We start from the raw sequence: 115,343 nt of genomic DNA, 5'->3' as shown, positions 1-115,343 counted from the left end.
TCGCAAGTTGAAATCAATGATACTAATAATCTGATTATTCAGCGCCATCATTGATATGGGATTGTCAAAATCAATTTCCTGTTCTTTAAAGGCAATATTAATTTGCTGGGTAAACATACGCGAGCATAATTCGCCATTATTAAAAATATTTTGAATTCTATTCACGATAAGTCTTGATTCACTTGCAATATTTTCTTTAGCTCTTTGAGTAGCCATTTTGGTTAACACATAGTTTGACGTATAGATCACGACCAATAAAGGCAGTATAATCAATGGAATAATAACGATGATAATTTTTTTGCGGATCAGCATATTCTTATAATTCAACCATTTTTTAAATCTCATTGATTTCGACCATCCTTTAGCAGAGACCTACTTCTTTAAACACTTTGCATTTATCTTTATATTGTGCCACTTTTCAGCATCTCATACAAATAACCTTTGAACTCGGTAAGCTCAAAGGTTACGATGTCCTGATCCGCTATTACCGGACTGCCCGTTGGTGTTCGGATACGAGTAAAGCAAGTACGTTTTAGCCATAAAACGAAGGGATGTCCCTCATCATATTAATGACGGATGAGACATCCCCTGCCGTGATAACGTTAGCGAATACGATTTAACTTCGTGATGCGACCGAACTGGGTCCACTCGGCAACCAGTACGTTACCTTCGGAATCCACACATACGCCGTGCGGCGAACTGAACCGATTGTCGCGGAAGTAGTCCAGTTGAACGTTCGGCCAGCCTTGCTGGCTTTTCGCTTGCAAGTCTTCTCCCAAGTGCGTGATCAGGTTGTCGTTGCGATCAAGAATCGTAATTCGGCTATGAAGATCCGGGAAATAAACTTCATCATTCCAATAATAGAAACTGCAAGGCATATCCATGTTCTCGTCAATAAAGCGCTTATGCTCGCCTTCAAGCGTAAACACTTGAATTCGATGATTGGAGCGATCTGCCACGTATATTTCCAGTTCGTTATGTCTCGAATCGATCGAAATGCCGTGCGGGCAGTCCAGCTTGCCGGCTTCGGTGCCTTTGCCGCCCCAAGAACGAATGCGCTCGCCTGATGCATTGTATTGGTGAATCCAGCTTTGTCCGTAACCATCCGCCACATAAATGTCGCCATTCGGCGCCACTGCAACGTCCGTCGGGATAAACTTGCGCTCCTTGTCGTATACTTCCGGCATATCAGGCGTGCGAATCGTTAACAGCGTTTCGCCGTCGAGCGTCATTTTCGCCACCAAGCCTTGATTGACGTCTGTGACGTATAAATATTCCGTCTCGCCTTCCGCATGCAACAGAAAACCGTGCGCCCCGCCTTCGAACTGCTCTCCCCAGGAAGAGAGATAGTTGCCGTTCTTGTCGAACTTCACGATCGAAGGAGCGTTCGTATGAAACACGTAGACGTTGTCCTTGGCATCCGTAACGATGCCGTGCGTGTAGCCTAGATGAACATTATCCGGTAGCTTGGCCCAGCCAATTGCGACTTCATAGACATGTGTGCCGCCACCCATTGTAACCGCCATAATTTCAAGCCTCCCATAAGTGACTTCTTGAGATTTTTACTATCACTCAAATTCATATTTCACCATGCTCGACACGATCACAGGTGTTTATTTCAACTCATATGGCGACGTCCGTATGCGGAAGACCTTACGCTCCCTAGCCCCTATCGCCCCTGCACTGTTATTACGAACCGCCTCTTCCAATCCACGTGTAGGATAACCCGCGAACAGCTCCAGCCCGATATTGTAATGCCGGCCATACCACGGATAACTTTCGGTTGCCCCGTATTCTTGCCAGTACCACAAATACGGCATCTCCGCTCCATCCCACTCCACCTGCACGCCCATGCCGAGAGAGCCATTTTCGACTTTGTACCAGGCTTGGTCGCCGAAGCCGGTCACATACATCATCTCCGACTGCGTTCCCTTGTCCGGGAGCACGGAAAAGTCAACCTTTTCCCCCGTTGCCGATTCGCCGAACGGCCAATCGTAAGTGACGCCACGTTTCGCTCTCCCTGGCAGTGAGACGGGGGACTCAGGGGATTCCGTTACTATTTTCACGTTATCCGGCACGGTGATGCGGCACCCCGGCTCCAGAAACGGCTTGCCGAACGCAATGTGCTGCCCCCACATGTACCGCAGCGGGATTTCGCTCAAGTTGTCCAGTTGCTCTTCGATCAGGAGCGATGTGGAGCCTTTCTCCAGCGTCAGCATTTTGGTCAGTTGGAAAGGCATCTTCTTCGTTCTGACGCTGAATCGTACGGAAACAAGCTGCTCCGTATCCCGGACGATTTCGTAATCCCAAGGCATATGGGTGACTTCGCCGTGTTGTCCATACTGGGCTCCTAGATAAGCGCTCGTCGGTCCACCGTTCGGGAACACCTCTTGCCAGCCGCCGGAATAGTAATCGACGAACGTTGCGACTGGATCGGGAGACGTCGGCAAATATTCGTTCGGATTTTGCACGCCGTTCTCGGTCAGCCACATGAAGTCGAGGTCTTTCGGCTTGTACAAGTACTCGAAAATTTCCGTACCTTTGTCTACCAATACGGATATTCGCACGAGATCATTTTCCAGCACAACCGTCTTTAAACCCTTATAGCTGACCTGATCGTGAATTCTGCAGCCGTAATTCCGCTGTGGCCGGTATCGAGACATGGTCTTCCCCCTTAGAAAAATTTCCTCGCAAACTACCCGACTTGCGTCGGGTCAGCCCAACGCTCGTTCGGCACAATCGGATACCATCCCGGCCGCGATGGGTCTTTATCGTACGCGTAGCCGCCAAGCTCGCGGTATAATTCCGCGTATTGACGAACTTTATCGCGGTCGACTTTGATGCCAAGGCCTGGGCCGTCCGGTACTTGAATGGCGCCGTTCACGTATTTCATTTTACCGCCAACCAGAATATCGTCGGTAAGTTGATGATAATGCGCATCCGCCGCATGTGACAAGTTCGGAACGACCGCTCCCATATGAAGCATCGTTGCTAGCTGGATGCCGAGCTCGCCCGAAGAGTGGACGGCGACACCGAGCTGGAACGTTTCACATACGCCAGCTGCCTTAATACACGCTCGGATCCCGCCCCAGAACGTCGTATCCAGTAGAATCACATCTACAGCCAGATCAAGAATATTGGCCGCAAGCTGTTCGAAGTTCACGACAACCGTGTTGGTAGCAGTCGGAATGCGAACCATTGAACGCACTCTGCGCATACCGTTTAATCCCCAAGTCGGATCTTCGAAATAATCGTTGTTCAAGTGCTCGATGGCCTGCCCGAAACGGATCGATTCCTCCACGTTCAGCGCAGCGTTCGGATCGTACCGCAGCTTGTCGCTCGGAAATGCCGCCGCCAACGCCTTGTAGCATTCCAACTCATAATCCGGATGGAATACGCCGCCTTTCAGCTTGTGCACCGTAAAACCGTGTTCGCGCTTCAACTCTGCACAATGCTGAACGAGCTGCTCCGGCGTTCTGACTTCTCCTGGTCCGCCCGGCTCGTTCGGCGAACGGAAAAACAAATAGCTGGCGAACTCCACTTTATCCCGTATTTTGCCGCCCAGAAGCTGATGAACAGGCACGCCCAGCTTCTGTCCGATAATGTCCAGACATGCAAACTCGATAGCCGCAAAAAGCTGCGATCGATTGTTGTACAGGCTTGCCGTCGGATTACAGATCTTAAAACGCAGCTCTTCCAGTAAAAATGGATCGTGACCGATCAAATAGCTCTTAAGCCCGGCGAACGCCAGCTCCGCACTCTCTCCGCCGCCGCCCATTTCTCCGAAGCCGATAATGCCTTCGTCTGTCTCAATCTCAATGATCGTACGTACAAAACGTCCCCAGTGCGCGCCGGCCGCATGTCGCAAAGTCGCCTCCAGGGGCACGGTGATGGTAGTCGCTCTAATATCGATAATTTTCATTATTCGCTCTCCTCTATTTTGGCAGCACAACGGCAGCCGCTGTCAGCAGTCCGCCATCGATTTTATAGTCTCCGCCCGTGATGAACCCTGCTTTGTCCGAGCACAGGAAAGCGATCAGTTCGCCGCATTCCTCCATCGTGCCGACGCGCCCGATCGGATGCATCCGTCCCCAAGAGTCGATCACGTCTTCTTGCGTTTGATCGCCCTCCTTGAACAGATCGGCAGCCCAGCGCAGCATCGGCGTATCGATCGAGCCCGGGCAGATGCTGTTGACGCGGATGCCTTCCGGTGCGTGGTCGAGTGCCATCGCCCGAGTGAGCGAATTGATCGCGCCTTTCGACGTGACGTAAGCAGCCGAGCCTGCTAAAGCAATATAAGCTTGCACGGACGAGACGTTCACAATAGCGCCGCCTCCGCGCTTGCGCATTTCCGGAATGGCATTTTTCGAGGTCAGATACATTCCTTTGACGTTGATGTCCATCACTTCGTCCCACACGTCTTCTTCCGTATCGACAACGGTGCCATAACGCTGCACACCTGCGCTGTTGACCAGTATATCGATCGCTCCGAAAGCTTCAACCGCTTGCCTTACCATTTCCCGCGCCTGATCGCTTTTCGATACGTCAGCCGCTACCCCAATCACATTTTTGTTGCCCGTTTCGTCCCGAAGAAGCTCCGCCGCGTCTGCCGCGCCGCCTCTCGATACGATGACGACCGAAGCGCCTCCTTGCGCGAATCTGCGCGCCGCTCCGAGGCCGATCCCTTTGGCGCCGCCCGTAACGATAGCCACTTTTCCTTGAAAATCCATCCCTGATTCCTCCTAAGCTTATCTCGATTTTAGACCAGCACATCCGCTTCGACCATCTCGGTCAGCGTGCCGATCTGGTTCATCTTGACGAGCACCGAATTAGCGGCGTTCCCGGCGATACCCTTACGAATACGCTCCGGGTTCGTCGTGAACAGATCGTCGCCTACCAACTGCACTTTGCCGCCGAGTCGCCGCGTCAGCTGCTGCCAGCCTTTCCAGTCATCTTCGGCCAAGCCGTCTTCGATGGACACGATCGGATACCGTTCGCACCAACGATCGAGCACGTCGATCATCTCGCCGGCCAGCAGCGTTCTCCCTTCGGATTGCAACTCGTACGTGTCTTTGTCCGGATCGTAGAAATGACTCGATGCGATATCGAGCGCGATCGCCATATCTTCGCCCGGGCGCAGTCCTGCGCGTTCAATAGCGGCTACGAGCAGTTCGAGCGCTTCCTCGTTGGATTGCAGAGAAGGACCGAATCCGCCTTCGTCCGCGAGCAGCCATCCGACATAACCGCGCTCATTGATAATTTCTTGCGTTTTCCAATACACCGCCGACAACATCTCCAGCGCGCGCGGGTACGTATCCGCGCCGACCGGCACCGCCAGGAAATCTTGCACGTCGAGCTTCTTGCCCGCATGAAGTCCGCCGCTAATGATGTTCACCATCGGCAACGGCACTTGCAGCGCCGTTCCGGCAGGCAAATAACGATCGGCCAAATAGCGCTAGAGCGGGCTTCCTTCGAGCTGCGCAGCTGCGTGAGCGACCGCGAACGATGCGCTGAGAATGGCGTTCGCGCCCAATCGCGATTTGTTATCCGTTCCGTCCAGAGAGATCATCAGACGGTCAATGCCCTCCTGATCGAACGCATCTTGCCCGACGATCGCGTCGGCAATCGCCGTATTCACATGCGCCACCGCCTTGCTTACCCCTTTGCCCCGGTAACGGTTCATATCTCCGTCGCGAAGCTCCCTATGCCTCGAACTTTCCGGTCGATGCGCCGGAAGGCACCATCATTCGTCCTGTATGGCCTCGACAGTTCCACATCTACTTCTACCGTCGGATTGCCTCGCGAATCCAGAATTTCGCGTCCTTGCACGCGCACAATTTTACTCATCGCTTGTTCGTCATCCTTTCATCACTTCCTTTAACTTCGTAGCAACCTCGTCATTCGGCTGCCTGAGCCAGGCCATTGCCGTCCGTCTGACGAGGTTTTTCAGCTTCCGGCCCTTCACATAACCGACCGTAGATTTGCCGTCGATTCTGGAGAGGAGCAACGCTCCTGTATGTCCGATCAAGCGAGCCTCCTTATCCGGGTTAAAGCCGTACGCCCAGAGAAAATCTTCCATTAACCGCAGCGCATCCGCCTGCCGCTCTAGCGCCCAGCCTTTCAGCAGCAGATGGGCGAGCAGAAACGCGAGATCGAACACCGGATTCCCCCAATGCACCACCTCGTAATCAAGCAGAACAACGCGTTGTTCCTTATCGACCAGCATGTTTTTCGGTGAGAAATCGCCATGGACGAGACAGGTTCGGTTCTCCTCGAGGTCAGCGATCAGCGCTTCCAGTTCCGACTCCAGCTCAGGATACTTGCCGATCAGATGCCTGTGGAACGGATCGATTCTGAGCTCGCGGAAAAATGTCATGTCTTCGAACGCTACTTGCTTTGTCTCCCCAGCGCAACGCCTGCTGCTCTCATGCATTTCACGCAGCAACACTCCTGCATGACGAGCAACTTCCGGTTGAAATTCTCCGTCCATCAGCAGGCTTTTCCACGGAGCAGCTTCGTCCGGCGCGCAAGTCATCATGTACAGGTGGTTGATCTCATCGGAATACACGACTTGCGGCACGCTGCCCTCCGGCATCATCGGCTCCAGAAATCGCATCGCCTGCTCCTCCCGCTCGATCCGTCCAACGTCGGCAAACCAATCTTCCGCTACGTCCAACTTCCCTAGCGCTTGCTTGAGTACCCATTTCTCATCGCCGGCCGATACTTTCCAGATCAAGCCGGAGACTCCGCCGTTTAACTGCTGTACGGCTACCTCTCTCTCTTGAACGAGTTCATTCAGGCTTGAGACGTATCGCTCGACTTGTTTGGCTACGATAAATCCCATTACATTCAGCTTCCTTCATCAGCATGATCATGTAGTCAGCGAACCGTGTAGGAATCGCCGACTTGCAACACTTTCCCGTCTTGTACAGCTTCAGTCAGATGACCGTGCACCATCGCCAATCCGCGGAATTCGTAAATGCGGCCCATCCGATCGCACACCGCTCTCCAGATCGGTTCAAGCGACAGCGGGCAGGCGGCTTCCATCAAAATTTGATGAATCGTCCAGTCAACCTGATCGATCATATGGTGAACGCCTAGCAGATGTTTGTTCAGTCCCGCCGAATCCGTCGGATCGAAGTGAGCCGTCAGCACTTGCTTGAATTGATATTGGCGATTCCATTCGGCGAGCTTCTTCACCGTCGCGTGATATTGCTTCGGGCTATAATGTCCGGGGAACAAATCGCCTTCGTAAAGGGTAATGGCATCCCCGAGAATGAGCGTATTCGTGCTATGTTCAATGAACCCGATCTCGTACATCATGTGTCCCGACAAAGCTAGTGTGGTGAGCTGCGTGTCGTTGTCGAGCTTGATCGTCATGCCTTCGGTAATCGACAGATCCACTTTCGAGCCGCCGTCCATCAGTCCGAGAATGTCCCGCTTCGTCTCCTCCGAGTGAGGCAGAATGTTCGGAAAGGGCAGGCAGAACTGTTCGTAGTGGTACTCCATATCTTCGATCCAGCGTTCGGAGCCGGCCGGTGCGGCCACGAGCAGACCGTACTTCTCTTTCAATTGGCGGTTACTTCCGATGTGGTCCGCGTGAGGGTGAGTGTTGAAGAGAATTCGCACGTCAGTTGACCTGGCTTCCTCCACGACATCGACGATATCCCCGAACATGGACGCTACGCCTGAATCGATCAATACGGAGAAATCCTTGCCTTTTACCAGGAACGTGTGCAATGGCGTCGTGTCGGAGAGCATCGTCTTGGCCGCAAATACTTTGTCGTTGATTTTCATTCGGTTTCATCCTCTCTTTCATTTTTAACATGTAACATGTTATAAAAATCGGAATAAGGCAGGCTGCACTCCTTAATCCCGAAGCCGAAGCAACGCTTCTTTCCCTTGCTCGATATGATTGGCGACAAGCGCAACAGCCAATTCCTCATCTCTTTTCTCAAATGCCTCGACGATCTCAAGATGCTGATAATGGCTCGATTCTACTTTCTCGGAGGCTCTTGCGAAGAAGGCGCGTTCCGTGATCCGATGCGCGTTAAGGCCTTTGTACAGCTCCAGAATGACTTGATTGCGGCCCATCTTCACGATCTGGATATGAAACTGAATGTCCAATTCATTGTAGTTCATCGAATCGAACGGTTTAGCCTCGTAAAATCGGTCCATTGCCTCGATCAGCTTACGCAGTGCGCGAAAATCCTCTTCTGTTCCTTGCGCCGCCCCAATCTTTGCCGAGCGTGTCTCGAATAGGAGCCTCGCCTCGAACACTTCGATGATCCGGGTGATGTCGATCTCCGCCACATACGTTCCTTTGCGCGGCTTGATGACGATTAATCCTTCCATTTGCAGGCGATTAAACGCTTCCTTCACCGGCGTTCTGCTCACGTTAAACTGTTCGGCCAGCTCGAAAATATCCAGCTTCTGGCCAGGAGCAAGCATGCGCTTGAAGATGGCATTCTTTAATTCTTTGTACACTCGATCCGTCGTGAGCATATTCTCGATTTGGGCGAACTTGGTCATGTGAGTCGATCCCTCATTTATCTTTGTAACATGTTACATTCAACAATTTCATCTTAGATCGATGGGATTGTTCTGTCAATAGGATTTCGGTTTCCACCCGGTTCGTTAGAGCGGGCACATTTCCTGCCAAATATGAATCGCGGAGTATATATCGTCGAACAGGCTCGTGTTGACTAAATGAATTGTAGCCGAATCCGGCGATAGGCATCTTCAAGCCTAATGTACGCGCGATCATTCCTGCCCTCAGGATAACACACCATATGCGTAATCAAACCCGTGGCGTTCAGATTGAGCGGCACGTCGCCGCGATTCATCCGTTCGTTCATCATCGCGATCAAATGATTGTACACTTCATCATTCGACCACGCTCACTTCCCTCGATGATGTTCAACTGAGGACTGTATGGAGGGAGAAATACGAGTTCCAATTGATCGGCATGTTCCATTAGAAAGAATTAAATCAGTTTGGCGTGGTGAATGCGCGCATTATCCAGACCGATAACCGTCTTGCCTTCTGGGTATTTGGCGATGATATTTTCAAGAAATAACAGCCGCAAGGGGAAGAGGAAAAAGTTCCATGTCACGAATATACACCATGAACTGTACTGTTCGCTCATCCTATTAAATTTCCCCCCTGTAATCGGTAAATCTCGCATGCATCCTGCCATATCTCCGAAAAACATACGCCTGTCAGCCGATGCCACTCTTCTTCCAGATGGTGATCAATAACCCGTTCCGGAAGCGCCTGTGAAGGGTCGGATTCTACGATCATAAACAAGGTCAGCCCCTCGCGAAAAATCCGCAAAGACACGATGCCTGCTTCCCGCATATGCTTCTCGTTCATGGCAGGAATATCCCGATGAAGCTGTTCGTACCGCTCGACTTGATCCGGATGAAGATGCGCCACTTTGATTTCCGTTATCCTTGCTTCCATATCCCCCACTCCCCTACAATTGACTGCTCACCTTACTCCAGAAAGCCTCGTTTTTCTTAAGGCTCTCATAGGCAGCCGTCAAAAAGCATCATTGGGGTCATGACGATCTATTACTTCACAGGCCCCTGCAAATACAGGCGGCTTACCTAAGTTGGTCACCATCCCGCCGTCATAGTAGATCACATCGGGAAGCAAACCGGAGGGTTGTTGAAAGTTAAAAAAGATTTGCGCTTGATCTCTGGCTAACCGATGGCATGAAACGTGCAGTCCCAATTCCACACGCCTTTGTATGTGATTCTTGCATCTGTACTAACCATGTTTGTGACTTTTCCAATTCCGATGCCTCTCCAGTTTTTTTGGAATTGTAGAACTTAACGGTTCCCTCACAGGCCGAGCAATTGTAGGCGAAGATGCAACATTTGCTTGGAGCCCAGCGTTAAATGCAGCCCGCCATCTGAATGAAGCTGAGATCTGTTTATCTCCTCTTGACCCTCTTCCAGTACATTCGTAATGATAGCCGCTGTTATTGACTGATTTGGAACCCGTAGCTTCACTTCCACAGAATGATGTTTCAAATTAACCAGACGAACAATGATTCCATTGCCATCCTCGGCGTGTTTAATATCAAACGGGATGACTCCGTCGCTTATGCACTCGAGCCATTGACCGGTTCGCTCTTCCGAACAGTGAACCACTGGAGCAGACAAGATAGGAGCGGTGGCGCGAGTCCCGGCCATCATGGCCTGCATTTCGTCGTAATTTTTGAACGTAGAGAATACGTAAGTAAAAGATACAGGCCCCGGTTGATGGGCACGGAAGTTCGTATCCCAGTAATTGTTCATCGGCCAAGCGAGCAGCAACGGATTCGATTCCCTCAAAACTTCTTTTTGTTCTTTGCCAAAATGAAAGCCGCCGATCTGAACAAGCGGAGCGTCTGGACAAGCGAGCGTGATGCCTTTGTTGCCATCGTACAAAGAAACATGTTTGTCGACCGTAATATAGTCACGGCATACGCCCGGCAATTGCTCTTTATCCAGTTCAACCACTTGTCCCGCCGTATCATAGTGACATTGCCACTGATCCAGATTCAACGGGAAAGCGAAATAGGTTCCTTCTGGCGTTGTTATATCTTGTTTATGAAATGAAGCTTTCAGTTCAATATCCGACTTATAGTTGAAAAAGGTAATCCGTTGCTCGAAGTCCGTTACGCCTGGGGCCTCGGCACGAATGATCAGCGTTATTGAATTTACTCCGCGTTCCACAAGGCATTGATTCAGTTTGCTCATTGTGCTGCGCTTCGCTTTCCAATCATGATTCCAAACCGAGATGCTTTCCAGAGCCTTCGGGATATCCGTGGGGAAGAACGTGCTGCGATGTTCATGATGAAATGCCGGATCGATCGTTTCCTGTACATATTGAAAGAACGTATACGGACTGGATGAATCCAATACATTCCAATTCAGCTTTTTATCGAACAACTCCTGGATTCTTCCCGTTAACGGATCAAAGGTACAACGATGGAACGGGGTTTCGATCCAGTCTTCGCCAAACGATATATCTTCAGCAACTTCCGCCTTCTTTATTGAATCGAACGGAATCATCCGCCAGCTAAACGGCTCCATGTGGACGGTACCATACGCAGCGCCCGACCTCACCTGTTCACGATTCATCGGAACAAATCGCATTCGGTTCGCCGCAAGATGTTTTTCGCCTTCCTGATAAGCGGCAGTAAAGCGAATCTCGTGAATCTGAGGAGCAGCAGACGGATTGATTAGCATCAAACCTTCCGGCGTTCCGGATTGATGCGGGTTTCGAGCGAACTTCTCCATTTTCGTTCCAAGCAAGTACCCTGTCAGACTGTTCGCCTGATAAGCATAGTGAGCTTTATGCATCCACTGAATTGATACGTCGAGCTTATCAGGGTCCGTTACGGAATTAAATGCTCCCCATGTATGTTCATCAAATAAATTGATTTGTTCCCACGCTTGTTTCTTCACCGATACATAGGCGGCATCATGTTCCGGTTGAAACGCTCCGAGTAATTCAACGGCTTTCATCCCCTGCTTCGTTTTGCGGTTTAACCGAACTTCCTTGGCCGAACTGCCGCTTCCGCAATTCCAGTAATCCGTCCAGTCGCCCGCATATACGGATAATTGATGCTCTTGCTTCTTAATGCGAGCCAGCAATTGCTCTGGTGTTACAAATGAAATCATGTACTCATGCCCTTCCCCATTCCATTTGCGAAATAGGGAAGCCAATTCCGCATCAGGCGGGTTGTTATCGTAAAGCGGCAAGTTCGTCGAGGTCATATATACAAAATCGAACGGATAGTCCGGCAAGGCGTCGATTTTCGCGATATATTTCGCAAGTCCATCTTTAATGCCGCTTGTATCCTTGTCATACAAATTGCAAAGTTGCGGAAACAAAGAGTACTGCTCCCCGTTGAATGCTAACAACTTCCTCCGGTCAGGGGCTTGCCAATGGAAGGCCATCGGTCGGGTTAAAGGAAATCCTCCAAAGTGAATATTGATCCCCATGATCAAAAACTCTACTCCAGCATCAAGAAGCAGTTGAGAGTACGGCCATGGTTGACCGTTTATGTCATGATGGATGGCAGTCTTGATTTCAATACCAAATTGATTACGCAATTGCTTGATCGGGAGAAGCATATGAGCAAGTTGCTCCGCATTGCAAAGCGGGGTCGTATGCATGAAAGAGGCGCTGATGCTCATTTGACCGTTATTTAGATAGCGATGCAACTTTTCTTTCTGTATGTGATCCGCGGTTTCCAGCCATCTCAAGACCACAGAGGAAGATTCACACGTCCAACGGAATTTGCAGTGTTCCGGCCAAGCTTCGGTTTGTTCACAAAGCGCTAACGCTTGATCGATATAGTCTTTGTGCAATTCCAGTATGATAGGTTGAGCATGCGTATACCCAACATCTAGATGGCTATGGTGCAAAATGAGTACTTCCTTGATTTTCGACATATAAGGTTTCTCCTTAATTATCTTTATTTACATATCAGTGAAGCATGTATCTGCTTCATTTACACCGGTAATCGATATACTTTAAGTGCATTACCGCCGAATATATTTCTCTTTTGAGCTTCTGTTAGCTCGCGAGGCAGCGCATCGCGGACCATTTCTAACATTTGACCGAAGCTGCCCGCTTTTAAGCATACCGGCCAATCGCTGCCGAACAAGAGCCGGTCAGGACCGAATATTTGTACAACATGTTTGACATACGGTGCAACATCCGGAGCCCGCAAAGTCCCTCCGCCTCCACACGTCCCGAGCCCCGACAGCTTGCATACTGTATGTTCAAACTGGGCAAGCACACTCATTTCAATGGCCCACGTTCCGTATTGCATGTTTGCAATATCCGGACTCGCCAGATGATCAACAATCGCCACTAAATTAGGAACTTGTTCCAGAAGCCTTCCCATCGCAAAAAGATCAGATGGCGCAATGAGTAAATCGACCGGAAAGCCTTCATCTGCGAGGATCGACAAATTATGCAGAAGCTGTGGGTGGCGCCCCCAGTCTCCGTCAGGTACATTCGGAAAATTCGGGCGAATGCCGACAAAGCGTCGATTGGCGCGAAAGCGAGCGAAGTGATGTTCAAAGTCTTTACTGCTAATGTCCAGCCAACCGACCACCCCAAGCAAGGTTTCGTCTTGTTCGCACAGGCCGAGCAAAAACTCGGTTTCTTCCATCGTCGGCGCCGCTTGTACGACGACCGTCCCGGCTACTCCGTATTGGAGCAATTCCGGTTTTATCCGTTCCGGCATAAAATCCTGGTACAAAAGTGGTTCTTTGTCAGGGGTGAGCCAGCCGTAGTCACCACGCTGAAGAAACCAAAAGTGCTGGTGTGCATCAATGATCTGTTTCGTCATTCCTATCGATGTCAAATCTATCACCCTTCATTATGCTCATTATTCGTGAAGCGCCCGTGGATCACCGACTGTTTATCGTTTTCCAGCCAAGGCATTTCGTACGTTGGGGTATTCACATAGCGCTCCATCGAAACGCGTAACGTTATTCCCGTTCCCTCAGGCAGAGTGACCTGAAGCCATTTGCTGTTCACCGCAGCCGTATCAGTCGCTTCGCCGCGTTGATTGATGACTTCAGCTTGCAAAAACCGATGTTCGCCGAATACGCCGGCCTGTACAATCAATTCCCGCTCGTCGAACAGAGTTGTGTTAACGAGATGGATTGTGGCTGAATCCGGCGTCAGTTTTTCCACAAGGGCAGACACCCCTGGCGGCAGTCCGGGACGTTTCGCAGCAACATCAAAATAACGAACGCGGCCGTGCTGCAGCCCCCCATGCGAAATGTGCATCGGCCCTCCTAGTGTCAATTGTACAAGTCCTTCAAAATAGAGCGGACACAGTTCCTGCCAGATGTGGATGCTTGAGTACATGCCTTCGACCTGCCCGGTCCAACTGTGCGGATCCCCTTTAGGGTCGCGCATCTTCGCCAGTTGATTGCCAATCAAGGTATAGTTGGCGTCTAAAATGCGCTCCGGGTAATCGGGATTGAGCCCGCGAATATATTGATACCACGGCTGCGTATTCCCGATGTAATGTTTCGTCTCTCTCCCGGTTTTCGAATCTCTTCCAGACCACCCCGGTACGATAACCTCGTTCCAGTCGTCGTCTTTTGGTATTCGCTCAACGCGTTCCAGGTCTTCGTCCGACATCGATATCATCCATAGATTAATCGGATAGGTGGTCAAAGCTTTGCGATAATCCGTCCATCCGCTGTCGAAGTGCTTGTATGGCACAACCCAATTGCCCTCTTGCTCCTTGCGCAGACCCCAGTTTCTATCCAACTGTTCTCGGGCCAATTGCAGCCCTTTCAAGTCTCCGGTAAGCAGCACCGTATTCACGCTGGCGTTGATCAGAGGCTCAATGATCGTCGCAAACCCGTGCGGCCAACGCCAGCCATAGTAACCGCCCCACCATTTTCCATCGTTGTATTCCCCGATTTGACCCGAAAGCCCGATATTATCCGGGATGATACCACCGTTTAATCGCGTCCGCTCTTCCCATGCTTTCACGTATTCGATGACCCATTTCCTCAAGCTCTCGTCCCCGGAATGCAGGAAAGCGTGTGTGAACAAGCTCGTCGCATTCAAATTCAGCGGAACGTCGCCGCGATTCATCCGCTCGTTCATCATAGCGATAATCTGCTTGTAGACCTCGTCGTTGGACCATGGACACTTGCCGCTTGCAAAATCAACGCCCGGAATATCCTCGTAAGGAGCCAAATAATCGTCCAAAATGTCGCGATGCGTGCTCCAATCTTCCTCAGATACCTCAAAGCGGGGGCCTCGGCTGCCCGTCAGCGGCGACCGGATCAGCTTCAACTCCTTATCATAGTTGGGCGCTGCCGGATCGTCGCCCGTATACATCGCTGCGAATTTCAAAGCGCGCTGCCGATCCTTGAGCGTCGAGGGTCCGGCCAATCCTAAGAAGTACAAATACAAATAACCCTCACCGTGGTGCATCCAATCGTAATACGCATCGAACTCACGGTGGATTTGTCCGTATTCCGTCCACTGCCACGTGATGCCATCCCATATTTTGCGGGACACCTCATGCAGTTCGCTGCTTCCTCCAAGCACATACAAGAGCGCCAAATTCATAAACCCTTCGTACGGATCGTCCGACCCATCCATTCCCGGCCACTGTTCGAACCAAATGAGCGAGCCGTCGGGATGCGTGTACCGCGCGACAAACTCTTTAGCCGCTTTGTTTAGCGTTTCAAAAAGCAACTGCTCCTGCAAGGCCCACTGCGGCGGTACTACCCGCTCCGAGGCGCGGACACGCACAGGCATTTCTTTACTATTAGATGAAGTCATTGAAAAGTTCTCCTTCCGATTCATAAAGTTTCCCTTAATCAAACAACGGCTGCCCTTGAAACAGCGTATACACTTTTTGCAGATCTTCGGACTCTAAACCTTTTCCATCACAGAAGGACAGATTGGTACGCAGCGTAGAGAGCGAAGCTATTCCCGTCAATGTGACATGAATATCAGGATTGCTCAAACTGAAGCGCATAGCGGGCTCAATCAGCCCTTTCGGCTCCGTCTTCCGCAGAAACGCTAATTGCTCAATCCGGTTTAAAGATTTCAATCGAACATCCTCTTCCACAAAGTGAGCCGGTTCATCCGCCAGCATCCCCAAGCCAAGGACGCTTCCGTTGATAACGCCCATATTCAACTCCTTGGCAAGCGGCAACACCTCATCCTTAGCCGTATGATCGATTAGCATATACCTCGCGTAAAATTGAATCGAATCAAATTTTTCGGTCTTCATATATTTCAGAAGCAATGACAAATTCCGCGTCGTCACGCCGCTAAAACGGATTTTACCATCCTGCCGCAGCTTCTCCAGAGCCGGTATAGTCTCATTTATAATAAGCTCGTAGGGCTGAGTTTCCACATCATGAAGTTGCAAAATATCAATCCAATCCGTTTGCAACCGCCGTAGGCTGTCTTCCACCGATCGGATTGTGCGGTTATAATCGTACGTCATGTCTCCTCTGACCGCTTTGGATGCCAGCACTACACGGTCTCTGAGACCGATAAGTGCTTTGCCGATGCGCCGCTCCGATTCGCCGCTCCCGTACAAAGGAGCAGTGTCAATGAAATTGATGCCGGAATCCATGGCCTCATGTATCATATGCTGCACCTCGTCTTCATCTGTCTTGCCGAAATGACCGCCAAGCGGCGCTCCCCCGAGGCCAAGCTTAGATATCTTCAGCCCTGTTTTGCCGAATGTCGTATACTCCATGTTTTCTCCTTCTTTCAAACCAGTGTTTGCCCGGATTCGGAAATAAAACGACAAATCACCAGCCTTCTCTTTAGTGCTGGTGATTTGTCATGCCCCTGAACCAATTCACTTACGGCTCAACTAATCTCTGATCGGGACACTGATGGTCATCATACTGCAGAAGCGAATTAGCAAATCTTAGTAATGAAAAGCATCAATGTGAATGGAATAGTAGCCGCCGTTACCGGCTGAATCGGACACAATTTTGATCGTATGTTGTCCGGCGGATAATCCTGTTTTCGTATAGATGGATTGTTGAAATATTTGGCTGCTTGAGTAAGTATTGACGGTTTGATCAAGAACCCCGTCAATATATACTTTGGCCACTCCAGAGTACTGATTTTCCTTTCCAATCCAAGTAATGGATGAACCTGTAAATGTGAATTGAGCATAGGCGCCTGATGTTGTCGCACTGGACCAATGAACTGTATTTTTGTAATTTCCGACATCATTTGTCTCCGCTGTCCATGTTCCGCTGTAGGTTATACTTGGGTCATTATCATCTACTATGTTAACGTATGGTTTCAAAGCATCAATGTGAATGGAATAGTAGCCGCCGTTACCGGCTGAATCGGACACAATTTTGATCGTATGTTGTCCGACGGATAACCCTGTTTTCGTATAGATGGATTGTTGAAATATTTGGCTGCTTGAGTAAGTATTGACGGTTTGATCAAGAACCCCGTCAATATATACTTTGGCCACTCCAGAGTACTGATTTTCCTTTCCAATCCAAGTAATGGATGAACCTGTAAATGTAAATTGAGCATAGGCGCCTGATGTTGTCGCACTGGACCAATGAACTGTATTTTTGTAATTTCCGACATCATTTGTCTCCGCTGTCCATGTTCCGCTGTAGGTTATACTTGGGTCATTATCATCCACTTTATCATCTACTACTGGAATAATATCTTGATAATTCGATTCTAATCCTGCACTGTTCATTATCGTTTGTGCCGCTGTTGGCCAACTTGTTAATCCTTCTTGATTGTTGATAACCGTATTATTTTGCGGTTGCGAGATATACTTGTTCGATGAGTCTGTATAGTTGTATTCTACATCGTTGTTTGATGAAGGAGGGCCAATATCCAACCACCAAACGTAAGATGGAATGGATGCAACTACGTTATGGTTAACATTAAAATTACTTGAACCATTATCCAGATATAAAGCTCCGTATTGATTATGGTCATCACGGACATAGTTGTTGTTTATCGTAGAATTCGCTTGCGAACTCAGGGTATAAATACCGCCGCCATCATTAAGCGTCTTCATAAAGTCATGAACATAGTTATACTGAATGGTATTATTCTGGGCTACAGTAGCTGTTGCCCAGCCTCGGCTTCCACCTGCATCAGGAGCGCCCCACCCCCAACCCATAGAAATTCCGGAATAAGGAACATTTGTTATTTCATTGTGGGTAATATTAGAACTATCGGTATATAAGGCCATGATTCCTACCGCATCATGATATTCCTGCGCGATTTGAGTGATATAATTATTAGATAATGTATTGTTTTTTACGAGCTTGACAGTAGGATCTGTTTCTGTGTAAACTCCTAACGCATCAACCACCATCCAGCTTCCGCTCTTCTTTACAACTTTTATTGTATGCTGTCCAGATGTCAGCCCTGTTTTACTATACATTAGACTTGTTGTATAACTGCTGGCATAACCATTGACCGTACTTTGAAGAACACCGTCAATGTACACATCTTGATTGCCTATATCCGTATTTTTGACACCATAATAATTAATTCCAGTACCGGTAAAGGTAAACTGAAAATAATCATTATTATTTTGGGTTTGGGTAACATCATTTTTATAATCCCCCACCCCCCGATTGCCGGCATACGTGAAACTACCCGTATAAGTAATTCCGTTATCGTTGTCGTTGTAGTAGGAGGTTACAAGATGACCCTCGTCGTTCATATGGCCAAGCTCGATACCGGAACCTGAAATATCCTGAAAGCGATTTCCAACTACTGTATTGTTTTGGCTTCCATATTCGAAACTAAGCGCCGCTGCACCTAAATGAGTAAATACGTTTCGCTCCAACCTTACATTTTGGACAGCTGAGAACGTTACATTACCCGGAGTTTTGTACATATCCGTGTTTTGATTTCCTCCATCTGATCCATAATGCAAAAAGCCTGCCTGGAGGGGAGCATAACCCTCGCTTGTATTGGGCCGTAGCCAAGTTGCATAAGAAAAGGTGATTCCATAAAACTGTATATTTTTTAAGGGAGTAGCATACGTGCCAGCACCGCTTAAGAGCGTTTCCAATGTTGGAGCGATGATCGAAGCTGTCGACATATTCTCATTGGTGTACGGTTTATAGTACAAGTATCCTGAAGAACGATCCAAGTACCATTCGCCTTCCGAGTCCAGCAATTCATAGGCATTCTCGATCCATGCCGGATTCGTTATCGTGTTAAAAGATTCCCGGTTAGAATTGTTCCAACAGGGTTGCTGCATGGTGACTGTAGTTCCGCTAATTGAACTAATGCCGCAACGATATTCCCTCCAGTTATTCCTGGAAACGATTTCGATATTTCCGATATTTCCCCAACTAGCCATGGTAGAATCGGGAGCTGTATAACCAGTGCCCGTCTTCGTCCAACCTGTCGGATTCATGGCGCTTCGGGCGCGAATCGCGCGTACACCATTTACATAAAGCTGCCGGGTATCGAATGAAGTTCCTACACTTGCTCTGTAAATGTTTTTACCGCTATTATAAAGAGACCATCCCGTAATCGTTTGCCCGCCGCTGATAATAGGAGAAGATCCGGGATTCGCCTTATAAATAATATTATATCCATTGGTTCCCGAGTCGTGTACAGTCGAGCTTTCAGTTAATTGAAACGTGGAAGAAAGCGTATAAGTCCCATCCAGCAAGTAAATGATAATATCTCCGGTCATGTTGCTATTCAGAGTGCGGGCCTGATCTCTGGCTCCAGTCAGTGAACATGGCGCAGACAGGCTGCAAACATTTCCACTTCCCGTCGGAGATGCGTAGAGCGTAATCTGCACTGCGGCTGATGCTCGATTTGGAAGTAGAAATTCGATGAAATATAAAGCAAGAACCACAACTAAAAAAACAGTTAAAGTGCTTTTACCTTTTCCCCATGCCATAAAAATCTCTCCTTTTTGCTTTGTTTGCAAAGTTTAATGAGGCATTATCGGCGGGAACTAAATCTAATCTTCACTTCAGAATTGCGCCTGCGGTTAAGGCATTCTCGATCTTCTCGTTTCCAATCATATAGACAATAATAGTGGGAAGGCTTGAAATAAGCATTGCCGCGCCAATCAAACCCCAGTCTGCTACACCTATGCTGACAAAAAAATCAAGCAGCCCTATCGTAATGGGTCTTAATCGATCTCGACCTGCAATAATAAAGGCCAGAGGAAATTCATTCCATATTCGCATAAATAATAAAACACATTGAGTAGCTAATGCAGGCATTACAACGGGCATTATAATTCGGAAATACGATTCATAGATGTTGCACCCGTCAATACAAGCCGCTTCTTCGAGTTCTTTAGGCAGGGATCTAAAAAACGCATAGAGCATCAGAGTGCATGATGACAGCGAAAAAGCGATATAGGGTAACAATAACCCGAAATAACTGTCCTTTATTCCCAATTGTTTAACCATCATAAATAACGGAATGATGACTACCTCGATAGGAATAATCAATCCTAATGAGATATAAATCAAGACAGTTTTACTGTATTTCCATTCCATTCTACTTAAACAATAAGCTAGCATACTCCCGATGAGTAACGTTATGAGGATCGTCCCAGTAGTATAGATGATGCTGTTTTTAAAGTAGGTGAAAAAATGGTATTTGCCTAACGCTTTCGAGAAGTTCGTAAATACCCACACTTTCGGCAGACCAAAAGGATTATCATAACCTTCGCTTTTGGATTTGAACGATAAGCTTGCCATCCAATATAAAGGAAAAATGAATGAGCAGCCCAGTACAAGCAAAAATACTTTCAGTCCATAATTGACCAAATTCATCTCAAATTTCCTAAATGTCATCGCTTCTCGCCCGCTCTCCTGTCTAAATCTCTATTTTTTCTCTAGCAACAAAACGATTAATCAAGAATGAAATAATGAGACATTCAATTATGAATAACATTGCTGTAGCCGTTCCTTTTCCGAACTCGGATCTTTCAAATGCCGTATAATACATCTGATATACAATTGTTCTTGATGCGTCTCCCGGTCCTCCCATGGTCATAATTCTTACATGCGCATATAAGGCCATCGAGCCAAGCGTAGAAATGATTAAAACATACTTCACAACATCCTGTAATAAAGGAATGGTAATTTTTATACTTGCTTTAACATAGCCTGCCCCATCGATTAGAGCCGCTTCATAGTAAGTTTTGGGAATTGATTTTATCCCTGTGTAGAAGAGTAAAGCATTTAACCCGATGTACTGCCAAAATAATGCAACAGCTACACTAATGAGCGCCGTATCCTTATCAGTCAACCATTGTTTGGCGAGATGGCCTAAACCAACTGTTCTTAATATCTCGTTAAACAGGCCCCAGGTAGGTTCGTAGAAAGCTATCCACATTTGTGCCACTACAGTTACAGAAAGCACTGCAGGAAATACAGCTGCCGCTTTAAAAAATCTCCGTATGCTTGGTGTCTGTGCGTCCATCAGCAAGGCCAGCATCAATGAAATGGGTAAGCCGACGAATATGGATAAAGCTACGACGAGAAGTGTATTCTTATTGGCTTGCCAGAAAGTTTGGGAGTTGAGTACATCCATGTAATTTGCCAATCCTACAAATCCTTCGCTCTTGAAACCATCGTGATTTTGCAGACTGATCATCATTTCAGGGAATAGAGGGTAAATCACAAATGCTGTAAAGAGAAGCAACGCAGGGAATGCAAACACAAAAACCGCCAGTCTGTTTCCGAAATACCTGTTCATGCTTGCCTCCAATTGAATGTTGATGAGATGGATGCACGACATTCCATCAAGTTTTGTCTTACTTGAAGGAATGCCGTATACATCTTAATGTTCTTTATTTACTTATTTAAACCACGTGTTTTCCTTCCAAGTCTTATCAAAGTCTTTTACAAACTGATCGGATGTATATTGGCCTGTTAACAGGTTTTGCCCCAGTGTTGCGAATTCAGCGGCTACCTTGGCGTCCTGTGCATTGATCGAATAGGACGCTATTTTGGTAGGTACTGCATTATACCAATCTAAAAATTTTTTCATTAAAGGTTGCAATTCACCCGTTGGGTTTCCTGTTTTAAGCGCGACTGGAGCTCCAGTGGATTCGAAATATTTCGCATCCGCCATAGCTAAAAATTCAGCGACCTTTACTGCCTGCTCTACATTTTTGCTTTTTGCGTTTACAGAATAGCCGTTGAGAGGAGCTCCCCAGAATTGCGCCACTTTGGCCGAGTCATATTTGTCGCTCGCTGCCGGGAACGGGAAGAAATCCACGGTAGGATCTTTTGCCAGATCAGGCAACTCCCAAGTCATCATCATGTACATTGCCGCTTTCTTCGACGTAAACAACTCTTTGGCTGGACCATAATCAAGGTTAGCTACCCCTTCAGGCAATGCGCCAGATTTAGCTAATTGCTCGACCCTCGCGAGTCCCGCTTTAATGGAAGGGTTATTGAAATCCGTCTTATTGGTTACCAGATCAGCCATGGCTTGAGGATCGCCAATTTGAACCATATTCTGGAACAAGAACACAGTTGTCGACCATCCGCCTTTGCCTGGGGTAGAAATTGGTACAAAGCCCTTGCTCTTGAGCGTCTGTGCTGCTTTTACCAGTTCGTCGAACGTCTTGGGTATTTGTACGCCTGCCTTTTCGAACATATCTACGTGATAGTAAATGACTGGGGTAAAGTACGTGTCTGATCCGGATGAGAGAGCGTAAACTTTACCATCTTTTGCTTTCAAAGCATCCGGAACTGAATATTTATCAATAAAATGATCCTTCGTCACATAAGGCGTCAAATCCAACAAGTTGCCTGCCTCCATGATCGGAGGTGCTAGCGTAGAGTCGCCATACCAAACATCAGGCAGATCTCCAGACGCATTATACGTCTTCATTTTATTGACAAAGTCTCCACCGCCACCGCCAGGTTCAAACTCTACTTCAACATCAGGCAGCGCAGCTTCAATGTTAGGCTTAATGAACTTTTCCATAATATTGTTTCTGGCTTCGTCCGTAGTGATCGTCATCACTCTAATTTTAGCTTTCTTGTTGGGCGAGCTCTGAGGTGTACTCGTTGCAGCAGAAGGGGTGGCTGTACCGCTTGCATCTTTCCCGGTAGTCGCGCATGCTGTCATTGCAAGCAACGATGTGCCGACTAACGCAGTGCTAAATAGCTTCAAATACTTTGACAAGAAAAGACCTCCTTGAATGATATGTTCTTTGGGGACAGGTCTTTGTATCCGCTTTCCTGTCCTGAATTAATCGTATCTCTTTTGTGTTTCGTTAATAAGAGAATATTCTCGGAGTAGCAGTAAAATTGTCGGATCATTTCTTGCCATTCCAAAAAAAATAGCTTCCGGTTAAAAAGCTACTCACCATTTTATGTTTTCTATATACTTACTTGGAGGCATGCCAAAATATTTCTTAAAACATTTGCCGAAATAGTTGGCATCCGCATAACCCACTTTATTAGCAACAATCTGGATCAACTGATCTCCATTGTCAAAAAGCTCCTTGGCTTTGTACATGCGCACTTCCGTCAAGAAATCATTAATTGTTATTCCTGTCTCTTTCTTAAAAACGAAGCAGAGGTGGCTATAATTCGTATAAACGTGCTTTGCAATATCGTCAATTTTCAGTTCCTCATTGAAATAGTGGCGCTGGATGTAGTTTTTGACGTCCTCAACCACTTTCGCTGACTTTGAATACTTATTTTTTTGCACGTGTTGTACAGCATTTGCAAATATATCCTTTATCCAATTTTCGATTTGGTCAATTGAATTCATATCCTGGATAGCTGTAAGAAGATGATCTGTATCCATAAAAACCTCTTTTATACTCTGGCCTGTTTCTGTGAGATACTCCAAACAGGTAGAAACCATTTCTACGCTTGTAACAAAAAGCATGTCCACATTAACATTTTTCGACCTGATCAATGTAAAGATGTCCGTAAGCCGCTTTTCCGTTTCCATTGCATTACCGATGCGCATACTCATCAACAATTGGCTTCTTTGTTCCACGGAGAATAAGGTTCCCATTATCCTTATCTCAGATACCATGTTATGCAGAATAACCCGGTTCCCACCCAAAATCAGTCGGTTTTTCAATGCAAATAATGCCTCTTTGTAAGAAATGGATACATCCGCAATATCTTTATATATGTTCCCTATTCCAATTGTTACTGTGAACTTCAAATATTTATGGACAGCATGCCTTATTCCGTCACAAAGCGCTTCAATGGTGTCAAATGATTCGCTATCCATGAATCCAAGAACAACGCAAATGCAGTCATTATGATCATGACAAATCGCATACTCGCATTTACCCAGAACCATATCGGCGGCAATATTAGATACTGCAAATTTCCATATTTCTAATTCATTTTCCAACCATTGCAACTCCTCATTCCTGTCTATTTCGATTACAACAGATAGATAGTAAGGCGAAATGAGAGTCATGTTCAAGTATTCCATTTTTTGCACTAGCTCATTACTGTCAAAGGGAAGATTGCCCTGTAAAATTTCGTTAAGAAACCTGTCTCTTAATACAGGCATATATTCCCGGACTTGTCTCCTTAAATCATCCATCTCAAGCTTGATGCTTTGCTCGCTTTCGATCAGCCCTTTAATCTCAAACAGGGTATTTTTTATTTCATTCTCATCTATTGGCTTCAAAATGTAATTGTAAGTTCCTAGCTGTACAGCTTGTTTGGCGTAGGTAAACTCACTTTGTCCAGTAAGAATAACAATTTTAAGCTCATTTCCTTGCTCTCTAATGCATTTAATAAACTCCAATCCATCCATTACCGGCATATTGATATCTACAAGCGCAATATCCGGATTTGTTTCATGGATCTTCTCCAGAGCCTCCTTGCCGTTCTTAGCCTCGCCGCAAATTTCGAACCCAAGATCGTTCCAAGGCAATGAAACCTTCAAAGCCTGTCTGAAATAATATTCGTCATCGACGATTAAAACTTTAAGCAAGATGACCAACCTCTCATTCATCACGTAATGGCAATTTTATCATAACTTTTGTATACATCCCGACTTCGCTTTCGATATCAAGACCATATTCGTCGCCATATAAAATTTTAATACGGTTATTGACGCTACCGACACCAAAATCTGTATGTTTTGTAGACTCAGTTTGTTGTTTTACAGGAGGTTTTAGTACCTTATTTATTGCCTCCACACTCATGCCTGCACCGTCGTCATAAATTTCAATCTCAATATACCGGTCTTTTTGATAACCTTTAATCATGAGAATTCCTTTTTCATTTTTTTGTTTGAGACCATGATAGATGGCGTTTTCCACAATGGGCTGCAAAGTCAACTTGGGAATCGAATAATGCATGATGCCTTCATCGAAATCTATCGTAAAGTCCATATATTCCACATACCTGAGCTTTTGAATTTCCAAATAACTGACGGTTAGTTGAACCTCATCGCGGATTTTGATGATATCGTTTCCCTTACTGAGCGAAACTCTGTAGAAATTGGCCAAGTATTTCGAAGCCATTATGGCTTCTTCTCTCATATTGAGCTTGATAAAAGAGATAACGGTTTCAATCGTGTTGTATAGAAAATGCGGCTTGACCTGCGACTGAAGCAGTTTAAACTCAATATCTGCTTTGGTTTTCTGTTCTTCATAGTTTTCAACGATGAGTTTTTGGATTCTGTCCATAAGACTGTTCAAGCCTTTAGCGAGCAATCCGATTTCGTCTAAAGAATTGTTATTGATCCTGACATTTAAATGCCCAAGATGTATTTCCTTCATGGTCTTTGCGATCCGCAATATCGGTCTGGTTATCGTTCGTGAAAGCATAAAGGAAACGATAAATGCAAAGATTAAACATGCAAATCCAATAATAACGATAAGTTGGTTTATTTTTTTATTTTCAACCGTGATCTCTTCGATTGGAATCACACTTACAATTTTCCACTCAAGCTTGTCAAAGCTATGTGCGGTTATTAGAACTTTGTCTTTGCCGCTTCCTCTTATTAGACTTTCACCAATGCTTGTCTCATTTTTAATTTTTAAATTGCTGACTTCATTGAATTTTTTATAAAGATCATTCTTGTTTTGAGACGATATGACTACTCCGTTCTTGTTTAAAATATAGAACCTTCCCCCCTTGTATTTCATATTATCCAGATAAATTGACGCAATATCTCTTTCTGTAAGATACAAGACGACAATCCCTACGGTTTTGCCTGTATCTTTATGAATGACTGCTTTCGCAACGGCAAATGCATTTTCAGCAGTTCCGTTATTGTATTTAAACGCAAACAAGTTTGTCCAGACAGGAACCTGTTTTTCTTTAATTGTACGGATCAAATCCGGACTCATCATTGTTGATATGCTGGCATTGTCAGCGTAGCCTATATCAAAAAGATGGTTGTTGGAGTCCATCACACTAGCGGCAGCAATTTGAGTGCTAGGCTGGACAATGTTGCTTATGACCTCAGAAAGCGTGTTTTTAATATTCAGACTGCCCAATGAGTCGCTAGACACCGATGCGTTAGCATAGAAATTCATCTGTTTCAGAAGGTTGGCTTGCAGCCTGTGATCCGTTGCGAGAATTCTCGAAAAATCCTCAGCGCGGCTAATCAGCGTTTGCAGGTTTTTATCTATTAGTTCCAGTTCTCTAGATGAGTTGTTAACGGCTTTATCTACTATAGCTTTACTAGAAACAATATTAGCAAATAATGCAAGGATACTTAGAGATATAACAATGATCACGATATTACTGATAAATATTTTGTTCTTAATTGATATACTCTGGTACATATACTTAACGATATTGGAATGTTTTCTCTGTTTCATAAAGCCTCCAATTCTATTACTTAATATAGTAAATATATTATCAATTTTGGATCGTAAGAGAAATTGAATATTCCATAGCTAATTGAGCCATCGTTCCGGTGAGTGAGAGCCACGTCTCCGGCGTTTTTGAGCAACCCGTCCGGACGAAGGAGCCAGTCCATAGCGCCTCCTGTTAGAATGATCCGTATGCGTTGTCGAAAGACAGCGCAAATCATTCGTGGAGGTCACCATGACCAAATATCGAGAAATCCTGCGGCTACATAGCCAGGGAATCAGCCAACGTAACATCGCCCTCAGTTGCGCCTGCTCGCGCAACACCGGCTTAGGACGCGAGACTTGAACAGAGTCTGCAAAGAGATGCTGACGAAGCTCGCCATCCGTTAGCTCTTTCTCTAACGGCCAGGCGATGCTGAGTTCTTCTGCCCGTTGAATGATTTTGAAAAGCTACGCACTCAGAGCAGAGGGCATGTGATTACTCTGAATCAAGGGCTGATCTTCCCAACCCCAATACGCCCTGTTCAAGGTACACGAGGATACTAGGTCGCTGCTCAACAAGCAGAAACTCTCCACCAGTATAATCCTTTTCTCGCTGATTCAGCATAAACACAACTTGGGAGGGAAAGTAGATATCCCCATAGAGATCCTGATGTAAACAATTATATCCGTCCGAATCATATTTCATCTTACAAATTATTTGGGGTAGATCATCGTTACTATCAGAGCGAAATTCCGGGGACTCTTGGAGGGCATCGAGGTAGTAAAATTTAAGTTGCCTTTTTCATTTCAATTTCAGTATATCTACGTAGATAACGCTTGTACTCATTTTCGAATATAGCAGCAAAATATCGTAAATATTTTATCCCCGTATGTACTACTACCGTTGTTACTAGGAAAAAGGTTTAGTTCAGAAGCGGTTGATCCTATTGTAATCAACCGCTTCCTGTTGTCATTACTCTCCAGGCTTCGTCGTCATCAGGCTGTACAGTTTCGTGTGCCGTGGGAACTTGTCGGTAAACGGTACAAGCGAACTGCCGACCTTCATCAGTCCATTCCCAGCATCAACATTCGTGATATAGGAGAGCTGCAGATCAGAAATGTTTAGCAGTTCGGCAAGCTCCATGCGGTCGGTGCTAGCCTGATTCAACATGACAATAAACTCGCTGTTTGCAAGCATCGTCCGGGCCGTGTGGCTTTGCAGCAGATCGTCCACATTTTGCGTAATGCCCGTACAAAAAGCGCCATACTTTCGGACGCGCTTCCAGAGCGTGAACAGAAAGTCGGCACTATATTCGTGCTGGAACAGCAGGTAGATTTCATCAATAAAGATAAACGTATTCTTACCTCTGGCGCGATTTTGCGTAATGCGATTCAAGATGTTATCGAGTACGACGAGCATACCGATGGGAAGAAGTTGCTTGCCCAGATCGAGAATATCGTAGCAAATGAGTCGATTGTGAACGTTAACGTTAGTCGGCTTGGCGAACGTGTTCAAGCTGCCGGAAGTGAACAATTCAATCGCCAGCGCGATGTCTTGCGCTTCCGGTTCTGCTTGCTTAAGTAGCTCCGCCCGAAAATCCTGTAAGGTCGGCGGCTGTCCCTTATAATTGCTCTGCAAATACTTACGGTACACAGCGGCGGTACATCGGTCGATGAGTGACTTTTCCTTCGCGCCAAGCTGATGTCCGCCGATCAACTGCTCGCATAGCGACAGGACGAACTCCGATTTGAGAATGATCGGATTGGCCCCGTCACCGTAAGCCCGGTTCATATCCATCGCATTGATATGGTTCGGAGAAGTCGCCGAAATATGAACCGTCTCGCCGCCCATCGCATTCACCAGAGCGGAATACTCCCGCTCCGGGTCAATCAGAATAATATCATCGTCGCTCGCCAGAATCTGGTTGACGATTTCTCGCTTCGCCGTGAAGCTCTTGCCGGAACCCGACACGCCAAGGATAAAACTGTTTCCGTTCAGCAGTTGCTTGCGATTGGCGACGATCATATTTTTGCTGATGACGTTCTGCCCGTAATAAATGCCATCTGTGTGCATGATCTCCTGCGCGCGGAACGGGATAAAGACCGCCGTACTTTCAGTCGTGAGCGTCCGCAAAGCGTGAACTTTACGCAACCCATACGGTAGCACCGTATTCAAACCGTCCATTTGCTGATAGGAGAGCGTGGCAAACTGGCATAGATGTTTGCGGGCCGTCGTGAGCAAGGTTTCCGTGTCGCTATCGAGTTGTTCTTTGCTTTCTGCGACATGAACCATCGTAAGCAGTCCAAACATCATCCTCTGATCGCGAGTCGTCAGATCACTAAGAAATTCTTTGCTCTCTTTACGCTGCTGCTCCATATCGTAAGGGACAACAGCCGAAAAGTTGTTATTGCGATTTTGCCGCCGCTGCCAGTTCGTAATGTTGGTTTCTACGCCGAGCAACCGATTCTCTACTTCGCGGACAGCTTCATCGGTCGGAATCGGGATGACATCGAGCGACAGCAGCAAATTACGATTCAGGTCGCACAGTTCGGCTACCATGCTGTCCTTGATGTAACTGGCGTAATCTCGGAGAAAGATAACCCGTCCATAATAGTTCCCCATCCGAAAATGATCTTTAGCAAACTCGAAGGTGTCCGGGCAAATATAATCTTTGAAGTCGTGTCCCTTGCGCATCATCTCCTTCATGTCGAACCGGAAGTCGGCTTCTTCGCCAATGCGGTAGAAGTCATGCAGGATGCGCAGGCGATCCGTCGCATCGAGTTCAGTACATTTGGTGCCGAGGCGGGAGAAATGTGCCGTCAACTCCGTAGCAACCCGCGCGAAGTAATGGCGAGCTTCCTCCACGTTCTTTTTCACAACGGAAATGGTAATGTATTTATCCTGAACCGTTCCGGTCGCGTTACCATCCGTCGCTTTACCGAGCAGCATGTCGTTGTATTCCTGCCGATACGTATCCAGTTCGTCGTCCCGCAATGGAATGAAAACGGAACGTTCCACGTCTGCCTGATGAAGCCGCCGATTGTGAATCGTAATCTTCGTCGTCGCACCGCTGTCAAACGAGTTAAGAAGCTCGGAGTAAGAGAGAAACATCGTCTCCTTGTCTTCTCGCGATGCAACCGCGTAGTTGATGTCCGCGAAACGGAACGACTTCGAGAATTTGTTGTCGACAGCAAAAATCCCGTCCGGCCAGATGGCGCGGATCGGGATCGCTTGTTGTACGCTTTTGGGAATGGCAGTTCGTGTCTTGTCCTGCTTGATCGTGCGCCTGAGCGTCTTAATCATTGTGCTTCATCCTTCCTTGCTCACGCTTATCCAAGTTTCCTTTCAGCGCTTCGTAGTAGAGGTTGGTCGAACGAAAGACGAGACGTCGTGGCATGAGAAACTCCGACTTCACGTACACCCACAAGAGTTGCTCCGCCGTCATCCCGTGGTAGCGGATAAATCCGAGCGCTGCGCAAGGCGCTGCCCCTAATATGCACAGCCAACTGAGCGTTTCCAACCCGAAATGACTGCGCAAGCCGAAGTACAGTCCAATCGCCGCAATAACTGCCAGAATAGAAAAAAAGAACTGTCGCAAGGACAGTCCAAAAAATAAACTTTCCGTATAGTCCCGGATCTCCCGGTTAATTTTCACTTCCACTTTCATCCCTCCTGGATGAACCATTTACGTCCCAGGCTCATTGTGTTCAGATTTGACTGATGTCGTGTCATCAAACAAATCGGAATGGCTTAATAAGGCTACAGCAAGTTGTATACCGTCCTCCATCCCCTGCAAATATAGGCGCTCATTCATGGCAGCTTGCGAATAATGATGCCGATCCTCCCATTCTGCAAACCCAGGCATGTGCTGAACATCCATACCCGCAAACAAGACTTGGAATGCTTTACTTTCTTCAGCACGAATACGCTTCAATTCTGGATGATGCTGGATTCGTGCAGCGACATCATCCAAGCGCCCTTGAATGGCTTCCCGAAACCACGACGGCAAATTCATGACCACGACTCCCTCCAGCCCTGCACTAACGATTCTCTTATCCCTGCTCGACCGCTCCGAAACGATGAAATTGAATCACCAACTCATCTACCCGCCGACTTTGCGTCTGAACGGTTTCATTTTCACCAAGCGGAATACCTTGCTCGAGTGATTTTTGACCCAACTCGTTCAGCTTTGCCTTTTCTACTTCAACGTGTCGCAGCAGTTCTTTTTTCAATTAGCCAATGTCTCCTCTCTCAAGCGTTTCCCTGACTTTACGAGGTGCGACTCCCAAAAATCCCAGGCTGAATTCATCCCAGTTGGTAAACCGTTGGATTAAACATCAGCCATATTGCGTACTCTTATAACTACAAAAAATACTACGTTATTAGCTCATTAAGGTCAACTGTGAACTACTTCATAATAGTAGCTAATAGCTCTTATTATATGCTGGAGGGAAGGGTAAGTCATGAATTTGTACGACAAAAAGATGGTAGGCGAACGCATTCGTTCCCGACGCAAGGCGCTGGGCATCTCTCAAGAAAACTTTGCTGAAAGGATTGGCCGTGTGACCAAATTTTGCGCTGATATTGAACGCGGTCAAGCTGGAATGTCCATAGAAACGATGTTAATCATTGGTTCCCTGCTCAAATTGTCTCCTAACGATCTCCTTTATGGAGATAAAGCCCAAGACAAACCAAATGACGAAACAGAACTCATTATCGCTGCACTGAATCAGTGTACGGAGAAGCAACGTAAGGATGCTTTAGCGCTGTTGAAGCTGTTCATCACAGCAATTCGTTAATCTTTGCCCATCGTGAATTTCGTGAATCGATAATAGGCTCGATCTCTTAGTCGGAGGCCCCTTACAGTCCCATCATTTCACGCACAAGACGATCTGCCATCTTTACAGTCCCAACGAGAACCAACATATTAAAGATGAGTTCCCCGATGTACGTCCATACCAATGTAATCGCACCTGCACCCTCATCAACAGCCGGAGGTGCGGTGGCGAAGGCGGAATAGATGATACACGCCAGTACAATAATGGAGCCTTCCAAACAAACTGCCGCGTATCCTTTCAGGAATGATTTTCCGATGTTTTGGCTTGGCTCCCCCGCGAAGGTGGACAGCGGAACAGGGGCGATGGCCGTATATAAATAGAGACGGAAAAAGCGCCCGTACACCGAAAGAATCATCACAAAAGATAGCACCGTAATGAACAGACTGCCGAGAATGGTGACGATCCACAGCGGTATGCTTTGCCAAAATCCAACATCTTCAATCGCCTGTGCTATCGTATTCGGCAAAGTCATTGTTCCTGATGTTCCGAACCCGGAGCGCCCCATCATCGTCGAGATGATCCCCTGTACAATCGCAAAGAGTGCCATCATCAACTCCAACCCATAGGTCACGACCGCCTTGGCCAGCACAAAACGGATAAACAACTTGACGGCCATCTCCGGCTTTTTCACTTCCGCAAAGCTGCCCGTGGTCTTTACGACGCCAATCACAAAAAACAAAACCAGAAGCGCCAGCCCCGTCGCCTGCAATGCGCCATGAATATCGGTGATGACGTGCCAAATACCCCCGCCCTTGAAATCTGCCGGCGATTGGGTCACAAGACTCCAGATTTCATTCATCTTGTCATTCCATGTATCGAGCGCATTTTCGAGGTTGTCGATCACCCAACTGTTTTTTGACATAGGCTCACCCCTTCCGTAAACAGGGAACAGACGAAGCGCCGTCCATCCCCCTTATACAAAACTTCAAGCTCATCCGGCAATCAAGGTAAGGATTTCTTTCGTAAACGTAATAATGACCCCACCAGCGAGGGTTAGAAATCCGTTTGCACGCTGGGAAGGGTCATGGGATTTGAGCGACAATCCGATCTGCACAATGCCGAAACCGAGAATAATCATGCCAATCGCACGGATTAACCCGAAAATGAACGTGGAGAGGTTGTTGACCGTCGTCATCGGATCGCCCTCTGCATAAGCGGTGGAAACGAAGACGGTTCCCGTTAAGACCAGAACGATGTACAGGGCCAGCAGCCGTTTGGTTTTGAATTTCAATTTTCATCATTCCCCTCGTAAAAATAGCGACTCTACTTCTTCTTCCGAAAGCAACTCGTAGTCCCCGTCATCATGGAGGAAGACGGATTGCCAATCCAAAGCGTGTTCCGTTCCGCCATGTTGGTAGGGAAGACCGCTACCATCTGTCGTGAGCGTGACATGCGGATGCCGGAGTAAGTCGTACTTGTCGTCCCTCACCGGATGTTCGCCGCGAATAAAGAGCAGGGCATAACGGTTGTCGAGCAGTCGAACTTCGTCGGGTGTTAGAAGCTCACGGCCTGACTGCTGATAGTTGATCGAGTAACTGCCGTTTCTCCCCTTGCTCTGGCCGTAGGTGTTGGTGTCAATCGTCTCTTTGCCGAGCAGTTCCGAGATGTATTTGTGTGTGGACTGTTCATTTCCGCCCAGGTACAAAAATTCATCACAGTTGCCGACAATCGATTCCCACGCATCTTTGTACAGCGCTTTGAGCTGCGCCAGATTTTGCAGGATGATGGAAACCGAAATTTCCCGGCTGCGCATGGTGGAGAGCAGCTTGTCAAATTCATCGGGGAGCGCCACATTCGCAAACTCGTCCATGACAAAATGAACATGAACCGGGAGACGCCCGCCATGCCGATAGTCCGCCTCGTACATCAGGCATTGGAAAAGCTGCGTGTACAGCATACCGACAATGAAATTAAAACTGCTATCGTTATCGGGAATGACAGCAAACATCGCCGTCTTCTTCTCTCCCATAACGGTCAATTCCATTTCGTCGACCGTGCTCATGCCCGCAATCGTATGCAGGTTAAACTTCTCTAGTCGGACGCCGAGGCCAATCAAAATGGACTTCGCCGTTTTCCCCGCAGCCAGCTTGAAAATGTTGTACTGCTTGACGGCAAGGTGTTCCGGGTCGTGCATCGCCAGCCGCTCGAACAATTCATCGAGTGGGCTTTGATACGTTTCGTCCTCTTCCCGCACTTCCGCAGCCGCAATCATTTCCATGACCATCGGGAAGTTCTGCTCCTCGGGTGGCGCTTCGTATAGCAGGTAGAGTACGAGCGCTTCAAGCAGGGCTGTCTCGGAACGTTCCCAAAAGGGATCGTTTGTATTGCTGCCTTTCGGTGTCGTGTTACGGATCAGATTGGTGACCAGCTTGAGAACATCCTTGTCGTCTTGCAAATAGGCAAAGGGATTGTATCCATGCGAACGATGCGGATTGATCAGGTCCAGCACCTTGATGTCATAGCCTTCGGACTTGAGCAGATGCCCGGTATCGCGCAGAATTTCGCCCTTGGGATCGAGTACGACAAAGGACGTATGCGCCTGCATGACATTCGGTTTAGCGTAAAACCGTGTCTTACCGGAACCGGAACCGCCCACGACGAGAACATTCAAGTTTCGGCGGTGCTTACGTCCATCTAGGCCGATGCGTACCTGTTGCGTCAAAATTTTGTTTTGCTCAGGCTGCTTGCTGCGATATTTGCCATTGATCTGTCTGGCTTTGCCCCATCGTGCGCTACCGTGTTCCTCCCGGCGACGGTAGTTGCGCGGCGTGGCCAAGTACAAGCCGACTGCAATTCCATACATGAGCGTAAATAATAAAAGGCAACGTGGCGTATCGCTCACCCATTCAATATCAAAGGGATGGTTGAGTGCTTCGCTGAGATGCAGCAGGAGTGTAGGTAATCCCTTTGACAAAGCAGGGGCGGCAAGCAAAGCCGCCCACACGACCGGAATCAAAAAAACCGCAAAGAGTAAAAGATTACTCCTTGCGGTTTCAGCGCGCCGCATGATGACCTCGGCGCTTTATTTTCGTATAAGGGGCATCAATCGCCTTCAGCAGTAAATCGTCAACAGGATCGGTCGGCCGCTGCTGGCCGATCAGGTCATTACGTAGCGCATTCAAGGCGTTGATGACAATGCCATGCTCGTAATGATCCATACACAGGATACGCTCTTCCTCTCTCATCTTCCTTCCTCCCCAGAAATAATGAAAGGTATCGTCACTAGCGGGCTGCGTCGCTACGATTCGATTGCTGCTGTCGTTGCTCAGCGAGCACACGGTGCATACGACGAGTTAGGTTGTGCGCCGCATCCTTCATCACCGTAAGCTCAGCGCGAATTTGCTGCGGTTCTAATGCCTTAAGCCTTTCAGGCACGCGATCAAAACGAAAGAAATCCGTCATGAAACCGAACCTTTTGCTAAGCATGTACGCAGCACAATACGCTTGGAAATTGTAAGACGAACGGCTGTAGTCGTGATGTCCGCGATCCATCTCCGCGTGTGCGAGTTCCTGCGCAAGCGACCGAAAAATGTCACCCGCTCCAAGTCCACGGCTCACTACGATGTTACGCATGTCCGGTTGATAAAGCGCATGAATTTCCGTAGGCAGGTCGTCTCCGATCGTAATCGGAACAGGCGACCGGTCCGTCAACGCCTTGATGCGCGTGCGATCATCGAGCAAAGTCGGCGGTTCTTTTTTCTGTGCCGTCGTTTGCGAAACATCGAACATCTTCTTTGGGTTATAGCTGACTCCCGTACTCCCATCTTCCCGCTTGTATTCCTCACCCGGCTCCAGAATGTAAAATCCGATTTCCTTGCGGCGAATGAAGACACCCTGTTCCTTCCAAGCGTCAAAGTCGGCAATTCGCGTGGCATCGGGGCGCTGCGCCAGAATCAGCAACGCATTAGAGACACTGTAGAGATCAAACCGGCTTTGCACGTCCAGATAATGCTGGAATTGTTCGCCGCTTTGCGCGATGGCGATGGTGGTAGCGTCAATCGTCTCATACGTCCACTGCCGCAATTCTTGCTTTTTTTGCGCCCATGCTTCTTTATCGAACGGCTGTTCACGTTGATCGGTCATTTTAGAGGCTTGGGGTTGGAATAACTCGTCCCATTCGCTCATTTCGATTTCCCTCGCTTTCGACTCCCCGTAGTTGGAACAGGCGTTTTACTGCCAGATGCCGCCTTTCCGCGATCTCTGCGTTTCGGTGACGGCGGTTCCTGCTCCCTTTGCCGCCGCCTTGCCTCCGCCGCCCGATTTTCCTCTCGAATTTCACGCAATAACTGACGAATCGACACCTTTTCCTTTGGCTTTTCAGGGATGATCGTAACCTTTTCGTATGCCGCGCTGTGCCCGGAGGTAGGCGCGAACGGAGAGGACAGTTCCGTTGCCTTCTCCTCCTGTGTCGGCAGGAGCGGCTGCGGATGCTCTCGTTTCCTTCCGACCTCCCACGCCTCGGTCGCCGGATGATCGGTTCCCTGCTGCTCGTTTACCGACTGAACCTCCGCCACCGGCTCTGGCTTTCCCAGCAGATCGTCCAAAAAATCCTCACTGACTGCCGCTCCCTCATTTGAAGCGGACGGCTCACCTGCTCCTTCTTCGGGTATCCCGTTCTGTTGCTCCTGCGCCGCACCTTTACGCTCGTCCGATTGCTTTTCGTTGCGTGACTTCACAATCTCCTGCTTGATGCTGGCTGTATCTACCGTCGCCAGCTTAAAGCGCTCTACGATTCGGTTGATTTTGGACGCATCCTCGGCCCGCACCATCACGTCGCAAAGCCCGTCCACATTTTTTTTATCGCGGAGCGCGCAGTAGAGGACGCCGTATCGCTTCGCTTCTTGACAAAAAGTCGGCAAGTCTTCATTTCGTACGGCAAACACCTTCAGTTCCTTGCCACTGCGCAACAAGCTTTCCAGACGAATGCGCCCCCTTGTGCGCTTTTGCCCTTGTAAGGCCGCGAACAAATAAACCGCCAGATGCTTCGCGCCTTCGCCGGAAATTTTCGCCATGACCTCAATGCCACGGAGACTCATGCTGACGACCTGATCCGCCGCTTCGGTTCCGCTGCTCATGGACATTCGCCTCCCTTCGTGTCGAATGATCTTCCTCAGTACGCTTTAGCTTGTGTGCCATTGCATCGGAACGGGCAAGGATGCCCGTACAAAGCCTCACCTCCTTTCGGAGCTTCGCGAGCTGACGGGAAATCTCCGCAATTTGCGACTGATACGCTTCGATTTGCTCGGGATGCTGGCAACGTCGAATCCGGTTGTACAGCATTTTGCGAGAACCGTATCCTTGTTGCAATTCCGCTTGCAGCCCGTCCAGATAGTTCGTCATCTGATGCGTATTGGTAATCCGATGACGACAGAGCAGTTTGGTTTGCTCCGTGATCGCCGTCAGATGTCGCAGGTCTTCTCGCAATAAAAAAGACGTCCGTTTACGGGACGTGTGGGAACGGGGCATAACCCCCATCCTATATAAGTAACGCAAATACAAGGCTTGCAGGCCGCTGAATCTCCGTCTGATGTGTACGGTACTGCGTATTACAATTACAGCTCGTTTGCGTCGCGGCAGCGGCACGGGGGGCTGACGCTGCGGACGCTGGTTTTGCAGCACACGCGCATTAATTGCATGTTCCGTGTATGCGTCGCCGAGACTACGCAATCGCACAAACCGCTCTTTACCCGGCGGGCGTACCGCCAAATGTTTGACGTTTGACTTGATCTCATACCCCTGCTTTTGAAGGGCCGTGAAAAATTGCGTCATCGTCATGGCAGTCGCGATAGCATTGTCGATGTCCTCGCGAATCAAGCCGCGCCAGGTAGACTTGTTTTCCTGTTCCGCTCGCCACTCGCCGTAATGCTTGGCTTTACCCGTTTCCGGCTGCTCAATGACCGATAAAGCATACTCTCGGCACAGTTGGTCGGACGTTTGTCGCATCAGCGCATAAGAGGCTTTGTTATCGTAGTACCTTTTTCCATCCAAAAACGATACAGAATTGAGGACGAAATGGTTGTGCAGATGCCCCTTATCCAAATGGGTGGATACCACGACTTCAAAGCGTTCGCCCCATAACTCTTGCGCCAGTTTAACACCTATGGCATGCACCATTTCCGGTGTAGCCTCGCCAGGAGCAAACGATTGGTAGCCGTGGAAAGCAACAATGCCTTCGGTCTTCTGAAAATGCCGTTTAGTTCGTTGCATTTGCTCGTACGCGGTTATCGGGTCGCAATTGATGCCACTTACATATAACTGTCTCTCCGTTTTGTCATTATCGCCGGTGTATGCAAGCACTTGCTGCAACCCTTCGTGCTCGGCTCTATCTTGATCGGTTTTTTCGGGATTGGTCGCGTAGTCCAACACGCGCTTGAGGCGGTCAGTCACATCCCAAATCGCTGTTGTCGCCAAGCCCGTTCCTCCCCTTACGGCTGATAAAAGTTCGTAAGCTCTTCTTGCGATTCTATTCTCCTCTCCGGCTCCGTTACGGCATGTTGAATCCGCTGAACTGCGCGGCGCAACTCGTTTGCTTCCTGCTGAAAAGTCTCTCGGTCCGGATGACCAGTTGTATGTGCCTTGACGGCCAGTTGATTAAGGTTATTTCCGATGGCATGCAGTTCACGCACCATTGCATAGTAATCTGGCGGCGGCATCGCCTTCGGTACATAGCCACTGATAAGCATTCGAATGAACGCCTCCCTAGACAGCCCTGTCTTTCCCACCTGCATCATGAGGTACGCATATTCAATTGCATTCAGACGGAGTAGGAAGGAGTTTGAACGTTTCCTCAATGACCATCCCTCTTTCATTAAATAGCTTCCCTAAGCGAATATGTTGCAAAAACAAACAGCCGGTTTGATAACCACTGGGTAAATGAAACAAAAGCATCGCCATGACGGGGTCTTAGGGGCAAAGCCCCTAACAAGCGAATTTGGATATCCAAATTCAGTGCTTGCTGCAACACGAGACATTCGTCTCGCGTCGCCCTGCATGACACCAGCCGGGAAAAAGGCGATTGCATCGAAACGACAAAGAGACGCTGATCGCTCAGCGTCTTCGTGTGAAGCATGATCGAGTTTGGCTTCCGTCAACGTTCCTTGACTATTGCCCGGTGTGCCTGATCCATCACCGTTCGATGATCTAAACGTGTCGGATCGCTTTGTGCTTCTTCCTCTGCCTCCAACAATGCTTGTTCAATTTCCTCGTCCCGCTCGATTTCAACCTGTTCGCTCATGCCTTATCACCTCGGAATCAGAATATGAAGACCATCTCTATTTCACCTAACAGTAATCTGAATACGAATATGCCGAACTGCGCTATCGGGTTTGTTCCTCACGCTGTCTACGATAATCCTTCAAGTCGTCGTTCACGTCTTTACCGATGGGCGACTCGTCGGAAATGAAATACGTTTGGCCGAGTACCTGTTGAATCACCCTTGTCGCTGAACGGCCTGGTGCATCGTTATCCAAATGCAGCACCAACCGCTTCACTTGCGGATAGTTTTGCAAGTAATGAGTGAGTGCGGCCGGGGCAGTAGGTTCTTCCCTGTTTTCTTTAGGCGCATATATCCCTGCCAACGACAAATGATGCGATTGTCGCCAGTTCTCCGCCGCGAGGGTACAGTAGGATAACAGATCAATCGCGCTTTCAAACAAATGCAGCTCGGATCTGTCATCAGCCGGTATAGCAAATGAATATCGCTTATCACTGCCCGATGCCTCGCCCATATACCGGGTGTTCGTTGTCCCTCGAATCGCCGCATAACGAGGCGTACCTTCTAAATCAAAACCGACAAAAATCGCGTTATGGTATATTCGGCTTTCGTAGAGACGGCCTGTGTCGAGACAAAAATCAATGACATCACGGGAAATGCCGCGTTTTCGAAGATACGCGCTGACGCGATTCGATGTCTCATTCGGTTCGGGAAGCTCCAACTCCGTGTGTGAACGTACCTGCTGAGTGACTGCCGCAGCCAATGATAGGGGAATAGGTGAATTGCCGTCTATTTGCATTACCGCATCGGGAAAGGATAGACCGCGCACTTTAATAAGATAATCCAATGCCGAGCGCCCGCCGATGCCCCGCGACCACCAAAACCATTTGCCATTGGAGATTTTAAGGCTGTCGTGGGTTCGAGTTGCATAGGCGTTACGTGAGCAACGCACCAGTTCGTAGGGTTCGAAACATTGCAAATAGGTGAGCAAATCCATTTGCTTCGCACGTTCGATCTGTTCTTTGCTTACATGGCTCATGGTGATCGTTCCTCTCAGAAAATCATCGTTCCATCCCCCGCTTTTTGGGATACCGATATGCGTTGCCTTTCTTCAACTCTTTCGCGCCATTCATTTTCATAAATGTGTCTAAATCGCCTTCATAAACGTGATTGGTCATCCCTTGTGAATCACGAATGTAATAATACGTGTCGCCAAATACATTCTTCCCCTTAGAGACCAACTCCAATTCCGACATGGTTTCCCCCTCCTCAGTGGAACTAATTCCGTAACAACAAGGCGGTAGAATTGGACAAAAGCATCCACTGTTTGGCATGGCATACAACATGAACGTTCCTCCCAAAATGCAAAAGACCCCGATCTCGGGGTCCATTGCGTCTTGTAATTGATCATCATAGCTAGTAGTTGCCTCGCTTCGATCTGTGAGATGTCATGAGCCAAAGGCGATTCCGAGTCAATCAGTAAATGAGGAAAAGTCTATCTCAATATGCCCCCGTTTACCGTGATGGACGACTCCTGTTAAAGTAATCATAGGAGTCGGCATGACCTTGACGATAAATCGCCAAACGTTCCATTTTTTCCATTTTACGAAGTGTCCGCTTGATCTCAAGCCATGCACGGTATTCCTCATCGTTTGGAAATATCGATTCATGCTCTTCAATCAAGGACAGGACGAAGGGATGCTGCTCCTGAATCTCCATCCGTTGTCGCATCAACGTCATATATTTTTCATTCTTATGCAGTCGTCGCATAGCCTTATTCAAAACTTTGTCGAACTGGTCATCTAAGTGTTGAAAATATGACGGCTTCATCGTTGTCTCCCCCTCTCGTATTCAACATACACGAGCAAGGGGGGGCACGCGAACGTGCCAAACGGTCAGCGTTCACGCTTGACAACCTTTCGCTCTGGCAATTCAGATTCGTCATCCGGTACGCTATCCACGCCTTCGTTTTCCCGTTTGTCCATGTTCAGCAGTGCGTTCAATTCTGCGAGACGTGCCGACTTCACCTGCAACTCTTGCTCCTGCTTAAATGGTGTTTCGATCTGCTCCTTTGCCGTCTCCATCTGTTGCTTGAGGGTGGCAAGTTGGTCACGGTAATAAACGAGCTTATTCGGCAAATCCGACAGGGCATTGTTGATGCGGCTTATATTGCCACTGGCATCCGCTCCGAATGTAACCGTATGCCCCAATGCACCGCGTAATGTTGCTTTATATTCTTTTGAAAAGCTGTCGAAAGATAACCACAGCGAGAAGCCGAGATAGGTTCCCATTTTCTGCGGATCAGGAGAAGTCATCTCCTTACGAGCATCCAGCAAAGCTGCCCCCGCCGAAGCACGTTCCGAGTAACTGTAATCCTTGATCGTCATGCCGGGGAAACGCGATTCGGCATCCTTCTCCGGCGCTTGGGTGCGCATGAACAACGCCACGTCTTGCTCATACCCGGTAATGCGTTCCTCTGTAGATTTAATCTGCTGCGGCAACAACTTGAGTAGTTGATCCTCCAGCGCATAACGCTGACTTAAATGACTCGCCTTGAGTAGCTTGAGTTTGGACACTTGAATATCCAAATCAATCTTCTCCTTGATATACGGATTGCCGGTTGCCAGCGCCTTCACCTCGGCATAGGAGAGCGCCGCTTCGTCAATATCTTCAGCAGACCGAACAGGCGACTTGCTGGTCATGATCTGCGAAATAAATCGCTGTTTGTTTTCCAGTGTTTGATAGAGGTAAGCATCAAACGTGTTCTCTGTGACGTAGCGATAAATATGGGCTTCACCGTTCTGGTTGCCCTGGCGGATCACACGCCCCAAACGCTGCTCCAAATCACGCGGTCGCCACGGGCAGTCAAGGTCATGGATAGCAACCAGCTTCGTTTGCACATTCGTACCGGCTCCCATTTTGAACGTCGATCCCAGCAGAATGCGAACCTGTCCAGCCCGCACCTTGCCAAACAACTCCTTCTTCTGTACATCGGTATTGGCGTCATGAATATAGACGATTTCCGTCGCCGGAACACCTTTCTCCAGCAATTTGCGCTTGATTTCGTCGTAGACATTGAAGGTGCCATCCGCTTTGGGCGTAGACAAGTCGCAAAAGATCAGTTGCGTGAGTCGATGCTCCTGCCCCTCCTGCCAATGCCTGTAAATATTATCCGCGCAAGCGCTGACTTTGCTGCCTTCGTCATCCGGCAACATGGGATTGGCCAAGCGTTGATCGAGGGCCAGCTTACGTCCGTCGTTGGTGATCTTGAGCATGTTGTCTTCATACGGCTCTACTCGTTTCGCCCGTACCTGCTCGGCGCGACTAGCGAGATCAGAAACCATCTCACGCTGAAATTCACTTGGCGGCACAGCTACGTTATGGAAATGTGCTTTAGGAACGGGAAGCTGGAGCATGTCCGCCGTCTGAATGTCCGCCACTTCCTTGAACACATTCATCAATTCCGGCAAATTATAAAAACGGGCAAACCGCGTTTTCGCGCGGTAGCCCGTTCCTTCCGGTGCCAATTCGATTGCCGTAACTGTCTCTCCAAATGTGGATGCCCAGGCATCAAAATGCTGTAACCCTTGCCCGCACAGCCGCCCATATTGCAAGTAGCGCTGCATCGTATAAAGCTCGGTGATGGAATTAGAAACAGGGGTGCCTGTTGCAAAAATAATCCCTCGACCCTCGGTCAATTCGTCCAGATAACGACACTTGGCAAACATGTCCGACGACTTTTGGGCCTCCGTCTGCGACAGTCCGGCGACGTTGCGCATCTTCGTGTACAAAAACAAGTTCTTGTAAGCATCCGCCTCGTCTACGAATAACCGATCGATGCCAAGTTCCTCAAACGTAACTACATCATCCTTACGGCTCGTGTCGTTCAACTTCTCCAACTTGACCTGCAACGTCTTTTTGGTCTTTTCCAACTGCTTAATGGCATACCGCTCACCCTTGGCTTCTTTTAAGTCACGAATACCGTTTGTAATCTCGGCGATTTGTTCAAACAACTGTTGCCACTGACGCTCCGCCGAGATCGGAATTTTTTCAAATTGCGAGTGGCCGATAATAATCGCGTCGTAATCGCCAGTCGCGATCCGTGCGCAGAAGGTCTTTCGGTTCTTCGTTTCAAAATCTTTTTTGGTCGCAACCAGCACATTCGCTGACGGATAAAGCTGCAAAAACTCTGCCGCCCACTGCTCGGTCAAATGGTTCGGCACGACCAACATACTCTTGTTGCACAAACCCAAATGCTTGCTTTCCATCGCCGCAGCAGTCATTGCAAAGGTCTTGCCTGCGCCGACACAATGGGCAAACAGGGAGTTCCCGCCATAGAGTACGCGAGCAACTGCATTGACCTGATGCTGCCGTAACCGGATTTCCGGGTTCATTCCTGTGAAGCGGATATGGCCACCATCATACTCACGCGGACGGATGCTATTAAACCGATCATTATACAGTCGTGTGAGCCGCTCCCGGCGCTGCGGATCTCGCCATATCCAGTCCTTAAACGCATCTTTCATGGCTTCCTGCTTTTGCTGCGCAATCGCCGTTTCCTGTTTGTTCAACACCCTTTTTTCCATACCGTCCTCATAAACGGTATCGAAAATCCGCACATCTCTCAGATTTAATGTGTCTTCAAGAATTTTGTACGCATTGATGCGATTCGTGCCGTAGGTGAGGTTGGCCTTAATGTTGTTACTGCGATCATCGCTTTTACCTCTGACGTTCCAAGCCGCCGTGTAACTGGAGTACATCACGTCGATAGAAGACTGGTACATGTACGGCGTATCCACCAGTTCAAAGAGAAAAGATCGAATGACTTCCGGCGGTAGCCACGTTGCGCCGAGCCGCAAATCAATTTCCGAAGCGTCCAAGTCCTTCGGCTGTACACTGACCAATGCTTTGATATTTTCGCTGTAACGCTCGGCATCAAAAGCGGCGAACTGCTTGGCAACGCGCAGTCTGTCGCGCACATTGCCGGATAGATACGCATCCGCCGTTTCGTAGGTGGGCTGCCCTTCTTCATCTAACCTTTCAGGATTCGGAAAGATGACACCACGAAGTTCCTGCACAAGCTGTTCAGGCAAGAGTCCGGTCAACTCCGCCATATAAAGCAGATCGACGCGCGCTTTCGTCCCAATCGAAACCGCCAATGCTTCCGAAGCCGTATCCACCTGCTTAATGTTAGTCCGTTGCCGAATGGTACGCTTCGTGAACATATCCGCCTTGCGCAACAATCGTCCTTCTTCATCGACCACTTCCAGCGAACAGAGCAGAAAGTAGGAGCTGTCATCGGAGAAAGCAAGGCTGTTGGCGCGACTGTTAATCAGACCGTATTGCGCGGTAAATCGTTCATACTGCGTGTTTAATTTGTGCTGTTGCTCCTGAATCGCCTCATCGCTGTAATCCTCAGTCTGATAGTCGATCAATTCGCGCACCGTGTCTCGAAGCTGGATCATGCCCTTGATGCGGCCTGTCGCAGTGGTCGAAGTCTCAACTGGTCGCATTCGGCTATTTTCACGGAAATAGATCCGGCCCTCGACTAGCGCAAAGCTGAAGTTACGAACGGACGGATCTGCAGGCAGGAAGGCTTCTTCCTCTTCTGGCTGATCGTCTCGTTCCAACTCAACCCATTCCGCATGGATGTTCGAGAGCGCTTCGCGTAGCAGTTCATCCAACACCGCATCCGGGAAGGGACGACAAGTCGTTTCCTGCTGATTCCCATACATCCGGTCGTCATAAGCCATCGTGCCAAGCACCATTTCCGGGCGAGCTGCAAAATAGCGATTCACTGGCACACCTTCTGCTGTCTCCCCCAATGAGAGCCATTCCTCGGTTTGCTCGCTTACCGCCACCATGCGATCCCGTTTTTGCAGAAATAAAATGTCGGCGGTTACTTCGGTTCCCGCGTTTGCCAGAAACGCATTGCTAGGCAGACGCACCGCACCGAGTAGCATGGCCCGTTCTGCGATGTATTTGCGGACAGCCAGGTTTTGCTTGTCCATCGTCCCTTTGGAGGTAATAAAGGCGACAATTCCACCAGGGCGAACCTTATCGAGCGTCTTCGCAAAGAAATAGTCGTGAATCAGGAACTTGTGCTTATCGTATTTTTTATCCACCACGCCATAACCGCCGAACGGGACGTTACCAATCGCCAGATCAAAAAAGCTGTCCGGCAAAGGAGTCTGCTCGTAACCGCTGACAGTAATCGACGCCTTCGGGTAAAGCTGTCGTGCAATGCGTCCAGTGGTACTGTCCAGTTCCACGCCGAACAGACGCGCGTCTTGGAATGATTCAGGCACCAACCCGAAGAAATTGCCAATGCCACAAGACGGCTCCAATAGATTGCCACTACGAAAACCGATCTTTTCCAGGCATTCATACATCGCTTTGATGACGGTAGGCGAGGTGTAATGGGCATTCAGCGTAGTGGCGCGAGCGGACGCATACGCTTCCGAGTCTAGCAGATCTCGCAATTCCGCATATTCCGTTCCCCATTGCGTATTCGCCTCATCAAACGCTTGTGGAAGCCCACCCCAACCTACATAACGGGCAAGAACGGCCTGTTCGTCCGCTGTCGCCTGACGGTTCTCCTTCTCCAGTTGCCCGAGCAGCCGAATCGCTTCCACGTTCCATTTATACTTGGTTTTCGCGCCGCCATGTCCCAATTCATCGTTCGTAATTCGATAGTTATTGGTCGGAGTTGATTCACGCCGAAGCTCGGGGGCGGTGTCTGCGGGAGAAGGAACCACTTCCACATCCTCCGCCCGTGACGTTTGCTCCGTTTCGTCAAGCGGTTCCGTATCCCATTCCTCTTCTTGCGAATCCCGTTCCGATTGCTCGGCGATCAGATGATCGTTCAGCGGATTTTCGCGTAACATGCGCTCGAGGTCCCGGCGATCCATTTCCTGCATGAATAACGGAAATTGAACGTCCTGCAGCACGACCTTTCGCGTCTCCAGTTGCGCAATTTCGTATTCATCCGTACCGATAAAGACGTTGCTACCCTCGGCATAGGCATAATGGGCATGAACCCGATCGGGTGGTTCATTTGGGCGTGCTTCATCCGACGTATAATCCGATTGCTGCGAAAGACGTTCCATCGATTCCAATGCGCGTTCTCTGCGTTGTTCCTCCTGTTGCTCGGCATAGGCAGGCAATCGTTCTTCTTCCTGACGATTCAGGTATCTGCCTACTGCCAGCAACTCTCCGATACGCTTCTGTACCTTGATCCATGGTAGCATAACCGTAACGTCCGGATGCATAATCGAACCGCGCGTCAACGTAATCCCCTTGCTGTCGTGATTTTCGTGAATATCTGTGCCGCGCAAGGCAGGAAGGCGGCCGCCCGTGCCGTACTCCCGTTTCAGAAAATCCGCGTTTTCTTGCGCAGATAACGACTGCTCAAAAAAGAGCGCGATACGCAGCTTTCCGCTCTCAAAGCCGCTACCGTTTTGCAGAACGGCGTCGATGGCCGCTTGTGGAAGTGAAAAAGCGGAGGCACGATCGCTCTCCGCTTGTTCCATCCATAATGTCTGCTGCTGCAACGAAGGCAGCGACTTTGGAGCCGAATCAAACTCGCTTAGAAGAATCATGTTCGCGATATGCCCGGCAATGACCGCCCAATCGTAAAAACTCTGCGCCGTCCGCTGTTCCGCGGTTCCTGTCCAAAGATGTAATACGTTACGGTACGGCTCAAAACCGGCCCTGCTCTCGTCATCCAGTGTTAGCTCCGTAACACCCGAAGGAAACAGGCTCCGTATATACAGCGTTCGTTCGCGGCTCTCTGCATGTGCGGCAAAAAAGGCTTCGATAGCCGCCTTGCTCTCCGAAAGCGGCGCGGCACGAAGCATCATGTTAATGATCTGATGGTCATGAAAAAACGGAAGACTTTTGTCCTCCGTTGCGCGGTCGTACCATTTTAGTGATAAATCAGTTCCGTGAGAATTAATTCCTCCGCCTGTTGTTTCAGGTTGTTCATGTGTCCCGTCCAGGCCAGCGAGTCGTTCATCTTGTCCGGGGCTGGATGCTGCCGCAGTAATTCCTGCATCGTCAGGTCGATCTGCTCCCGCGCCGAGCGCTCGATGTCCACCAGATGTTGAATCAGCGTCTCGGACAGCATCAGATGGGCGTAAGTTCCCTTCCGCTGTTCCCTGAGAAACGTCTTGCGCAACATCCCATATTTCCCGATACTCATTGTTTCGGGCATCGCCAGGTCGGGTAGCAGGTAATCTCCGTTCGGCGTATAGGTCAGTTCCATGCTCGATCATCCTTTCGCGTGTTTTAGCATCATTGTGCGGGACGGGTGCCGAACCTGCAACGATGCCGCGGGGCTGCTTCTCTATTTTTTGCTGTGCCTCCCGGCGCAGCGCCCGAATGGTGGATTCGATCTCGCGCAGCATTGTCTCCGCCACATCGCTGATTGCCGCGCCTAAATGAGAAAGCGTTGGCAGCGAATTGAAATAGCCGACGCCGGACAGGTCGTCAACGCTAATGTAGCGGGAAGGTTCCACCCCGCAGCGGGTGAGCGCCATAAAAGAAACAGCGTATTGTGCAGCTTCCTTGAAAAGCAGTCCGACGTGTGACTCATCCAGTTCTTCCAGCAGGCTGTTATCGCGCTCGGTCAGTAACATCCGCAAATAATCGGCGCTATGATCTTCTACAGCGTTTCGGGTGGCAGACAACAGCACGTCAACCAGTTCCATCCCCGGCCCTCGTTCACTACCAAAGGCATTTTCCAGCGTCTCGATGACGGCTTCCGCATCGGACTCTTCTAACCGCCATAGGGAGACTGGCCGCTCATTTCGGCTCTGCGTGTCCGACACTTCGAAAACATGACGCAATCCCAAATAACTACCACGATCTTCAATGAGGGCGATACCTTTCGCGCCTCGCTTGACCCAACGGTTCAATCGTTTATTCCAAACCTCGATAGATGCACAAGCCGTAGCATCGGGACGCTGTGCATAGATCAACAGTTGATCTTGAAACGGGTATTTGTAGTTCCAAGCCGCCGTCCGCAGAAAATCAGCCCAGCGTTCGGGATCACCCGATACCGCATGGGCTGTAGTGGCGGCAAGCTCGGCCATTCGTTGTAACTTGGCTGTCAACGCTCGCACCTCCTCATACGAAGGTAATTTGGTTCGTAAGACGAATACCTTCCTCCGAATAACGTGCCGTAAGTTTAATCAGTCCGTGTTGCTCAAGCCGGTGCAGGTTGCGTCGCACAGCAGAAGCTGAAAGGCCCACCTCAGCCGCAAGTCGTCTGGACGATAGCACGACGAAGCCGTTTCGTCCGCCTGCACGATCTAGCAAATAGCTGTACACGAGCTTCGCCGCAGGAGAAACCGATACTTCCGCCAATAACCGATAACGGGCGAGATCATTCATGAACGCGCAACCTCCTATCTTTCCGGCTCCGGCCTTTTCTTGAGCGGGACGGGCATGGAAGGACGCTCCCGTGCCTGTTCGGTCAGGCGTTCGGGACGAGCATAACAATAAACGTAAAAGTTATAATCACCAGCATAGGTAAAGCAACGCAAATAGTAACGGTGCTCCTGTGTTTGCATGTAGAAACCATACACATTTGGGCTACGACTGCTTTGAATACGTGCCTCCGGGTGTTGACTACAGAACCTACGCATATCCTGGAGGCTTTTCAGCACTCCCTGATCTCCAATGGCTTGCATAACTTTGCCCAATTCCGCTTCAAACTCTGGTGTCTGTAAGGGAGAGTTGCGGCCGAACCAGCTCATCCAAAATTCTTCGCCTGAACGACCGAAATCGCCACGAAGATGGCCGATGCAGCCGCGCTGCATATTCTCCTCGGCAGAGCCTGAGTAAAAAAGTGCCGCATCCTCCGGAGCGGCGCTTTGGAGCTTTTCAAACATACCCTGTTCCTCCCGGCTGGTGAATTTAGTGGGTTCCTCCCGTTCCAAAATCATCGTAGCTCGATAAATCAGCATGATAAAAAACAACGTCCCCGTCCAGTAAGGAGTACGTTGCCCCGTAAGGATCGACAAAACTGCGCTGATAGCCTTCCATTTGCCATTGATTGTCCAGCGGCGCGTTTTTGTACTGCAAATACGGGTGAGCAATGTCCTTATTGCGAATAGTTTCGATATTGAAGTTGACCACAATGTAGCCGCCCCGAAGGAAGATCGGCGCATGGTCGTCCAGTCGATGGGTACGCCCATATTCGGCCAGATTCGTCCCTGCAGATACTGCATAGGGAGCAGCAGGAAGACTGTACTCGCCAAACCAGCGTTGCACCGAGGCATTGGCCCGCGCAGGATCAATACCGGACGGCACTTGCAGACTACCGATAAACGTCCGAAGCTGCGAAGGGAGCAACAGACCGTTGTAACCGCCCATGTAAATCTGCTTTTTCGCCGCGTCTTTCAAAGCCTGTTGCACATACGTAGACTGAGTGCCAAGAGAACCGTTCAGCTTCCATAGTGAACTGGCCGTGTTGGTCAACTCTTGCTGCGATACATTGCGCAAACGGGTATCCAGCGTCACCAAGCGCTGCTCGGTGTCCTCCGTGGAGCCAATCCGAATAAACCGCTTGGTTCCCGAGTGATAGTACAAGTCCACAGTTTGCCGATTTTTACCTTGCTTGTCCACGAAGTAGAACGTAGGCGTAATCTTCACACCGTCGCCTGTGCCAAACATGTTACCGAGTGTCTTCATCTCGAACTTAAAGTGATAACCCGTTTTCACCACGACGTTCTTCTTGCCGTTCGCCGGATGACTGCCCGGACGAACCGGCAGCACGTAAGGCATTGTATTTCCGCGTACCGCACCGTCGATCCCTTTTGTTCCAACCCAATAACTATTTCCGGTCGGCGTCGCGTTGCCTGTCGCCGTTCGGAACACCGTTTCCCACTGGTAGTCAGCAATGTCGGTGATATCGAAGTCGAACAGACGGCCAATCACCTCGACCGCCACAACCTGTGTTGCCACATGGTTGGTAAGGTCGAGATTGGCATTAGACTGCGACGTGAAGGAAGCTGGAGTGTTTTCGGCAAACGTGCGAAATAACACCTCATAATTTCCCTCATTGACCCAAACAGGCATGTAAAACGCCGTAGTTAACTGGCCAACCGGAATCGAAATCCACGAATCCTTCGGAATCAAGGTGGCGTGATCGGCCTTGTAGACATCGAACGGAAATCTCACCTGCTTGTCTCGCACATATTTGGCATAATCTCGGTTGCCATAGCCCTTGATGTCCTTGTGCGCGCCGCTCGTTGGTATCGTAACCGTAAAGGGACGATCAAGAATCAGCGCGGAACGTCCTGCTGTCGGCGTTGTTTTCTGGTTATGTGCCTGATCGTCGGATACGGATGCCAGATTGACAACGGGCGTATGCACGGTTACCGGATTGATGCCATTGATGGGGAAGCTTTGGTTCGATCCGCCGCCTATGTCTTTTATGAGCGTGTAATAGATTGTTCCTGTGCTTGGCTGACTCACCTTGTTCGCTTTATTCGAATCAATAACGAAGCTTGAACCATATAAAACGTCTTGACCAATCACGGTAGGCACCGGAATCGTACCCGGTGACGGAGCCGTTTCCTCGACCGTCCGATTATCCATCACCGTACTGCCATTAAATACGAACGAATCGTTTTTTACTTTGATTTTGCCGATGACGTTTTCCGCATTGCCCTTCCAATCTTCGTTCGGAACGGAGGGACGGCTGGAGCCACCGGAGACTGTTTGCCCAGAAAGCGTTACATTCGCGGAAACCGGATCGGTCACATGCGCGCTGAGCGAAGCATCTTGCGTAACAGACACTGTTGGCGGCGTGTAGCCGCTCGGCTGAAGTGTTACCGTACCGGAAGGCAATGCGTAATTGGCGACCGTCGCCTTTTGCAGACCATACACTTCGAGATTTTGAATCGTCCAGAAGCTATACTTGCGTTCTATCGTGTAATCCTTCGTCACTGTCTGCGTATCAGAGCGCGGAACAAAGATCGTCGTCGGGTTGCCTTTGGCATCCGGTGGGCCAGACTGTGTCTCCGTCCAGGTGAGCGTATAAGTTTTGCTCACCTTAATGGGATATTGCTTCGTTCCCTTCGTTTCCGTAAAGGTGTTACGGTACAAGTACGACTTGGCTAACACATTCGCGTACAGGCTCTCCGAAGTCGGGATGCCTTGCAACACGTCGAATTTTTCCGTGCCGCGCGTATCTGCTTTGATGACGGCAGATGCACCTGCGTCCATCGCTTCGGCTTGCTGACTCGTGCCAGGTGACGAGGTATCACCGCCCCCACTCTCGCCTTTGCTCACGATATGATCCGACGTAGAATCCCCACTGTTCTCATTCGCATCTTTCACGACAACCGTGATTTTGACGGTAACACTGGAGCCGGAACTGAATGGGATTTTGATCGGCAAGGTTTTGCTCGCTGTCAGGCCGCTGAGCGAACCGGACTTGTCGCTTGGCGTCACGAACGCGGCGTTCTCGATATTCGTGATCTCATACGACTTGAGCGGCGCAGGCGACTTCGCTTCAAAAACAAAATCCCCCACCACCGAAGTGAATGAGGCATCGACGTTAGTTGGCGCGTCGATACGGGATGTCACCGTGATCGGGGAGGGGATTTTATAGATACCGACGAAGTTAGAGCCTCCGGAGCCCACCAAGATGGAGCGCTCGCGCAGCTTTGCGTCTCCTTTTTCCTGTATGAAGAGCTTCTCGTCAGGTTTGTTGTTGTTCGTGATGTAAGAGCGAACAATCTCATACGTCTGACCGCCAGAAGTGAGTTGCTGATCGAACGTATATTTCGCTTCATCTCCAGTCGCGAAGACACCTTGATCGACTTCCTTGAGCTTTGTGCCATCTTCCTTCTGATAGATTGCCTTCACCGGGTTGTTCTCTGCATATTCGGCAATTGCATCCGTCCCGCCCAGCGCCACCGTAAAGCTTCGCGTTCGAACTTTCGGATTCGTATCTGAATTCTCTTGCAAAAAGTTCTTCTGCGATAAATCCTTCTTCGGCGAGAGATACGATCGAACGATATTGTACGTTTTCCCGCTATCCTCTATCGTTGCAGGGAACTCGTGGTTAACGGTTTCTCCGACTTTGTAGTCACCTTTATGGAATGTGGCCCCCGACTGCTGAATCACCTTGCCGCTTACCGTTTTCACAACAACATCGACAGGGAAATTGGCGCTGCGGTAGGGGACGTGAATCCCAAAGTAATCATCGAAATCATCCGGGTGCGCCCACGGTTCCGCATTCTTGATTTCGTTCAGCGTGTAAAACGGGCCTTTGCGCACGTTACCGTTGCTATCAATGGACACCATGATCGCGTACAAGTACAAATCGTCATTCTCTTTGATGTCTCCCATGCCTGCCTGCCACATGCCATCCGTCACGAGCGCCTCGCTTACTTCATAGAAAGTCGTGAGCGGTTCGCCAGGAACTGGAGGGTTTGGATACTGATCGACTTGGCGCACTTGTTGATCCAAGAACGAAGCATGTTTGCCGCTACGTGGATCTCCACATTGTTTGACTGTGCCGCTTGTGCAGAGTTGGTCGCGACGAACAGTCCACCCTACCGTTTTGTAGCGAATGGATGAAGTTGCTGCCGTAACGGTGAGCTTGAATTTAATAGAACCGAATTCAGTCTTGACGTCAGGAGTAGATGCAAATACTGAAATAGAAAAGAAACTAAATAAAAAAGAGCATGCCAGCAGCATGCTCAAAGTCTTTCGGATGATATTGAATTTAGCCATCTATTCCGAAACCGCCTTTCGGATTATCTGATTGTAAAACAAACTTGCCCCTGGACTTACTTTTAGTGTAGTCCCCCAATCCCCGCCCACATTGGTGGAAATAGCGATGTCCGCGTAACCTTCGTACCAAATGCCTTTTTGGAATACTTGTTTTTTGGGAAACCATTCATCGTATAGTAAGTCCTTGCTTTCTTTATAAGAGACAAATTTAATCCGGAACTTGGAGCGTACAAAGTTGTCTCCAAACCCGTCTTTGTAAATCATAGATGGCTCAGGATCTAAGTAGCCTTCGATCTGGACTTTATTCGCTTTGACCCATTCCACATACCGCCGGATATATTTCAATTCGGCATCAGAGCTTTGCACTTTAGTGGCAAACACCGCTTTTGCCCATGCATCGTCAATCGTGTTGTAATCGACATTGAGCCAGAGTGCGCCAAAGGTTTTGAGCCGCTTCATCCAGATATCTACGTTACGTTTATTGAATTCAGGTATCGTCGAGTATAGGACGTTGGCTACTCTGCTATCCTTCGGATACGAATGAGGATAACCCATCTCGTACATCTCGTTTGGAACGTCTGCGAGAATGTACGGATAATCACTGGCATTCTTCGGCAACTTGGTTGCGCGAATCATGCGCCCCCATTGGTCGATCTGAGCCGAGTCATTTTCGCTGGTCGTAATAAACACGGTGCCCGTTGGCGCATCCCATTTCACCGTTGCCCCCAGCACTTCACTGACAAAACGAAGTGGCACAAACGTACGCCCTCCGCTCAGAATGGCTTTCGTATCCAACGTGACCGCTTTGCCATCTACCTGTACGACGTTTTCGTTAATCTTCAGCGTGATAGATTGAGCGTCTCTCGTAATCGGAACGGCCTGCGTCTTGGATTCCCATCCAACTTGGGCCCCAAGTGATTGTGCGACAAAGCGCACTGGGACAAGCGTTCGCTCGTTTTCGTCAATAAACGCCTGCGCATCGGGAAACCAGATTTTTTTGCCGTCCATGACGACACTGACGAAGGTTGGCGGTTGACTGGCCGTGGCCGCGCTTGCCGTCAAACTGAATATGCTTCCAAAAAGCGTCACAATGAGGAGAGATAATAACCTTCGCTTCAAGTGTCTCACTCCTAATGAAAATGTGTAGAACTGGAAGAACTTGCTGTTGCCTACATCATAGTGCTACTACTGCTACATGTCCACTGTCTGGAAGCCTGTTTCCTCACAACAACTAGGTGCCGCTCGTCACATCTTACGTGAAGCCCGTCTTCTCAAAGCTAGAACGATAGCGACTAGAATCAGCAATATGCCTCCGTAAACGTCGGATTGTCGCAAACCAGCAGAACGTTCATGAAGTGACGAGCCGTCCTTGCTGACGACCTCAATCGGAAAGGTCTTCTGTTCCATGTGGGCACCCCCTTCGGTCGTAATCTCCGCCATGTAAGTGCCAGAGGATAGCGGCCGGCCTAGCTCCATCCTGATCTGTGCGACCGTGCCTGCATAAATGGTATTAACCGTTGATTTTCGTTCGAACAACGGTTCATTTGTATCACCCTGCCGCTTGACGCGCACCGCGATCTCCGGTTCGGATATGCTGCCGCCTTCATTGACCAGCAAAACCGTCAGGTATGCCGTTCCGTTCTCAAGCGTGTACACAGCTGCGTGTGGAACGGCTTCAGGAGGTCTCGCTTCATCCAGCTTATAGTTGAGAACGACCTGCAACCCGCTTTTGCGATTAGCCGATCCCCGCATGCTTTGATTGTAGACACCAATGACGGACGCATACTGGCCTGGCTCCACATTTTCAGGTATTTGCATGTTCAATGTAAAGCTTTGCGTCTCGCCTGCTTTGAGGGTTATATTGCGATCCGACGTTGTGTACCACGCAGCCGAACCGGTATCGGAATCGCCCGGCATCGTAAAATCTGTGCCGCCATCCAGTGCAGGTATAGCGTCTGCCACATAGAGCAACGCCGTTATTGCTTCATGCGTAGGATTCGTGATGTGAACCGCATACTCACGTTGATCGCCGGGTATGATCTCCTCGACATAACCGCCAACCTCCAGATTCATCCGGTCAGTATCCCCGCTGATGATCAGTTGCCGCACATTCGTAGGGTTCGTAAATCCGGTGGCAATCCAAATAACGATTGCCGAAAGCAACAATCGCATCCCCATCGTCGATGGACTCCTTTACATCATCATCGCTTGCCATCGTTCTCTATGCGCCTCAACTAGAAAGATAAGCCAGAACAAGACAACGGCATATAACCTTTACGCGCAGCGGCTTGCTCACTGGCAAACGTTTCTTCGGCCGGGTAGCTGTATCCGCAGGAACTGCGGAAATACACCTTCATCGTGCCTTTTTTGGCTCCGACGATCGTTGGACGTTTCACGATGCGGCTACCGCCAAGCGCATAGCTGTTATACACCTTGGCACCCAACGGGATGCCTTGTACAAAAGCCAAAACACCCACATCATCCACCGAGTTGTTCCAGTCCTCACTAGCAATCAGTGGCAAGGTGAACGTGTAGGAAAGACCGTTTCGCGAAACGGTTTCGTTATAGCGGTTAATCCGGTAGGCGAGTTCGTCCTGTATCGCCCGAACAATCGTGCTTCGTCGTACCTGCTCGAACAGTGCAGCATCCTGCAAAAGCGGAATCGTCGTTTGCTGACGAATGTCTTGCCGCAAACCTTCATGCCAGCTCCGGCTTACCGCATCGTAAGCCAGCACCTGCTGATCGAGCGAAAAGGACAGGCTGTTGCCTGCCGAATCGGCATACGCATACGGCTTCTTCGTTCCCCAGACTGGCTTCATGACGGTTTTTCCGTCCGGCCCCGTCCATTCCTCTTCGGAATAGACATAGAAGCCGTCGTACCCGATGACCACGATAGCCGGAATATAGCGATGCAGAACCTCCTGCGTCACCGAGTCGGTAATACCGAAACCTGCATCCAGTGTCCGGTAGAACGCCGCCAGTGCTTCCTCCTTGTTTAAAGCAATACGTTTAAGCGAACCGTATTGCGCTTCATGCTGCTGGGTCGCGTTGACGACGAGCACGCTTGCGGCATCATCTACCGCTGTATCCAACGCAGTGTTGTATTTCATCTCCGTCAGCACTGTTTGTCGCAGAGTGTCCGTATCATTATGGTTTGCCGTTGCAAAAGGCAGAAAGATCAACGCACCGACAATCGCCCATTCAATCCATTTCATTGCGCACTGCTCCCCCGTAAGGAATCACGATCTTTTCATTCGGACTGTTGGCATTGTTCAGAAAATCGAAGAACAGCGTGCCTACCGTTCGATTCGTGTTGCGGACAACTACTGCGAAGCTATCGCCTGCGCGCATCTTGTAACGTCGGCTCGGGTCATCCTTTGCTAGTTGATTGCTCGGAAACAGCACCGGCAGGATCTGGGCATTGATAAACGCATCATATTGTATCTCATAGCTATCCTTAAAGGTTTCGGGCCGTGTCGGATCGTCATAGATTGGCACAACCTTTTTGCTGTCATGCTCCATTCGCACATCAAATGTATTGCCAGTTGCCTCAAGTGCGGAGACGAAATCGTTGTACATCGTCGGCGTAATGCCGCCCTTATCCCGCACCGCGTCCACAAAAGCCGTCGTTGCGCGCAAGGCAACCAACTCTGAAATATCGTCTTGCTGGTTCATAGCGGTAGAAATCGGGTAGATATAGAGTAGTAGCACCGTGATCAGGACGGCGAAAATTTTGATAAAACTATTCATGGCAAGCTCCTTAACGTTAAGCGTTGCAAGCGCCCAGCAGCATCCCGTTCATAGGTGGGATGGTAATGCCCCTTCAGACGGATACCAGTGGAAGAAAGCTGCTCCCGTTCTATTGGCGGTGCGAACCGCACACCGTCTACCATCATTTCCGCGTCTCCATCCGATAAGCGAGCGATGGCTTGCAACACTTCCGCGCCAGATACTGTACCGTCGCCCGAAAGCGGCACAGTGCTTTGTTGCACATTGCGATCCTGCGATTGGCCGGTGACATAGGCAAGCGTGTTCAGCGAAGCACCGTTCTGGAACAGCAGCAGTCCACTGCCCACGGCTACAAGGAAAACGAGCAAAGCGACACTCATCTCCATCATCGTTCTTGGCGCATCATCCATGCTTTTGTACCTCCTTCATGACGAAAAGCGTCCAGCCTCGGCCGGACGCTTTCATAGCTTCATCCGGCCTATTGCTGCCTGAAGACGATGCCGCGTATGACATTGCTACTGTCCAGTACCAGGTTGGCCCGGAACTTGCCGCTCGGATTGACGAAGTTGATGTCCGCTTCATCTAGCGTTTGACTGAGTTTGCCGGGGGCGACTCCGACAATCGTGCCATACGTGACACTATCCAGAGGAACGCCGGTGTTGACGGTCTTGCCGTACCATTGCCCGGATGGATTCTTACCTGTGACGATTTGAATGCCGAACTGATCCTCATCGTGAAATTTCCGCAGCGCGTTGACCACTTGGCTGCCCGAAAGCGTCGTGCCGTCGTATACCGTGTAGGCTGTCTGCGACAGTTCTTTCGTCAAACTGCTATAGCTGTTTTGCGCTGTCTTGGCCGAATCTTGTGCAGAAATAAAAAGCACAACCGCCAGTGTAATGAGTGCGATTGCAAGGAAAATACCAGCGGCCATGACCAGCGCCTTTTGTGCATTCGACATATTCGATTCTCTCCTTGTGATTGGGAAAATAAAAAACGCCTTCCCGTTGATAAGGGAAAGCGCCCAGACTACTGAATGCGATGAAGCTGATCGTAATAAGTGGTCATTTGATGCAAACTGACGACCACAAGCGGGATGACCAGATACCCGAAAATGAGCGTCATGAAAGGGGTGAACCCGATCCAACGCCCCCAGCCTGCCTTTTGTTCAATTAATTGCTCGTACTCCTGCTTACGCTGCTCCCGCGCAAATGTCTGCTCTGTTTCCAGATCATCGAACGCTTGCCGGATCGTCAAATGCTGCGAAGTCATTTCCAGCTTCTCCACGATCCGGACAAACGGAAGAAACGGCGCATCTTCTTTAAGCTGCGCAAGTGCCTGCTCTTCGCCCTGCTCAACGTGCAACAAGCAAGCTTGCAGCGGCTCTTTGAAAATGAACGCGAACTGCTCCATCCAAATCAGAAGCTGTTCCACCGACATCCGATCCATCTCGGCGAGCATGGCAATCACAGCCTGTAACTGGTCTACCTCATGTTTCATTTCCATCTGTCGCATACGCCGCTGAAACAACCGGATGCCGACCGGCAGCATGTACCCACCCCAGCCTGCGGTGAACGCGAGAAATGCTTCCCACCACGCCAGTAAAGGTTGATTCAGCTTCTCCAACTTGTCCAAAATGCGCCGCGCCGCTTCTCGAAGCTGTTCCTCTTTGATCTGTAAAGTCGAGTCCTTAAGCAGCAGACTGATGACATTGTTTTCGTTTCGCGGCCTCACCTCCTTCAATTGATCGAGTATCCTGCGATCCAGCGCTGCTGTTTCTCGCGCTTTCGTTTCCTCTTCCGAAGACAGTTGCCCGAACAATGTTCCCGGTTTCACCGGCGTGTACAGTACCTGATGCCGCTCCGCTACATGCAGCGATACGAATAGACCCAGCACGGTCAAAATGGCAGCGAACCCGACCACGATCCGCTGTACGTAAAACCACTCGAGCCGCAACGGAGAAGCTGTATCCTTGAGCAGTCGGGTTATCCTTTCCGCTTCGTGCGATCCAGGAATCGCCCCTAGCCGGTGTGCCAGCCAACGCATCCATGGCCAGCCGTAGACGCGCTGTTCCCATCTTTTTCGGCCGGCAGGTTTTACGGTCGCATCCAGTTCCGACAGGTTACGCAGCAGCACGTAGCATAGCCATACGACGACCAGCAGACAAAGTTTGACTGCCCAACCAAAAGCGCTGGCGTAGAATGTGTCCATTGCCGGAAAAAAGTGACTGGCCCACGCTTCAATCGGGCGGGTAAACAAGAGCGGCAATAGCGCGATTACGGTCAGTCCTTGCAGCAGAAAGCTCAGACGTTCTCGGCGCAGCAATTCCAGATTCAGCTCGACAGATAGCTTTTCCAGTCCCTTGAGGTAGACCGATCCGCTTTCAGTTTGCTGATCGCCATGCTCTTTGATGAGATATGACAAACCAGCAAAGCCCTGCAAATAGCGATTCGGGGCATGTTCCACGTATTGCGCCAGTTTGTCTTCGGCGTCACTGTCCATCAGCATGTCATAAAGTTCCTGCCCGTGCAGCGCCATTTCATATGGCGCGCCGTCCGCTGATTCATAGACGGCTTCTTCCACCATACCGTGGCGATGATAGTAATGACGCACATCGCCAAGAAATCGTCGCAGCTGGCGTAACAGCCGCATTTCGAGCCGATGAACGCCCATATCCGAAAGGATGCCGTGGCCGACCCAAAGACCAATGCCGAGCATCGCCAGCGTGAATGGATCACGAACCGCCAAAACAAGCGGAATCGCGGCGAGCAACAGGACAAGCCACATGAATAGCGCCGATTTCATCGTTTCCAACCGCAGCTTCCATTCGTCTCCGAGCCGCAGGATAACTAGCCGCCTGCGAAGATGTTGCAAATACACCCGTAAAACGGGAACTTGTTCGCATACGCTATATAGCTGCTGCATCAAGCTGTAAATCACCTGCTTGCGCGGAGTTTGTCCCGGCTTGCGCAACGCTTCGTAGCGCCGAACTGCCGCTACTTCCGAATCGCGACGAGACAGCCAGAGAAATGCTGCAACAGCGGCAAGAAAGAGTACGGTCGCGATACCGAGCAGTGGAGAAAGCCATTCCCGCATCATGTCTCTTCCCCCCAATGGGTTGCCAGAAATGCATCAAAGACAGCCTGATCGGGGCCGCTCAAGTAGGCCGCGATCTCACGCCGACTTTGTTCGGATAGCGGATGAACGGCAACATAACGACCGTCGCGGAATTCGACGATGTTGCGTGCCGTGTATAGTGGACGATCCGTCGAACGGCGAAAGTATTCGAGCACCGTTTCCATGAAAGCTTCCAATCGCTCGTCCTTTGTCTTTTTCCCGCGAAAGTTCTCGGGATAAGCCGTCTCCTGCGGTAGGGGGATGCATTCGGTGATGCGTTCAATATAACGCCTTCCGAACAGATCGCGGTGAAGGTGAATATCGAAGTTAACGACGCTGACGACCTGCTGTTCTGCCACCCGTTCGTTGGTGAACACGCCTGCTTTCAGCAACGAATTCCGCAAAGACAAAACCAAATCGCGGAACGTCTTCGCATGATGTGTGAACAAAGTGAACAATGACGCCACCTGCGCCATCTGCACCATCCAAGCCGCAACCGGATCAGTTGCCACTTCGCCCAAAATATTGACGGAGCCATCCGTCTTCTTTTGAATGTCGAGTCCCTGCTGACCGGAGATCGTCTCGGTTTCGCGCATACTGACGATATTGCGTTCCGGGTAGATTTTGCGCAATTGCAGCTCGAAGCTCATTTCCATGACCCGTATGGGCAGCACTGCTGGAATATAACGCACCATTTTCATCAGCAGTGACGTTTTGCCGCTACCTTGCGCACCGGTAATCGCTGTAATACGTGCCCCCGACACCAAATAACGGATGAGACCAATCGCCAATTCTGCCCCATCGCCCTGAATCAACTCTTCTGGCAGCCCGCTGGGCACGCCCAATTTGCGTACAAAAAAAGCCCATGATTCACTGAATCGAGGGCGTAGAACAACAACACGAGAACCGTCTGCCATATCATTGATCTTAAACCCATTTGCTTCGGAAAGCTGGCCGGGAAAATTATGCTTGTAAATGATTTGACAGACACGCCTCAGCTCCCGCTCGGAACCAAAGCTCAGAAAACTGAGATGAATGAATTTCCCCTTGTAAAACAACCATACGCTGTCATGGGAACGGGGAAGTGATTGAAGCTCTACAGCCTCTTCCAAAGACCATTCCCCTTCCCACATGAGCGGCGGCAGTCCGGATACGCCCCCGGATATGCCATCTACATGCATATCGCGTAGCTCGTCCACAACGCTGAAGCCTTTGTAGTGCTGATAAATCCGCTGGACGACAAGCTGAAGCTTATCATCCGTCGTCAAACAAGGTGCTTCCTGCGCGTAGATCCTTCGAATGTCCTCTTCCGTCATTCGGTACGTTTCTAACTGCCCGTCTTCGTCTAGTCTTTGTCTATCCAACTCATACGCTTGAACCAGCCGGTCTAGCGCATAAAAACGCGCCTTCTTCTTGTACATGTGTAGAAGAATATCAAACTTGTCTTGTGCAGAAAGATATTCAGGTTGATGAAAAGGCATAAGCAGATGTAAATGCGCATCATCCAGTTCGTATCGTTGAGCGAGTAGGTCAGTAATGATCTCCTTCACATACGCTTTGTCCCTCAGATCCCCTGAAATACAACCTCGCAGCGCTTTCTTTAATTCTGCCCGTTTATTTTTTCGGCGGCGATATTCTTCCTCCGACAACCCGAAGTCGGTCAGATTGCTACTGGTTAGCTCGTGAAGTGCCTCTTTCACGAAAGCGGTCATCGCTTCAAGCGTATATACTGATGTACCTTCGTCTCGTTCCGGTAATCGTCTGCCCAAACGCAGATAGAGAAAGAAGATTGAAAGCAACACGATGGCGACCAGAATGAAAGCATTAAGCATAGGCGTCATAGCATCTCACCCTCCATCCCGCCGAGAAGAATCTGATCCGCGCCTACACTGTCGATCACAGCCTGCGCCAATCGACGGACCTGCTGCACAAACAGATGATTCGCATGACCGCTTGTCATCTTCCGGCTGCGAAACCAAAAGGGGATCGCTTCGCCGTGCTGTACCGCATCCATCCAGCCTGTATGATGCACTACAGGATAAGCGGGCGTTTCGATGTGGAATTGGCGTATGAGATTTTTAACGGTAAGCGTCGAATACGGATCATATTGTCCGAACACGAGAAATGTTTTTCGGCTCTGCAGCATCTCTGCCTCTGCCGATTGAAAAAATTGCTCTAATAGGAGACGGTTTTGCGGCAAACAGACCACCGATACGTCAGCTTGCTGACGCAATAATTCGTTCCAAGCCGATCCGCCTCCACTACCGCCATCGATCAGCACCACATCGTAAGCGCGGCGGGCAACCGCCAGCAGCGAATTTAGCCATTCCGTTGACGTTTCAATGAACGCATCCGTCTTCTTCAATGAGCCGGGTAAAATATCCAAACGATCCCGCAGCAACGGCAAGGCATAATCCCTGAGCATAACAGGCTCCAGCTTGCGGTTTTTCAGCAAACGCAAGAGCGCATCAATGCCCGTATCCGGGGTATATCTGCCTTCTCTTTCGGCAGGTCGGTAATAAGCGCGTTCGACAGCCGCATAGCCGCTTTGCAAGTGTCCAAGCAACAATAGTCGAGCAGAATATTCCAACCCCATACAAGTTGCCGCAGCAAGCAGATTAGTCGTGGTTCCGGCTTGACCGGATACAGGACTCCAAAATACAACAGTAACTCCCATGGCTGTTCTCCTTTCTACCACACGCGCACTTTCTTCCGAGCGGTTGACCAGGCCCGCCGCGCAGTCTTACGGTCGCAACTTCCAAGCTGCTCTAGCATTGTCAACAACGCATAACGGTAGGCTCCGGTTAGTCCTCGAAGGTCGATGTGACCGTGGTATTGATTGTTCAAATCGACGGTAGCGTCGCGCTCGTCCATCGGAAAACGAAACACCGTGTCCTCCCATTGAATGTAACGTAGCTGGACCTCGGCTCGCCATGCTAACAACTTTCCCGGCAGGGCAGGAGAAAGCAACTCAAAAAACGAGATAGGCGCTTCTGTGTTCTGCAAACCAAGATGGAGCATCAGTTCCTCGCTTTTCTCCAGCGATAACCGCTTGCCATCCCAGCACCATACCCGCTTGTCAAACTGGGACAGAGGATGACGGAGAACAAATTCCGTATGATCCGTATCGAGCAACATGATGTCATATGCCGTTGTCGTCCCCGCCTGTGCCAAACCTCGTTCAAGTTGCTCCGGCGTGAGGTAGCCATAGGCCACATCCATGCCTTCAAATTCCTGTACGGCACTGTTGGTATAAGCATGCGGTAGATATCCCCTAATCGACTGCGTAACTGTGGAATCCACCACCAGTACTTTGTTTCCCAGCGCCGTGAGTAAACGGCCCAACACCAATAAGACGTGCGTCTTATCCGCTACGCCGATAAAAATGATTTTTTTCATACTCGCACTCCTTATTGATTGAAAATATCTTGCCACTTCTCACCGGTTGCCGGAGGCGCTTCGGTTGCTGGAGACGTACTCGATGGCAGCGGCGTGGAACCCGCAGAAGAAGCTGGCTGCGGACTTGTTGTTGATGGTGATAAAGTTTTCCCGGAATCATGTGTTACAGGCTGTGAACCATTTGCCGAAACCGCTGATTCTCCCGACTGCGATGTACTGCTCGGCTGTGTTCCGCTCATGGCATTCCCTTGTTGTGTCGTCGTCCGTTCGTTTTGCAACTGTTGTTGCACGGTTACGCTGCCGCTGGTGACGCGGAGCTTGTCCGAATCGCTGACCGCCTTCAAATTGCCATCCAGCGTTTGACGTAACGCACGGGCAAGTTCGGTTTTTGCCGTTTCGAGCAGGTTGGGATCGACCGCCATCAGGTTCAATACCTTCTGATTGGCCGGATAGTTAACGATAGCCGCGTCCTGCAAACCCGGTTCGATATAAGGAAGGGCATACAGACGCGCCCCCTGCAAGTAAGCATCAATAATGGCGCTGGATGTTTGGAGGATGTCCACTTCATTGAGCTCTAGCCACACAACCGTACCGAACAATTCCTTCACCTTCTTTTTTGACAAGAGAACAAAGTCCTCGCCGGTTGGAAAGCCTATGCGAACGTCGATATATTGGTTAGGCTTGAGGTTAGAAGGAAGCTGAATGACCTGGAATTCCTGTATGCGCAAATCCCTCGGAATAGGCTGCCCCTCGTACAACAGAGAGGATAGTAGCGGCGTTCCTGGCGCAAGCTCGATCTTGACGTTTTTGCCGATGATGCTTTCCGGGTCCGTGATGACGCCGGGCGGGATTAGGCTAACCGGCATCGGAACGGCTTTGAGATCATCTTCGGTAATCGCAACGCCTGCCGATATCGTCTTTGCCGTCGTCCAGACATTCCGGCTGTCTTGCTGTTCCTCGCTTTTCAACTGCTGAATCTGGCGCTCATATACCTCTTTCATCTGGTGTTGCTTTTGTTGCTGGTCGACATGCTGCATCAGCATGTAAAGAGTTGCTGCAACCAGCAGTGCCAAACTGACTGCAATGATTCCGATGACCAGCGCCTTGCGATTTCGATACGTCCATGACATTGTTCATGATCTCCTTTCATTTATATAGAAGAAAATCTGCACTTCTCTTAACGCGCGTCGCCCCGCAAGCGTGGCTTCAGTGGCGCTTGCTCCGCCTGCCGCTGTGCCAGCCTTTCGGCTGCCCATGCCGGTGTATCCTCCGGCTTCAAAAAGCCCATCAGGTTTTCCCGGTTATAACGGTATTCTTCACCGGAATAGAGCATTTCCGCATAGACCGCTCGTCCACGCGAATTCCCCGAAGCGCCGAATCCTCCCGTTACCCAAATAAGCTGGTTATCTGCCGTACGGAACTCCGGCCGCAGCGACTCCGAACGAACGACGACAATCCTGCCCATGAGATCATCCTCACTTTTGATGGGCAGGCATTGCGCCAATTGAATGGGAGTCATCGGCTCCGCGATCTCAGAGCGCTCGATTTGAAGTTTCTCGATTTCCCATTGAAGCAGCTTGTTAAACGCCTGCATGGCGACCAAGTAATCCGTAAATCCTTCTGTGCCGTAATACTGATCAATGCCAAACAAGTTATTCTGTGAACAGTAGCACACCAGATAGGGTTTCTCGGTATTTGCCATGTCGATGCCCAAAACAACCTCGACCCTGCCAATACTCAGCGCCTGATAAACCTCATAATCACCAGCCATCCGTTTTTCCTGCTCCATCGTCAGCCCTCCCGGTTCTTTTTGCGGCCTCGCTTCCTGTGTTCCTGTGTTCCTGTTCAGCTTCTTGAGCCTGCCTGCGAAGCTCGCGCTCCTCTTCCTCGGATGACTGGCTATGCGCAAAGCCCGGCTTCTCTTTCATTATGCGTTCATACTGACGTCGCTTCCCTTTCGTAAAGTCCATGGGTGATCTCCTTTCCCCAAAAATGGGCATAAAAAAAGCTCTCCGTCAGGGGAGAAGCGTAGGGGCAGTAACGGAGAAATTACCGTTCATGCTCCCGTTGTCGTTTTTTATACCAACTTTCTAGCAACTGCACGATCAAGTCTTCCTTTTGCTTTTCGGAAAAATCTCGCGGAAAAAAGCGGTCGATCCGCTCCTTCTGGATTTTCATTTGTTCTTTCTGGTTTGGCTTCTCTTCCGTAAGAATCGAGAAGATGACATCTACGTTAAGCCGTCCATCCTGACTGAGCTTTTTCATGCGTTGCGCTTGCGCCAGCGAAGGGGTGCAATCCTCGGCCTGCATGGTGTCGAACAGGGCTTGCTGTTCTTTCTCGGCCAAGTAAGATAATTCAACGGCAGGATTAAAGGCAATCCGTTTATCATCTACCAATTCGAGAATGGGAGGAGTGAGTTCAGTTAAGCGAATATAACGAGAAATTTGATTTCTACTTTCCCCGACCTGTTCGGCAAGTAATTCCCTTGATTCCTTTCCTCCCGACTTCCGCCCAACTTGGGCGGAAGTTAGGTCAGTACGCTGCCCTTGCCTATTCATCGCCGCCAGCTTCATTTTATAGGCAAAGGCTTTTTCGCTTGGTGAGATATGCTCTCGTTGCAGATTACTGTCCACCATGATGATCGTCGCCTGATCGTCATCCAATTCGCGAACGAGACAAGGAATTGTCTCCATACCAGCCAATTCGCTTGCTTTCTTGCGACGATGACCAGCTACCATTTCGTAACCTCCGTCCACCTTGGGTCGAACCAGGCCGGGAACAAGAACACCGTACTGTTTGATACTATCCGCCATTTCTAACATGGCTTCATCCGCCCTTACCTTAAAAGGATGACCGAGAAAATCGCTAATTTCAGCCAGCGGAATATCCATGACCTTTTCCCGCTGTGAATCCGCCCGGCCTTCGTCGGTGGTAAATAAATCATCGAGTTTGGTCAGCTTTATGCTGGCGAGTCGGTCTTCTTTCGCTGCCATTATCCTGCACCTCCTTCGTTAAGGAAGCATAGGCTTTGGCAACTTGTCCATTTGGATCGTGGGCATATATACTTTTACCCTTGGCACTTGTCTCCGCTGCGCGAATGGACAAAGGAATTTCAGTGTTGAATACACGCAGCTTGTCCCCATAATCCCGACGTAACACAAAGGAAATATCTTTGGCAAAATTGGTTCGGTTGTCCACCATTGTGAGTAGCACACCGTCTATAGCCAACTTCGGATTAATTTGCCGCCGAACGCGGGCAACCGTCTGCAAAAGCTGCGTCATCCCTTTTGCGGGCAGATAGTGTGCCTGTACCGGGATGATGACGCTATCCGCCGCTGCTAATGCGTTGATCGTCATCATGCCTAAGCTCGGCATACAGTCGATCAGAATATAATCGTAGTCAGCCTTTACAAAATCAATGTATGAACGCATAATCGTTTCCCTACTCATTGTATTGACAAGCGCCACTTCGACAGCGGACAATTCGATGTTTCCCGGCATCAGGTCGACATCTTCATGATGATGTAGAATACCTTCCTTCGGTCCAAACGGCTCCTCCGTCATACTTTTCAACAACATCGTGGCCAGTGATACTGAAAGACTGTCCGGTTCATGGAAGCCCAGCGAATCCGTCAGATTGCCTTGTGCATCCGCATCCAGCAACAGTATCTTCTTACCTTCCGCCGCCAAGCCAATACCGAGATTGACCGCTGTTGTCGTTTTGCCTACGCCGCCTTTCTGGTTGGCGAGGGCGATTACTTTGGTCATATTAGAATCCCCTTTCATGCAAAAAAGCCGGTTACACTGAAAGATCAGGGCGACCGGCCATTATGAATAGTATCTATATAAAAAGAGAACGCCCCGAAGTCGAAGGGACGTTCTCTTGGATATTCCTATTACTCCCTCAGAGTTTCCGTGAGTACTTTCCTGAAAATCTTATGAGCGCTTCTTTTCAAGATAGACAAGGCTAAAATCAGGGGTAATGCTTCGTTCGCTAAAGACAGTGTAACCAAACTTTTCATATAAAGCGATATTCTTTACGCTTTTGCTTCCAGTGAACAATTCGTACCGAGATAGCGGAAAGTAATCTTCAATAGCCTCCATCAACTTTCGACCGATTCCTTTATTTTGATCGTTCGGATTCACGATAAGTTTGCCAATGAAGCATGTGCCTTCTCGTTCAATGGCTCTAACGGAGCCATTGATTGCTCCATCCACCACAGCCTTCAAGATAATGTGATCTTCAAACTGATACCGTAATTGTTCGAGCGTCTGTACCAGTGGTTCAATGCTAAAATCGTTATAAATTTTCGCTTCACTTTGATAAGCGAGCTTTTGCAGTGACAGAATTTCTTCGGCATCTACTGCGGACGCTCTTTCAATTTTTGTACTCATCTCAACTCATCCTTCCTCGGCTCGGCTCATCTATATTGAACTGTATCACACACGCTCAACGCGTTACAATCGTCACTTATCGGGCCGGATGGATGACTGCTGCGTTCAGCATATCTAACTCCCCTACATCCAAATCCAAGTTCAAATCCAAAACCACCGAAACTTCGATTTTTCCTTACAGCTTATTGTTGAACTCGCTACCCTTCACCATGATTGTTATAAAGCGCGCAAAGTGTTGAGACAAAAGTATCCAACCAATAAAATAGACTCATCCAGCGAACAGTGGTTAACCGTCCTCATAGGCTCTCGCCCCTTCCAGGATCACTGCAAGCCGCCCCCATTGCGATCACTGTGGCTGGACGGAAGTATCATTATCCCTCCGCATGGATGATCGCCTAAATGATACCGTCATTTATTTTTGCATCAGTATTGATCGCTAACATTCTTTAATGAAAGAATGGTCGTGGCGTACCTGCAAAATGGCTTTCCCTTTCGGGCATACGGGGAACGTACCGGATGAGAAGGTATGTTATTGTCAAAGAGCAGTCGAGGGCGTGTCCCTCTACCATCCGTTTCATTTTTGTGGCCAAACCGGACCCTTCTTTCAAAAAAAATTGGAAATAAAAAAAGCAGCCCCAAACTCAAATAGAGCTTGGGGCTGCAATAATTAGGGGAATACCTGCTAAGAGTAAATAAACCATTGGACTTGTAGAAGAGAAAATATAGTATTGAACTAGGAACGGCATTAAACTAACTGGCAGTTATCTTGAGCAAGTTCTTGACTAAGGTGACGGGAAAGAGTAGTATTTAACCAATATCCGTAAATCAATGATGGAACAAAAGTAAATCATTAAACTCTTCACAGGAAAGGGTTTCATGACTGAGAAAACCCTAGAGTACTGATTGAAAATGCCAGTTCCAGAGTATGGCTAATACCCATCGGTTTGACCCGTTATAGTCAATTAAGGTGGCTGTGTGAAAATACAGCAACCTGGGTGGTACCGCGATTAATATCGTCCCAGAGCATTTGGCTTTGGGGCGTTTTTTTATTTTGGGAGGAGTCCATATGATATTAGAAAAAGTTATAAAAAGAATTGTAATACAAAGTGAATATAAGGATTTTGTTGATAAGTATATAGATAATATACTTACCGAATTTAAAAGTAAGATTCATAGCATTTATATGTGTGGCTCGATTCCAAAAGGAACTGCTAAACCTTTTAAGTCAGATGCAGACTTTACTATTGTATGTGTAAATCCCAATGATATTGATTACGAAAGATTGTCAAATATTAAAGACAGGCTGTTGGAAGAATATCCATTACTAACTAAGATTGATACGATAATTTGCTCGATTGACGATGTATTAAGCAAACCAAATGAGTGGGGTTTTTGGATTAAGATAATTTGTGTTTGCATATATGGTCATGACGTTGGTGAAAAAGTACCACCGATAATTATTTCTCCAGAGTTCATTTTAGACTTAAATACAGAGACCAAGGAGGAAGTAGATCGTGTACGTAGTTCACTTTCTAATGCTAGTGATAACACAATGAAAACTAGATATATTAAAGGTTACTCTAAGAGATTAATTCGTGCATTATACTCTTTAATTTTAGAAGATACAGGTGTATGGCAAGATGACATTATTAAGATGAAGAATGCCATATTAAACTATTGTGAGATTGACTCCGCTTTAGTTGATTGTCTCTATGCTTGTTACTTGGATAGTAATAATGTACTTGTTGAAGAGTTTCTGGGAATTGCAGATGAAGTATATAGCTATTTTGAGAACGCGTTAAATGCAATGGCTGCTTCCAGAACTTCCTTCGACTAACACCATATTGACGCTTCGGGTCACTCTGAGAAGCGAGTGACCACATCCTGCCCCCTAACCCGTCGGGACGTCACTGCATTAGGTGTTCGGCAAGCCTCACAACTATAAGCAGCGACTCTAATTAAAACATAAGACTATTGAACGGGAAACGTTAGTTCAATAACAACAGCGGCAGCCTAAGACGTTATTTTTCAAGTCTTGGTCTACCGCTGTTTGATTTCTCCAGTCTCAAACTTAAAAATTTAAAGACTAACGATTTTTAATCTCATCCCCCGGTTAAAGTCACGTTTCTCAATTTATAGCTTTATTTTCATCAGACATTAATTTATCCCTTCAATTCCACACCTTTGAAATATCCATTGATACAAGATATATTGTAGCTGCCAGCTTCGTATATCTCGAAAAAAACAGGTGCGTGTATCTCGTTTTTCGCTTATCTTTTCAGCGACTGGTTCGTATATCTTAGCTGAAAAAACTCAAGTTATGCGAAGACAAAGCGAAAAAAGCGAAGTGGGGAAAGTGAGGAAAGCCTTGCGTGGAAAGGGATTCCGGCATTTCTGAGGGGGTAAAAAGCGCTTCGTATGTCATGGTGTTATCTGAAGGATACGCATTCTTCGAACAACCTTAAATGAAGTTCCTGTGTTTATCTTTCGTGTCTCGTGTCTTTCGTGTCTGTGTCTTTCGTGTCTGTGTCTTTCGTGTCTGTGTCTTTCGTGTCTGTGTCTTTCGTGTCTGTGTCTTTCGTGTCTTTCGTATCTTTCGTGACCTTTATTTATTGATATTATTCATATCCCTTAATTTTTGATTAATGTCATCTAGAGATCTTTGAATTGATTCCATTCTTTTAAGTCCCGAATATTGATTTCCAATAATCCCGGCTAGTCCAATTATAAGTACGATGATAATAAGTAGAACCATTAAATCTTCCCGTCCTTTGAGTGCTTTTTGGATTTTGCGTATCTTTCAGATAACGTTCATGTGTTCACGACGTCCTACCGACTTAAGGCGACAACGTCGCCGGCTGCGCTTGCGCAGTTAGTTGGTGCGGATGTGTCCGGCTGAATCTGCTTCCCTGCTGCTGCCAATTGCATCTTCGAATCCTCATCTAACTCCTGCCGGACCGAGGGCCGAATGGACCGAAGCGTGAACATGGTGTTATGTGATGTATGGCTCTTCGAAGAGGAACTTACAAATATGCCCTTAAAATCGACCTAAATAATATTTATTGTTTTAATAATTATTCAGATGCATTCATATACTCATCATCTTTGAATTGAATGTAATTTCTAATATGTCTTGAAGTAAATAAAAGATAAGAAACAGCAATATTTCCAATGCTAAAAATATAAATATACCAAGCTAATGACCCCTCACTTTTAATTATCAAGTATAGATAATATATGCCACTTAAGAAGAGTAATACTATCAACACCCATCGAACCCAATTGTGCCCTGTAAATAATAAATAACTAAATACAATGGGCATTCCTATTCTAAAAAGTAACGGCAGCATATTTTGTGGTTGGATTACATCTTCCCCATATTCATTGAATAGCAAGATTAACGAAGTTGCCTGTGTAAATATATAATAAATAATGGTAAGTATAACTAGGTTTCGACCTAAAATAACGACTTTATCATTCATGAGATCATTTCTCCTTATGTTTTAGCCATATTTCACATAACGTTCTTGTATTCACGACGCCCCACCACCTTAAGCCACGAAGTGGCGGCCGCGACGCGGTTGGGTGGTGCGGGTGTGTCCGGCTGATTATGCTTCTTTGCTACTGAAACACCTCTTCGAATCTACATCTAACCTCGGTCCGGACCGAGGCAGCTCGTCTGCCGAAGCGCGAATATGGTGTTATGTGATGTCTCTCCTACTTCTGCGCGCTCTTGATCTTCGCACTTCCAACGTGCTCTTGATCTTATTGCTCTTAAAATAATGTATTTGTTCTTGGTTTCCCCACAGTAGGAGAGATTTCACATAACGTTCTGGTATTCACGACGCCCCACCACCCTAAAGGAGCGAAGCGACTGGCCGCGGCGCGGTTGGGTGGTGCGGGTGTGTCCGGCTGATCCCGCTTCCCTGCTACCGATATGCCCCTCCGAATTCTCTTCTAACTTCGGTCCGGACCGAGGGGGCTTGTCCCCCGAAGCGTGAATATGGTGTTAGATGATGTTGCAGACTTCTTGAGAGACTTACAAAGACTTATACTGTTATTAATTTAGTGGTTCATTGTTAATTCTTATCAACTCATTTTTATAATTAAATGTTACGAGGTCATTAATTTCAATTTGATTCCAATATTCTTTTGTTATTTCTTTCTTATCACTTCCATCTAAACTAGAAATCACTAAAATGTATTTATCATTCTGTTCTTCCTTGTTTATTACAGTTCTAGTCGTCTCAATATGCTCTCCCTTGTCATTCGCGCATCCTGTAAATAAGCAAGCACAAATCACTATGTTAAGAAGAAAACGATATCTCATTTGTTGATATCAACTCCATTTATTAAGGTTTTAATTATCACGCTGCTGCAATTTCATCTAACGTTGTCGTATTCGCGACGTCCATTCCCCTTAGATAACTCTTATCTTAGGGGAATGGATGTATCTGCTTGAATCTTCTTCTTCGAAAATTCTACTGGCAGATCAAGGGCCGAATGGCCAGCAGCGCGAATATTATGTTATACGAAGCATTCATGAATCAACCCACAAGGATCTGAGTATTATCAAATAAATAAAAAACACCATGCCCTTTAAATAGTCATGATGTCATTTGAACTCTTTGCGTATTAATCTTCTGGCTTGATGTAAACATGTAATTAGTTCTACTTCTTGCCCTCTAATTCTATAAATGATTCGATAACTTTGATAAATCTTTTCCCTTATATTGTCTCTATTGAATTCAGGAACAAGTCTACCTGAATACGGAAATTCTGGAATCGTTGTTGCTGTTTGTATTAATTCATTCACGAATGCTCTTGCCATTTCTATTGAATCTTGTTTAATGTATTCAAATATCAATTCCAAGTCTTTAAGCGATCTTGGAGACCAAATTAATTCAACCATTTATTTATTTGCTCCATGGCCTCTGAATGAATTATTCCCTTCCCTGCGTCTAATTCAGATAACCCTTCATCAATCCTTGCTCTTACATACAATTTGTATAAAATGTCTTCCACCGTAACATTATCCGGAAGGTCTTGAATTAATTTGATTACCTCGTCTTTGACGCTCATTCCACTTCACCTACTTTATAATGGTGTGATCAATATTATTATAATACACATGCTGGGATGATGTTAGTCGATTTAGATCTTAAATATCACTTTCATCATGTTTCGTATAACGTTGTCGTATTCGCGACGTCCATTCCCCTTAGGTAGTTCTTATCTTAGGGGAATGGATGTATCTGCCTGCTCATTCTTCATCGAAATACCTCTAGCAGATCAAGGGCCGAATGGCCCGAAGCGCGAATATTGTGTTATGTGATGTCTCTCCTACTTCTGCGCGCTCTTGATCTTCGCTTCTCCAACGTGTTCTTGATCTTTTTGTCTTTAAATAATGTGTTTGTTCTTGGTTTCCCCACAGTTGGAGAGATTTCACATAACGTTCTTGTATTCACGACGTCCCTCCACCTTAAGCCCGAAGGGCGGCCGCGATGCGGTTAGGTGGAGGGATGTGTCCGGCTGACTATGCTTCCCTGCAGCTGAAATGCCTCTTCGAATCCGCTTCTAACTCCGGCCGGACCGAGGCCGAATGGCCCGAAGTGTGAATATGGTGTTAGACGAAGTTCGTCACTACTTGAGTTGCATACACTTCATTATTCTTCATTTATTACTGAATTTAGTGATTCAAATAATCCACTTACTGTTCTTCCAGTTGGTTCGCCTTTATCATTAATTTCAACTAGGCTCCAGCTTGGTAAATCTTCGCCATCATCAATATCATAATCATAAGGATCATCTATTCTGTACAAAACACTATGAACTGATAAAAGTGAAATCGTACTTGCAAGCAGTCCAATATCTTGTTTTGACACGCCTGAATCTATTATTTTGCCCAGTACTTCACCGATCTTTTTTTCCTGATCGGAAAGAGCATTAGAATGTAAATAATAATCTATCCAGCTTTCCGATGTTTTATAGTGATTTATTGTTCCTTTAAGTCCACGTAAAAATCGGTAACGTGATAATTGAGGAATATCTTCTTCAAGCTCTGATTCGACCCAACTTTCAGGTTCTTTGCAACCAAGCTTTATAAAGCTATCTATTAATTTCTCTGAGTCTTTGGACGATTTTGGATTCAATGAACTATCTCCTTTGAATTTGACGAATTTCGTCTAACGTTCTTGTATTCATGACGCCCCACCACCCTAAGGTCCGAAGGACCGGCCGCGATGCGGTTGGGTGGTGCGGGTGTGTCCGGCTGATTATGCTTCCTTGCGCTGAAATGCCTCTTCGAATCCACATCGGACTTCTGCCGGACCGAGGGCCGAATGGCCCGAAGCGTGAATATGGTGTTAACTGATGCTGCTGACTTCTTCGATACGCTTACAAAATACTCAATTTTCTTTGGAGTTATTAACTAAGTTATATATTTGTCTTGATATTTCTAATTGCTCTTCATCGTTCTTATTGAATCTTTTATCAGGATCATATTCCTTAATTAATACTTGAGTAATGAAATCACTAATTAATTCAATTGAAATTGTCTTACTTGATTGAATTCTCTTCAGTATTTCAAAGCTTTCAATTCCATATATGTTTTGAGGAAAATAGTCTAGAGGATCCCATTTCTCAATAATCTCCTTTATCTTTAAAAGCATTTTAATCCTCCGTCGAATGTAAAATTCAAACTATTCGTCAAAAGACATTTGTTTCGATCTTTCAGCAGTTTCAGATAACGTTCTGGTATTCACGACGCCCCACCACCTTAAGGTCACGAAGTGACCGGCCGCGATGCGGTTAGCTGGTGCGGGTGTGTCCGGCTGAATAATCTTCCTTGCAACTGAAATGCCTCTTCGAATCCACATCTAACTTCTGCCGGACCGAGGGCCGAATGGCCCGATGCGTGAATATGGTGTTATCTGAAGTACGACACTTCATTGAAAAACTAAAATAATATTTAATAAAAAATCCCCCTATTCAAGAAGTTTCTAAGGGGGAGATTGCACCTCGTCTTATCTATTATCCAGCTTTGTTTTCAGTAATGAGTTTAATTAGTAAACCACTAACGAAACCGAATGAAATTAATACTAATACCATTGATGAAAATATATACTTTCCTTTCGGATAGTAAATGAAGATAAAAAATCTCAATATCTTATTTCTTACATTTGAAATAGAACTCGGACTATTATTCCACCATAAGAATAAAACAAATATTTGGGCTCCAATATTAAAAAGCAAAAGTAATATTGAACTTATTACACCAATTAATTGGTAACCGAGGTACATAAAATTATCAATACCTACATCAAGAACCCCTACACCATTAATAATATCCAATTCAGCTTGATAAACTTTTTCTGAATAATAGATGGGATGACTTACTAGGTGCATTAAGATTAATATAAGTAACCACATAAATGCATTCCACAATAGTAAAGTTCCAATCCCCTTAGCGCTTGGACGTTTATACTCCTTGCTAGCCTTAATTAAACAAAAGAATAGTGCGAATATAGAAAATAAATAAATAATATTAATGATTATTGTTTTATGTGGGATGTAAAACTTAATTCCAACTGCGAGAGCAAACAAACAACCAATAATCCAAACCCATGGATCACTCGGACTTTGTGATTGTGGTGGATTAGGTGGATTTTTGGGTGCCGGTTTAGAGGTACGTGTTTCGATTTCGAATTCATCATCAAGGTCATTCTCAATATTATTCTGATTATTATTTTTTATTTTATTATTTTTTTTCTTTTTGGGTTTTGTACCCCTATTTTTTATAGAGCTTGATTTCCACCGATCTAGCAATAATGTAAACAAATAAGCAATGGGAAGAAATAAAGCTGAAATCAAGATATTACCAAGAAGTCCATCCCTGTTTGCCTCAATCCACTCAATCATACCTTACCTCCGAATAATGGAAATATCTTATTCATCATTATTCTACATATTTCGCAATTTTCCTTTAGGGTTTGTCGTATTTCAGATAACGTTCGTGTGTTCACGACGTCCCACCACCTTAAAGCTCCGTAAGGAGCCGGCCGCGACGCGGTTAGGTGGTGCGGATGTGTCCGGCTGATTCGACTTCCCTGCTACTGCCTATTGCATCCTCGAATCCTCATCTAACTCCTGCCGGACCGAGGGCCGAATGGCCCGATGCGTGAACATGGTGTTAGGTGATGTGACCGACATCTTGAAGTACATTCAAATTCACTTCTTAATACCTATATGAATTATCAATTCTGACATAACCATTAATATACAAAAATCGATCTCTTCTAAATATTCCAGATTTATTCTTTACATTCCCTTCTGCGGTAATTATGTATTCTTCTTCGGTTCCTAAGACTACTCCAATATGATCATGGGGTCCATTACCATCAATATCATCATAAATGATTAAATCCCCACGGTCTGGTTTAAATGTTACTTCTGTTACTGGATAATAATAGCCTTGTAGTTTAGACCATTCTAACCAAGCATGTACACTTGCAAACCTATTCTTTACTCTTGGATCCTTCACTGGTAATCCAAATCCCGCTTGTACACTACAGTGATAAACAAATGCAGCGCACCATGGAAATCCAATATTCTTGTCAGACCTATCAAAATATAGTAGTAGGGGTTCTATATCTGGTCCATATTGATGCTCATTCCCGATGATTGGTTTTTGAGCAAGTTTCTCAGCAATATTCGCAAGCAATTGTCTTTTATCACTTGTCATTTTATGCTCCTTTTTAGATCTTCGGTCATTTCACCTAACCTTCTGGTATTCACGACGCCGAGAGGCTTAAGGTGATGATCTGGATAGGCGAAGCCATCCGATCGAACCGGCTGCGCGAAGCGCAGTTAGCCTCGCAGGTGTGTCCGCCTGAATCCGCTTCTCCGAAATCTCCTCGGGCGGACCAAGGGCCGAATGGCCCGATGCGTGAATATGGTGTTATAGGATTGCGCCTTCTTCGAATTAGCTAGAAGTCAATTTATTTCTAATTTTCATTGCTTTTTTTACGAGTTCGATATGTTTTCTATGTGTTTCCTTAGAGAAATTAATCATATTTTCTACAACCATTGGAGTTTGATTTGCTAATACTGAATACTTTTGCTTTAGATATGAATATAATGTCTCTTTCTCTTTAATAGTCGGAATAACAGGTGGTATTGGGAGAGCAAGCGGCTGATCTTCTTCAGCTTTTTCCTCTGGAGTAGTCATTCCGAACTCAAAAAAATTATGGAAAGCTCTTCTTCTTTCAAAATCAGTAATTACATACCCACCATTTTCATCCAATCTAAACCGATTAAAATTAACAATCATAAGTTCGGATGGTTTTCTTGACTTGGTTTCATAGTACATAATGACTTCAAGCACTTCTTGTCTGGCTAAAGAGGGAATTGGCTTATAAACTTGATTAATTGGTTTAGGAATTTTTGTTACTTTTAAATCCTTTGAGATGAACAACCACATGGTTCCCCCCAACTCATCGCATCCTTTCAGAAGTTTTTTCTTTGCGCTGATTTCCTATAACTTCTATTCTGCGTATTTCGCAAAATGATCTGATATATTAGTGTTTGTGTAGTTCATGAATGCTACAGAAATTGGGTGATTATTGCCGACCGCTTCAGCATCAACTGCCGCTACACTACTCCCCCTTATCCATCTCCATCATGCGATCTAGAGGGCTTGAAATCCTTCGTATATCCTTTACTGCCACATGCGTGTAAATCTCTGTCGTACGAGTACTTAGATGTCCGAGAAGCTCTTGGATATAACGGATATCTATTCCGTCTTCGAGTAGATGAGTGGCGAAAGAGTGCCTCAGAGAGTGAACGCTTACGTCCTTTTTTACCTTAGCGATTTTAACTGCGGCCTCGAATACCTTCTGCACCGTCCTCTCGGAAAGATGTTTGTTCGGATACTGTCCTGGGAACAACCAATTCTCCGGCTTGGTTTGGTTAATGTATTGTTGCACCACCTCAATCGCCGAGTGAGAGAGTATAGTAAATCGGTCCTTTTCCCCTTCCCTTGTCTAATATGCAAGGTCCTTCGTTCGATATCCAGATCATTTAGTCGAAGTCTGACAACCTCACCTACGCGCAAGCCTGAAGAGTAGACTAGAAACAACAGGGCACGGTGTTTTTTATTTTGAACCGCTAACAGAATTCGAATCACTTCTTTTTGCCCCAAGACGTTAGGTAACTTGTGTTCTTTTTTCGGCCTTACATAAGTGAAGTTCCCTTCCAACATTCCGCAAACCTTTTCCAAGAAGAACTTGATGCCAATGCCCGCAGTAAGCCGTAATGGTTTTCTCGCTATATCCCCTTATCTTGCCCTTCCGTCTCCTTCTCCCATTTGGACTCCTCGAGTACGACTTTACCTTTAGGGTGACTTTTCGTTTCAATCTCGTTCATTCTATCTCACAAGAGGTGACACTCAGACAGTAAATCAGGAGCTACCTTTAGCGTTGCATCGCGAAAAAATAACAGCAACTCATCTACGTTTAACAAAGTATAAGGAATAATCCAAGCGCGTTCATTTGGGTCCCATCTGCGGAATGGCAATTGACGTAGTCGTTGAATCATCTTCATATCGTAAGGAAGCCGAACAATCATTTCATACTCATTGCGCTTCCCAGCCATACATCCATCTTGCTCAGCCACCCTCTCATTTTATCAATAAACCTAGAATATGGAAATCAAAAAGAGGCAAACCGCTATCTCATAAGATAGGATTAGCCTCTCGATTCTTTTGGATTCACATCCCGCCCCTACAATTCCCCATCAACATGCAGATTCTCTATCCCCATGAACCTCTCAATTTCTCTTTCAAAATAAATCGCTTGCGAGCGATCACGAATACCAGAAATCAACTTTAGTTTCCTGCGATTATTCAGTACCGCATTTAACCGATAGCTTGACCCGTTCCTATACCGTACTTCCTCACAATAGAGTTGAACAAAATCATTCCTTTTCAAGGTTCGATTACCTCGCCAAGGAAGGGGTCCATGTCTAATTGTGATCTGATTTGAATCGACTCTAATAATTGTACAATTAATAAACCCAGTAAGTACCGTATAGGTAAGTCCGACACCTACGCCCACATGCAGAATAGGAATCAACACCGCTATAATTGGAACAGAGTCCCCTGATAGAATCATTTTGTAGATAAAGATCAAAAATCCATCCCACAGTATCACGAAAAATAGCAAGAAGATCATTCCAGGAGAAAACCATCTTCGCTTAATTGTTAATTGTCCGTTATAGTTGTGAGTGGTTATGCCATTAGGTATGGGAGTAATCAGAATGTTACCTCCTAATCACGAATATGAGTGCCTCACTCATTCTATCAACTACCCTAGATTTTGGAAATCAAAAAAAGAGACTCCCCCATTCGCTCAATTAGGAATAGCCTCTTACCGTCAGGTAGCGTCAAACTTCCTTTTATAATTCTTTAGCGAATAAACCTTCCCATTCCGCACTCCATCCAGTAAAGTGGAAAGTGCATGACACAACACACACAGGGTCAACGGCCATCATAGCCACCTAAAAAATAGGACCAAATTCACGTGACCCAGCCCCAGGAGGTTTATCTTCAACTTATGCAGCAAACATCCGAGTTACTCCAATCGCAACAAGATAGAGCACATCCGTTCAGCCGCCGGCATTTGATCTTTGCTGCTGCCACCGTACTCTATTGGTCAACTTTATATATTTATGTTCCGATCCTTAGCCCGTACCTCAAAGATCGGGGGCTCTCGATGAGCTGGATCGGATTTATTCTCGGCAGCTACGGTTTAACGCAGGTTATAACCCGCTTGCCGCTAGGGATGTATTCCGACGTAATGTCTCGGCGCAAGCCTTTTCTCATTGCGGGTATGTTAGCGGGACTCATCAGCTGCGTATTCTTCATGCTGCCCGGAACGTGGGGCGGACCGCTCGCCGGGCGTCTGATGGCAGGGTTATGCGCCGCGGCTTGGGTACCGTTCACCGTTCTATATGCCTCATACTATCCGACCAACCAAACGCATCAAGCCATGGGAACGCTAAGTTTCTTAACGGTGTTCGGGCAACTAGCCGGCATGAGCGCAAGCGGATGGCTCGCGTCCTTGGGCGGGTGGAATTATGCTTTCGTCTGCGGTATTTGCGTAGCAACACTCGGCATGCTGGTGGCATTCTTTGTTTACGAACCCAAGCCAAGCCCGGCGTACAACACACCAGCACCTGCTGCACCTACAGCGCCAGCAGCCCCATTCCAACCCCGCGCCCATGATAAAAAAACTCTATCGCACGTTCTCCGTTCACCCTTGCTTTGGAAAGTAGCGATCCTTTCCTTGCTCGCTCATGGCATTTTATTCATCACGATGTTCGGCTTTACGCCGCTTCAAGCGATGGAGCTTGGGGCAAGCGAATCTCAGCTGACCGGGATCGTTATCTCGTTCATGATTCCTCATGCCCTTGTCTCCCTATGGACCGGCAGGTTCCTTGCCCCCCGCTTCGGAACTCGCAAAATCATCTTCATCGGCTTCCTGTGCGCCGCCATTTTTACAGCCGCTATCCCGTTTAGTCCTAATCTAGGATGGCTGGCCGTTACCCAGATGTTCAACGGTATCGCTCAAGCGCTTTACTTCCCGCTTCTGCTCAGCTTGGCCATTCGGAACTTCGTGCCTGCCGAGCGGGCTACCGCGATGGGGCTATACCAATCCGTATACTCGATGGGCATGTTTCTCGGTCCGTATCTCGCCGGCGGTTTGAACGCTTTCGGAGGATTAAAAGCCGGCTTCCTGTTCGGTTCGGCTTTAGGTTTGGCGGCAGCCACGCTCTCCACTAGCAAACAACTCGACACCTGACAATTCTCCTAATCTACCGGAATGGAATTCTCATCGATGAGTGAATGCCCATAAACCAACCGCTAGCACCAAGGCCCCGATCGCAAGCCCGTAGTCCCTAAGCCGCCATTTCAGTCGCATCGCACGGGTCGGATTTGAACGGAAACCGACTCCGCGGCTTTCCAGGGCAAGCGCCACCTCATCCCCCAAACGAAACAACGCCAGCAGGAACGGCAGCGACACATCGTGAAGCCGCCTGCTCAATGCCCAAGGATTTCCGGAAATCGATTTGCCCCGCGCGAGAAAAATCCGTACAAATCGCTCCCACAACGCAAGCAGCACCGGAACGAATCGCATAATCAATGTCACCGTCAGAATAAAACGCTGAACCCATTGCGGCGTTCGGCCCCTTGGAGCTATCATTTGCTCTAAAGATCTTCTTAGCGACAGCGGCGTCATAACCAAAGGAATGGCCAATCCCAACAGCAATACGAGCATCGTCCGGACGAATGTGAACAACGTACCAACGAAGGCTCCCCATTCGAATAAGACACTCCCGCCACTTGCCCCCCATGCGAACAGCGCGGACGTTACAACTGAGAAAACCGCGTAATTCACGATCAAGCCGCGCCAACGCCGCAAAGATATTCTCCCTCCGGTTAATAGAGCGAATACGATTAAGGCCCCCAACATAACCGAGATCCAATCCGATAGGAAAAATAGTCCCGTCGAAACGAGTATATAAGCCAGCCACACCGAACGCGGATCGAATCCCGTCATTCGATGAGACTTCTCTGGTCGATGCTGCATTTTCCGCCTAGCGAGCGCGTTACTCTCCATCCCTATAGGGTTGGCAACCGCATCAACTACATCATTCCGCCGCTCGCTTACCGCTATACTTTTCCGCTGCTCATCTCCCGCAATCACATTCCGCCGTAGCTCCGCCTCTGCCCTTCGTTGCTCCTCTACAGTTTCTTCCTTTGCACCGCTCTCGGCTTGCCGCAATTCCCATAGCTTAGCCTGTTCGGCGGCCGCGTCCAGCGGATTCCATACTTGATCCGGCGCCGCTCCATTTCGCCATAACAAATGAGCCGTTCCCAGCCAATCCGGAACCTTCATCCCCGTTTCTTCCAACCATTCCGGAAACATCAACAATTGCTCGCGGCTGCACAACCTAATCGATCCATCTTCTGCACTCAACAATAAAACATAGTCCGCTAAAGGAAGCGCCCAATCTGAATCATGCGAGACAAGCACGATACCTGATCCGCTCGATTTCGTTCTCAATAACTGCTGCGCCACCGTCTCATGCCCCGCTCCGTCTAGTCCCGCCGTTGGCTCATCCATTAGCAGCCACGGGGCGGACGTAACGAAAACCGAAGCGAGAGCCGCCCGGCGCCGTTCTCCTCCACTCATCAAATACGGATCTCTAGCCAACCAAGACGAATCCCAACCAACCGCCGTTAACGCCGATTCGATGCGTTGTTGCCTTTCAGTCTCCGATAACTTATAGGGTCTTAGAGAGTAATCCAATTCCTCCTGGACGCTCCTGGCGAATAGTCCCTCTTCCGGCGATTGGCAGGCATAACTGTACTGTCGAAGCGCCTTCTCATTCAACCGCAATCTGCCCAACCTATTTTCTCGCCACAATGGCTCTGAGCCGTACTTCACGTTCAAACTCACCGACGGCCTCAGACCGGCTAGTTTCTCTAGCAGCGTAGTTTTACCCGCTCCATTAGGTCCCATGAGCAAAGTAATCGTGCCCGGAACAAGTTGCAATCCCGTAGCCCGCAATTGTGTCTCATCCCCAAGTCGCCATTCGATTCCGTCCACAAGAAGCGGTGTATGTTCCTGTTTATCGAGTTGCATGTTCCGCTTCCCCGTCCCCAATGTTTCCCAACACCTTTCTCCACTCCGACCCCGTCATCGGCAGCGGATCGTTTAGCTTCCCAAGCCGCCTTAGCTCAAGCGCCATAGCAGCCATATAGGGCAGCCTCAATCCGGCCCTGAGGCAAGGGGATATTGGTACCGCTCCTGTACCTGCTGTAACACCATATAGAAAATCCCGGCCATTCCCGTCATAAACAACGGTTCCCTCTCCAAGCGCAATAACGCGGGATTCCGGCTCCAGCTCATCCAATCGCTGCGTAACCCATATAACCGCGGTTCCATTCTTATGTAAATCTTGCGCCGTTTGCAAGATCGAATTTCGATTTCCTTCATCGAGCATAGAGGTCACTTCGTCAAGAACAATTAGAGGAGTATCGCAAGCCGTTGAAGCGGCAAGCGCCGCAAGCTGCTGCTGGCCTCCGGACAACCGGTCCCAGGCCTCATCTGCGAGCAAAATCAATCCCGTCTTCTTTAGCGCTCGTTCGACCCGCTCGGGGATTAACTCAGCTGCGATGCCCTGCCATTCCAATGCGAACGTAATTTCTTCTCGAGGCGTCTCCCCGAACAACTGGGCCCTCGGCTGCTGCAGTACGATCGGTGAACTTCCATCCCCGGCGAAACCGCGGTACAATTCACCAACTATCCCATCCGGCTGAAGCCCCGCAAGCAACTTTGCTAATGTCGACTTCCCGCTCCCGTTCACGCCAACGACAAATAACCATTCGCCTTCTTCCAAGTTCATGTTCACATTATCCAGGCGAAGAGAAGGATTTCCAAGCTCATCGTTTCCATATACGGAAATACCGTTTAAGACCAATGCATTTACTAATCGTTTCCCCATCGAGCAAAATCCCTCTTTTCAATCCGTCGATCACGTGCTACAATTTCAATTGTTAACCACAAACATATACCAAGGTTAACATTTAGGAGGCCTTTTGACAATGTCCAACCCATCAACCGCTGCTTCAACTCGTACGTCCGCACCAACGAACCAATGGATTAAAGGAATCGTCTACACCGCCCTATTCGGCGCTTTATTCATCGTAGCCACCCTTATCAAAATCCCGCTCGGCTTCACCCCTGTTCCGATCTCTCTCGGAACGTTCGCCATCATGCTTGCAGGCGGATTGCTCGGTGCCACTTACGGCTTCTGGAGTATTTTTATCGTAGTCGCATTAACCGCAACGGGTTTGCCCTTCATCGGAGGCGCCGGAGGCTTAGCCAAACTCACGGGGCCGACTGCGGGATACATATGGATGTACCCGATCGCGGCTCTGCTTATCGGTTTAGTGAGCGATGCCCTCTTCTCCAAAACAAAGAAGCTTTCCAGAACACAGCAGCTATATCTGTTGCTCGCTATCTTCGGTTTTGGTTCCCTTCTGCTTTACGTATCAGGTATCCCTTGGCTGGCGCATTCGTTAGACAATTCTAAATACGACACGCTGTCCGGAGCGCTAAAAGCGGGATTGTACCCATTCCTCCCAGGGGACGCGATTAAAGCAGTTGTAGCCACATTAGTTATCGTTTCACTTAAGCCGGTGCTTCCAAGCATCCGTCCTCTCAAAAAAAAATAATAACCAAGCATCTATTAAACTAGGGCTCCCATCCTCTATGGGGAGTCCTTTTTCCTTTTTATAGGACGAAAGTACAAGCGCGCTCCAAAATCTTTGCATACTTTACAAAGATTCTGAACTTCTTGCTCCGGTTTATTTTCCAATCGATAGGTTCATCATTCGGCGTTGTTTCATCTGCCTTGAAGGAGTGTGTCCCATTTCAATGGCTAGCGGACGGTTAGATCTGTTCATCGCCAAGCTGCCCATCCACACCGTCGTGTTTACCCTAAATTGCTCCGATTCCGCTTCCGAACTGCTTTCCGTCCCCCGCAACGCTCAGCTATATTTGAAACGAGGCACGATCAAACAAGCGATACAGCTGCAGTTCTTGGAAGGACGGGAATGTTTTGCCGATTTCATGGAAATGAACTTCGCATTGGCACGCCAATTTCAGCTTAACGCGCTTCGCCGTTATTTGCTTACGCACAACCCCGTCGACCAAACCTTAACTATTAAACCATCTCCGCTCAGCGAGACAACGGCGATTCTCTCAACTAGCGCTAACAACTCCGGTACTTTATCCGTTGGTTACGAGCTGTTGTCCCGGCTTGGAATTCCCGAAAGGCAAGGCTCGCTTATCAAAATCCGCCAAGGAAAGACCATAACCAATTTCCGGCTCCATGTACCCGCGAATTTATCCGATGATCGGCTGCGGATTTCTTCCTATTGGCTTCAGAAGTGGAAACTTATAGCCAACAACTCTTATCTTATACAGTACGATCAGAGAAATTCAACCTTAAGCGTTACCCCTTCGTCGGCCCCTATCCGTTAGCTATACTTACAACAAAGGACCACGCTAGCTGCGTGGCCCTTATCTTATTTCGATTTTTTCTTCGCGGCCGATCGTCCCTGTTTCTTCGGGTCGTCCGACTTGGGAGCTCTCGTCTGAGAGTTCGGAATACCTTCGGTCAAGTGCTTGCCCTCCTTTAATCTTCAAGGAAATTAATATCCCTTCCGACTGTAGGTTGTCAACAAACCCCATTCCTTATACGAACTCACCGTGATTTAGTCGCACTCTTCCGGAGCTTCCGCTGGGGTTGCCGCTTCTACGTCGAGCTTCTCCGCAACCGAATCGCGAATGACCGAGACAATAGATTGCAGCAAATAGTTTACGTCTACTTGGCTTTGCTGGAATTGCTGTACGATTGGAATATTGTCCAACTCATCCTGGATAGCATCGATTTCCGCTTCGATCTTCTCGACCATCGCCGGATTTTTGAACGTATTCTGGAATGCGACGAGCTCTTTTTGTTTTTTCTTGATCGTCGTTATGAGTCCTTGTACCCTCTCGTGCGTCTGAATGAGCTTCTCAGAGCGCTGGTACATTTCCACTTCTTCCGATGTCGTAATGAGCTGCGCCAATTCCTTGGCTCTTGCCAATATATCCTCGCGAACGATCAGATCCCGATTGTCGAAAATCGGCACCGAGCAGCTATCTCCGTCCTTGTGATCGTGATCATGGTCGTGTTCATGTGCGTGTGCGGACATTTGTTGTTTCCTCCCGATCGAGTCGTGTATTACTTAACTAACCTGGCTTGCTATAACCGGTGCGCTGATCGCTTCCGCTTTCACGTACCAGGTCTGAGCTGCCGTTACCCGAACTTGCACGAACTGGCCGATCCATTCCTTATTCCCTTCAAAATGAATGAGCTTATTGGAACGAGTCCGTCCAGACAGCACGTTGGCGTTATTCTTGCTCTCTCCTTCTACCAATACCTCGAAAGTTTGTCCGATAAGCCCTTGGTGGTGTTTAAGAGACAATTCGCCTATTAAGGCGTTAAGTCGCGCAAGACGTTTCTGCTTCACTTCTAAAGGCACATCGTCTGCCATATCGAAAGCCGGCGTACCTTCCCTCGGTGAATAGATGTACGTATATGCCGAGGTAATTTCCGCATCGCGCATGAGCGATAAAGTCTCTTCGAATTGCTCCTCCGTCTCGCCGGGGAAACCGACGATGACGTCCGTTGTCAGAACGGCGTTCGGAATCTCCTTGCGAATACGCCCCGCAAGCTCCAAGTAACGTTCGCGCGAATACTTGCGGCTCATCCGCTTCAGAACTTCCGTGCTTCCGGATTGCACCGGCAAATGAATATGCTCCACCAGATTGCCGCCCTTAGCCAGCACCTCGATCAAATGATCGTCGAAATCCCGTGGGTGAGACGTCGTGAAACGAATTCGCGGGATATCGATTTTATGAATATCTTCCATCAGGTCGCCGAAGCGATAGTTCCGTTCGACGAAATCTTTGCCGTATGCGTTAACGTTCTGGCCAAGCAGCGTAATTTCCTTGAATCCTTGCCGAGCCAAGTCGCGAACTTCCGCGATAACGTCTTCCGGCATCCGGCTTCTCTCTTTCCCGCGCGTATAAGGAACGATGCAATACGTGCAGAACTTATCGCAGCCATACATAATATTCACCCAAGCGCGCAGCCCTTCCGTGCGTTTCTTAGGCAAGTTCTCGATGATGTCGCCTTCCTTGGACCACACCTCGATGACCATTTCTTTGCCGAAATGGGCGTCTTGAAGTAGATGCGGAAGACGATGGATGTTATGCGTTCCGAAAATAAGATCGACATGCGCATGCTTCTGCATAATCCGGTTAACGACAGAAGCTTCCTGCGACATACATCCGCATACTCCGAGGATAAGCTCCGGTCGTTGCTGCTTAAGCACCTTCATATGTCCAAGCTCGCCGAACACTTTATCTTCCGCATTCTCGCGCACCGCGCATGTATTAAACAGAATGATGTCGGCTTCCATCCGGTTTTCCGTAGACACGTATCCCATGTCTTCGAATAAGCCGCGCATCACTTCCGTGTCGTGTTCATTCATTTGGCAGCCGTACGTGTAGATCAAATATTTCTTTCCGAGTCCGAGCGTTCTCAGCTCGTCCGGAACGGCATTCTCATAGTGGACTTGAATTTCTTCTTTGCCCCGCTCTTTCTCCCGCCGGTAGTCCGGTTCGGAGACGATATGGATATCCCGTCCGTTCAGACGGATTGTTTTGCCGCTCGGGTCCTCGGAAATGACTTTGGCGCCGGAGAAATCGAAGTATTTACTGAAATCCTTGGTTTCTTTGGCCATTTCATTCCCCCCAATTCACGTATTATATCATGAACTTGCAGACGTTTGCTATTGCTCGCTGCGGCTTCAAACGGGATCGTACTACGAAAAATGGGGTGACACTCCGCCGCTGGTTAAAATCAAGTTGCCTTGAATTGACTATGAGGATGCAGCTCGATTTTAAAGGCGGACGTAAACTCTCCGTGTCACCCCTTTTTCTCCGTAACCCGTTTGAAGCCTCCGCTTCTCCAATGCGTACGTCAAGCGAAGTATCCTAATCCAATACTTCGCCACCGATAAGTGCTGGTATTACGTCGTAACTGTCACTCCATGGTTAATGAAATACATTTCACGGCCTACTCAACAATTTCCCCAAAGTCGCCCGTGCACACGTTGGCGGCGTTGCCTTCGTCGGTGTCGATGTGCATGTCTAGGGCGAATTGGTCGGAGACGCGAGCAAGGACTTGTTCGAATACGACGCCGCGATCGCCCCCAACGCGTACCTTAAGGAGCTGCTTGTCAGCAATACCCCAGCGTGCCGCGTCTGACGTGTTAAAGTGAATGTGCCGCGCAGCTACGATGACGCCTTTGTCCACGGTGACTTCGCCAGCCGACCCGACGATGCGGATGCCCGGCGTGCCTTCGATGTTGCCAGATTCACGCAAAGGCGGTTGAAGACCCAGTGCGAAAGCGTCCGTTCGCGATATTTCAAGCTGGGTGGCTTTACGGGTTGGACCGAGAATGCGTACTTTAGGGAAAGAACCTTTCGGTCCGAATATAGCTACCATTTCGTTGGCGGCGAATTGTCCAGGCTGCGATAATGGCTTGAACTCCGTTAACTTCGCACCCGCGCCGAATAATATCTCTACATGCTCCTGCGTCAGATGAATATGGCGCGCCGACACGCCGACAGGTACTCGTTTGATCTGAATGGTCTCGGACATCTCAACCCCAACCTTCCTTCGTTATCCTATTTCCAGTATAACGCAAGAGGCGCGCGGGACAAACCCGCGCGCCTCTTATTCACGATGCTTATTTGAATTCCGTCAACAGTTTGTCAAAGTCTTCGCGGGACAGCTGCAAGTTCTGCTTCGCTAGCCCTTCCTCTTTGAAGCCGACGATCATTTCAATATCCTAGCCTCACGGTACAAAAAAGTTATTTAAAACATTCATAGACACTTTTGAGGAAAAGCTTTTCTTCAAATCCACCACGCTCTTCATTCTTCTACAATCTCACCTTTTCAAAATTTTCAAGTCAAACTCCCTTTATATCGTTTCGATGATATAATTATCTTTCAAACTGACGCTAGATAGCAATTTATCGAAATAATCTTTAAACGTATTCGCTAAAAAAGGTATACCATCGGTTTTTAATTTAAAGAAATTATACCACTCACCCATTAAAACATGATTATTATCCTCTAACCTTTCCTTAAAAACATCAAGATAACTTTTATTGGTATCATTACAGTACTTCAGCAATAATTCCAATTCAATAATTGATAAAATTTGTGGTCTGTATTGAAAAGATTCAACCTTTTCTGAATTGATTTTCTTTAAACTTGGAACAATATTCTTTTCATAGTACCAATCCGTATTGGCTGCAATGATTTGTTTATATGTTATCACTGAAGCAATAATTTTCTTATGCTCACTCTCTCCTATCAAGCTTGCGAAAGTACCGCTATTAATCATTTCTTTAACTGAATATAATTGCTCAAATCCAGTACTGATTTTTCTTGTAGAGTTATCTTGCTTCATTGCATTTTCTGAAGCAATGTGTGCGCTATACTCTACTCCTTTTGACTCTATAAGATATATATAATCTTCAAATACAACCATAAAATCACATATTTTTTCGCTAGTATATTGGCGGAGTTGATTTTCTTTAAAAACTTTTGTTTTAGGAATAAAATTCAGTAACAATTTTTCAATATATCTCTCAAAGTTTTCTCCAAATTCAACTCCAAAGTCACTAGGAAGCTCTTTCTTACAAATATCGAAAATACCCTCCGTAATCTTTCTCAAAAATAATTCCTTATGAACGACAAGGTACTCTATCTCATTCAGTTGAAGTATTGGTTTTTCAACAAATACTCCTTGAAGATAAGTATCATAAAACAATGAATGTGATTGTCCAACTTTCTCTTCAATTTTTTCATGATAGTTTTTAATCTCAGTAGATAATATTGAATTAATTTCGAAAAAAGAATCAATCACGCTATCAGGAACAATTTTCTCGTCCGAATTGAAATAATAAAGCGGAGAAATAGTTTGCTGTTTTTTCTTAGAGATATAAGCGTGAATAGCACTTCCAGTAAGTAGCCATTGATCGAAAGACATTCCGTATCTCTTTACAAAAAACGCTTTGCTTTTGGGGTATTTACCCAGATTGAAAAGCATTATCATGCGACCCAAAGAATTTGAACCATGCCCCCACTGCAAAAAGAATTGTTGTCTAAACATATTAATAAAGAACGGAGTTAAACCATCATCTTTTTCCAAAAAATGCATAGCAACTGGATCAAAATATTGGCGATAATGATTTAGTATCTTTTGAAGTTTCTTTTCACTAAGTTCTTGGCTTCGATTGCTACGATAATAAACACAGTTTGACTGAATTGAGTGTAGCAAAAAATGAGGTGGATACCGCCCAAATTGTTCTCTCTTATTGAAAACATCATTAAGAATATTGGATACGACTACTGCATAGTATTGAGGTTGATAGTTTTTAAGCAATGATTCAAGTATTTCACGGAATCGATCAGCTTTATGTTTTATACTAAAGTCAACCTCCATTGTAATTCCACCATTCTCAAGAGTGAAAGGAGTTTTTCTCTATGGATTGCTATTTATTTTAAGGATTATCAACTCTAATAAAATAAATACCAAAATTTTTGTGATTACAACTATATTAAGCAGCTAATGAAACCTCCACCTAAAAAGTGCTAATTAAAACACGGAAATTAGCACTTGTTTATTATATCAAATCATTCATTAACTGCCGTTCTTCTATCTTCATCTGTCAACTTCCAATGTTGATCGCTACTTAAACCTTTATCCACAATGTATTTACTCACTTTTCTGGCTAAATCAGCTATATTGAAATATTCGACACCGCAATTGTTCTCTTTTCCCGTTATTTTATCTATTATCTGAGCAAATCTCTCAACTACCTCGTTACCTTCTTCTGTGAAAACTTTCCATGCTCCGAAGGGCTTAGAACTTCCTGTCACACCCTCGAAATACTCCCCCTCAAAATTTGGAACTGATAGAAAAGATTTTATCTCTAAGCCCTTTTTTCTACCAAATTCAATCTCATTGTTAATTTTTAAGTTAACTGTCCACATGGAATTAACTATGTATTTACCATCTCTTTTTACTTTAGGACTATCTGCATCATGAAGAATACTATAATTAACCTTGAAATGATTTAGAATTTTGGAGACAGTTACTAAATTAGCTTTCCCCAAACAATTAATTACATGAATACAATCTTTCTCTATTCTTCCAATTTGCATAAGTGATTTAACGACAGTTACTTCTGTTTCACCTTCGACCAACAAATTATTCGTTGAAAAGAAGAACTCATTAAAGTACGGATTGCAATAATTCAACATCTTCAAATTTTCCTTATCATCATCGGTAAAAGTTGCTTCATCTGTTGAGAATGTATGAGTAGCATGTTGGGCATGTTGTTCTTTTTCAATTCTAATTACTGTAGTGTGATCTTTCGTAAGGTCTATAAACACAGGAGAATGACTTGAAACCATTACCTGCCAATCCTCATGTTCTGCAATAGCGTACAAAGATTCCATTGCATTTCTTATTGCACTTGGATGTAAAAATGCCTCTGGCTCTTCCAATAATAATATTTTTTGAGTTCCTGCTCCAATCGACTTCTTCTTCACTTGGTGTCTACCTGTATCTGCAAGCATTTTTAGGGCTGACCAAAGGAATGTTCTTTGTAAACCAGTACCATGATTAGAAAGAGGGGCTAGATGCTGTTCATTACTACCTAAACGTATAAAACTCCCACTACCTATAAGTTTATCTGGTTCAATCTTGCTAGCTTGTGGGTCAATTTGAATTATAGTTGCTTCTGGGAATACTTTCATCATTTCTTCAGAAACCATAGTACATGAACGAGTTAGTTCTTCTGAGATTTCTGTTTGAACGTCCTCCGCTAACTGTCTAATATCATTCAAAAGTTGTTGAACTTTGGAGTTATCCTTCTTAGTATTTTGCTTAATGGCATCTATTAATATTTCAAGAATCTTCTTTTCTAATTCTAAAGGATCATCTAATGGGGATATTTTAAGAGGAGTTGGAATTTTACTTGTTAATATGCTATCAAAACCACCCATTCCACCTTTCTCGAAGAGACCAGTAGCAGGATTATAAGATAACTTTTCACCATTTACATCAGGAGAAGACCATTGATATTGTGCTTTTATACAATTTTTATAACCTAATAATTTGTCATCATGTATCCATTTCTTAGCTAATTCCCCATCGGCAACATCTACAAATATCCCAGCAATTTTAGGTTTATTTTTAATATCTTCATTGTAGAAATCTTTAAGTCTTAATGGCGCTCCTGTTGAAGCAAAAGCTTCATACGCGGATAAAACTGTTGTCTTTCCTACGTTGTTTTTGCCTATAAGTACAATAATATTATCGATTTTTACCCTAACACTTTGTGAACCAATACCACGAAAATTTTCGATAATCAGTTCTGCTAATTTCATTATTTATGCCTCCTAAATTAGTATGCTAGTTCAAAAATTAATCCAAGCTAACTAATCGCATTCTAGCATAAATAATACCACGTAATTTGTCGTATTTGGTTAAATTTTCTTTACAATCTAATAATCCTTTCATCTTATAAAAACTTCACTAAATGAAGAAAGCAAAAAGAACTCTGTTAACTTAAACTGAGTTCTTTTTGCTTTTTCACATTTTTTGTTTTTTCCCAACCTTCTGAAACAAATTTTGTTTAGTAGGTTGGGCGAACAACTCTATGGATTCTATCTATTATTATCTTCTAGCCTTCTTCTTTGATTTTTCGTTCTGATCGAATTTGTTCTGATTATTATGGTGCCTATTCTTTCGCGAAATCCAGTCAACCTTAAAACTTTCAGTATTTTTGATAAAGAAGATTACTACCGAAACTATTATAGTCAATTCGCTCAAATCATTCATATGGATTCTCCTTAAAGAACCCATATAGTACGTTCGCCACTGTTAAAACCATAACAGTTATCCATTGATAACACAAGTAATGTACAACTATCAAGCTACATTTCTAGTTTTCAAATCTCGAATATCTCGTGCAGATGACAAAAAACGCTTATCCAATACTAATCCCTCCAATGGATTAATTTTGAAAAGCGTTGTAGTTAAGTTTGCTTCAACTACGGGTACATACGCTTTTATCTGTCGTATATACCCGTTGCGTTACCTATGAAGTTTTTACCCTCTTGTCCGAGAACCTTATTTGAATTCCGTCAACAGTTTGTCAAAGTCTTCGCGGGACAGCTGCAGATTCTGTTTCGCAAGCCCTTCTTCTTTGAAACCGACGATCATTTCATCGTATGCTTTGCGCTCTTTGTTCTGGTAGATCAAGCCGGTAACCATGCCGTTCGTCTCCATAATCTTGGTCATGGCCGCGATGCGGTTGGAAGGATCATAATCCGGGAATTGCTCCAGGTTTACGATATTTTCCTTGAACCAGTCGTACGTGTTCACCTTGTTGAAAGTCACGCAAGGGCTGAATACGTTGATAAGCGAGAAGCCTTTGTGCTTCAGGCCTTCTTCGATCAGCGTCGTCAATTGCTTCAGATCGCTGGAGAACGACTGGGCTACGAAGGTAGCTCCAGCGGACAATGCGATTTCAAGCGGTGACAATGTGGACTCGATCGAGCCTTCAGGGGTCGATTTCGTCTTGAAGCCTTCCGCGCTGCGCGGGGACGTTTGCCCCTTGGTCAACCCGTAAATCTGGTTGTCCATAACGATGTACGTCATGTCGAGGTTACGGCGAATCGCATGAACCGTATGGCCCATGCCAATCGCAAAGCCGTCTCCGTCGCCGCCGGAAGCGATAACCGTAAGCTCGCGGTTAGCCAGCTTAACGCCCTGAGCGATCGGAAGCGAACGACCGTGAATCCCGTGCAAGCCGTACGCGTTAATGTAACCGGAAATACGGCCCGAACAGCCGATTCCCGAAATGACCGCTAACTGCTCAGGCTCAAGGCCGACGTTAGCCGCCGCACGCTGGATAGCCGCCTGTACGGAAAAGTCGCCGCAGCCCGGACACCAGTTCGGCTTCACATTGTTGCGAAACTCTTTGAATGTTGCCATCTTAGTTCAGCTCCTTACAGGCTTTGTGAATTTCCGAAGGCAGGAACGGGGTTCCATCGTACTTGAGCAGGTTACGAATCTTGTCGTGATATCCGTTGTTCTGCTTGATCAAATTGGCCAATTGACCGGTAGCGTTATTCTCTAGCACGACCACTTTCTTAGCGGCGTCCAGATGCGGCTTAAGCAGCTCGCTAGGGAAAGGATGCATCTGGCGAACCATAACGTGATTCGTCTTAATGCCCTCCGCCGTCAAGCGCGTACGCGCTTCCTCGATCGTTCCGCCCGTTGATCCCATTGCGATAATGAGAAGATCCGGATTCGCGTTCGGAGCATCAGCCTTAATCGCGTTCGTCACGCGGAGCTCGCTGATTTTACCTAAGCGTTTGTCCATCATTTTCTCACGGTTTAGCGCATTCTCGGAAGGTCTGCCCTCTTGATCGTGCTCAACGCCGGTCACGTGGTGAATACCGTTTTTCATGCCGGGAATAACGCGAGGGGAAACGCCGTCTTCCGTCAGCTCGTACCGTTTGAACAAGCGATTTTCTTCGTTAGCCGGCAATTCGCCGTTTAGCAGCTTGCCGCGGTTAATGACGATTTTGTCGTAATCAAGCGCTTCCGCCGTTTGTTTACCGAGCGACAACTGCAAGTCCGTCGCGATGATAACCGGGATTTGATACTGTTCCGCTATATTAAAGCCTTCAATCATATCGTAAAAGCATTCTTCGATCGTACTCGGCGCGACGACCAATTTCGGAATCTCGCCGTGCGTACCGTAGATGAGCGCATTGATGTCGGATTGTTCTTGTTTGGTCGGCAAGCCCGTCGAAGGACCGCCGCGCTGGGTATCAACAATGAGCAGCGGGGTTTCCGTCATCCCGGAAAGACCGATCGCCTCCATCATAAGCGAGAGCCCTGGACCCGCGGATGCCGTCATTGTCCGGACACCGGCGTAGTTTGCGCCAATCGCCATCGTTACCGCGGCAATTTCGTCTTCCGTCTGAACGACCGTTCCGCCGAACTTAGGAAGCTTTTTAATTAAGTACTCCATGATTTCGGATGCAGGCGTAATCGGGTAAGCAGCCATCAGACGACAGCCTGCGGCGACGCATCCAAGCGCCATCGCTTCGTTGCCGATCATGAACAGCTTCTGCTTGCCGTCCGCATCCTCAAGCTTGAACTCGTCAAGAGGACCGCCGGCTTGCTCCAGAACGAACTCCGCGCCGCGGCGAACCGCTTCGATGTTCTTTTCTACGATCGCCGGACCTTTACGTCCGAATTCTTCTTCTACCGCTTTGTTGAACACTTCCATCGGCAATCCGAGCAGTCCCCAGGACGCACCGGAAGCAACCATATTTTTCATGAGGGACGTGCCTAATTCTTCTGCAATCGCCGTGATCGGAACCGCGAACAGCCGCGCTTCGACGCCTTCTGGGATTGTAGGGGCAAATTTCGCGTCAGCCACAACGACTCCGCCCGGCCGAAGCTCTCCTGCATTCAAATCGATGCTCTCCTGGTCAAAAGCAACAAGAATGTCCAGGTCATCCGAAATCGCTCGAATCGGCTTCGTGCTGATGCGGATTTTGTTATTCGTGTGTCCGCCTTTAATCCGCGAGGAAAAGTGCCGGTACCCGTACAGGTAGTAGCCCAGGCGGTTCAGTGCGGTGGAGAAAATACGGTCCGTACTTTCCACGCCTTCCCCTTGCTGGCCGCCAATTTTCCATGACAGTTGACTGATCACAGTGCCCATCTCCTCTTAATCTCCGGTTCGTCACTTTTCGACAGAATAACCCTATAATATTTTTTAATACCCTAATAAATATTATGTTTTAGCTAGGTAAATTGCAAGACATATTGATGTAAGAAACACATAGTTCTTTGATATGGGATCATTGCCGAATTGAGATGAATGTCAGCCCAATCCTTCAATTAGGTAGATTTTTTGTTAAAAAACGGATTGCCGTTTCACCCAAAAATCCTTTCACCAATTGTTCAGGATACCGTCTTAATAAGGCTTCGGCTAAATCCGGGTATTTTCCTGGATGCTCCAGCCCTTGAACATGCCTGGAAATCCCGTCGAAATCCGAACCGAAGGCAATATGTTCCGCCCCGCCAAGCGCACATACATGCTCCACATGACGAAGAACATCATCGATGGTCGCAGGCTCCGGCGCGATAACGAACCACGGGACGAACGTCAGTCCGATAATGCCTTGAGCGGAGATGATAGCCTGAATTTGCGCATCCGTCAGGTTGCGAGGGTGGTCTTTAATAGAGCGGGCATTAGAGTGGGAGGCGAAAAAAGGCCGTCCGGCGCACTCCGCCAAATCCCAGAACCCCCGATCCGACAAATGGGACACATCTATTAGGATGCCCAAAGATTCGCATTCCGTAACAAGCTGCCTGCCGGCTTTCGTGAATCCGGCGCCGCGCGGCTCGAGCGCACCGTCGCATGCCCAGTTGGCATGATTCCAAGTCGGGCCTAGCAGGCGCAATCCTAGACGGTAGAGAAGACGCAACGCCCACATATTTCCTCGCAGCCCTTCGACTCCTTCCAAGGAAAGCAACGCGGCGATTTTCCCTTCCTGCAGCGCAAGTTCGATATCTCCCGCTCTTCGGATCAGCTTCATCCCTTTAACGGTTAATATTTCGCTCCAGAACAGCTCGGCGGCACGGAACAACGATTCCGGATCGCCAGGTATCGTATCAGGCAAAAAGATTGGAAACACCTGCAACTCTATTCCGCCCTGCTGTAATCGATCGGGAGTCACGTCGAACCTTTCGGCTGAATCGGCAGAACCCCATTTGGAACCGGGATGTTCTAACATTTTACAAATCACGTCAGCGTGCAAATCGGCAACCCTCACAGATTTCCCCTCCTGTATCCTTCAGTTATTTACGGAAATGCGCACAAAAAAACCTGCCGCAACGATGAAATCAACTTGTAACGCTTCACGCGTTACTTGCGACTGTCATCTTGGAACAGGTCGACACTTTCAAAAGCATTCTCCTATCGCGGTTCGACGATGAGCTTGATTGCCGTCCGGTCTTCTCCGTCGATCACAATATCCGTAAAAGCCGGGATGCAAATCAAGTCTACCCCGCTTGGAGCTACAAACCCGCGAGCGATGGCAACCGCTTTAACCGCCTGATTGAGCGCGCCAGCGCCGATCGCTTGCAGTTCTGCCGCCCCGCGTTCGCGGAGCACACCTGCCAGTGCGCCTGCAACGGAGTTTGGATTGGACTTTGCGGAAACCTTTAATACTTCCATGACCAGTACCTCCTCTTATGACAACCCGCGTATTTCATCGGTTGCATCGGGAATGAACGCAACGCAGGCGAGACTACGTCGGTTGCATCGGTATGGCAACCGTACGCTGCGCTGGGCACAGCTATGCGGTTGCGTAGGTAACTAAACGGAAAGCAAAGGATGGGCCCACTAAGGCATACTTATTCGGTAACCCGGACGATAATTCCTTCTTTTCCTAAGCCGTTTGGTCATGAAAATGTTCCATCTATTCTAAACACCTCTAAACAGCGATCCAAGAATCCTCATCTACGGAAATGTTTTGAATTTTTACCGCTTTTCCTGTCGATTCGTCGATATCCACGAACACCCCGTTTAACGTCCACTTGCCTTCGGCAACGGTAAACCTGGCAGGCATTCCGGTTATAAACCGACGCAGCACCGTCTCTTTGTCCATCCCGAGAACCCCATCGCGCGGTCCCGTCATTCCCGCATCGGTTAAGTAAGCCGTACCTTCCGGCAAAATGCGGCTATCGTTCGTCTGAACATGCGTATGCGTGCCGACCACGAGCGATGCGTATCCATCTAGATGCCAACCCATAGCGATTTTCTCGCTTGTCGCTTCGGCGTGAAAATCAACGAGCACGCACTTCGTTTGCCGATGAAGCTCCTCGATCTCTTCATCTGCGGTTCGGAAAGGGCAGTCTGCCGGAGGCAAAAACGTACGACCGATCAAGTTCACGACGCCAAGCTCCTTGCCGTTCCCCTTGACGATCATGCTGCCGCGTCCGGGAGTTCCCGGCGGCAGGTTGGCAGGACGAATCAACCGCGGCTCATCATCGATAAACTCAAAAATCTCGCGGTTATCCCATGTATGGTTACCCATCGTAATTCCGTGTACGCCCCATTCGAACAACTCCCGAACGATCGTTGCGGTAATGCCGCGTCCGCCCGCGGCGTTCTCGCCGTTAGCGATAATAATATGGGGATTATATTTGTCCTTAATCCAAGGCAGTAACCGTTTTACGGTATCCCGGCCGATATTTCCGACAATGTCACCGATAAAAACTACTTTCATATTCTCTCACCTTATGCTTTCTGAAGGGTTGAAAAAGGGAAAAGTGGCTGCATTTGCCGCAGCCACTTTTCAGCCTTCCCTGCATTCCGTAAATTATTTGGCGTATTCCACGGCACGGGTTTCACGAATGACCGTAACTTTGATGTGGCCTGGATAATCCAGTTCACCCTCGATCTTCTTCGTAATATCCCGAGCCAGACGGAATGCCTCGGTGTCATCGATTTTCTCTGGCTGCACCATGACGCGAACTTCGCGTCCGGCTTGAATCGCGTACGATTTCTCGACGCCTTCGAACGATTCGGAGATCGCCTCCAGCTTCTCGAGCCGGCGAATGTAAGTCTCCAAAGTTTCGCGGCGTGCGCCCGGTCGTGCGGCGCTGAGCGCGTCGGCGGCGCCGACGAGCATCGCGATAACCGAGGTCGCTTCCACGTCGCCGTGATGGGACGCGATGCTGTTGATGACCACAGGATGTTCCTTGTACTTCTTGCCCAATTCCACGCCGATCTCGACATGCGAGCCTTCCACTTCGTGGTCGAGCGCTTTGCCGATATCGTGCAGCAAGCCGGCGCGTTTAGCAAGCGTGATGTCTTCTCCCAATTCCCCAGCCATCAGGCCGGTTAAATAGGCAACTTCCATCGAATGCTTCAACACGTTCTGGCCGTAGCTCGTCCGGAATTTCAGACGTCCAAGAATTTTGATCAAATCCGGATGCAGGCCGTGCACGCCAACCTCGAAGGTTGCTTGCTCGCCATACTCGCGAATTCTTTCGTCGACTTCCTTGCGTGACTTCTCCACCATTTCCTCGATGCGGGCCGGGTGAATCCTTCCGTCCGCAACCAATTTCTCCAGGGAGGTCCGTGCAATTTCACGGCGAATCGGATCAAAGCCCGATAGAATGACCGCTTCCGGCGTATCGTCGATGATGAGGTCTATCCCCGTCAACGTCTCAAGCGCACGGATGTTCCGGCCTTCACGGCCGATAATGCGGCCTTTCATCTCTTCGTTAGGCAACGTAACGACGGATACCGTCGTCTCCGCCACGTGATCCGCGGCGCAACGTTGAATGGCGAGCGAGATAATGTCTCGCGCTTTCTTGTCGCCTTCTTCTTTGGCTTGCTGTTCGATTTCCTTGATCAGTTGCGCGGTTTCGTGACGCACTTCCTGCTCCACGTTCGACAATATCATCTGTTTGGCATCTTCCGTGGACAAGTTCGAGATGCGTTCCAATTCCTGCATTTGCTGCTTGTGCAGCACTTCAACTTGATCTTGAGTCTCTTCTACACGTTTCTCTTTGTTGGCGACTTGCTCCTCTTTACGTTCCAGCGCTTCGAGTTTGCGATCCAGCGACTCTTCCTTCTGCAATAGCCGTCTCTCTTGGCGTTGAATTTCGTTGCGGCGCTCGCGAATATCGCGTTCCGCTTCGTTGCGGAGCTTGTGCACCTCGTCTTTGGCTTCCAGCACCGTTTCTTTACGAACGGCTTCCGATTCTTTCTTGGCAGATTCAACAATCTGAATGGCAGCCGCTTCGGCACTAGAGATTTTGGCTTCCGCAATGGATTTGCGTGCGACATAACCGATCCCAAAGCTTAGGACGCCAACAACGAGAACGATCAAGATCCAGATCCATGAATCTATCACGGTCTTTCACCTCCTCGTTGCATCACCAAGGCAACCGCTTGGGGACACTTATTCAATTGATTTTCCGGTTTCCAAACCGTTTGATTACATGTGAACAAAGCATAAAGTGTCGAAAAAACATATTCTGGATCGCTTCTTGGAAGGAAAAACGATCAGAATGGGAAGATGTAATACAAAATCATTTTATCTTTTGCTAAATTAGATTGTCAAGCAAGGTTCGTAGGTTACTTTACAACACTTCCTGCTCTTTCCATTAATCATCCAAATATTCGGAATCGAACGGATCGCTCTCGTCGAAATCGGACTCGTATTCCGGTTCCGCAAACTCGGATGCAACTTGCTGGATCGCCGATCTAACCACTCCCGAAGGGTAACCTCTGCGCAAGAGCATCGCCATCAGCTTCTGTTTGCGCTCCCTGTCATTTCCTTTAATATTGGGCCACCTCTTGCGCGCTAGAATGAAGCAGGACTCTTGCTCGATCTGCCCGTCCAGCTCGCCGATCGCTTGCTCCGCGTCTTCCCGCCGCACTCCCCGCTGAAGAAGCTCCTGTTTGATAAGCATCCGACCTTTGCTCTGACCGATCGCACGCTGCTCCGTGAACCGCTTGGCATAGGCGGAGTCATCTAACATCCCGCGTGCTTGCAGACGTTCGAGACACCCCGCCACGACGTCTGGGACATATCCTTTGCGCTTAAGCGCCCTGGACATCTCAGCGGTTGTGCGTGCCTTGCGTTCCAACATCGCAAGCGCAACTCGATAAGCGTCTTCCTTCTGCTCATCTTCCTTGAGTTTTGCGTACTCCTCCGCCGATAACTCTCGGCCTTTCAGCAACCGCCAGCTAACGAGAGTATCCTCATGGACCGTTAACAGCGCTTCGTCTAAACCGCCCATCGATTGCGCTCCGGCAATGAGAGCATCGACCTCATCCGACCAATCACTGGATACCTGTTCCGTTTTCTCTATTTCAAAATCCGTCTGACTCCGAGTCTCTGGCTCCGATTCATCCAATTTCAACTTTAGAGCGACGCGATACATGTAAGGTTGCTTGGGATGTGTCTCTATTGAAATCACGGTCGCTCCGAGGACGGAAAAACCCGAAGCTGCACCTGCGTTATTATTGTTGGTATTTGCGCTGTCATTTCGATCGTTGTACCGACCTGCCTTTCGGCTTCCCCTATTGCCCCCACGACTGGGCTTATACATCCCAGAACCTCCTCCTTCCGCAAAAACAGAAAGAGCGGCAAAATATGCCGCCTTCAGTGTATAAATCTATGAATTCTTATTTAATTACGTTAGTCATAGCTCTTAAGTAAACGGTCAATTAATCGTCTTCGCCAAATTCGCTGTCGTCGTCATCGCTTGCAGCGAATGCGCCGGTTTTCGGTGCCGACAACGAAGAGCTGAGAAGAGCTTCGCGGATTTGCATCTCGATCTTCTCGGAAACTTCCGGGTTGTCCTTCAAATATTGCTTCGCGTTCTCGCGACCTTGACCAAGCCGTTCGCTATTGTATGAGAACCAAGCGCCGCTCTTCTGGATAATATCCTGCTCTGCGCCGATGTCGACGATGCTTCCGACTTTGGAGATGCCTTCGCCGTACATAATATCAACATCAGCTTGCTTGAACGGAGGAGCTACCTTGTTCTTAACGACTTTAATCTTGGTCCGGTTGCCGACTACGTCGTTGCCTTGTTTAATCGCTTCAACGCGACGAACATCGAGCCGTACACTGGCATAAAATTTCAAAGCGCGTCCGCCCGGGGTCGTCTCCGGATTGCCGAACATGACGCCGATCTTCTCACGAAGTTGGTTAATGAAGATCGCAAGACACTTCGACTTGCTGACCGCTCCGGACAGCTTGCGCATCGCCTGAGACATCAGACGGGCTTGCAAGCCGACGAAGGAATCTCCCATGTCGCCTTCGATCTCCGCTTTAGGCACAAGCGCAGCAACGGAGTCAATGACGATAATATCGACTGCGCCGCTGCGCACGAGCGCTTCGGCAATTTCCAAAGCTTGCTCGCCCGTATCCGGTTGGGAGAGAAGAAGCTCGTCGATGTTAACGCCGAGATTTCTCGCATAGACCGGATCAAGTGCATGCTCCGCATCAATGAATGCTGCCGTTCCGCCCGCGCGTTGAACTTCCGCGATGGCGTGAAGGGAAACAGTTGTTTTACCGGATGATTCCGGTCCGTATACTTCTATGATCCGCCCGCGCGGATATCCGCCTATGCCGAGCGCAATGTCCAACGCTAGAACGCCACTGGAAACCGTCTCAACCGCAAGATGCGCGTTTTCCCCTAACTTCATTACCGAGCCTTTACCGAACTGCTTTTCAATCTGGCGCAAAGCCATGTCTAATGCGGCGCGACGATCCGACAACACACCCACATCCTTATCCTTTGATAGTTTTATCATACCGTGTTTTCAATCATTTGCCAAGCTTTTTGAGAACATTTGTTCGATTTTTTTACGAAAAAAGAACCGCAGCAAAGTAATCTTCGCTACGGTTCTTCCGCAACTTTCTAGTAGACTTTAACATAACTCCGATGAATTGACAAGTATCGACAATTTTATCCGTGTGATAATGGTTAGAGAGCCTTTCGGAGAACAGCCACCGCGGCCCGTCCCTTCAGCACGCGAGTCCGCTCAACCATTGCCCTGTCCGGCCAAAGTCTGCCATAGCATATACAACGCACGCTTAGCGGAGCGAAGCCGGATGCCTTCGCGGTCGCCGGCAAGCTGCAGCTTCTCCACGCGCGTCTCCCGTCCCCGTTCGGCTAAGCCAATATAAACGAGGCCAACCGGCTTGCCTTCAGCCGCGGCGGGACCGGCATTGCCCGTAATCGACACCGCGAAATCCGAATCGGCAGCCAGCCGCATGCCTTTCGCCATAGCAGCGGCCGTCTCCGAACTGATCGCGCCTGGAGCGTCCGGCCCTTCTAGCAGTTCGGCGGAAACGCCTAGCTGCTGTATTTTCATCTGATTGCTATAGCTGACGACTCCGCCCAGAAAAACGACCGCGCTGCCCGGGATCGTCGTTATGAGCTCCGACACCATGCCCCCCGTGCAGCTTTCCGCCAACGTCAAAGTCCTTCCCTGTTCAGTCAGCATCCGCACGATCACGGCTTCAATAGGCACGTCTTCCTCCGCATATAAATGAGCCAACGTGCGCCGACGGATTTCCGTCACTGTCCCATCAAGCTTGCGTGAAGCTTCTTCCGCATCCGCGGCTTTCGTAGACACGCGAACGGCTACTTCCCCTTCTTTCGCATAGGGGGCAATCGTCGGATCCTGCTGCTCGCGAATGAGATCGATCAATACGTCCTCAAGCCCCGATTCTCCGATTCCAGCGAATTTGAGCATAACGGAATGCAGCGTCATCACTGGACCGAGCTGTTCCTTCAACCATGTCGCTCCGTCATTGTCAAACATCGGCTTCATCTCGCGAGGCGGACCTGGGAGCAGCAAATAACACGTCCCATCCGACTTCAAAGCGTTTCCGACCGCCAAACCCGTATCATTCCGAAGCGGCGCAGCCCCTTCCACCAATAAAGCTTGGCGGCGGTTGCTTTCCACGAAAGTGCCGCCTCGACCCGCGAACATGCTTATGATTTTGTTCATCGTAGGCTCATGCAGTTCAATTCCGCGACCCAAATATTGTGCAAGCGCGTCCCGCGTCAGATCATCTAGCGTTGGGCCAAGCCCGCCCGTAAACACGAGCAAATCCGCTCTTCCCCGTGCGATATCGATCGCTTGCATCAATCTTTCCTTGTTATCGCCCACCACAGTCTGATAATAAACATCAATGCCCAGCTCTGCCAAACCTCTCGACAGATACTGGGCGTTCGTGTTTACGATTTGACCGAGGAGCAATTCCGTGCCGACAGCGATGATTTCTGCTCTCATGACGCACCTCGTTATATCCGGCTAATTCCGGTGCTTAGTCGGAAACCGGGATCAAGTTTTTGTTTTTCACGAAATAATCGACGCCCGAGTAGACAGTAATGAGTACCGACGCCCATACGACGATCAGATCGATGCGCAAATCTAGGAAGTTAAAGGGGAAGTTGTTTAACAACAGTACGATAATCATCGTAATTTGCACCGCTGTTTTCCATTTGCCCCATTTGCTTGCTGCGAGTACGGCACCTTCCAATAACGCAACTTGCCTGAGTCCGGTTACCGCCCACTCCCGGCTAATAATGATGATTGCCACCCAAGCACCCAGCTTCTCCATCTCGACCAATGCGATAAGCACTGCCGCCATGAGAAGTTTGTCAGCCAACGGATCAAGCAATTTCCCTAAATTGGTGACGATTTTGCGTTTGCGCGCAATATAACCATCCAAGCCGTCGGTGCTTGCCGCGATGATGAACAATAAGAGAGCAAACACCTGATTATAGGAAATCGAATAACTGCCAATGGTGAGCGGCTCAACATCCAATTTGATCAGCAGGAAAATGGTCACGACCGGCACAAGAAATATTCTTACGAGCGTGATCCGATTGGCAAGGTTCACGCAATTCCCTCCCCTGACAAATCATACTCGTAAGCATGGGTAATTCTAACCTTGCCCATTTCGCCGATTTGCACCGGACAATTGGAAATATAAACTTCCCCATCCACTTCAGGGGCATCATATTGGCTTCTTCCGATGAAAACATCGCTGCGTCCATCGTAACGCTCAACGAGCACGTCGATGGTGCGGCCGACGTATTTAGCGGAATTGCCCGTCGCAACCTCGCGCTGAATTTCCATCAGCGTATTCTGACGGAATTGCTTCACCTCGTCCGGCAACTGATTCGGCAAGCGATGCGCGGGCGTATCCTCCTCTTGGGAGTAAGCAAACACGCCTAGCCGGTCGAATTTCATCTCGCGAACGAATTCGCACAGCTTCTCGAAATCCTCATCCGTTTCGCCCGGGAATCCGACGATCATGGATGTGCGAAGCGCCACTTCCGGAATGCGCGAACGAATTTTGCCAACCAGCTCGCGAACGTCGCGTTGACGTCCTGGCCGACGCATTCTTTTTAAGATGGAATCCTCGCTATGCTGTAGAGGCATATCGATATAGTTGCAAATCTTAGGGTTGCTCGCGATCGTATCGATCAATTCATCGGTGAAGAAACCCGGATAAGCATAATGCAGTCTTACCCAAGCAATCCCGGGAACCTCGCTAACGCGATTAAGCAACTCAGGCAGCTTAAAACCTTCATATAAATCGGTTCCATAGTTCGTTGAGTCCTGAGCGATCAAGCTGATTTCCCTGACGCCTTGATCGGCAAGCATCTGCACCTCAGCCAGAATAGACTCGATCGAACGGCTGCGGAACTGCCCCCGCATGATCGGAATGCTGCAGAACGTGCAAGCATTGTCGCAGCCCTCGGCGATCTTCACGTAAGCCGTGTGACGAGGGGTACTGAGCAGCCTTGGCAAATTTTCTTCGTAATTAAACACGGGGTTGCCCACGTAGACCGGCTTGCGTCCGCGAAGCGCCTCGTCGATAATTTCATTGATCCGATGGAAATCCCCCGTGCCAACGATCCCGTCAATTTCGGGCATCTCTTCCATGAGCTCTTTCTTATATCGCTGGGTTAGACAGCCCGAAACGATAAGCGCCTTCAAACGAGCCGTTTCCTTCAATTCAGCTAGATTAAGAATCGTATTCACCGACTCTTCCTTCGCCGCATCGATAAACCCGCACGTATTAACAATAATGACCGTCGCGTCTTCCGGCTTCTCTACCAGCGAGAATCCCCGCTTGTGAATGAGCCCCGACATAATCTCGGAGTCGACTAGATTTTTCTCGCAGCCGAGCGTGACGACGCTGACTTTCTCAATCATGGATGACTTCCCCCAAACGTTCGTCCGTTCTTATCACACAACAGTATAAACGAACCCCTCGGACGTGTCAAAATCGCTTACATCTCACCGATAGTTGATAAATTGCAGTTCCAGCGGCAAACCCGCTCCTCTTAACAGAGCCATAACGGCTTGCAGGTCGTCCTTGCTTTTACCGGTAATCCGCAGTTGGTCGCCCTGAATCTGGCTTTTCACCTTGATTTTCGAATCCCGGATCAGGACGTTCATTTTCTTCGAGTTTTCTTGGTCGATACCCTGCTTCATCTTGATGTTCTGGCGCACGGTCCCTCCCGAGGCGGGCTCGATCTTGCCATAATCCATATTAAGGATAGGAACGCCGCGTTTAATCAGCTTAGTCTGCAAAATGTCCACGACGCTTTTGAGCTTATAATCGCTATCCGAAGCGACGACAAGCTGCTCGTCCTCCAGCGTAATGTTGCTCTTGCTGCCCTTAAAATCGAAGCGCGTTTCGATTTCCTTCAGAGCTTGCTGAACCGCGTTATTCACTTCCTGCATGTCGACTTTGGACACGACGTCAAACGAATATTCCGATGCCATTACAAACCGCTTCCTTTCGTTTTATACCCTATTTTCCCATTATTATAGCATGAGTGACGTCCTCGTTAAAAACAAAAAAGCCCTCCTTGGAGGGCCTATCATGGAATTGTCCTTATTGTACGGTTCCGGCTGCCGGAGTGAACATGTATCTCGTCGTTCCCGGTTTATTGCCATCATCGAAGGTAACATCGTCTACGTAAAACGTCACGTGGTCCGTACGACCGACACTAACGTAAAGCGGTGTTGTCATATCAAACGTCAAAGGTTGGGCTTCCCTCACGCTTTTGTAAAATAGCTTCTTCCCTTTTTTTCCATCCGCTCGAACTTCAATCCAGCTTTCTCCCGTTATCTCCAGCTTAAGCTTATGTCCGGTTCCTGGAGTTACTTCGTAATAATTAACGTTGTTTCGCGTTTCCTTAAGCGTAAGCGTCACCGCATTGGACGCTGGAGGCGGTGGAGTTACACTTTCAGATGGTGTCGTGCTTGGCGATACGGTTTCCGATGCGCTCGGCGAAGCGGTTTGGGTCGTAATAGGCGGGTTAGTATTAAGCTCCTGAGTTCCCGGGCCTTTATTGTTGGACAAATAAATATAAACGACGACAACGATCAAAATAGGAAAAGCCCACATCAACAAAGATACGGCTACTTTACCCCAGCGGTCGTTATGCTGCACGCTTCGTCTTCCGGCTTTAATCCGAGGTTCTGTCCTAACTGTTTCCGCAGCGGGCGGTTGGGGCAGTTCCTTATGGTATAAACGCAGCACCTCTTCAGCATCCAATCCGACGCTTTCGGCATACGTTTTCACGAAGGCCCGCACATAGAAAGAGCCCGGCAACACTTTGTAATCGCCCGTCTCGATCGCTTCCAAATATCTTTTGCGTATTTTGGTGTATTCTTGAATGTCGTCTAGTGTGTAACCGCGCTGCTCTCGAGCTTTGCGAAGCAGGGCGCCCAAATCGGACATGCCTTTCACCTCCGGATATTCATGGTGTTGGCGTATGTAAGGTTAGAAATCGTCGTTTAATCCTGCCGTCGTAAAAGTTTCGTACGTAATTTCTTCGTCAGGCGAATTGCGCAATTCTACGATACAATCGAATATGTCGTAATCGAATTGGGATTCCCGCACGAAAATATCGGGATGCTCGATCACTTTGGTTGAAGGCATAGCCATAATTTCCTGTATTAATGCGTAATGTTTCTCGTTCGAACGAATAGTGCTGACGATGCCATCGATAATAAATACGTTGTTCGGGTTCATTTCTTCTTCGGACAGCTGGCTTCTTACGGTTTGGCGAAGCAAAGTAGAGGAGACGAACGCCCAGCGCTTGTTCGAGCAAACGCTTCCCGCGATAATCGATTCCGTCTTCCCAACCCGCGGCATTCCCCGCAATCCGATCGTTTGGTTTCCTTCCCGTTTGAACAATTCGCCCAGAAAGTCGACCAATAACCCTAATTCGTCGCGCGTGAACCGAAACGTCTTCTTGTCATCGGAATCCCGCTCAATATAACGCCCGTGCCGAACCGCCAATATATCGGTTAATCGAGGCGGACGCAATGTATTAATCGTAATATTCTCGACTTTTCGCAGCATCTTGCCGAGCAACTCGATTTTCTCTTCATCATCGGTTTGCAGCAGCATCCCGCGGGTTCTATCTTCGACGCCGTTAATCGTTAAAATATTCACTTCCAGCATCCCAAGCAATGAAGCGATATCGCCTAACAGCCCGGGGCGATTTTTGTGAATTTTATACTCCATGTACCATTGTTTGGGTTCCATCCTGCACCTCATTCAAATTACGGAAAATAATGCCAATAATCGTATTTACCCGCCATTTGAACGGGTGAAGCCGCCGTTTTATTTCAGCTTTCTCTTTTATTCTACAACGCTCGTCATTATCCTGCAAAATAAAAGCGATTATTACTTCGAAAGGCCTACAAATTAATCCGGGAACGTAAACGGTTTACAATAGTTGAACAGAAAGCCTCCCTGCGGAGGCTTCCTTTGTTGCGGGTTATTAGGTTTCGTTACCCGCCAATTTAACCATCAGGCGCGCCATTGTCTTGCGTTCGGACTCATCGCCCACATCCCATAATTCCTTGAGCACACGTTCTTCGTCGTTTTTCGGATCGACCTTCTGATCCAGAAATTCACCGATTTCGTATGCGAGCTTCGAGATGGCTTCTTCATTGATGCCTAGTTTTTTGGCCGCCTCTACGCGATCGCCTAAAAACTTCTTCCAAGTATCGTAATTGCTAAGAACGGTTGACATTGAGCAGCCTCCTAACGATGGTTGGGGATAAAAGCTCAACGCTAATATGTCCGTAAAAGTCCGTATGTATACGAGCCGATCGTTATCAAAGCCATTACATATGCCAACCGCCGTTTAATCCGATAATTTGTCCCGTCATGTAACTGCCGCCGTCCGACACGAGAAAACGAACCAACCCGGCGACTTCCTCCGCTTGTCCTAATCTGCCTGCTGGAATTTCCTTGAGCAACGCTTCTCGCTCCTCAGCTCCAAGTGATGCGAGCATATCGGTATCTATCGCTCCCGGAGCTACCGCGTTAACCGTTATGCCCGAGGAAGCCAATTCCTTAGCCATCGATTTGGCGAAAGCGTTGAGACCTCCTTTGGAAGCGGCGTACGCGGCTTCCCCGGATGACCCGGTCACCCCCCATACGCTGCTAATGTGAACGAAACGCCCCCACCTTTGCCATCTCATAGAGGGGGCGAACCATTGGGTTAAATAATAAGCGCCTTTAAGATTTACGTTCATCAGGTCATCCCAGATTTGCTCTTCCGTATCCTCAAGCAAGCCGTAATGCGTAATACCCGCGCAATGGACAACAATGTTCGGAAACCATTCGAGTTGTTCTAACTGGAGCTTCAGGTTTAAGCCGGATGACTTGGAGCGAAGATCCGTCCGCACCGTAATCGCTCTGACCCCGAAGCTCCTGCATTCGCTCGCAACGGCTTCCGCCGCATCCTCGGCGGAGTAATACTGGATAGCGACATCGGCGCCGTCCGATGCCAATTGCCGGGCTACCGCGGCTCCGATTCCGCGAGAACCGCCCGTCACAAGCGCGACGCGCTTCATGCCGAACCGCTTCGCACGATGGAAACCGCCCGCCGCTCCGGGTTGGCATGCTCCTTGATCCGTTGATTGATCTCATCGAGCGTCAAACTCTCGTACATTTCCACGAGTTCGAACAGGTCTCCGCCTTTGTGGCGAAAACGGGTAAATTCACTCGCGATCGATTCAGGGCTGTTCATCATGCGGAGAAAAGCCCCGATTTTCTTGCGGCGCGTCCGCTCGAAAATATCGCTGGAAATCCCGTTCTTCGCCGCTGCATACAACGCCTCGCTAACTTTGGCGACCAGTTCATCGGGATCCCTCGTCTCTCCGCCAATCATGGAGAACGAATAACCCGGGCCGGTATTGTATTCGTGACCGAACCCATCGGAGATCAGGTTGTCATCGTACAGTTGCTGGTACAGCGTCGAGCTTGCTCCTAACAGCGCCTCCAGCATAAGCTTGCTGGCCAGCTCGCGGCGAACCGCGTCCTTAGCCTCGCCCGGCTCCTCCTTGAACCCGAACAAACATTTCGGCAAAGAAACGGGAAGTTGCAGCTCTCTTTTCGGTTCCTTAACCTGTATGGGTTCATTTTCGAATAAACGTTTGATTTCCCCTCCGGGCGGGAACGATTTACTCGCTTGATCCCGTTTAACCCGCTCCATCGTTTCCTGAGGATCAACGCCCCCGACGACGAACAAGGTCATATTCGAAGGATGGTAAAATGTTCTGTAGCAATCGTAAAGCATTTCTTTAGTAATGGATCGCACGGAGTCGGCGGTACCCGCGATATCGATATGCACCGGATGCTTCTGGTACAACGCCTCGATTAATCCGAAATAGACGCGCCAATCCGGATTGTCGCGGTACATATCGATTTCTTGCACGATGATGCCCTTCTCCTTATCCACGTTCTCGTCCGTGAAATAAGGATTTTGCACGAAATGGAGCAAAGTATCCAGATTCGCCTCAACCTCGTGGGTAGCCGTGAACAAATAAACGGTTCTATCGAAGCTCGTATAAGCATTCGCGGAAGCGCCCTGGGAGGCGAATTGGGAGAAAATATCCCCCTCGGGCTCCTCGAACATTTTGTGCTCCAGAAAATGCGCGATGCCGTCCGGAACTTTGATCTCGTTGCCGCCGGGAGGAATGAAGTGGTTGTCAATCGAACCGTAACGCGTCGTGAACGTCGCATAAGTTTTGGTGAAACCGGGTTTGGGGAGAATGAATACCTCTAAACCGTTCTCTAGCTTCTCGTGCCAAAGCGTCTCTTGGAGCTTAGGGTAAGGTGTAGATGCCATCGTCAGCCTTCCTCCTTCCGGTCACGCAAGAAGTAAATCGTATCTAAATTAACATCTTGGGCAACTGCTTTCACCATTTCCGGCGTTACTCCCTGAATTTCGGCAATAAAGCTTTCCCCGGAGCGCTCAACGCCAGACAGGACGTTGCTGAAATCGAAAGAAATTCTTTCGAAAGCCGAGTCTTGCAGCTCTCGCAGCTGATTCACGATCATCGCTTGCGTTCGCCGCAAATCCTCTTCGGCGAAATCCCCGGCTTTCATTGCCTCGATCTGCTCGCGGATAATTTTAACGGCACGCTCGTAATTAACGACCTCGATGCCGGACTGAAGCGTTAAAATTCCTTTATGCCCATCCAGCCTGGAAGAAGCGTAATAAGCCAAGCTTGCCTTTTCCCTAACGTTCACAAAGAGCTTGGAATGAGGAAATCCGCCTAACAAACCGTTATATACGAGCAGCGCCGCATATTGCTCGCTTCCATAGGTTGCGCCAACCCTAAGTCCCATATTGAGCTTCCCTTGGCCAACGTCTAACCGCTCCGTAATGGTCTGCACTTCAGGTCTTGCTGCTCTTAGTTTAGGAGCGGAGTAACTTGAAGGTTGACCTTCCGGAAGCAAGAACGACTTCTCGACGAAAGCTTGCACTTCTTCCAACGTCGTATCGCCCGCTACATAGAGATCGAAAGAAGCTTCCTGGAGCCATTTCCGATAAGCTTGGTAAAGCGATTCCGCATTCAGAGCGGCGAGCTCATCCTTGCGCCCCAGAGCGGGCAAGCGATAAGGCTCATCCTTGCACATCTCTTCGACGCACCGTTCCGACGCATAACGGATTTTGTCGTTGATGATCGCATCGATGCGTTTCGCTACCGTCTTTTTCTCCGCTTCCACGTATTTGCTGCGGAATTTATCGTTTTCCAAGGCCGGGCTCGTCAGAACCTCCCCAAGGAAAGACAACGCTTCTCCAAGTAACGAATCCGTGACGGATACAAACCGGTCATTAATGATATCCAGCCGGAATTGGACGACCTGATGGTCGCCCCGTTTGTACAAATCGAAGCCGAATCCGGCGCCGTACAAATCATCTAACCGCTCCCTGAACGATAGCGTTTCGGGATAGGATTTCGTTCCCCGGCGCAGCACGAACGGGGTAAGCGCGATTGGCGTTACCCCGTTTTCGGATAGTGGAACACCTGCAAATAAAGACAAGGCGAACGTCTTGAACCTCTTGGTCGGCAATACGTGCAGGTGCAGCCGTCCCCATACACCTCTCTGGAACTGTTCCGACATGATCTCAAGCCCCTTTGACTAAAATCGCTTCTTGAACAGCACCATTCTAACCGATTGGACGAGCAGGAAGCAAATGTTGGAAATTAAAGGCTTGACTGCTAAGCGTGAACCAGACTTTGACTCTAATGAGGCTACCTGCAAAAGATATGTTTACCGATCGTTTTGTACTGCGGGCGGGTCCAAATCCATTTGGACGTAGCCGTGTCCGGATTAAAGTAATAGAGGCAGCCATCGCTTGGGTCCCAGCCGCTCATGGCGTCTTTGACCGCTTTAATCGCTTTATCGTTCGGCGTCAAATAAATTTGCCCGTCGGCAACCGCAGTGAAAGCACCTGGTTGGAAAATAACGCCCGTAGCCGTATTCGGGAATTCCGGCGATTTCACCCGGTTAATAATGACCGCAGCGACCGCGACCTGTCCTTCGTACGGCTCTCCCCGCGATTCCCCGTATACGGCGTTAGCCATGAACTTCAAATCCTTCTCCGTGAACCCAAGATTGTTCGAAGCGGGCAGCTTGTCGGTTCCGCCGGACGAGGTGCCTTCCCCCGTATTATTGTTGCCGCCAGTCGTTGGAGGCAAATCTTCCGCCGTCGGCTTCCAATCTTTCGTCGCATTCCACAGCTTCAGCTTTGTCTTGCCGCCCACAATGCCATCCGACTTCATTCCGAATTTCCATTGAAACCAGGTGACGGCGTTTTTCGTGCTGTCCCCGAAATTGCCATCTACTTTGCCGTTGAAATACCCAAGCGCTTTCAGTCGGCCTTGGAGCTCGTACACGTCCTTGCCCGATGAGCCCATCTTGAGGGTAGCGCTGCTAAACGTTTCGCGGCTTTGGGTCGTGTGCTGCAACGTATACAGCCCAAGCAATCCAAATACGACGCATACTGTCAAAATCACGAGACGATAACTCACTCGAGGTCACGCCTTTCCTTATTTCATGTAGTATCTTCGACCGTTAGTATTAGAAAGGTGAAAGCCTCTTATACCATTTTTTATGCGCAAAAAAGCCCGTGCACCCATTTCGGGTTTACGGGCAATCTTTTAAGAAGGAATTCTTTGCTGGTACTGTTCCATCGTCATGAGCACTTCGCGGGGCTTGCTGCCCTCATACGGACCGACAACACCTTTGGCCTCCATCGAGTCGATTAGTCTTGCGGCACGGGTGTAGCCTATACGCATGCGCCTCTGAAGGAGCGATACGGAAGCTTGTTTAGCTTCAAGCACGATATGTACGGCTTGATCGAACAGCTCGTCCAACTTCTCGTCGGAAGTATCGTTTGCCGAATCGTCGATTTCAGGAACCAGGTCATCGATGTATTCCGCTTCGGCTTGTCCTCTGCAATAAGCGACAACCGACTCCACTTCCCCGTCGGATAGGAATGCGCCCTGGACTCGGATTGGTTTAGAAGCTCCCATCGGCAGGAAGAGCATATCCCCCCGACCTAGAAGTTTCTCTGCTCCTACCATGTCCAGAATCGTTCTAGAGTCGACTTGGGAAGAGACGCCGAACGCGATTCGGCTAGGGATGTTGGCTTTAATTACGCCGGTAATAACGTCAACGGACGGTCTTTGCGTTGCAATGATCAAATGAATGCCCGAAGCACGCGCCATCTGGGCAAGACGGCAAATCGCGTCCTCGACATCGCCGGCGGCAACCATCATCAGATCCGCAAGCTCGTCCACGATGACGACGATATAAGGCAGAACGGCGTCGGGATTATCGCCGCTTAGCATTAAAGCATTGTAGCCTTCAATATTCCGCGTTGCCGATTTCGAAAATTTCTCGTACCTTTTCTCCATTTCGACGACGATTTTCTTAAGGGCAAGCGAAGCTCTTCTCGGATCGGTCACTACGGGCGCGAGCAGATGAGGAATTCCGTTATACACGTTAAGCTCGACCATTTTCGGATCGATCATCAGAAATTTGACTTCTTCCGGTTTCGCTTTATAAAGCAAACTCGTAATAATTCCGTTAATACAGACGGATTTACCCGAACCTGTCGCTCCGGCAACGAGCAAATGAGGCATTCTAGCCAAGTTGCCTACGATCGGCTGCCCCGATATATCGCGGCCGAAAGCGATGGTCAGCTTCGCTTGCGATTCTTGGAAAGGTTGAGTCTCCAACACTTCCCGGAGCGTAACGACGCTTACTTCATTGTTCGGCACTTCAATGCCGATAGCGGCTTTACCCGGAATAGGCGCTTCCATCCGGATGTCTTTGGCAGCGAGCGCAAGCGCAATGTCGTCGGTTAGACTAACGATCCGACTTACTTTAACCCCTACGTCCGGCTGCAGCTCGTACCTAGTAACGGCCGGTCCCCGGGCTACGTCTAACACTTTGGCCCTTACGCCGAAGCTCTCGAGCGTCGCCTCTAACTTTCGAGCCGTGCTCATGTAGTCTGCGGCATTGCCGGCCTTGTTGCCTCCCGTCAGCTTCTCGAGTAAGTTCATGCCCGGAAGACGATAAGGCTTAGGCACTTTGCGAACCGGTTTCGGCTTAATCGCTGCGGCCGTCTCCGGAATCGGATCTTGATCGGATTCCAAATCCAAATCCTCATCGTCGAAATCCGCATCTAATCCGGACTCTCGATTGGATTCAATGGATAACGGCATAACCTGCTGTTCGACGATGGCATCCTCATCCCAATCCTCATCGGGATAACCTTGCGCCGTGAAATCCGTAAATCTCGGCGTTATCGGCTGCTCAATCTCCGCTTCCACCACTGCGGCTTCAACCGGAGACCGCGCTAATGTCTCGCGATCGAACGATGGATCAGGTACTGTTGCTTGTTTGCCCGCATACATAATCGGTTGTTCGTCGTCCCAGTTGTCCTCATGGGAAGCGTTCGTTTCCCGTTCCGGTTTGCCATGGAACAGTTGGAAAAACAACGGCGTTTTTCTTTGCCGCGGATTGAGCAACGGCTCGTCCACCCCATCATCGTCGGGAATGGCTGGAATAGCCGGAATAACCGTTTGAGCGGCTGCTTTATTCGCTTTGCCGGAGCCTTTGACCGGAATCGCTTTCGCAGTAAGCAATTTTCGTCCCGAAGACAGACGCGCTGCAAGCAAAGGCATTACCCTTAGCAAGAACAACCGTACGGAACGTCCCATTTCCACGTAAGACCGGTTGGTAATAAGCAACAAAGCGATGGCAAATTCAATGATAAGAACGAATTTAGCGCCGTAATAACCAAAGAGCCAGTAAAGCACGGAATATTGAAGGGCACCGACCATTCCTCCGCCGATATCTTTCTCGGTAATCGGGACATCCTGCGCGGGCGGTACTTTCCAGAGCTGCTCTTTAAGCTGGTTCATCGTTTGGTTTAAGATGCTCGAAGGAGATACGGAATCGATAAATCCGAGGCTATTGTCAATGGCCGCCATTGCGCTCCATAATGCAACGCCTAAGGAAACGAGCACGAATCCCGAGCGTCTGGATGTCCAACCCCGCGGCCAAGTTCTCCTAATCATCACATATAAACCAACCCAGATGCCGGCTAATGCAATTAAATAATAATGGATGCCGAATAGGAATCCGAACAATTTGGAAAGTGACCGCCCTACGGCAGCTTCTCCGGAGATGGCGATGACGGAAATCGTGATGAGCAGAATTCCGTAAACCTCATATTTCAAGTTAGCTCCGAACGAGGCTCGTTTCTTTTTACGCTTGGCCATATTTGCCACCTCCCGGTTCAACATTATATCACAGTTGGCGGGAGGTTGGCAGAATAACCCGTCTTACATTGTAAAGTCGGAGCGCTCAGGCATTAGGGGTAGTTCCGAAGTAGGATGAAAACAGATCGTTCGACCGGGTAAGTACTCGGGAAGCAAATAACAACTCAAGGGAGCGGCGAGAAGACGAACGATGCGTCCGATTCCGGGGGCGACTGGTTGAAGCTGCATAGTTACACCTTGTATCGTTACCTCGACAAAAGGTCCCGGCTCGTTCTGAATGCCGTCGAGCACAAGTTCCAAGGGCATAGCCGTGTATAAGGTCATCCCGACAACACCCCTTCCTCGACTCTTGATTTACGTTCGCTTATTCGTTGGTTCAATTCCCGCAACGCTTCACCAAGTCCGCCAACCGCATCGATTAAACCATGCTTTACCGCATCTCCGCCGATTACAGTCGTTCCGATGTCTCTTGTCAGTTCTCCCGTTTTGAACATAAGCTCCTTAAAAGTCTCGTCGGTAATCCGGGAATGTCGAGTAACGAACCGGGTAACCCGTTCCTGCATTTTCTCCAAATACTCGAACGTTTGGGGAACCCCGATGACGAGTCCGTTCATCCTTATGGGATGAATGGTCATCGTAGCCGTCTCGGCTATAAGCGTATAATTCGCCGAAACCGCGATCGGAACGCCAATGGAGTGCCCTCCTCCAAGCACGACGGTTACCGTTGGCTTGCTAAGAGAAGCAATCATCTCCGCGATCGCAAGCCCCGCTTCCACATCTCCTCCTACGGTATTGAGAACGATGAGAAGCCCCTCCACTTTTGGGCTCTGCTCGGCCGCGACAAGCTGAGGGATGACATGCTCGTATTTGGTCGTTTTATTTTGCGGAGGGAGCATGAGATGGCCTTCGATTTGGCCGATAATCGTCAAACAAAATATGTTGCTCTCGCTCGCAGGGACCGAGGTTTGCCCTAATTGTACGATCGTTTCCGTTACGGCAGCCGCCTTCCGTCCTTCTTCGGGCGAAGCGGGCTGCTCCGCCGTTTCACCCGGTATCGCTTTATCGCTCATCAAGAGCCCCCCTATCAGTTTGTTTGCACGG

At 48.3% G+C, this 115,343-nt stretch carries 102 protein-coding genes, 4 pseudogenes and 1 other annotated feature (1 of these 107 only partly in view); of the genes and pseudogenes, 7 read left to right on the top strand and 99 right to left on the bottom strand.

Going from position 1 to position 115,343, the window contains the following annotated elements; all coding sequences use genetic code 11:
* The 24 genes and pseudogenes from K7P76_RS17040 to K7P76_RS16925 form a co-directional block, all read right to left on the bottom strand.
* A protein-coding gene (locus K7P76_RS17040) for a cache domain-containing sensor histidine kinase (RefSeq protein WP_232186503.1) crosses the window boundary here: on the bottom strand, positions 1-345 show its beginning. The gene continues 1,446 nt to the left of window position 1, outside the view; 345 of the gene's 1,791 nt are visible here — the first part of the coding sequence; it begins with the start codon at positions 343-345; its stop codon lies beyond the left edge, outside the window.
* 257 nt (positions 346-602) lie between these two features.
* On the bottom strand, positions 603-1,526 hold the full coding sequence (locus K7P76_RS17035) for an NHL repeat-containing protein (protein ID WP_232186502.1): 924 nt from the start codon (positions 1,524-1,526) through the stop codon (positions 603-605).
* Between the two features lie 87 nt (positions 1,527-1,613).
* Positions 1,614-2,663: a DUF4432 family protein gene (locus K7P76_RS17030; protein ID WP_232186501.1), complete on the bottom strand. Its 1,050-nt coding sequence runs from the start codon at positions 2,661-2,663 to the stop codon at positions 1,614-1,616.
* Positions 2,664-2,695: 32 nt separating this feature from the next.
* Entirely contained in the window at positions 2,696-3,922 is a 1,227-nt protein-coding gene (locus K7P76_RS17025) for an enolase C-terminal domain-like protein (RefSeq protein ID WP_232186500.1), read from the bottom strand.
* Between the two features lie 13 nt (positions 3,923-3,935).
* Positions 3,936-4,730: an SDR family NAD(P)-dependent oxidoreductase gene (locus tag K7P76_RS17020; protein ID WP_232186499.1), complete on the bottom strand. Its 795-nt coding sequence runs from the start codon at positions 4,728-4,730 to the stop codon at positions 3,936-3,938.
* 29 nt (positions 4,731-4,759) lie between these two features.
* Positions 4,760-5,434, bottom strand: coding sequence for a phosphopyruvate hydratase family protein (locus K7P76_RS17015; RefSeq protein WP_232186498.1), 675 nt, complete (start codon positions 5,432-5,434; stop codon positions 4,760-4,762).
* Positions 5,435-5,455: 21 nt separating this feature from the next.
* A complete protein-coding gene (locus K7P76_RS17010; RefSeq protein WP_232186497.1) occupies positions 5,456-5,683 on the bottom strand; it encodes a hypothetical protein in 228 nt (75 codons plus the stop codon).
* Entirely contained in the window at positions 5,680-5,847 is a 168-nt protein-coding gene (locus K7P76_RS17005) for a hypothetical protein (RefSeq protein WP_232186496.1), read from the bottom strand. Before K7P76_RS17005 ends, K7P76_RS17010 begins: the two co-directional genes overlap by 4 nt.
* Before the next feature lie 10 nt (positions 5,848-5,857).
* Entirely contained in the window at positions 5,858-6,844 is a 987-nt protein-coding gene (locus K7P76_RS17000) for a phosphotransferase family protein (protein ID WP_232186495.1), read from the bottom strand.
* 35 nt (positions 6,845-6,879) lie between these two features.
* Positions 6,880-7,797 (bottom strand): MBL fold metallo-hydrolase, encoded by a 918-nt coding sequence (locus tag K7P76_RS16995; RefSeq protein WP_232186494.1) that lies wholly within the window; start codon positions 7,795-7,797, stop codon positions 6,880-6,882.
* Positions 7,798-7,869: 72 nt separating this feature from the next.
* Positions 7,870-8,532, bottom strand: a complete 663-nt coding sequence (locus K7P76_RS16990) for a GntR family transcriptional regulator (protein ID WP_232186493.1) — start codon at positions 8,530-8,532, stop codon at positions 7,870-7,872.
* 173 nt (positions 8,533-8,705) lie between these two features.
* On the bottom strand, positions 8,706-8,882 hold the full coding sequence (locus K7P76_RS16985; protein ID WP_232186540.1) for a DUF8034 domain-containing protein: 177 nt from the start codon (positions 8,880-8,882) through the stop codon (positions 8,706-8,708).
* Positions 8,883-8,905: 23 nt separating this feature from the next.
* Positions 8,906-9,052 (bottom strand): annotated as a pseudogene (locus K7P76_RS16980) (transposase); the annotation flags it as partial.
* A 92-nt stretch (positions 9,053-9,144) separates the two neighbouring features.
* Positions 9,145-9,465, bottom strand: a complete 321-nt coding sequence (locus tag K7P76_RS16975) for an L-rhamnose mutarotase (protein ID WP_232186492.1) — start codon at positions 9,463-9,465, stop codon at positions 9,145-9,147.
* A 383-nt stretch (positions 9,466-9,848) separates the two neighbouring features.
* Positions 9,849-12,455, bottom strand: coding sequence for a glycoside hydrolase family 38 N-terminal domain-containing protein (locus tag K7P76_RS16970; RefSeq protein ID WP_232186491.1), 2,607 nt, complete (start codon positions 12,453-12,455; stop codon positions 9,849-9,851).
* 59 nt (positions 12,456-12,514) lie between these two features.
* Entirely contained in the window at positions 12,515-13,378 is an 864-nt protein-coding gene (locus tag K7P76_RS16965) for an amidohydrolase family protein (protein WP_232186490.1), read from the bottom strand.
* 5 nt (positions 13,379-13,383) lie between these two features.
* Positions 13,384-15,333, bottom strand: a complete 1,950-nt coding sequence (locus K7P76_RS16960; protein ID WP_232186489.1) for a DUF8034 domain-containing protein — start codon at positions 15,331-15,333, stop codon at positions 13,384-13,386.
* A gap of 34 nt (positions 15,334-15,367) precedes the next feature.
* Positions 15,368-16,267: an aldo/keto reductase gene (locus K7P76_RS16955; protein ID WP_232186488.1), complete on the bottom strand. Its 900-nt coding sequence runs from the start codon at positions 16,265-16,267 to the stop codon at positions 15,368-15,370.
* A gap of 177 nt (positions 16,268-16,444) precedes the next feature.
* Positions 16,445-19,441: a right-handed parallel beta-helix repeat-containing protein gene (locus K7P76_RS16950; protein WP_232186487.1), complete on the bottom strand. Its 2,997-nt coding sequence runs from the start codon at positions 19,439-19,441 to the stop codon at positions 16,445-16,447.
* Between the two features lie 70 nt (positions 19,442-19,511).
* On the bottom strand, positions 19,512-20,333 hold the full coding sequence (locus K7P76_RS16945; RefSeq protein WP_232186486.1) for a carbohydrate ABC transporter permease: 822 nt from the start codon (positions 20,331-20,333) through the stop codon (positions 19,512-19,514).
* Positions 20,334-20,376: 43 nt separating this feature from the next.
* On the bottom strand, positions 20,377-21,261 hold the full coding sequence (locus tag K7P76_RS16940) for a carbohydrate ABC transporter permease (RefSeq protein WP_232186485.1): 885 nt from the start codon (positions 21,259-21,261) through the stop codon (positions 20,377-20,379).
* 102 nt (positions 21,262-21,363) lie between these two features.
* Positions 21,364-22,704 (bottom strand): ABC transporter substrate-binding protein, encoded by a 1,341-nt coding sequence (locus K7P76_RS16935; RefSeq protein ID WP_232186484.1) that lies wholly within the window; start codon positions 22,702-22,704, stop codon positions 21,364-21,366.
* A 180-nt stretch (positions 22,705-22,884) separates the two neighbouring features.
* Positions 22,885-24,495, bottom strand: a complete 1,611-nt coding sequence (locus K7P76_RS16930) for a response regulator transcription factor (RefSeq protein WP_232186483.1) — start codon at positions 24,493-24,495, stop codon at positions 22,885-22,887.
* 13 nt (positions 24,496-24,508) lie between these two features.
* Complete coding sequence (locus K7P76_RS16925; protein ID WP_232186482.1) at positions 24,509-26,338, bottom strand: cache domain-containing sensor histidine kinase; 1,830 nt, start codon at positions 26,336-26,338, stop codon at positions 24,509-24,511.
* 438 nt (positions 26,339-26,776) lie between these two features.
* On the opposite strand from K7P76_RS16925, the pseudogene K7P76_RS16920 reads away from it, so the two are divergent.
* Positions 26,777-26,878 (top strand): annotated as a pseudogene (locus K7P76_RS16920) (2OG-Fe(II) oxygenase); the annotation flags it as partial.
* On the opposite strand, the pseudogene K7P76_RS16915 reads toward K7P76_RS16920, so the two are convergent.
* From K7P76_RS16915 to K7P76_RS16895, 5 genes and pseudogenes are all read right to left on the bottom strand, one after another.
* A pseudogene (locus K7P76_RS16915) lies at positions 26,877-27,020 on the bottom strand (2OG-Fe(II) oxygenase); the annotation flags it as partial. The pseudogenes K7P76_RS16920 and K7P76_RS16915 sit on opposite strands and share 2 nt — an antisense overlap.
* A gap of 267 nt (positions 27,021-27,287) precedes the next feature.
* Positions 27,288-29,618 (bottom strand): VirB4-like conjugal transfer ATPase, CD1110 family, encoded by a 2,331-nt coding sequence (locus tag K7P76_RS16910; protein ID WP_232186481.1) that lies wholly within the window; start codon positions 29,616-29,618, stop codon positions 27,288-27,290.
* Positions 29,611-29,976, bottom strand: a complete 366-nt coding sequence (locus K7P76_RS16905) for a PrgI family protein (RefSeq protein WP_309244772.1) — start codon at positions 29,974-29,976, stop codon at positions 29,611-29,613. Before K7P76_RS16905 ends, K7P76_RS16910 begins: the two co-directional genes overlap by 8 nt.
* Before the next feature lie 24 nt (positions 29,977-30,000).
* Positions 30,001-30,330 (bottom strand): hypothetical protein, encoded by a 330-nt coding sequence (locus K7P76_RS16900; RefSeq protein ID WP_232186479.1) that lies wholly within the window; start codon positions 30,328-30,330, stop codon positions 30,001-30,003.
* Positions 30,331-30,367: 37 nt separating this feature from the next.
* On the bottom strand, positions 30,368-30,547 hold the full coding sequence (locus tag K7P76_RS16895) for an aspartyl-phosphate phosphatase Spo0E family protein (RefSeq protein ID WP_232186478.1): 180 nt from the start codon (positions 30,545-30,547) through the stop codon (positions 30,368-30,370).
* A 231-nt stretch (positions 30,548-30,778) separates the two neighbouring features.
* Here K7P76_RS16895 and K7P76_RS16890 point away from each other — a divergent pair, with 231 nt between their 5' ends.
* Positions 30,779-31,114 carry a helix-turn-helix domain-containing protein gene (locus K7P76_RS16890; RefSeq protein ID WP_232186477.1) on the top strand — a complete coding sequence of 112 codons (336 nt, stop codon included), beginning with the start codon at positions 30,779-30,781 and terminating at the stop codon, positions 31,112-31,114.
* Between the two features lie 61 nt (positions 31,115-31,175).
* On the opposite strand, the gene K7P76_RS16885 is transcribed toward K7P76_RS16890, so the two are convergent.
* From K7P76_RS16885 to K7P76_RS16730, 32 genes are all read right to left on the bottom strand, one after another.
* Positions 31,176-32,015 (bottom strand): VirB6/TrbL-like conjugal transfer protein, CD1112 family, encoded by an 840-nt coding sequence (locus K7P76_RS16885; protein WP_232186476.1) that lies wholly within the window; start codon positions 32,013-32,015, stop codon positions 31,176-31,178.
* A 69-nt stretch (positions 32,016-32,084) separates the two neighbouring features.
* Positions 32,085-32,384, bottom strand: a complete 300-nt coding sequence (locus tag K7P76_RS16880; RefSeq protein ID WP_432643700.1) for a glutamyl-tRNA amidotransferase — start codon at positions 32,382-32,384, stop codon at positions 32,085-32,087.
* A gap of 6 nt (positions 32,385-32,390) precedes the next feature.
* The gene (locus K7P76_RS16875) at positions 32,391-33,995 is read right to left on the bottom strand and encodes a VirD4-like conjugal transfer protein, CD1115 family (RefSeq protein WP_232186475.1); all 1,605 of its coding nucleotides are present in this window, start codon (positions 33,993-33,995) and stop codon (positions 32,391-32,393) included.
* A 151-nt stretch (positions 33,996-34,146) separates the two neighbouring features.
* Positions 34,147-34,338 (bottom strand): hypothetical protein, encoded by a 192-nt coding sequence (locus K7P76_RS16870; protein WP_232186474.1) that lies wholly within the window; start codon positions 34,336-34,338, stop codon positions 34,147-34,149.
* Positions 34,339-34,375: 37 nt separating this feature from the next.
* Entirely contained in the window at positions 34,376-35,278 is a 903-nt protein-coding gene (locus K7P76_RS16865) for a hypothetical protein (protein ID WP_232186473.1), read from the bottom strand.
* Complete coding sequence (locus K7P76_RS16860; RefSeq protein WP_232186472.1) at positions 35,275-36,228, bottom strand: PcfB family protein; 954 nt, start codon at positions 36,226-36,228, stop codon at positions 35,275-35,277. Before K7P76_RS16860 ends, K7P76_RS16865 begins: the two co-directional genes overlap by 4 nt.
* Positions 36,170-37,564: a relaxase/mobilization nuclease domain-containing protein gene (locus K7P76_RS16855; RefSeq protein ID WP_232186471.1), complete on the bottom strand. Its 1,395-nt coding sequence runs from the start codon at positions 37,562-37,564 to the stop codon at positions 36,170-36,172. Before K7P76_RS16855 ends, K7P76_RS16860 begins: the two co-directional genes overlap by 59 nt.
* Positions 37,565-37,578: 14 nt before the next feature.
* Entirely contained in the window at positions 37,579-37,962 is a 384-nt protein-coding gene (locus K7P76_RS16850; RefSeq protein WP_373692422.1) for a plasmid mobilization protein, read from the bottom strand.
* Between the two features lie 278 nt (positions 37,963-38,240).
* The gene (locus tag K7P76_RS16845; RefSeq protein WP_232186469.1) at positions 38,241-38,387 is read right to left on the bottom strand and encodes a hypothetical protein; all 147 of its coding nucleotides are present in this window, start codon (positions 38,385-38,387) and stop codon (positions 38,241-38,243) included.
* 82 nt (positions 38,388-38,469) lie between these two features.
* Positions 38,470-39,405 carry a DUF3991 and TOPRIM domain-containing protein gene (locus K7P76_RS16840; RefSeq protein WP_232186468.1) on the bottom strand — a complete coding sequence of 312 codons (936 nt, stop codon included), beginning with the start codon at positions 39,403-39,405 and terminating at the stop codon, positions 38,470-38,472.
* 22 nt (positions 39,406-39,427) lie between these two features.
* The gene (locus K7P76_RS16835) at positions 39,428-39,622 is read right to left on the bottom strand and encodes a hypothetical protein (RefSeq protein ID WP_232186467.1); all 195 of its coding nucleotides are present in this window, start codon (positions 39,620-39,622) and stop codon (positions 39,428-39,430) included.
* 259 nt (positions 39,623-39,881) lie between these two features.
* On the bottom strand, positions 39,882-40,196 hold the full coding sequence (locus K7P76_RS16830) for a DUF6664 family protein (protein WP_232186466.1): 315 nt from the start codon (positions 40,194-40,196) through the stop codon (positions 39,882-39,884).
* Between the two features lie 65 nt (positions 40,197-40,261).
* Positions 40,262-47,482 carry a helicase-like domain-containing protein gene (locus tag K7P76_RS33835; protein ID WP_255678601.1) on the bottom strand — a complete coding sequence of 2,407 codons (7,221 nt, stop codon included), beginning with the start codon at positions 47,480-47,482 and terminating at the stop codon, positions 40,262-40,264.
* 13 nt (positions 47,483-47,495) lie between these two features.
* Positions 47,496-47,762, bottom strand: a complete 267-nt coding sequence (locus K7P76_RS16820; protein ID WP_232186464.1) for a helix-turn-helix domain-containing protein — start codon at positions 47,760-47,762, stop codon at positions 47,496-47,498.
* 14 nt (positions 47,763-47,776) lie between these two features.
* Positions 47,777-48,262, bottom strand: a complete 486-nt coding sequence (locus K7P76_RS16815) for a hypothetical protein (RefSeq protein WP_232186463.1) — start codon at positions 48,260-48,262, stop codon at positions 47,777-47,779.
* Positions 48,263-48,287: 25 nt separating this feature from the next.
* Positions 48,288-52,121 (bottom strand): DUF5704 domain-containing protein, encoded by a 3,834-nt coding sequence (locus K7P76_RS16810; RefSeq protein ID WP_232186462.1) that lies wholly within the window; start codon positions 52,119-52,121, stop codon positions 48,288-48,290.
* Positions 52,122-53,240, bottom strand: a complete 1,119-nt coding sequence (locus K7P76_RS16805; RefSeq protein WP_232186461.1) for a copper amine oxidase N-terminal domain-containing protein — start codon at positions 53,238-53,240, stop codon at positions 52,122-52,124. It lies immediately after the preceding gene.
* A 126-nt stretch (positions 53,241-53,366) separates the two neighbouring features.
* Positions 53,367-54,299, bottom strand: coding sequence for a COG1470 family protein (locus tag K7P76_RS16800; RefSeq protein WP_232186460.1), 933 nt, complete (start codon positions 54,297-54,299; stop codon positions 53,367-53,369).
* 56 nt (positions 54,300-54,355) lie between these two features.
* Entirely contained in the window at positions 54,356-55,336 is a 981-nt protein-coding gene (locus tag K7P76_RS16795; RefSeq protein WP_232186459.1) for a hypothetical protein, read from the bottom strand.
* The gene (locus K7P76_RS16790; protein WP_232186458.1) at positions 55,323-55,871 is read right to left on the bottom strand and encodes a hypothetical protein; all 549 of its coding nucleotides are present in this window, start codon (positions 55,869-55,871) and stop codon (positions 55,323-55,325) included. The genes K7P76_RS16795 and K7P76_RS16790 overlap by 14 nt, the downstream gene beginning before the upstream one ends.
* Positions 55,868-56,260 (bottom strand): hypothetical protein, encoded by a 393-nt coding sequence (locus tag K7P76_RS16785; RefSeq protein WP_232186457.1) that lies wholly within the window; start codon positions 56,258-56,260, stop codon positions 55,868-55,870. Before K7P76_RS16785 ends, K7P76_RS16790 begins: the two co-directional genes overlap by 4 nt.
* A 68-nt stretch (positions 56,261-56,328) precedes the next feature.
* On the bottom strand, positions 56,329-56,808 hold the full coding sequence (locus tag K7P76_RS16780; protein WP_232186456.1) for an ABC transporter permease: 480 nt from the start codon (positions 56,806-56,808) through the stop codon (positions 56,329-56,331).
* Between the two features lie 68 nt (positions 56,809-56,876).
* Complete coding sequence (locus K7P76_RS16775) at positions 56,877-58,946, bottom strand: hypothetical protein (protein ID WP_232186455.1); 2,070 nt, start codon at positions 58,944-58,946, stop codon at positions 56,877-56,879.
* Entirely contained in the window at positions 58,943-60,805 is a 1,863-nt protein-coding gene (locus tag K7P76_RS16770) for a pilus assembly protein CpaF (RefSeq protein WP_232186454.1), read from the bottom strand. Before K7P76_RS16770 ends, K7P76_RS16775 begins: the two co-directional genes overlap by 4 nt.
* On the bottom strand, positions 60,802-61,641 hold the full coding sequence (locus K7P76_RS16765; protein WP_232186453.1) for a glycosyltransferase family protein: 840 nt from the start codon (positions 61,639-61,641) through the stop codon (positions 60,802-60,804). Before K7P76_RS16765 ends, K7P76_RS16770 begins: the two co-directional genes overlap by 4 nt.
* Positions 61,642-61,655: 14 nt before the next feature.
* On the bottom strand, positions 61,656-62,363 hold the full coding sequence (locus K7P76_RS16760) for a hypothetical protein (protein ID WP_232186452.1): 708 nt from the start codon (positions 62,361-62,363) through the stop codon (positions 61,656-61,658).
* Between the two features lie 11 nt (positions 62,364-62,374).
* Positions 62,375-63,493, bottom strand: a complete 1,119-nt coding sequence (locus K7P76_RS16755; protein WP_232186451.1) for an SAF domain-containing protein — start codon at positions 63,491-63,493, stop codon at positions 62,375-62,377.
* Positions 63,494-63,540: 47 nt separating this feature from the next.
* Positions 63,541-64,152, bottom strand: a complete 612-nt coding sequence (locus K7P76_RS16750; protein ID WP_232186450.1) for a hypothetical protein — start codon at positions 64,150-64,152, stop codon at positions 63,541-63,543.
* Positions 64,124-64,333, bottom strand: coding sequence for a hypothetical protein (locus tag K7P76_RS16745; RefSeq protein WP_232186449.1), 210 nt, complete (start codon positions 64,331-64,333; stop codon positions 64,124-64,126). The genes K7P76_RS16750 and K7P76_RS16745 overlap by 29 nt, the downstream gene beginning before the upstream one ends.
* A gap of 79 nt (positions 64,334-64,412) precedes the next feature.
* On the bottom strand, positions 64,413-65,357 hold the full coding sequence (locus tag K7P76_RS16740; RefSeq protein WP_232186448.1) for a ParB/RepB/Spo0J family partition protein: 945 nt from the start codon (positions 65,355-65,357) through the stop codon (positions 64,413-64,415).
* Positions 65,305-66,132 (bottom strand): ParA family protein, encoded by an 828-nt coding sequence (locus tag K7P76_RS16735; RefSeq protein WP_232186447.1) that lies wholly within the window; start codon positions 66,130-66,132, stop codon positions 65,305-65,307. The genes K7P76_RS16740 and K7P76_RS16735 overlap by 53 nt, the downstream gene beginning before the upstream one ends.
* 168 nt (positions 66,133-66,300) lie before the next feature.
* Complete coding sequence (locus tag K7P76_RS16730) at positions 66,301-66,759, bottom strand: GNAT family N-acetyltransferase (protein ID WP_232186446.1); 459 nt, start codon at positions 66,757-66,759, stop codon at positions 66,301-66,303.
* Between the two features lie 819 nt (positions 66,760-67,578).
* Positions 67,579-67,783: a binding site (T-box leader), on the top strand.
* 42 nt (positions 67,784-67,825) lie between these two features.
* On the opposite strand from K7P76_RS16730, the gene K7P76_RS16725 reads away from it, so the two are divergent.
* On the top strand, positions 67,826-68,596 hold the full coding sequence (locus tag K7P76_RS16725) for a nucleotidyltransferase domain-containing protein (protein ID WP_232186445.1): 771 nt from the start codon (positions 67,826-67,828) through the stop codon (positions 68,594-68,596).
* Positions 68,597-69,833: 1,237 nt separating this feature from the next.
* Here K7P76_RS16725 and K7P76_RS16720 read toward each other — a convergent pair.
* From K7P76_RS16720 to K7P76_RS16690, 7 genes are all read right to left on the bottom strand, one after another.
* Positions 69,834-70,241: a hypothetical protein gene (locus K7P76_RS16720; protein WP_232186444.1), complete on the bottom strand. Its 408-nt coding sequence runs from the start codon at positions 70,239-70,241 to the stop codon at positions 69,834-69,836.
* A gap of 1,133 nt (positions 70,242-71,374) precedes the next feature.
* Complete coding sequence (locus tag K7P76_RS16715; RefSeq protein WP_232186443.1) at positions 71,375-71,671, bottom strand: type II toxin-antitoxin system RelE/ParE family toxin; 297 nt, start codon at positions 71,669-71,671, stop codon at positions 71,375-71,377.
* Positions 71,659-71,841 carry a hypothetical protein gene (locus tag K7P76_RS16710; RefSeq protein ID WP_232186442.1) on the bottom strand — a complete coding sequence of 61 codons (183 nt, stop codon included), beginning with the start codon at positions 71,839-71,841 and terminating at the stop codon, positions 71,659-71,661. Before K7P76_RS16710 ends, K7P76_RS16715 begins: the two co-directional genes overlap by 13 nt.
* 584 nt (positions 71,842-72,425) lie before the next feature.
* Positions 72,426-72,911, bottom strand: a complete 486-nt coding sequence (locus tag K7P76_RS16705) for a hypothetical protein (protein WP_232186441.1) — start codon at positions 72,909-72,911, stop codon at positions 72,426-72,428.
* Positions 72,912-73,166: 255 nt separating this feature from the next.
* Entirely contained in the window at positions 73,167-73,430 is a 264-nt protein-coding gene (locus K7P76_RS16700; protein WP_232186440.1) for a hypothetical protein, read from the bottom strand.
* Positions 73,431-73,791: 361 nt separating this feature from the next.
* Positions 73,792-74,679: a hypothetical protein gene (locus K7P76_RS16695; protein WP_232186439.1), complete on the bottom strand. Its 888-nt coding sequence runs from the start codon at positions 74,677-74,679 to the stop codon at positions 73,792-73,794.
* A gap of 316 nt (positions 74,680-74,995) precedes the next feature.
* The gene (locus K7P76_RS16690; protein WP_232186438.1) at positions 74,996-75,502 is read right to left on the bottom strand and encodes a CHAP domain-containing protein; all 507 of its coding nucleotides are present in this window, start codon (positions 75,500-75,502) and stop codon (positions 74,996-74,998) included.
* A 71-nt stretch (positions 75,503-75,573) separates the two neighbouring features.
* Here K7P76_RS16690 and K7P76_RS16685 point away from each other — a divergent pair, with 71 nt between their 5' ends.
* Positions 75,574-75,750, top strand: coding sequence for a hypothetical protein (locus K7P76_RS16685; RefSeq protein ID WP_232186437.1), 177 nt, complete (start codon positions 75,574-75,576; stop codon positions 75,748-75,750).
* Here the strand turns inward: K7P76_RS16685 and K7P76_RS16680 are convergent.
* Together K7P76_RS16680 and K7P76_RS16675 are read right to left on the bottom strand one after the other, a co-directional pair.
* Positions 75,743-76,252 carry a hypothetical protein gene (locus tag K7P76_RS16680; RefSeq protein WP_232186436.1) on the bottom strand — a complete coding sequence of 170 codons (510 nt, stop codon included), beginning with the start codon at positions 76,250-76,252 and terminating at the stop codon, positions 75,743-75,745. The two genes, K7P76_RS16685 and K7P76_RS16680, sit on opposite strands and share 8 nt — an antisense overlap.
* Positions 76,253-76,415: 163 nt before the next feature.
* A pseudogene (locus K7P76_RS16675) lies at positions 76,416-77,020 on the bottom strand (phage lytic cycle repressor MrpR family protein).
* 1,351 nt (positions 77,021-78,371) lie between these two features.
* On the opposite strand from K7P76_RS16675, the gene K7P76_RS16670 reads away from it, so the two are divergent.
* Positions 78,372-79,619, top strand: a complete 1,248-nt coding sequence (locus K7P76_RS16670; RefSeq protein ID WP_232186435.1) for an MFS transporter — start codon at positions 78,372-78,374, stop codon at positions 79,617-79,619.
* Between the two features lie 30 nt (positions 79,620-79,649).
* Here the strand turns inward: K7P76_RS16670 and K7P76_RS16665 are convergent, their stop codons facing one another.
* Both K7P76_RS16665 and K7P76_RS16660 read right to left on the bottom strand, forming a co-directional pair.
* The gene (locus tag K7P76_RS16665) at positions 79,650-81,467 is read right to left on the bottom strand and encodes an ATP-binding cassette domain-containing protein (protein WP_232186434.1); all 1,818 of its coding nucleotides are present in this window, start codon (positions 81,465-81,467) and stop codon (positions 79,650-79,652) included.
* The gene (locus tag K7P76_RS16660; RefSeq protein WP_232186433.1) at positions 81,454-82,329 is read right to left on the bottom strand and encodes an energy-coupling factor ABC transporter ATP-binding protein; all 876 of its coding nucleotides are present in this window, start codon (positions 82,327-82,329) and stop codon (positions 81,454-81,456) included. Before K7P76_RS16660 ends, K7P76_RS16665 begins: the two co-directional genes overlap by 14 nt.
* A 100-nt stretch (positions 82,330-82,429) precedes the next feature.
* Here K7P76_RS16660 and K7P76_RS16655 point away from each other — a divergent pair, with 100 nt between their 5' ends.
* On the top strand, positions 82,430-83,062 hold the full coding sequence (locus K7P76_RS16655; protein ID WP_232186432.1) for a biotin transporter BioY: 633 nt from the start codon (positions 82,430-82,432) through the stop codon (positions 83,060-83,062).
* Between the two features lie 202 nt (positions 83,063-83,264).
* Positions 83,265-83,873, top strand: a complete 609-nt coding sequence (locus tag K7P76_RS16650) for a hypothetical protein (RefSeq protein ID WP_232186431.1) — start codon at positions 83,265-83,267, stop codon at positions 83,871-83,873.
* 233 nt (positions 83,874-84,106) lie between these two features.
* Here the strand turns inward: K7P76_RS16650 and K7P76_RS16645 are convergent, their stop codons facing one another.
* From K7P76_RS16645 to K7P76_RS16515, 27 genes are all read right to left on the bottom strand, one after another.
* Complete coding sequence (locus tag K7P76_RS16645) at positions 84,107-84,589, bottom strand: YlbF/YmcA family competence regulator (RefSeq protein ID WP_232186430.1); 483 nt, start codon at positions 84,587-84,589, stop codon at positions 84,107-84,109.
* 33 nt (positions 84,590-84,622) lie between these two features.
* Positions 84,623-86,185: a tRNA (N6-isopentenyl adenosine(37)-C2)-methylthiotransferase MiaB gene (gene miaB, locus K7P76_RS16640; protein WP_232186429.1), complete on the bottom strand. Its 1,563-nt coding sequence runs from the start codon at positions 86,183-86,185 to the stop codon at positions 84,623-84,625.
* Between the two features lie 335 nt (positions 86,186-86,520).
* On the bottom strand, positions 86,521-87,108 hold the full coding sequence (pduL, locus tag K7P76_RS16635) for a phosphate propanoyltransferase (RefSeq protein WP_232186428.1): 588 nt from the start codon (positions 87,106-87,108) through the stop codon (positions 86,521-86,523).
* A gap of 322 nt (positions 87,109-87,430) precedes the next feature.
* Positions 87,431-88,963 (bottom strand): hypothetical protein, encoded by a 1,533-nt coding sequence (locus K7P76_RS16630; RefSeq protein ID WP_232186427.1) that lies wholly within the window; start codon positions 88,961-88,963, stop codon positions 87,431-87,433.
* A gap of 191 nt (positions 88,964-89,154) precedes the next feature.
* The gene (locus tag K7P76_RS16625; protein ID WP_232186426.1) at positions 89,155-90,915 is read right to left on the bottom strand and encodes an ATP-dependent nuclease; all 1,761 of its coding nucleotides are present in this window, start codon (positions 90,913-90,915) and stop codon (positions 89,155-89,157) included.
* 745 nt (positions 90,916-91,660) lie between these two features.
* Entirely contained in the window at positions 91,661-92,527 is an 867-nt protein-coding gene (locus tag K7P76_RS16620) for a 2-oxoacid:ferredoxin oxidoreductase subunit beta (RefSeq protein ID WP_232186425.1), read from the bottom strand.
* 1 nt (position 92,528) lies between these two features.
* Positions 92,529-94,265 carry a 2-oxoacid:acceptor oxidoreductase subunit alpha gene (locus tag K7P76_RS16615; RefSeq protein WP_232186424.1) on the bottom strand — a complete coding sequence of 579 codons (1,737 nt, stop codon included), beginning with the start codon at positions 94,263-94,265 and terminating at the stop codon, positions 92,529-92,531.
* A gap of 184 nt (positions 94,266-94,449) precedes the next feature.
* Positions 94,450-95,391: a dipeptidase gene (locus K7P76_RS16610; RefSeq protein WP_232186423.1), complete on the bottom strand. Its 942-nt coding sequence runs from the start codon at positions 95,389-95,391 to the stop codon at positions 94,450-94,452.
* Positions 95,392-95,534: 143 nt separating this feature from the next.
* Positions 95,535-95,795: a stage V sporulation protein SpoVS gene (gene spoVS, locus K7P76_RS16605; RefSeq protein ID WP_027084382.1), complete on the bottom strand. Its 261-nt coding sequence runs from the start codon at positions 95,793-95,795 to the stop codon at positions 95,535-95,537.
* 259 nt (positions 95,796-96,054) lie between these two features.
* On the bottom strand, positions 96,055-96,849 hold the full coding sequence (locus K7P76_RS16600) for a TIGR00282 family metallophosphoesterase (RefSeq protein ID WP_232186422.1): 795 nt from the start codon (positions 96,847-96,849) through the stop codon (positions 96,055-96,057).
* Between the two features lie 93 nt (positions 96,850-96,942).
* Positions 96,943-98,484 (bottom strand): ribonuclease Y, encoded by a 1,542-nt coding sequence (gene rny, locus K7P76_RS16595; protein ID WP_232186536.1) that lies wholly within the window; start codon positions 98,482-98,484, stop codon positions 96,943-96,945.
* 256 nt (positions 98,485-98,740) lie between these two features.
* Positions 98,741-99,691, bottom strand: coding sequence for a regulatory protein RecX (locus K7P76_RS16590; RefSeq protein ID WP_232186421.1), 951 nt, complete (start codon positions 99,689-99,691; stop codon positions 98,741-98,743).
* A 118-nt stretch (positions 99,692-99,809) separates the two neighbouring features.
* Complete coding sequence (recA, locus tag K7P76_RS16585) at positions 99,810-100,868, bottom strand: recombinase RecA (RefSeq protein ID WP_304518408.1); 1,059 nt, start codon at positions 100,866-100,868, stop codon at positions 99,810-99,812.
* Positions 100,869-101,135: 267 nt separating this feature from the next.
* On the bottom strand, positions 101,136-102,395 hold the full coding sequence (locus K7P76_RS16580) for a competence/damage-inducible protein A (RefSeq protein ID WP_232186419.1): 1,260 nt from the start codon (positions 102,393-102,395) through the stop codon (positions 101,136-101,138).
* 34 nt (positions 102,396-102,429) lie between these two features.
* Complete coding sequence (gene pgsA, locus K7P76_RS16575; RefSeq protein ID WP_232186418.1) at positions 102,430-103,008, bottom strand: CDP-diacylglycerol--glycerol-3-phosphate 3-phosphatidyltransferase; 579 nt, start codon at positions 103,006-103,008, stop codon at positions 102,430-102,432.
* A complete protein-coding gene (rimO, locus tag K7P76_RS16570) occupies positions 103,005-104,333 on the bottom strand; it encodes a 30S ribosomal protein S12 methylthiotransferase RimO (RefSeq protein WP_232186417.1) in 1,329 nt (442 codons plus the stop codon). The genes pgsA and rimO overlap by 4 nt, the downstream gene beginning before the upstream one ends.
* Before the next feature lie 84 nt (positions 104,334-104,417).
* Positions 104,418-104,909, bottom strand: a complete 492-nt coding sequence (locus K7P76_RS16565) for a YajQ family cyclic di-GMP-binding protein (protein WP_232186416.1) — start codon at positions 104,907-104,909, stop codon at positions 104,418-104,420.
* A gap of 112 nt (positions 104,910-105,021) precedes the next feature.
* The gene (locus K7P76_RS16560; RefSeq protein ID WP_232186415.1) at positions 105,022-105,873 is read right to left on the bottom strand and encodes a helix-turn-helix domain-containing protein; all 852 of its coding nucleotides are present in this window, start codon (positions 105,871-105,873) and stop codon (positions 105,022-105,024) included.
* A gap of 42 nt (positions 105,874-105,915) precedes the next feature.
* Positions 105,916-106,686, bottom strand: coding sequence for a DUF3388 domain-containing protein (locus K7P76_RS16555; RefSeq protein ID WP_232186414.1), 771 nt, complete (start codon positions 106,684-106,686; stop codon positions 105,916-105,918).
* Between the two features lie 238 nt (positions 106,687-106,924).
* Entirely contained in the window at positions 106,925-107,179 is a 255-nt protein-coding gene (locus K7P76_RS16550; RefSeq protein ID WP_232186413.1) for a DUF3243 domain-containing protein, read from the bottom strand.
* 94 nt (positions 107,180-107,273) lie between these two features.
* Positions 107,274-108,008 (bottom strand): elongation factor P 5-aminopentanone reductase, encoded by a 735-nt coding sequence (gene ymfI / locus K7P76_RS16545; RefSeq protein ID WP_232186412.1) that lies wholly within the window; start codon positions 108,006-108,008, stop codon positions 107,274-107,276.
* Entirely contained in the window at positions 108,005-109,285 is a 1,281-nt protein-coding gene (yfmH, locus tag K7P76_RS16540; protein ID WP_232186411.1) for an EF-P 5-aminopentanol modification-associated protein YfmH, read from the bottom strand. The genes ymfI and yfmH overlap by 4 nt, the downstream gene beginning before the upstream one ends.
* A 2-nt stretch (positions 109,286-109,287) precedes the next feature.
* Positions 109,288-110,568, bottom strand: coding sequence for an EF-P 5-aminopentanol modification-associated protein YfmF (gene yfmF, locus K7P76_RS16535; RefSeq protein ID WP_232186410.1), 1,281 nt, complete (start codon positions 110,566-110,568; stop codon positions 109,288-109,290).
* A 131-nt stretch (positions 110,569-110,699) separates the two neighbouring features.
* Positions 110,700-111,479 carry a spore cortex-lytic enzyme gene (gene sleB, locus K7P76_RS16530; protein WP_232186409.1) on the bottom strand — a complete coding sequence of 260 codons (780 nt, stop codon included), beginning with the start codon at positions 111,477-111,479 and terminating at the stop codon, positions 110,700-110,702.
* 129 nt (positions 111,480-111,608) lie between these two features.
* On the bottom strand, positions 111,609-114,242 hold the full coding sequence (locus K7P76_RS16525; RefSeq protein ID WP_232186408.1) for an FtsK/SpoIIIE family DNA translocase: 2,634 nt from the start codon (positions 114,240-114,242) through the stop codon (positions 111,609-111,611).
* A gap of 63 nt (positions 114,243-114,305) precedes the next feature.
* The gene (locus tag K7P76_RS16520) at positions 114,306-114,566 is read right to left on the bottom strand and encodes a YlzJ-like family protein (protein ID WP_232186407.1); all 261 of its coding nucleotides are present in this window, start codon (positions 114,564-114,566) and stop codon (positions 114,306-114,308) included.
* Positions 114,563-115,312, bottom strand: a complete 750-nt coding sequence (locus K7P76_RS16515; protein ID WP_232186406.1) for a ClpP family protease — start codon at positions 115,310-115,312, stop codon at positions 114,563-114,565. The genes K7P76_RS16520 and K7P76_RS16515 overlap by 4 nt, the downstream gene beginning before the upstream one ends.
* Positions 115,313-115,343 lie beyond the last annotated feature (31 nt).

The sequence above is a fragment of the Cohnella silvisoli genome (assembly GCF_021190915.1).
Taxonomy (GTDB): domain Bacteria; phylum Bacillota; class Bacilli; order Paenibacillales; family Paenibacillaceae; genus Cohnella; species Cohnella silvisoli.
This window is presented reverse-complemented; position numbering and strand designations above follow the sequence as displayed.

What these genes read in the sequence shown, in the direction of transcription:
- K7P76_RS16790 (WP_232186458.1), bottom strand. Translation starts at nt 55,871, where the DNA reads ATGAATAGTTTTATCAAAATTTTCGCCGTCCTGATCACGGTGCTACTA.
- K7P76_RS16665 (WP_232186434.1), bottom strand. Translation starts at nt 81,467, where the DNA reads ATGCAACTCGATAAACAGGAACATACACCGCTTCTTGTGGACGGAATC.
- K7P76_RS16625 (WP_232186426.1), bottom strand. Translation starts at nt 90,915, where the DNA reads ATGAAATTAGCAGAACTGATTATCGAAAATTTTCGTGGTATTGGTTCA.
- ymfI (WP_232186412.1), bottom strand. Translation starts at nt 108,008, where the DNA reads ATGAAGCGCGTCGCGCTTGTGACGGGCGGTTCTCGCGGAATCGGAGCC.
- K7P76_RS16650 (WP_232186431.1), top strand. Translation starts at nt 83,265, where the DNA reads ATGGCTAGCGGACGGTTAGATCTGTTCATCGCCAAGCTGCCCATCCAC.
- K7P76_RS16945 (WP_232186486.1), bottom strand. Translation starts at nt 20,333, where the DNA reads ATGAATTTGGTCAATTATGGACTGAAAGTATTTTTGCTTGTACTGGGC.
- K7P76_RS17020 (WP_232186499.1), bottom strand. Translation starts at nt 4,730, where the DNA reads ATGGATTTTCAAGGAAAAGTGGCTATCGTTACGGGCGGCGCCAAAGGG.
- miaB (WP_232186429.1), bottom strand. Translation starts at nt 86,185, where the DNA reads ATGGCCAAAGAAACCAAGGATTTCAGTAAATACTTCGATTTCTCCGGC.
- K7P76_RS16520 (WP_232186407.1), bottom strand. Translation starts at nt 114,566, where the DNA reads ATGACCTTATACACGGCTATGCCCTTGGAACTTGTGCTCGACGGCATT.
- K7P76_RS16725 (WP_232186445.1), top strand. Translation starts at nt 67,826, where the DNA reads ATGATATTAGAAAAAGTTATAAAAAGAATTGTAATACAAAGTGAATAT.
- yfmH (WP_232186411.1), bottom strand. Translation starts at nt 109,285, where the DNA reads ATGGCATCTACACCTTACCCTAAGCTCCAAGAGACGCTTTGGCACGAG.
- K7P76_RS16715 (WP_232186443.1), bottom strand. Translation starts at nt 71,671, where the DNA reads ATGGTTGAATTAATTTGGTCTCCAAGATCGCTTAAAGACTTGGAATTG.
- K7P76_RS16660 (WP_232186433.1), bottom strand. Translation starts at nt 82,329, where the DNA reads ATGGGGAAACGATTAGTAAATGCATTGGTCTTAAACGGTATTTCCGTA.
- K7P76_RS16900 (WP_232186479.1), bottom strand. Translation starts at nt 30,330, where the DNA reads ATGAATTTGCCGTCGTGGTTTCGGGAAGCCATTCAAGGGCGCTTGGAT.
- K7P76_RS16740 (WP_232186448.1), bottom strand. Translation starts at nt 65,357, where the DNA reads ATGGCAGCGAAAGAAGACCGACTCGCCAGCATAAAGCTGACCAAACTC.
- K7P76_RS16840 (WP_232186468.1), bottom strand. Translation starts at nt 39,405, where the DNA reads ATGAGCCATGTAAGCAAAGAACAGATCGAACGTGCGAAGCAAATGGAT.
- K7P76_RS16515 (WP_232186406.1), bottom strand. Translation starts at nt 115,312, where the DNA reads ATGAGCGATAAAGCGATACCGGGTGAAACGGCGGAGCAGCCCGCTTCG.
- K7P76_RS16995 (WP_232186494.1), bottom strand. Translation starts at nt 7,797, where the DNA reads ATGAAAATCAACGACAAAGTATTTGCGGCCAAGACGATGCTCTCCGAC.
- K7P76_RS16960 (WP_232186489.1), bottom strand. Translation starts at nt 15,333, where the DNA reads ATGACTTCATCTAATAGTAAAGAAATGCCTGTGCGTGTCCGCGCCTCG.
- K7P76_RS16820 (WP_232186464.1), bottom strand. Translation starts at nt 47,762, where the DNA reads ATGAATGATCTCGCCCGTTATCGGTTATTGGCGGAAGTATCGGTTTCT.
- K7P76_RS16795 (WP_232186459.1), bottom strand. Translation starts at nt 55,336, where the DNA reads ATGAAATGGATTGAATGGGCGATTGTCGGTGCGTTGATCTTTCTGCCT.
- K7P76_RS16600 (WP_232186422.1), bottom strand. Translation starts at nt 96,849, where the DNA reads ATGAAAGTAGTTTTTATCGGTGACATTGTCGGAAATATCGGCCGGGAT.
- K7P76_RS16835 (WP_232186467.1), bottom strand. Translation starts at nt 39,622, where the DNA reads ATGTCGGAATTGGAGTTGGTCTCTAAGGGGAAGAATGTATTTGGCGAC.
- K7P76_RS16975 (WP_232186492.1), bottom strand. Translation starts at nt 9,465, where the DNA reads ATGGAAGCAAGGATAACGGAAATCAAAGTGGCGCATCTTCATCCGGAT.
- K7P76_RS16850 (WP_373692422.1), bottom strand. Translation starts at nt 37,962, where the DNA reads ATGAAAGAGGGATGGTCATTGAGGAAACGTTCAAACTCCTTCCTACTC.
- K7P76_RS16555 (WP_232186414.1), bottom strand. Translation starts at nt 106,686, where the DNA reads ATGGAACCCAAACAATGGTACATGGAGTATAAAATTCACAAAAATCGC.
- K7P76_RS16695 (WP_232186439.1), bottom strand. Translation starts at nt 74,679, where the DNA reads ATGATTGAGTGGATTGAGGCAAACAGGGATGGACTTCTTGGTAATATC.
- K7P76_RS16970 (WP_232186491.1), bottom strand. Translation starts at nt 12,455, where the DNA reads ATGTCGAAAATCAAGGAAGTACTCATTTTGCACCATAGCCATCTAGAT.
- K7P76_RS16700 (WP_232186440.1), bottom strand. Translation starts at nt 73,430, where the DNA reads ATGCTTTTAAAGATAAAGGAGATTATTGAGAAATGGGATCCTCTAGAC.
- K7P76_RS16800 (WP_232186460.1), bottom strand. Translation starts at nt 54,299, where the DNA reads ATGGGGATGCGATTGTTGCTTTCGGCAATCGTTATTTGGATTGCCACC.
- spoVS (WP_027084382.1), bottom strand. Translation starts at nt 95,795, where the DNA reads ATGGAAGTATTAAAGGTTTCCGCAAAGTCCAATCCAAACTCCGTTGCA.
- K7P76_RS17035 (WP_232186502.1), bottom strand. Translation starts at nt 1,526, where the DNA reads ATGGCGGTTACAATGGGTGGCGGCACACATGTCTATGAAGTCGCAATT.
- K7P76_RS16990 (WP_232186493.1), bottom strand. Translation starts at nt 8,532, where the DNA reads ATGACCAAGTTCGCCCAAATCGAGAATATGCTCACGACGGATCGAGTG.
- K7P76_RS16720 (WP_232186444.1), bottom strand. Translation starts at nt 70,241, where the DNA reads ATGAATGATAAAGTCGTTATTTTAGGTCGAAACCTAGTTATACTTACC.
- K7P76_RS16655 (WP_232186432.1), top strand. Translation starts at nt 82,430, where the DNA reads ATGTCCAACCCATCAACCGCTGCTTCAACTCGTACGTCCGCACCAACG.
- K7P76_RS16580 (WP_232186419.1), bottom strand. Translation starts at nt 102,395, where the DNA reads ATGAGAGCAGAAATCATCGCTGTCGGCACGGAATTGCTCCTCGGTCAA.
- K7P76_RS16710 (WP_232186442.1), bottom strand. Translation starts at nt 71,841, where the DNA reads ATGAGCGTCAAAGACGAGGTAATCAAATTAATTCAAGACCTTCCGGAT.
- K7P76_RS16860 (WP_232186472.1), bottom strand. Translation starts at nt 36,228, where the DNA reads ATGAGCAGCGGAACCGAAGCGGCGGATCAGGTCGTCAGCATGAGTCTC.
- K7P76_RS16925 (WP_232186482.1), bottom strand. Translation starts at nt 26,338, where the DNA reads ATGAAACAGAGAAAACATTCCAATATCGTTAAGTATATGTACCAGAGT.
- K7P76_RS16910 (WP_232186481.1), bottom strand. Translation starts at nt 29,618, where the DNA reads ATGATTAAGACGCTCAGGCGCACGATCAAGCAGGACAAGACACGAACT.
- K7P76_RS16870 (WP_232186474.1), bottom strand. Translation starts at nt 34,338, where the DNA reads ATGAGAGAGGAAGAGCGTATCCTGTGTATGGATCATTACGAGCATGGC.
- K7P76_RS17010 (WP_232186497.1), bottom strand. Translation starts at nt 5,683, where the DNA reads ATGAACCGTTACCGGGGCAAAGGGGTAAGCAAGGCGGTGGCGCATGTG.
- K7P76_RS16735 (WP_232186447.1), bottom strand. Translation starts at nt 66,132, where the DNA reads ATGACCAAAGTAATCGCCCTCGCCAACCAGAAAGGCGGCGTAGGCAAA.
- K7P76_RS16815 (WP_232186463.1), bottom strand. Translation starts at nt 48,262, where the DNA reads ATGTTTGAAAAGCTCCAAAGCGCCGCTCCGGAGGATGCGGCACTTTTT.
- K7P76_RS16950 (WP_232186487.1), bottom strand. Translation starts at nt 19,441, where the DNA reads ATGGCATGGGGAAAAGGTAAAAGCACTTTAACTGTTTTTTTAGTTGTG.
- K7P76_RS16565 (WP_232186416.1), bottom strand. Translation starts at nt 104,909, where the DNA reads ATGGCATCGGAATATTCGTTTGACGTCGTGTCCAAAGTCGACATGCAG.
- K7P76_RS16765 (WP_232186453.1), bottom strand. Translation starts at nt 61,641, where the DNA reads ATGGGAGTTACTGTTGTATTTTGGAGTCCTGTATCCGGTCAAGCCGGA.
- K7P76_RS16940 (WP_232186485.1), bottom strand. Translation starts at nt 21,261, where the DNA reads ATGAACAGGTATTTCGGAAACAGACTGGCGGTTTTTGTGTTTGCATTC.
- rimO (WP_232186417.1), bottom strand. Translation starts at nt 104,333, where the DNA reads ATGATTGAGAAAGTCAGCGTCGTCACGCTCGGCTGCGAGAAAAATCTA.
- K7P76_RS17005 (WP_232186496.1), bottom strand. Translation starts at nt 5,847, where the DNA reads ATGAGTAAAATTGTGCGCGTGCAAGGACGCGAAATTCTGGATTCGCGA.
- K7P76_RS16590 (WP_232186421.1), bottom strand. Translation starts at nt 99,691, where the DNA reads ATGTATAAGCCCAGTCGTGGGGGCAATAGGGGAAGCCGAAAGGCAGGT.
- pduL (WP_232186428.1), bottom strand. Translation starts at nt 87,108, where the DNA reads ATGTCCGAGACCATTCAGATCAAACGAGTACCTGTCGGCGTGTCGGCG.
- K7P76_RS16845 (WP_232186469.1), bottom strand. Translation starts at nt 38,387, where the DNA reads ATGAGCGAACAGGTTGAAATCGAGCGGGACGAGGAAATTGAACAAGCA.
- K7P76_RS16755 (WP_232186451.1), bottom strand. Translation starts at nt 63,493, where the DNA reads ATGTCATGGACGTATCGAAATCGCAAGGCGCTGGTCATCGGAATCATT.
- K7P76_RS16630 (WP_232186427.1), bottom strand. Translation starts at nt 88,963, where the DNA reads ATGGAGGTTGACTTTAGTATAAAACATAAAGCTGATCGATTCCGTGAA.
- K7P76_RS16730 (WP_232186446.1), bottom strand. Translation starts at nt 66,759, where the DNA reads ATGAGTACAAAAATTGAAAGAGCGTCCGCAGTAGATGCCGAAGAAATT.
- K7P76_RS16780 (WP_232186456.1), bottom strand. Translation starts at nt 56,808, where the DNA reads ATGTCGAATGCACAAAAGGCGCTGGTCATGGCCGCTGGTATTTTCCTT.
- K7P76_RS17030 (WP_232186501.1), bottom strand. Translation starts at nt 2,663, where the DNA reads ATGTCTCGATACCGGCCACAGCGGAATTACGGCTGCAGAATTCACGAT.
- K7P76_RS16560 (WP_232186415.1), bottom strand. Translation starts at nt 105,873, where the DNA reads ATGTCCGATTTGGGCGCCCTGCTTCGCAAAGCTCGAGAGCAGCGCGGT.
- K7P76_RS16770 (WP_232186454.1), bottom strand. Translation starts at nt 60,805, where the DNA reads ATGACGCCTATGCTTAATGCTTTCATTCTGGTCGCCATCGTGTTGCTT.
- K7P76_RS16670 (WP_232186435.1), top strand. Translation starts at nt 78,372, where the DNA reads ATGCAGCAAACATCCGAGTTACTCCAATCGCAACAAGATAGAGCACAT.
- K7P76_RS16830 (WP_232186466.1), bottom strand. Translation starts at nt 40,196, where the DNA reads ATGAAGCCGTCATATTTTCAACACTTAGATGACCAGTTCGACAAAGTT.
- K7P76_RS16890 (WP_232186477.1), top strand. Translation starts at nt 30,779, where the DNA reads ATGAATTTGTACGACAAAAAGATGGTAGGCGAACGCATTCGTTCCCGA.
- K7P76_RS16885 (WP_232186476.1), bottom strand. Translation starts at nt 32,015, where the DNA reads ATGTCAAAAAACAGTTGGGTGATCGACAACCTCGAAAATGCGCTCGAT.
- K7P76_RS16955 (WP_232186488.1), bottom strand. Translation starts at nt 16,267, where the DNA reads ATGGAGTATACGACATTCGGCAAAACAGGGCTGAAGATATCTAAGCTT.
- K7P76_RS16865 (WP_232186473.1), bottom strand. Translation starts at nt 35,278, where the DNA reads ATGAGCGAATGGGACGAGTTATTCCAACCCCAAGCCTCTAAAATGACC.
- K7P76_RS17025 (WP_232186500.1), bottom strand. Translation starts at nt 3,922, where the DNA reads ATGAAAATTATCGATATTAGAGCGACTACCATCACCGTGCCCCTGGAG.
- K7P76_RS16750 (WP_232186450.1), bottom strand. Translation starts at nt 64,152, where the DNA reads ATGGAGCAGGAAAAACGGATGGCTGGTGATTATGAGGTTTATCAGGCG.
- K7P76_RS16760 (WP_232186452.1), bottom strand. Translation starts at nt 62,363, where the DNA reads ATGAAAAAAATCATTTTTATCGGCGTAGCGGATAAGACGCACGTCTTA.
- K7P76_RS16645 (WP_232186430.1), bottom strand. Translation starts at nt 84,589, where the DNA reads ATGTCCGCACACGCACATGAACACGACCATGATCACGATCACAAGGAC.
- K7P76_RS16745 (WP_232186449.1), bottom strand. Translation starts at nt 64,333, where the DNA reads ATGGACTTTACGAAAGGGAAGCGACGTCAGTATGAACGCATAATGAAA.
- K7P76_RS16785 (WP_232186457.1), bottom strand. Translation starts at nt 56,260, where the DNA reads ATGGATGATGCGCCAAGAACGATGATGGAGATGAGTGTCGCTTTGCTC.
- yfmF (WP_232186410.1), bottom strand. Translation starts at nt 110,568, where the DNA reads ATGTCGGAACAGTTCCAGAGAGGTGTATGGGGACGGCTGCACCTGCAC.
- K7P76_RS16620 (WP_232186425.1), bottom strand. Translation starts at nt 92,527, where the DNA reads ATGGCAACATTCAAAGAGTTTCGCAACAATGTGAAGCCGAACTGGTGT.
- K7P76_RS17000 (WP_232186495.1), bottom strand. Translation starts at nt 6,844, where the DNA reads ATGGGATTTATCGTAGCCAAACAAGTCGAGCGATACGTCTCAAGCCTG.
- K7P76_RS16525 (WP_232186408.1), bottom strand. Translation starts at nt 114,242, where the DNA reads ATGGCCAAGCGTAAAAAGAAACGAGCCTCGTTCGGAGCTAACTTGAAA.
- K7P76_RS16690 (WP_232186438.1), bottom strand. Translation starts at nt 75,502, where the DNA reads ATGACAAGTGATAAAAGACAATTGCTTGCGAATATTGCTGAGAAACTT.
- K7P76_RS16775 (WP_232186455.1), bottom strand. Translation starts at nt 58,946, where the DNA reads ATGATGCGGGAATGGCTTTCTCCACTGCTCGGTATCGCGACCGTACTC.
- K7P76_RS16550 (WP_232186413.1), bottom strand. Translation starts at nt 107,179, where the DNA reads ATGTCAACCGTTCTTAGCAATTACGATACTTGGAAGAAGTTTTTAGGC.
- K7P76_RS16810 (WP_232186462.1), bottom strand. Translation starts at nt 52,121, where the DNA reads ATGGCTAAATTCAATATCATCCGAAAGACTTTGAGCATGCTGCTGGCA.